The following is a 112,909-nucleotide window of genomic DNA, read 5'->3' as shown; positions in this document are numbered from 1 at the left end:
CCGGACCTTCGCGGAGACGCGCAGCTGTAGGACGACGACGAGCACGGTGTTGACGACCAGGAAGGCCGGGATCAGCTCGTGCGGCGCCGTGGTGTGGCCGACCAGCCACAGCGGGATGCCGATGCCCAGGATCGAGTCGTCGAGGTTCATCGGGATGTCCAGCAGGACGAAGCGGAGGTAGCCGCGGTCCCGCCAGGGACCCGGTCCGCCGGCCGCGGCGGCGGGGCCCTCCGCCGGGGCGGCGGACGCGGCGGACGCGGCGGACGCGGCGACGAGTCCGCGGCCGCGCGGTTCCCGGGTGCGCCGGACCAGGGCGGCGGCCACGAGGAACGACAGCGCGTTGGCCAGGATGAGCACGTGGTAGGCGCCCCGGGTGCCGACGGCGAGGCCGATGGCGGCCAGGCCCGCCCCGAGCGCGTAGCCGGCGTTCGCCGAACTGCGCGACAGCGCTTGGTAGGTGGCGCGCCGCTCGCCCGCGACCCGTGTGGCGAAGAGCATCTCCAGGGTCTTGGCCGCCCGGTCTCCCAGGTGGGTGACGGCCACCACGGGCAGCAGCAGCGCGAAGTCGGTGACCACGAGCAGCAGGCAGAGCGTGAGCAGGCGCAGCAGGTGGGCACCGATCAGCAGGGAGCGCACCGGGAAGCGGTCGGCGAGGTGGCCCGCCAGGGGCGATCCGGCGATGCCCGCCACGCCGGACGCGCCCAGCAGGATGCCGAGCTGCCCGGCGTCGAGTCCGACGACGAAGGTGAAGTAGAGGACGCAGGCCGCGGCCCAGACGCCGGTGCCGGCGCGGTCCAGGAGCTGGGCGAGGAGCATGATCCGCGCGTCGCGGCCCCCGGGCGGCCGTCGCAACTGCGCCAGCAGGCCGGGTTCCCGTTCGCCCCGCCGCCGTTCCTTCCGGATCTCCGCGCCGCGCCGCATTCCAGGCCTCCCCGCCCGCCGTCGAAGTATCTCGACATCGAGATACAGGGGAAGCCTGCACCACATAAATCTTGACGTCAAGATACTTGACGTCGATAGACCTGGGTCGCTCCGGGCTTCGGGCTGCCGTTGTCAGACCCCTCCGGTAGGTTCCGAAGTAGCCACGAACGTCAGGGGGATGGACCGACATGAGCGACCTCGCGACCACGAGCGGCGACCTCGATGCGGCGATGGACCGGTACCGGGTCGAGCTCACCGGCTACTGCTACCGGATGCTCGGTTCCGCCTTCGACGCCGAGGACGCCGTGCAGGACACCTACATCCGCGCCTGGCGCAGCCACGACAAGTTCGAGGGCCGCTCCTCGCTGCGGTCGTGGCTCTACCGGATCGCCACCAACGTCTGCCTGGACCTGCTGAACGCCGGGAACAAGCGGGCCCGCCCCATGGACCTGACCGCCCCGCAGCACCAGTCCTCCGCCGTGCTCAACCAGCGGCCCGAGGTGACCTGGCTGGAGCCCGTCCCCGACGGCCGGGTGCTGCCGCAGACCGCGGACCCGGCGGAGACGGCGCTGGCGAAGGAATCCGTACGGCTCGCCTTCGTCGCGGCGCTCCAGCACCTGCCGGCCAAACAGCGCGCGGTGCTCATCCTGCGCGAGGTACTGGCCTGGAAGGCGGACGAGGTCGCACAGCTGCTGGACACCACGGTGGCGTCGGTGAACAGCGCGCTCCAGCGGGCGCGGGCCACGCTCGCCGGGCAGCGGCTGCGCGAGAGCGAGTCGGCCGACCCGTTGAACGCGGAGCAGGCGAAGCTGCTGGAGCAGTACCTCTCCGCCTTCGAGTCCTACGACATCTCGCGCCTCACGACGCTCCTGCACGAGGACGCCGTCCTGTCCATGCCTCCGTTCGACCTGTGGCTGCAGGGCAAGGCGGACATCGCGGCGTGGCACCTCAACCAGGGCATCGGCTGCAAGGGTTCCCGCCTCGTCCCGACGACCGCGAACGGCATGCCGGCCTTCGGCCAGTACCGCCCGCGCGAAGACGGCGGGCCCGGGCACACCCCCTGGGCGCTGCAGGTGCTGGAGGTCTCAGGGGGCAGGATCGTCGGCCTCAACGCCTTCCTGGACACGGCCCGGTGGTTCCCGCTCTTCGGCCTCCCCGAGCAGCTCGACGAGTCCTACGAGGTCCAGCAGGGCGCGTAGCCCGTCCCCGGCACCGATCACCCGCAGCGGCCGTCCCCTCGCCGTCAGCCGCATCCGTGCCAGCGCCTCCACATGGGCCAGCCCCGGTTCGGTGACGGCGCGCGCGTCGCACACCACCGCGCGCGCCCCGTCCTCGTACAGGCGGGCCAGGCGCGCGCACAGCAGTACGGCGTCACGCGCGGTCGGGTCGGGTCCGGGCAGCACGAGTCGGGTGGTCTCCACGAGGTGATGACTCCCGGGCCCGCCGGAACTCATCGGCACGGCCGGACAGTGACGGGGTGCACCACGACCGGGCGGGGCCCTGCCGGTGCTCCGGGTTCAGGGGCGGGGGAAGGCGGAGGTGTCGATCGCCACGGCGAAGGGCTCCGGAAGCTTGAGGGTCTCGCCGAACTTGCCCGACCACAGCAGGCGGTACGTACCGTTCGCGGGCTCGCCGTACAGGTGGATCGCGGGTTCTCCGGTCGCGTGCGGATCGATGAGCAGATACAGCGGGATACCGGCGGTGGCATAACCGTGGAGCTTGGCGACGCGGTCGTTGACCGCGTTCGACTTCGAGGTGATCTCGACGACGAATTCGGCGGCGGCCCCCGGCACGTAGTTGGCGTCCTCCAGGACCACCTCCTCGGGGGCGACGACCAGGTCCGGAATGAAGAGCCCGCTACGGGACGGAACCGCCACGTTGAGGGTCTGGTAGATCTCACAACCCTCCGGCAGCACGGGCGTCAGAGCGCGCTGCACCTTGACGGCGATGTAGTTGTGGTGGTTGACGGGCGGTGGTGCCACGGTGATGATCCCCTCGATGATCTCCACCCTGCAGCCCTCGGGCCAGTCCGTCTCCTCCCAGAGGCGGACGAGGCCCTCCCAGCTGTCGCCGCCCCGCGGCTCCTGCTGGACGGTGAGTGCGCTCATGGTGTGCTCCTCAATGGGTTCGTCACCGATCCCAGCATGCCGAACGGGACCGGCGGGGGTCCACCGGTCCCGTTCACCCGTAAGGGAAGCCGCAGGTCAGGCGATGCGGTCCAGGACGATCGGCGTGGCGGTGAAGGCCGTGCCCGCCGCGGCGATGTCGACGGTGCCCTCCAGCGCCGCCAGGGCGTAGTCGAACTTCTCGGGGGTGTCCGTGTGCAGGGTCATCAGCGGCTGGCCGGCCGTGACGGTGTCGCCCGGCTTCGCGTGCAGCTCGATGCCGGCGCCCGCCTGCACCGGGTCCTCCTTGCGGGCGCGGCCCGCGCCGAGGCGCCACGCGCCGACGCCGACGCCGTACGCGTCCAGGCGGGTCAGGACGCCTGATTCGGGGGCGGTGACGACGTGCTGCTCGCGGGCCACCGGGAGGGGCGCGTCCGGGTCACCGCCCTGGGCGGCGATCATCCGCCGCCAGTGGTCCATCGCGGAGCCGTCGGCCAGGGCCTTCGCCGGGTCGGCGTCCTTGATGCCCGCCGCGTCCAGCATCTCCTTGGCCAGCGCGATGGTCAGCTCGACGACGTCGGCGGGGCCGCCGCCGGCGAGGACCTCGACCGACTCGCGGACTTCGAGGGCGTTGCCGGCGGTCAGGCCGAGCGGGGTGGACATGTCGGTGAGCAGTGCGACGGTCTTGACGCCCGAGTCGGTGCCGAGGCCGACCATGGTGCGGGCCAGCTCGCGGGCGTCCTCGATGTTCTTCATGAAGGCGCCGGTGCCGACCTTGACGTCCAGGACGAGCGAGCCCGTGCCCTCGGCGATCTTCTTCGACATGATCGAGGAGGCGATGAGCGGGATCGCCTCGACCGTGCCGGTGACGTCGCGCAGCGCGTAAAGCTTCTTGTCGGCCGGTGCCAGGCCGTCGCCCGCCGCGCAGATGACCGCGCCGGTGGTGTCGAGGACGTGCATCATCTCGTCGTTGGAGAGCAGCGCGCGCCAGCCGGGGATGGACTCCAGCTTGTCGAGGGTGCCGCCGGTGTGGCCGAGGCCTCGGCCCGACAGCTGCGGCACGGCCGCGCCGCACGCGGCGACGAGCGGGGCCAGCGGAAGGGTGATCTTGTCTCCGACGCCGCCCGTGGAGTGCTTGTCGGCGGTCGGACGGGACAGCGCGTCGAAGTTCATGCGCTCGCCGGAGGCGATCATCGCCGCGGTCCAGCGGGCGATCTCGGTCCGGTTCATGCCGTTGAGCAGGATGGCCATCGCCAGCGCGGACATCTGCTCGTCGGCCACGACGCCGCGGGTGTAGGCGTCGATGACCCAGTCGATCTGCTCGGGGCTCAGCTCACCGCGGTCCCGCTTGGTCCGGATGACGGAGATGACGTCCATGAGGTGCTTCCTTCTACGCGCATAGAGAGAGGGAGAGAGGGGTTCGGGGAACGGAAGTGCGACGGCCCTCCGCCCGGCAGGGGCGAAGGGCCGTCGGCACGGCTATCTCAGGTGGTCGGGCCCGAAGGCCTGGGGCAGCATCGCCGCGAGCGGCAGGACCCCGTCCGGGGTCTCCACCAGCATCTCGTCGCCGCCGAACTCGTAGAGCAGCTGACGGCAGCGCCCGCACGGGACGAGGATCTCGCCCTTGCCGTCCACGCACGTGAAGTGCGTGAGGCGGCCGCCGCCCGTGGCCTGGAGGGAGGAGACCAGTCCGCACTCGGCGCACAGCCCCAGCCCGTAGCTGGCGTTCTCGACGTTGCAGCCGGTCACGATGCGGCCGTCGTCCACGAGGGCGGCGACCCCGACCGGGAAGCCCGAGTACGGGGCGTACGCCCGGGTCATCGCCTCCCGGGCGTGCGTCCGCAGCACTTCCCAGTCCACCGCGTGCTCCGCGGTCACTTGCCCTGGCCCTTGCGGTACGGCATGCCGTCCGCCTTGGGCATCCGCAGGCGCTGCGCCGACAGGGCGAGCACGAGCAGCGTGGTCAGGTACGGGGCCGCGTCGACGAACTGGCTCGGCACCGCGTCGGTCAGCGCGTACCAGAGGAACAGCAGCGCGGCGAAGGCCGCCGAGATGCCGGCCTGGATGTACTTCTTCTTGTAGAGCTGCCAGACGCACACCATGACCAGCAGGATCGCGATCAGCAGCAGCATCGCGTGGACGTTCTCGGCGCCACCGCGCAGCTTGAGGCTGTCGATGAAGCCGAACAGGCCCGCGCCCAGGGCCATGCCGCCCGGCATCCAGTTACCGAAGATCATCGCGGCGAGACCGATGTAGCCGCGGCCGCCGGTCTGGCCCTCCTGGTAGATGGGGCTGGCGACCTCGGACAGGTACACGCCGCCGAGGCCCGCGAGGGCGCCGGAGACGATCACGGCGATGTACTTGTACTTGTAGACGTTGACGCCGAGGGACTCGGCCGCGATCGGGTTCTCACCGCAGGAGCGCAGGCGCAGACCGAAGGAGGTCCGCCACAGCACCCACCAGGTGGCGGGGATCAGCAGCAGGGCCACGATGGTCAGCAGCGAGATCTCGGTGATCAGGCCGCCGATGACGCCGGCGAGGTCCGAGACGAAGAACCAGTGCTTGGCCTGGAGGTCGGCCATCCAGTCCGAGAGCCCCGGAATGGTGATCTTGGCGATCGGCTCGACCTGCGGGGACTGCTTGGAGGAGCCGCCCGGCGCCTCGGCGAACGTGAAGTTCGAGAGGTACTGGGTGAAGCCCAGCGCGAGGATGTTGACGGCCACACCCGAGACGATGTGGTTCACGTTGAAGGTGACCGTGATGATCGCGTGCAGCAGGCCGCCGACGGCGCCGCCGGCGATGCCGACGAGCACACCGGTCCACGGGCCCCACTGGTAGCCCGCCCAGGCACCGAACCAGGTGCCGAGGATCATCATGCCTTCGAGGCCGATGTTGACCACGCCCGCGCGCTCGGCCCACAGACCGCCGAGACCGGCGAGGCCGATCGGCACGGCGAGGGAGAGGGCGCCGGAGACCTGGCCGATGGAGGTCAGGTCGTCGGCGCCGGAGATCACGCGGACCAGCGAGACCAGCGCGAGGCCGCCCGCGATGATCAGCAGGATCCACGGCAGGGTGAGCTTCTTGCGGCCGCCCGGGGCGGGCGCCGCCTTCTTCGTGGAAACGGTGCTGGCGCTCACGCCGCGACCTCCTTCTCGGTCTTCATGGCGTGGCCCGCGGCCAGCTCCTCGCCGACCTTCTGCTGCTGGCGCCGGATGCCGTAGCGGCGGATGAGCTCGTACGAGACGACCACCGCGATCACGATCAGGCCCTTCATGATCGTGCCGATCTCCTTGGCGTAGCCGGCCGTGTCGAGGCCGGCGGACGCCTTGTCGATGAAGGCCATCAGGAGGGCGGCGAAGAAGATGCCGACGGGGCTGTTGCGGCCGAGCAGGGCGATGGTGATGCCGGTGAAGCCGACACCCACGGGGAAGACGAGGGTGTACGTGTGGCTCTCGCCGAGCAGCACCGGCATGCCGGACAGGCCGGCGACGGCGCCGGAGATGAGCATCGCGGTGATGATCATCTTCTTGGAGTCGACACCGGAGGCCGCGGCGGCGGACTCGCTCGCGCCGCTGGCGCGCAGGTCGAAGCCGAAGCGGGTGCGGTTGAGCACGAACCAGTAGACGACGCCGAGGGCGAAGGCGATGAAGGTGAAGCCGTAGATCTCGCCCGAGTCCCCCATGGAGAGGGCCGGGAACCAGCCCGACTGGGCGATCTCGCCGGTGGTGAGGTCGTTGGAGCCCTCCACCTGCACGCCGAGGTTCTTCGGCAGGATCAGCCAGGCGATGAGGCTCGTGGCGATGGCGTTGAGCATGATCGTCGAGACGACCTCGCTCACGCCGCGCTTGGCCTTGAGGACACCCGCGATACCGGCCCAGAAGGCACCGGTCAGCATCGCGACGACCACGATCAGCAGGATGTGCAGCGGGCCGGGCAGCGCGATGGCGCCGCCGACCACGGCGGAGATCATCGCGGCGAGGCGGTACTGGCCGTCGACGCCGATGTTGAAGAGGTTCATCCGGAAGCCGATGGCGACGGCCAGGGCTGCCAGGTAGTAGGTGCCGGCCTGGTTGACGATGAGGATCTGGACGTCCTCGTAGCCACCGTTCTCGACCATGATGCGCAGCGGCTCGATCGGGTTGATGCCCGTCGCCGCCAGCACGATCATGGTCAGCACGAAGGCGCTGACCAGCGCGAGCAGGGGCCCGGCGATGGCGAGCAGCAGCCGGTCCTTGTCGAATTTCTTCATCGGGCCTCGTCCTCCGTCGTGTCACCGTCGGCAGCGGCGGAGTGGTTGTCGGTTGCTTCCAGGTGCCCCGAGGCGGCGCCCGTCATGGCGGTGCCGAGCTCCTCGGGGGTGACGGTCGCCGGGTCGGCGTCGGCGACCAGGCGGCCGCGGTAGATCACACGCAGGGTGTCGGACAGGCCGATGAGCTCGTCCAGGTCGGCGGAGATCAGCAGCACGGCCAGGCCCTCGCGGCGGGCCTCGCGGATCGCGTCCCAGATCTGCGCCTGCGCGCCGACGTCCACACCGCGCGTGGGGTGGGCGGCGATGAGGAACTTCGGGTTGTGGCTCATCTCGCGGCCGACGATCAGCTTCTGCTGGTTGCCGCCGGAGAGCGAGGCCGCGGTGACGTCGATGCCGGGCGTGCGCACGTCGTACTCGCGCACGATCCGTTCGGTGTCCTTGCGGGCCGCCTTCGGGTCGAGGATGCCGTTCTTGGAGTTGGGCGCCTCGGTGACGTGGCCGAGGATGCGGTTCTCCCAGAGGGGGGACTCCAGCAGCAGGCCGTGGCGGTGGCGGTCCTCGGGGATGTAGCCGATGCCGCCCTCACGGCGCTTGCGCACCGACATCTTGGTGATGTCCGCGCCGTCCAGGGTGATGACGCCCGCGTCGGGGGCCATCATGCCCATGAGGGCCTCGATCAGCTCCGTCTGGCCGTTGCCCTCGACACCTGCGATGCCGAGGATCTCGCCCTTGTGGATCGTGAGGCTGACGTCGTCCAGCAGGAGACGGCCGGCCTCGACGCTCTCGTGGGCCGCGGAGTCCGCGGGGGCCGCGGGCACCAGGACCTCCGGCTCGGCGACGACGGCGTCGCCGGCGGCGACGGTCAGCCCGGTCACCTGGAGCATCGGAACGGTCGTGACGGTCGACTCGCGGGTCTCGGGCGAGGGCAGCTCCGCACCGACCATCAGCTCGGCGAGCTGCTTGGGGGTGGCGGTCTTCGGGTCGGCGGTGCCGACCGTGGTGCCGCGCCGGATGACGGTGATGTCGTCGGCGACCTTCAGCACCTCGCCCAGTTTGTGCGAGATGAAGATGACGGTCAGGCCCTCGGACTTGAGCTCGCGCAGGTTGTCGAAGAGGGCGTCCACCTCCTGCGGCACGAGCACTGCGGTCGGCTCGTCGAGGATGAGGATCTTCGCGCCGCGGTAGAGGACCTTGAGGATCTCCACGCGCTGGCGGTCGGCGACGCCGAGGTCCTCGACGAGGGCGTCGGGGCGCACCCCGAGGCCGTACGCGTCCGAGATCTCCATGATCTTCTTGCGGGCCTTGGCGCCGATGCCGTACAGCTTCTCGCCGCCGAGAACGACGTTCTCCAGGACGGTGAGGTTGTCGGCGAGCATGAAGTGCTGGTGCACCATGCCGATGCCACGGGCGATGGCGTCGCCGGGCGTGTTGAAGGCGACCTGTTCCCCGTCGATGGCGATGGTGCCCTCGTCCGGCTTCTGCATGCCGTAGAGGATCTTCATCAGAGTCGACTTGCCGGCGCCGTTCTCACCGATCAGGGCGTGGACCGTGCCCTTGCGGACGGTGATCGCGATGTCCTTGTTGGCGACGACGCCGGGGAAGCGCTTTGTGATGCCGTGCAGTTCTACGGCGGGGGGCGGGCTGGACGCGTTGATGACGCACTCTCCTTGGCGCGAAAGGAGCGGAAGGCAGGGGGGACAGGGCGGGGAGTGAAAGTATCGCGTCCACGATGCTTCTACGCGCGTAGCACTGTCGGAAGTGAAAACTCGCGGCCAGTACGGCCACTTGGTCACAGACTAGTGATCACAGAACGTGGCTCGGGGCCCGGGAGCGATGTCGACCGCTTCCCGGACCCCGGAGACCAGGACTACACGTCAGGGACTGCCTTACGGGGCGGTCTTGACGGTGATCTTCTTGGCGATGATGTCGGCCTTGGCCTTCTCCACCGCGGCGATGACGTCGGTCATCTCCTTGTACTTCGGGTTGGAGTCGGCCAGGCCGACGCCGTCCTTGTCCAGGCCGTAGCGGATCTCACCGGTGGTGGGCTTGCCGTCCTCGACCGACTTGATCAGGTTGAAGACGGAGTCCGAGACGTCCTTGGTGACCGAGGTCAGGATGGAGTCCTTGTACTTCGCCAGACCGGCCTGGTTGTACTGGTCGGAGTCGACGCCGATGGCCCACTTGCCCTTGGCGGAAGCGGCCTCGATGGCACCGGAACCGGCGAGGCCGGCGGCGGCGTAGATCACGTCGGCGCCCGCGTCGAGCTGGCCCTGCGCGGCGGCCTTGCCCAGGTCGGGCTTGGCGAAACCGTCGAAGTTCGGCGGCTGGGTCAGGTACGCGGAGAGCACCTTGGCGTTCGGGTTGGTGTCCTTGACACCCTGGGCGAAGCCCGCCTCGAACTTCTTGATCAGCGGAACCTCGACACCGCCGATGAAGCCGACCGTGCCGGTCTTGGACGCCTTGGCGGCGGCGACGCCGGCCAGGTAGGAGCCCTGCTCCTCGTTGAAGACCAGGTTGGCGATGTTCTCGCCGGTCACCGAGGTGTCGTCGATGATGCCGAAGGTGGTCTTCGGGAACTTCGGCGCGACCTTCTTGATGGCCGGGGCGTAGGCGAAGCCGACGCCGATGACCGGGTTGTTGCCCTTGCGGGCGAGCTCGGTGAGGCGCTGGACCTTGTCGGCCTCGCCCTCGCCGTCGGTGGGCTCCGCCTCGGCGCCCTTGATCTTCAGGTCGGTCTCGGCCTTCTTCAGACCGGCGTAGGCGGCGTCGTTGAACGACTGGTCGCCGCGGCCACCGATGTCGTACGCGATGGCTGCGGACTTCTGACCCGACTCCGAGGGGGAGGAGGAGGCGTCAGAGGACTTCTTTCCGCCACAGGCGGTGGCCGAGAGGGCCAGCGCCGCGGACGCGATGCCCACGGTGGCGATCCTGGTGATCCGGCGCAAGGGGAGGCTCCTTCAAAACCTGACCGAAGCGCCACGACCGGCGCTGGTTTCGCGGCGATCGTAACGCGCGTAGATGTCAGTTAAAGGCCCGTTCATGAGTCGTTATCGGATCGTCGCGAACCGGACAGTGACCGATCGGTAACTGCCAGGACGTCCAGCCCTTGTGTACCAAGGGCTGGACACGCCCGCCGGGAGGCTCGCCGATGTTGTAAGCAGTTCGGCCGGATCGCTACATGGAGGGCGGCGTGCGGCGGCCGTCGATCAGTGCGGCGGCCGTGAAGAACTCGACCCCGACGGCGATCGCGTCCTCGTCCACGTCGAAGTCCCCGCGGTGCAGGTCGCGCTTGGCGGTGTCGCCCGGCGTGCGGACCCCGAGGCGGGCCATGGCGCCCGGCACGTGTTCCAGGTACCAGGAGAAGTCCTCCCCGCCCAGGCTCTGCTCGGTGTCCTCGACCGACTCGGCGCCGCGCCGGGCCCCCATCGCCTCGCGCAGCAGTTCCGTGATCACCGGGTCGTTGACCACCGGCGGCACCCCGCGCACGTGGTTGATCTCGAACTTGGCCCCGTGCATGGTCGCGATCTCGTCGATCGCCGCGTGGATCATGTCCGGCGCCTCGTGCCAGGCGGCCAGGTCCAGGCACCGTACGGTTCCGGACAGCTCGGCGTGCATCGGGATCACGTTGCAGGCGTGCCCGGACTCGATCCGGCCCCAGGTGACCGACATGCCGGAGCGGGCGTCCATCCGGCGGGCGAGCAGCGCGGGGGCGTCGATGGCCACGCGGGCGGCGGCCGTCACCAGGTCGGTGGTCAGGTGCGGCCGGGCGGTGTGCCCGCCGGATCCGGTGAGGCTGACCTCCAGCCGGTCGCAGGCGGAGGTGATGGGGCCGGGCCGCAGTCCGATCCGCCCGGCGTCGACCCGGGGGTCGCAGTGGACGGCGACGATCCGGCCCACGCCGTCCAGCACCCCGGATTCGATGGCGTCGGTGGCGCCGCCGGGCAGCACCTCCTCGGCGGGCTGGAAGAGCAGCCGTACGGGCCGGGGCAGGAGACCCTGGCGGTCGAGCTCGGCGAGGACGAGGCCGGCGCCGAGGACGACGGCGGTGTGCACGTCGTGGCCGCAGGCGTGGGCGCGGTCCGGGGAGGTCGAGCGGTACGAGACGTGCGTCTTGGCGTCCGGGATGGGCAGGGCGTCGATGTCCGCGCGCAGGGCCAGCATCGGCCGGCCTCCGTCCCAGGTGCCCACGTCACAGATCAGGCCGGTGCCGGACTTCAGGACCCGTGGTCGCAGGCCGGCTTCCTCAAGCCTGGCCTTGATCGCCGCGGTGGTGCGGAATTCCTGGTGTCCGAGCTCCGGGTGCATGTGCAAGTCCCGGCGGAAGGCGATCAGTTCGGTGCGCAGGTGGTCCGGAAGTTTGCCGGGCAGCTCGGGCCGGTCGGACGCGACGGGCTGGAGGGTCTGGGACTCGCGGGACATCAACTGGTTCACCCGTTGAAGGGTAGGCGCACGGATGGGCCAACTGACCGGGGATCACGAAAGTTCATGCCGTTAGGGGAAAGAAACACCGCCTCTGGACGCATGACCGGGTTGACGCGGGGGTAAACTCGCGCGCTCATCCGGCCGTGGGCGCCGCCTGGGCGGGCAGTCTGTGCACATCACGAGCGGTGTCGGTGACCCCCGCGAGGAAGCTGCGCGCGCGGGGGGACGCGGAGCCGGTGAGCCAGGCCGGGTCGACGTCGCACACGGCGACGGTGACACCGGTACCGGTCAGGGCGTAGGGCAGCGTGTGGACGACCGTGGACGGAAAACTGAGGACCGTCCGGCCGACGGGACCGCGACGCGCGATCAGCTCCAGCGGCAGGTCCGGGCGTACGATCTGCAGCCCGGTCGCCCGGCTCAGCGCGCGCAGTTTCTCCGGGGACTCGCGGCGGTGCGCGAAGTAGCGGGTGGCGCCGTGCTCCAGGGTGAGGGAGCGGACCGCGTCCAGGTAGCGGTCCGGGTCCACCACGCCGGTCTCGACGAGCGAGGTGCCGACCAGGTCGGTGCCCTTGGTGAGGCGGGGCGGGCCGAAGCGGGCGCGGGTCCAGGCGAACTCGTTGGGCCGCAGCGCCATCCCGCCGTGCGGGGCGACCGGCATGGAGGTGAACACCTCGACGCGGTGTGCCCGCCCCGGCTCCGGGTGGGCGCCGGCGCCGGACCGGTCCGGGACGAAGCGGCGCCGAGCGGCCGCGGAGACGGGCGCGTACGCCAGCTCGCGGACGCGGCCCGGCAGCCCGCCGCCGCCGACCCGATGCCAGCGCACGAGGCGTTCGCCGCGGGCGGTCTGCGCGACGAACTCCATGGTGGCGGTGCCGTCGTCGACCACGACGAGCTCCTCGGCGCGCACCAGGGTGAGCAGGAGCTGGACGTAGCGGGAGAAGGGGTCGCCGACGACGACGGTGCGCGACGCGCGGACGTCGCGTGCCAGGGCGGCGAGCGCCTTCACCGGGGCGAGCCGGCTGCCGCGCGCCTCCTGCCACCGCACCTCGCACCCCTCGTCCCGGGCCAGTGCCGCCATCCGGCGCAGCTGGCCGCGGGACATGGGGTCGGTGGGCGGCAGCACCACGATCCGCACGGGTTCGAGCGCGCCCACCGGGCGCGGGCCGGGCTCCGCCCGCACGTTCCGTCCGGCGCGGCGCGGGCGCTGGCTCGGGACGCCGAACAGCGGTCTGCCGGGCGCGGCGGCGCGCGCGTACGCCCACTCCAGCACGTTGAGGAGTTGGACCGGGCTCTCGACGAGCGCCAGGGTGGAGGCGGAGGTGCTCACACGTACTCCTTTGTCTGGGGGCCCGGCAGGATCCGGAAGAGACGGCCTGAGGGCTGTCCCGTAATCCCCGGTGGATCAGCGCGCTGCGTCAGATGCGGTGCACCGCAAGGCGGAGAGCGTCCTGATACCGGGCGTATCCGGGCGTTCCGACAACGCGGCGAGGTGCCGTGGCTGCCGTCGTGCGCCCGCCGGGGATTACGGGACAGCCCTCAGACGGGAGCGAGCTCGCCGCGGACGCGGCGGAGCTTCCTCATGGGGCCGAGCTCGGACTCGTAGACGCGCTTGACCCCGTCGCCGAGGGCGGTCTCGATGGTGCGGATGTCGCGGACCAGGCGGGCCAGGCCTCCCGGTTCGACGGAGGCGGCCTGGTCGGAGCCCCACATCGCGCGATCGAGGGTGATGTGGCGCTCGACGAAGGTGGCGCCGAGTGCGACGGCGGCGAGGGTGGTCTGCAGGCCCGTCTCGTGGCCGGAGTAGCCGATCGGGACGTTGGGGTACTCGTCGCGCAGGGTGTTGATGACCCGCAGGTTGAGCTCCTCGGCCTTGGCCGGGTACGTCGATGTGGCGTGGCAGAGGAGGATGTTGGCACTGCCGAGCACCTCGACGGCGTGGCGGATCTGGTGCGGGGTGGACATGCCGGTGGACAGCACGACGGTGCGGCCGGTGGCGCGCAGGGCGCGCAGCAGTTCGTCGTCGGTGAGGGAGGCGGAGGCCACCTTGTGGGCGGGGACGTCGAACTTCTCCAGGAAGGCGACGGCCTCGGTGTCCCACGGGGAGGCGAACCAGTCGATGCCGCGCTTGGCGCAGTGCTCGTCGACGGCGCGGTACTCGTCCTCGCCGAACTCGACGCGGTGGCGGTAGTCGATGTAGGTCATCCGGCCCCAGGGGGTGTCGCGCTCGATGTCCCACTGGTCGCGCGGGGTGCAGATCTCCGGGGTGCGCTTCTGGAACTTCACGGCGTCGCAGCCCGCTTCGGCGGCGGCGTCGATGAGGGCGAAGGCGTTGCCGAGGTCGCCGTTGTGGTTGATGCCGATCTCGCCGACGACGTAGACGGGGCGGCCGGGGCCGGCGGTGCGCGCTCCGAAGGTGCGCAGGCGCGGGTCGGGGTGGGAGGTCATGGCAGGGGGCGTCCTTCGGTGCGGGGGTGTACGGGGTGTGGGCTGCGGGTCGGGGTCCGGGGCGGTGTGCGCGTCGGCCCGCGGGTCTGCGGGGGCGCCGGGGCGCGGGTCGAGCAGCGGGTCGAGGAGCGGGGCGAGCAGCCGGGCGCGGGCCAGGTCGTGCGGGTCGTCGATCTCCAGGACCCGGGCGGGGTCGGTGGGGACGGGCAGGGTGCGGCCGAAGAAGCGGTGGCGGGCGGTGCGGAAGCCGGCGGCGTCCATGGCGTAGGCGGCGCCGGTCTCCAGCAGGTCCTGCGGCCGGTCCTGGCGGCGGGGCCGGTACGCGGGCTCGTGGTTGACCCCGGTCCCGTGGCCGTCGGGGTCGTCGCGCCAGAGGAAGCCGTGGAAGGAGGCCGCGGTCAGGGCCGAGTCGGCGGCCCCGGTGGTGACGGCCACGGCGACCGACTCGACGTCGGAGGCGGCGAGGAAGGGGCTGGTGCACTGGACGAGGAGGACCACGTCCACGGTGAGCGAGTGCAGTTCCTCGAAGGCGGCGAGCGCGTGCAGGACGGCCGCCTCGCTGCTCGCGGTGTCGCCGGAGAGGGCGGTGGGGCGGGCGATCACGTCGGCGCCCGCGGCGCGGGCGGCCTCCGCGATGGCCGCGGAGTCGGTGGAGACGACCACGTCGGTGACGCTCGGCGCGGCCCGGCACGCCAGGACGGCGCGGGCGACGAGCGGGGTGCCGCCGACGTCGGCGAGGTTCTTGCCGGGGACCCCCTTGGAGCCGCCGCGGGCGGGGATGACGGCGAGGACCCTCACAGCTCCCCCAGCCTTCGGATCACCGGGGCGACGCGCTGCACCCCGTGGCGGTACGCCCCGCGGGCGGCCTCGCGCAGGTGGGCGCGGAGCCGGCGGCGCAGCCGGGACTCCCCCGCCTCCGGCCGTGCGGCGCCGGGCAGCGGGGTGCCGTCCGGTGCGAGGCGGTGCCGGGCGAGGACGCCGGGGAGGTATCCGGGGGCCGTGGTGGGCGTGTAGTAGGGGGCGGGCGGGGGCAGCCGGGCCGCGGCCAGCAGTCCGGCGACCTTGGCCCGGGCGACGGCGTAGGCGTCACCGTCCGCGGCCGTTCCCGCCGCGGCCTCCGGGGCCGGGCCGGCCGGGACCGGGGTACCGGTCGGCCGTACGCCGTGGGCGGCGAGCCAGACCGGGTCGCCCTCGGGCAGCAGCCCGGAGTCGAGCTGGTCCCAGGAGGCCAGGCAGCCGGAGCCCAGGAAGTGGTGGTTGCCGAGGGCCTCGCGGATGCCGAGGTCGGTGAGGACCGCCGTCGGTACGGAGCGGTGCAGGGACTCCAGGGCGGCCGTGGAGGAGACGGTGACCAGCAGGTCGGTGCCGTCCAGCACCTCGCTCATGTTCCCGTACACCAGCCGGCAGTTGGCGGGCAGTCCGCCCGGGACGCGCTCGGCGAGCCGCTGGTAGGGCTGCTCCTCCAGGTGCGTGGTGTGCTCCCCGGGCTTGCTGCGCAGTTTGACCAGCACCTCGCGTTCGGGGTGCAGCCGGGCGTGGCGGGCCGCGCGTTCCAGCAGGTAGGCGCGGTCGGCGCGGTTGTCGGGTACGGAGGGCTGTACGGCGAAGACCACCGTGGGGGCCCGGCGCCCGGCCGGCTCGTACGGCGCCCCGCCCAAGAAGGGCAGCGCGGTCTCGGTGACGGCGCCGGCGTCCGCGCCGACCCCCTCGTACACGGCGCGGAAGCGCTGCGCGTCGTGGCGGGAGTTGGCGAGGACGAGGTCGGCCCCGTGCCGCAGCAGCAGCCCGTCGGCGAGCTTCTCGTACACGACTCCGACGTAGCCGGTGACGAGGACGGGGCGCCTGGCGGGAGCCGGCCACAGGGCGCGAGCGCCGTGCAGGACCGCTTGGACGGCCCCGCCGACGAGCGCGAGGACGACCACGTCGTACTGCTCGCGTCCGATCTCGGCGAGGAACTCGGCGCAGGTCACCTCGGCCAGCCGGTCGGCCCGCACCCCCACCTCGCCGAGCTGGCGCGCGGTGGGCGTGGCACGGCCGCGCAGCAGGTATCCGGTGAGCCGGTGGTCGGGCACGAGACGGCGGGCGGTCGATGCGCCCCATTTCCATCTCGTGTCGGAATCGGCGAGTACGGCGACGCGTTTGCGTTCTGGCACGCGGCAGAAGCTATTGCGCAATTTCGGTGATCGGCCCAACGAACGCACAACAGCTGGTTAACAACGCGTCGACTGAATGCGAAAGCGCACGGGTTCACCCGCCCGCCCCGCGCCGTTCACGTGAAATCCGCACCCGGGCCACAGCGAATGCCGGGCGGGCGTCCTAATGTCTCGCGGGTGCCCAAGCTCTCTGTCGTCGTGCCGTTCTTCAACGTGCAGACATACGCACCGGACGCCCTGAAGAGTCTCGAACTGAACGCCCGGGAGGATTTCGAGTTCCTGCTCGTCGACGACTGCTCGACGGACCGGACGCCCGACCTGCTGGAACGGGCGGCGCGCGAGCTGCCGGGGGCGGTGCACCTCAGACACGAGCGCAACGGCGGCCTGGCCACCGCACGGAACACCGGGCTGGAGGCGGCCCGCGGCGAGTACCTCGCCTTCCTGGACGGGGACGACTGGCTGGCTCCCGGCCACCTCGCCCGGATGCTGGCCGCCATAGAGTTCCTGAGCTGCGATTTCATCCGCACCGACCATGTGCGCTGCACGGGCCGGACGCGGAGCGTGCAGCGCGTCCCCTTCGGTCCGCAGTCCGTCGTCGCCGATCCGCGCGGCGCGATCCTGCCCGCCGACCGGGCGACCTCGGTGGACTATCCGTACGCCTGGGCCGGCATGTACCACCGGCGGCTGCTGGACCGCGGCCTGCTGCACTTCACCGACGGGCTGCGCACGGCGGAGGACCGGCCGTGGATCTGGCGGCTGCACCGGGAGGCCGGGTCCTTCGCGGCGGTCGGACTGCCGGGGGTCTTCTACCGGCGCGGGGTTTCCACCTCGTTGACGCAGATCAAGGACGAACGGCAGCTCGATTTCATCCGGGCATTCGACCAGGTCCTCGCCGACGTCGCCACCGACCGGGAATCCGATCTCCTGCTCCCGAAATCCATCCGAACGTATTGCGCAATCATCGCGCACCATTTCGGGTCCATCGAAAGGTACGAACCGGCCGTGGCCAAGAAACTCCGCCTCATGAGCGCGGCCGCGCTCGGCCGCATGCCCCAGGACGTGCTGGATCAGGTGCTGGACTCCATGGACGTCGAGCGCTCCACGGTCCTGCGCCGCCTGCGCGGCAGCCGCCGCACCCCGTCGGGGGCGACCGCCTGATGCTCACGCAGATCTTCCTGGCCTCCACCCTCTACGGTGCGGCCACGCTCGCGGCGGGTGTCGACGCGGGCTGCTTCCCGCCCGCGGGCCGCCGGATCCTGCTCACCAGCAACCACGCCGTCACCGCCGAGGTGACCCCGGGAGTGGCGGGCATGCCGGGCTTCGCCGCCCTGCGCACCCGCTTCGACGAGGTGCTCGACTGGAACGCCGTGATCGAGCCGCAGCATCCGAGCACCTGGGCCCCGCGCGCCGAGGACGTCCCGATCTGGGAGCGGCAGCTGCGCACCCTGTGGGGCCTGGGCGAGGACCGGGTCGAGCTGGTCGTGGAGTCCCTCCAGGTGCCCCCCGCCCAGTCCCTGTGCCGGCTCTTCCCGGGCGCGGCGGTCGACGTCTACGCCGACGGGCTGATGAGCTACGGCCCCACCCGCTTCCGCCTCGACCCGCAGCTCGGGATGCGCGTACGGCGGGTGCTCCACCTGGACCTGGTGCCCGGCCTGAAGCCGCTGCTGCTGACGGAGTTCGGGGCGCGGCTGGAGCTGGTGCCCGCGGAGTCCTTCCTGAAGGTCCTCGCGGAGCTCCCCCAGCACGGTACGGACCTGGACGGCGTCGGGGAGTCTCCGGCCCTGCTGCTGGGCCAGTACCTGTCGGCGCTCGACCTGATGACCGCGGACGAGGAGGAGGAGCTGCACGCTTCGATGGTCCGGGGCGCCTTCGCCCTCGGCCACCGGGAGCTGGTCTTCAAGCCCCACCCCAGCGCGCCGGCCGAGTACGCCCACCGGGCCGCGGCGGAAGCCGAACGGCTCGGCGCCCGGCTCACCGTGGCCGGCAGCCCGGTGCCGGCCGAGACGCTCTACGGGCGGCTGCGCCCGGCGCTGGTCGTCGGCTGCTTCTCCACGGGCCTGCTGACCGCCGCGACGCTGTACGGTCTGCCCGTCGCGCGCACCGGCACCGGGGCCGTGCTGGCCCGCCTGGCCCCGTACCAGAACAGCAACCGGGTACCGCTGGCACTGGTGGACTCGCTGCTGCCGGACCTGGCGGACCCGGAGGCGGTCCGCGCGTGGACGCCCGCGTCCGTCGGGCGGGCGGGAGCGGAGCGGGCCGGGCTGCTGACGGCCGTCGGGTTCACGATGCAGCCGCAGATCCTGGCCGCGCGCCGGGCCGCGGCCGAGGCGTACCTGGCCGCGCATCTGACGCCCGCCACCCGGCGGTACTTCACGCGGCGCCGGCTGACGACGCTGGGCCTGCCGGGCGGCATCCCCGCCCGGCTGTCGTTCCTGGCGCGCAGCCGGACGGTGCGGCGCATGGCCCGGACCCTGCGCCGCGTCGCCGGCTGAGGGGTCTCAGCCGGCGGCCAGTTTGGCCGCGAAGCCCAGGAACAGCACGCCCGCGGCCGAGGTCGCCCCGGCCGACAGCCGCTTGCGGCGGCGGAAGGCCTCCGAGAGGCGGGTGCCGCCGAATATCAGCAGCGTCAGGTAGAGGAAGCTGCCGGTCTGCAGCAGCCCGCCGAGGACCAGGAACGACAGTGCCGGGTAGGCGTAGGACGGCTCCACGAACTGCACGAAGAAGGACATCAGGAAGAGGATGGCCTTCGGGTTGAGGAGGCTGATCAGCAGGGCACGGCGGTAGGGCCGCTCGTTCCCGGCCGGGTCGGCGGGGCCGGCGTCTGCCCGCGCCCCGTCCCGCTCCTGGCGCGTGCGCCACAGCGCCCAGGCGCCCCGCATCATCCCGACGGCCAGCCAGGCCAGGTACCCGGCGCCGAGGAATTTCACCACGGTGAAGACCAGCGGGCTCGCCCGGAGCAGCGCCCCGGCGCCCACCGCGGTCAGCGCCATCAGCACGGCGTCACCGGTGAACACCCCGGCGGCGGCCTTGTAGCCCGTGCGCACACCGCGGCGGGCGGCGACGGACAACACGTAGAGCGAGTTCGGTCCCGGCAACAGAATGATCAGGACGAGGCCGGCGAGGTACGTCGGCAGATCGGTGACACCCAGCATGGGCAGGAGTGTCCCATGAGGACACACCTGACAGTCGAATGGGTTTCACCATGTGGAACCGCTGGGCTCGTACGTCCCCCACACCTCCCGCAGCGCCCCGCACACCTCGCCCACCGTGGCCCGCGCGCGCAGCGCCTCCTTCATCGGGTACAGAACGTTCCGCGTGCCCGCGGCCGCCTCCCGCAGTGCCCCGAGCGCCGCCGCCACCGCCGCCCCGTCGCGCTCCGCCCGCAGTCGCGCCAGCGCCGCGCACTGCCGCTCCTCGATCGCGGGGTCCACGCGCAGCGGCTCGTACGGCTCCTCGCGCTCCAGCGCGAAGCGGTTGACGCCGACGACCACCCGCTCGCCGCTGTCGGTCTCCCGCGCGATGCGGTAGGCGTTCCGCTCGATCTCCGCCTTCTGGAAGCCGGCCTCGATCGCGGCCACCGCCCCGCCCTGCTCCTCGACCCGCCGCATCAGCGCCAGGGCCGCCGCCTCCAGTTCGTCCGTCATCCGCTCCACCGCGTACGACCCGGCGAAGGGGTCCACGGTGTGCGGTACGTCCGTTTCGTACGCGAGGACCTGCTGGGTGCGCAGCGCGAGGCGGGCCGACTTCTCCGTGGGCAGTGCGATCGCCTCGTCGAAGGAGTTGGTGTGCAGCGACTGCGTGCCGCCCAGCACGGCGGCGAGTGCCTGCACGGCGACGCGTACGAGGTTCAGTTCGGGCTGCTGCGCGGTGAGCTGGACCCCGGCGGTCTGGGTGTGGAAGCGCAGCATCATCGACTTCGCATCCCGCGCCCCGAACTCCTCGCGCATGACGCGGGCCCAGATCCGCCGGGCGGCACGGAACTTCGCGACCTCCTCCAGCAGGGTGGTGCGGGCGACGAAGAAGAAGGACAGCCGGGGCGCGAACTCGTCGACCGCCATCCCGGCCGCGAGGGCGGTACGGACGTAGGCGATGCCGTCGGCGAGGGTGAAGGCCACCTCCTGCGCGGGCGAGGCCCCCGCTTCGGCCATGTGGTAGCCGGAGATGGAGATGGTGTTCCACCGGGGGATCTCGGCCCGGCAGTAGCGGAAGGTGTCGGCCGTCAGCCGCAGCGAGGGGCCGGGCGGGAAGATGTACGTCCCCCGGGCGATGTACTCCTTCAGGACGTCGTTCTGGATCGTCCCCGTCAGCTGCGTGCCCGGGATGCCCTGTTCCTCCGCGACCAGCTGGTAGAGCAGCAGGAGCAGCGCCGCGGGCGCGTTGATCGTCATGGAGGTGGAGACCCGGTCGAGGGGGATCCCGTCGAACAGCGTCCGCATGTCGTCGAGCGAGTCGACGGCGACCCCGACCTTGCCGACCTCGCCGTGGGCGAGGGGCGCGTCGGAGTCGTGGCCCATCTGGGTCGGCAGGTCGAAGGCGACGGACAGCCCGGTGCCGCCGCCCGCGATGAGCTGCCGGTAGCGGGCGTTGGACTCGGTGGCCGTGCCGAAACCGGCGTACTGCCGCATCGTCCACGGCCGACCGGTGTACATGTTCGGATAAATCCCTCGGGTGTAGGGGAAGTCCCCAGGTGCACCCAATTGGACCTCGGGGTCCCATTCCGTCAGATCGCCCGGGCCGTAGACCGGTTCGATCGGGATTCCGCTCTCCGTGCTTGCCATGTGACGAAGTCCTCCGTAGAGCAACCGGGCCCGGGGCTGATACAACCTTGCCCGCGCGTCGCTTCGTAAGGCTGCGGACGGTTGCTGGTCACAATGGCGCAACATCCCGGGACCCTGTGCAACTCTCCACGCGCGCCAGGCATCACCTAGATACACGACGTAGAAACCGGGGGACTGCAATGCAGCGCCAGAGAGTCATAATCCGCACGATCGGGGTGGCCACCGCCGTCGCGCTCGCCGCGACCGCCTGCGGTCCGCAGAAGACGGAGTCGGCCGGCTCCTCCTCCGCGGCGCCGTCAACGCCCACGGCGGGCGCCACCCCCGAAGCCTCTCCGACCGCCGACAACAAGCCCGGTGAGCCCTCGCCGTCGGCCTCGGCGTCCGCCTCTGCCTCCCCGTCGGCCTCGCCTTCGCCCTCGGTGAAGCAGATCATGGCCAACGGCGACGAGAGCGAGCAGGTCCGCGAGCTGCAGGCCCGTCTGAAGCAGCTCAAGCTGATGACGGTGGCGCCGACCGGTTTCTACGGCTCGAAGACCACGGCCGCGGTGAAGTCCTTCCAGTCGAAGAACGGTCTGGACGCGACCGGCGGGGTCGACGAGAAGACCTGGAAGAAGATCCAGAACTCCAGCAAGAAGCCCACCGCCGACGAGCTGCGCCCGCCGACCGTCAACGAGGTCGCCGCACCGGACCCGCGCTGCATGACGGGCCGCGTCATGTGCATCAGCAAGGAGAGCCGCACCCTCGCCTGGATGATCGACGGCAAGGTCATCTCGACGATGGACGTGCGCTTCGGCTCGGAGAACACCCCGACCCGCGAGGGCGTGTTCAACGTGGGCTGGAAGGCCAAGGAGTGGACGTCGACGATCTACCACACGCCGATGCCGTACGCGATGTTCTTCAGCGGCGGCCAGGCGGTGCACTACTCCGCGGACTTCGCTGCCCGCGGCTACGCCGGCGCCTCGCACGGCTGCGTGAACGTCCGGGACAAGGGCAAGCTGTCGAAGCTCTTCGACGACGTGCAGGTGGGCGACAAGGTCGTCGTCTACTGGTGAGCCCGCAAAGGGTGACGCCGGGGGCCCGGGATCCGGGCCCCGACCAGGCCCCGACCGCACCGCCGGGCCCGACCGCGCAGCCGGCCCCGGGCCGGGGAAACACATCAGGCCGTCCCTTTCGCGACCCGCCGTAGCGGCGTGTCGCGGAACGGACGGCCTGTCCCGTTGAACGGGTCGAAGTAAAGGGCGCGGGCAGGGCCGGGGGAACGTGCCCCGCCCGCGCCGGTTGCGCAGAGCCCAGGGGTACGGGGGGAACCCCGGCTCATGCGCGGCCGATGACCAGTCGGCTCGATAAGTACTGCGTCACCGGTTCGAAAAGTGTTACAGGCGGGTCAGCGCACGTTTCAGCGGACCGCACGCAGGGGCGTGGAGCCCTGCGGGACCGCCGGTGACATCGACGGCGCCCGGAGCGTCCCGCCCTCCAGCGGGGCGTCGCGGCGCTTGGTGCCGTCGGACTCCCCGTCCAGCACCGTGGCGCAGTAGGCCGGGATCCGAAGGAGCCCGTCGGCCAGACGCGAGAGCCGCTCGCGCCGGTCGTCGTTGAGGCGGCCCTTGCGGTACTCCTGGCAGAGGTCCGCCTTGAGGCGGCTGTCCTGCTCGCGCTGGCGGTCCTTGGCGAGTTCCCCGGCGCCCAGGGTGTCGCGGCTGCCTTCGCGGTCGCCCGGACCGCTGCGGTCGTCCTGGCCGTCCTTGCCCGCGCCGCCGCCGGTCGTGGTGGTGCCCGCGGAGGCGTCAGGGCCCGCCACGGTGCCGGGTGTCGTACGCCCGTCCGGGCCCGGCGACGGCGCCACGGGGGCGAACGCCGGGTTCGAGCCGTCCGGCAGCGGGGTGGGCAGCAGCTTCGGAGCGAGGGTCGGGGCGCTGGTGCCGACGCCCGGGACCGGGCTCTCGCCGGCGCTGACGGACATCGCCGGCCCGGGTCCGGCGGTGTCGTGCCGGGACCGGTCCAGCAGCCCGGCGCCGGCCGCCGCGGCCAGTCCGCCGGCGGCGACGCTCGCGAGGGCCGCGGCCAGGCCGAAGCTCACGGTCCGGGCCCGCCGGCGGGCGGGCGCGGGCGCGGGGATGACATGGCCGAGGTCAACCAGGGGTTCACCGGACCCGTCGGCCGCGGACGGCACGGCGGCGGGGCGCACGGCAGTGGGGCGCACGGCAGTGGAACGCGCGGCGCCGCGCGCCGCGCGGTAGGCGTCCACCGCCACGCCCTCGCCGGGCAGTTCCGTGCCCGTGGGCGCCGGCACCGCCATCGCGGCCAGAGCGTCCAGGGCGGCCCGCAGCCGGGCGGCCTCCATCGCGGCACGCGTGTCGGCGGCCGGCCCCGCAGGTTCCGTCGGTCCGCCGCGCAGGAATGCTTCCGCCGCGGCCTCGTCCAGCCACCTGTCGCGCTCGTCGGCCATCACATGTCCTTCTGCGTCCGCCAACGTGAATGCGTCACACCGGTTTGTTCCGCGTAGCTCCCGCCCCGGCCACGCTGTGCGGGTACGGCGTCGAGATCCCTCCCGCCCCCGCCGTCCCACGCATGGCCATCGGCATTATGACCGACCGTGACGCCCGCCTTGTCGCCGGTGCCCGGACCGGCCTCGAAGCCGCTGTCCGCGCCCTGCGCGGCGAGCAGTTCCGCCAGCTTCTTCAGTCCGCGGTGCGCGGCGGTGCGGACGGCGCCGGGCCGCTTGCCCAGGGTCTCGGCCGCGCTCTTGGCGTCGAGGCCGACCACCACCCGCAGCACGACGGCCTCGGCCTGGTCCTGGGGCAACTGGGCTATGAGCGCCATGGTGCGCCCGGTGTCGAGGGACTCCATCGCCGCGCCGGCCGTGTCGCACTCGGCGGCCCAGCTCGTCAGCTCGGTGTCGTCGCCGCCGATGGCGGGCCGGCGGCCGCGCATGCGTATGTGGTCCAGGGCCCGGTTGCGGGCGATCCGGGCGGCCCAGCCGCGGAAGCGGTCGGCGTCGCCGGTGAAGGAGTCGAGGTCGCGGGCTATCTGCAGCCAGGCCTCGGAGGTCACGTCCTCGGCGTCGCCGTCCCCGACGAGCGTGCGTACGTAACCGAGCAGGCGTGGGTGCACGGCGCGGTACACAGCACGGAACGCGTTCTCGTCGCCGTCCTGTGCCGCGAGCACCGCGGCGGTCAGCTCCGCGTCGTCCCCCAGCAAAGTCCCCAACCCGTTCACTGTCCTGTACGTGTGGCGCAAATCAGCACGTTACGGCCTTCAAGCACCTCTCGTCCACGAGTGATACAACGTGCAACCAATCCTGCGCGGAGCGAGGTGTGACACAAAACGCACCCCTGGCGCTGACAGGGGTACGGGCTTGTCGCACGAGCCCGTGACGGATGGCGGCCGGGGCCTCTCCTGTGGGGGGTGGCGGCCTCGGTCGCCCTCCCCCTTTCGGGCATCCCACCATGCCTGTCCGTGGCGCTCACGTCATCCTTTCGGTTCACTTCCGGGTGAAATCCCCGCATGGGTACGACACACCGTGCCCTGCGTCGATAGCGTGACGGGACACCCGCGCCACGCCCCGAGGAGCCCCCCGCTGTCCAGCCACCTTCCGGCACAGGCCCGCGGCTGCCCCGACCCGGCCCACGGCCCCGGACTGGCGCGGTTCAACGCCCTGTCCCCCGGGGCCGCCCGGGCGGTCCTCCTGCACTGCTGCGGAAGCCGCCGCTGGGCGCACCGGGTGGCGGCACACCGCCCCTACCCCGACGCGGGTGCCCTCCTCGCCGCCGCGGACGAGGCCTCGTACGACCTCTCGCAGACCGATCTGACCGAGGCGCTGGCCGCGGAGCACTCGGCCGAGCTGGACCACGGGGCGTCCTACGCCGCACTGCTGGCGCTCGACGCGGCCCACGCGGAGTACGAACGCAAGTTCGGCCACGCCTTCGTGATCTGCCTGGACGGGCACCCGCCGGAGGAGCAGGCCGACCAGCTGCTGGAGGCGATCCGCCGGCGGATGGGGCACGAGGTGGACGAGGAGCGCTCGCTCTCCGCGGACGAGCTGCGCCGTGTCGCGCAGTCCCGGCTCCTGGACGTGACGCGCCGGCTGACCCGCTCCGACGGGGCCCCTACGGTCGAAACCGGGCTATTCGCCCCTGTGGGATAGCCCGTACGTGCCTGTTTGATCACACAGCCGGACCCCGGGCGAGGGAACCGACAACTCGTCGCTACGATGTCCGGGGCCGGTGGACCGTACCCGGCCGGGCCCGACCGACAAAGAAGCCGGCTGGCCCCCGCCCCGCTTCCGGAGGGTTTTCCGTGCCGGCTGGAACGTTGTACCGCGGCCGGGAAGGAATGTGGTCCTGGGTGGCTCATCGAGTCACCGGCGTCCTCATCTTCTTCTTCCTGTTCGTACACGTCCTCGACACCGCTCTCGTCCGCGTCTCACCCGAGGCGTACGACGATGTCGTGGCTACCTACAAGACTCCGATCGTCGCGCTGCTGGAGTACGGCCTCGTCGCCGCAATCCTGTTCCACGCGCTCAACGGTCTCCGTGTCATCGCCGTGGACTTCTGGTCCAAGGGCCCGCGCCACCAGAAGACGATGCTCTGGTGGGTCGTGGGCATCTGGGTCGTGCTGATGGTCGGGGCCCTCTACCCCGTGCTCGGCCACGCAGCCGCTGAACTGTTCGGGAAGTGACGCGCATGTCCTCTGACACTTCTTCCGCCAAGGCCATCGGCGACGTGGAGGGTGTTTCCCTCTACGACGTGGACAACCCCGCGCCCTACATCGAGGCGCCGCGCAAGCGCACGGGCAAGACGCCCCGCTCGACCCGCGGCAACTTCGAGATGGTCGCGTGGCTCTTCATGCGCCTCTCGGGCATCGTGCTCGTCGTCCTCGTCATCGGCCACCTGCTGATCCAGCTGGTGCTCGACGGCGGCGTCTCCAAGATCGGCTTCGCCTTCGTGGCCGGCCGCTGGGCGTCCCCGTTCTGGCAGGTCTGGGACCTGCTGATGCTGTGGCTGGCGATGCTGCACGGCGCCAACGGCCTGCGTACCGTCATCAACGACTACGCGGAGCGTGCCAACACGCGGCTGTGGCTGAAGGGCCTGCTCTACACCGCCACGGTGTTCACCATCCTTCTGGGCACGCTGGTGATCTTCACCTTCGACCCGAACATCCGCTAGGCAACGGGGCTGAGGCGAAACCAATGAAGATCCACAAGTACGACACCGTCATCGTCGGCGCAGGTGGCGCCGGCATGCGCGCCGCCATCGAGGCGACCAAGCGCAGCCGCACCGCGGTGCTGACGAAGCTCTACCCCACCCGCTCCCACACGGGCGCCGCGCAGGGCGGCATGGCCGCAGCGCTGGCGAACGTGGAGGAGGACAACTGGGAGTGGCACACCTTCGACACGGTCAAGGGCGGTGACTACCTGGTCGACCAGGACGCCGCCGAGATCCTGGCGAAGGAGGCCATCGACGCGGTCCTCGACCTGGAGAAGATGGGCCTGCCGTTCAACCGCACCCCGGACGGCACCATCGACCAGCGCCGCTTCGGCGGCCACTCGCGCAACCACGGCGAGGCGCCGGTCCGCCGGTCCTGCTACGCCGCGGACCGCACCGGTCACATGATTCTCCAGACGCTGTACCAGAACTGCGTCAAGGAGGGCGTGGAGTTCTTCAACGAGTTCTACGTCCTGGACCAGCTCCTGGTCGAGGAGGACGGCGTCAAGAAGTCGGCCGGTGTGGTCGCGTACGAGCTCGCCACCGGCGAGATCCACGTGTTCCAGGCCAAGGCCGTCATCTACGCCTCCGGCGGCACCGGCAAGTTCTTCAAGGTGACCTCCAACGCGCACACCCTCACGGGTGACGGCCAGGCGGCCTGCTACCGCCGCGGCCTGCCGCTGGAGGACATGGAGTTCTTCCAGTTCCACCCGACGGGCATCTGGCGCATGGGCATCCTGCTGACGGAGGGCGCCCGCGGTGAGGGCGGCATCCTGCGCAACAAGGACGGCGAGCGCTTCATGGAGAAGTACGCGCCGGTCATGAAGGACCTCGCGTCCCGTGACGTCGTCTCGCGCTCCATCTACACCGAGATCCGTGAGGGCCGCGGCTGCGGTCCGGCCGGTGACCACGTGTACCTGGACCTCACGCACCTCCCGCCGGAGCAGCTCGACGCCAAGCTCCCGGACATCACCGAGTTCGCGCGCACCTACCTGGGCATCGAGCCGTACACGGACCCGATTCCGATCCAGCCCACCGCGCACTACGCCATGGGCGGCATCCCGACCAACGTCGAGGGTGAGGTCCTGGCGGACAACACCACCGTCGTCCCGGGCCTGTACGCGGCCGGCGAGGTCGCGTGCGTGTCGGTGCACGGCGCGAACCGCCTGGGCACCAACTCGCTGCTGGACATCAACGTCTTCGGCAAGCGCTCCGGTATCGCCGCCGCCAAGTACGCGCAGGAGAACGACTACGTCGAGCTCCCCGAGAACCCGGCGCAGCAGGTGGTCGACCTCGTCGAGCACCTGCGCAACTCCACGGGCAAGGAGCGGGTCGCCGACCTGCGCCTGGAGCTCCAGGAGACGATGGACGCGTGCGTGATGGTGTTCCGCACGGAGCAGACCATCAAGACCGCGGTCGAGAAGATCGCGGAGCTGCGCGAGCGCTACAAGAACGTGTCCGTCCAGGACAAGGGCAAGCGCTTCAACACGGACCTCCTGGAGGCCATCGAGCTGGGCAACCTGCTCGACCTGGCCGAGGTCATGGCCGTGTCCGCCCTGGCGCGCAAGGAATCCCGCGGCGGTCACTACCGCGAGGACTACCCCAACCGCGACGACGTCAACTTCATGCGCCACACCATGGCGTACCGCGAGGTCGGAGCCGACGGCTCGGACTCGGTCCGGCTCGACTACAAGCCGGTCGTCACGACCCGCTACCAGCCGATGGAGCGTAAGTACTGATGGCTACCCCCACCCTGGACAAGATGGAAGAGGCGGCCGCGGCCTCCCCGTACATCACGGTCACCTTCCGGATCCGCCGCTTCAACCCCGAGATCTCGGACGAGGCGCAGTGGCAGGACTTCCAGATCGAGATCGACCCGAAGGAGCGCGTGCTCGACGGTCTCCACAAGATCAAGTGGGACCTGGACGGCACGCTGACCTTCCGCCGCTCGTGCGCGCACGGCATCTGCGGCTCGGACGCGATGCGGATCAACGGCAAGAACAGGCTCGCCTGCAAGACGCTGATCAAGGACATCAACCCCGAGAAGCCGATCACCGTCGAGGCCATAAAGGGCCTCACGGTGATGAAGGACCTCGTCGTCGACATGGAGCCCTTCTTCCAGGCGTACCGGGACGTCATGCCGTTCCTGGTCACCAAGGGCAACGAGCCGACGCGCGAGCGCCTGCAGTCCGCCGAGGACCGCGAGCGCTTCGACGACACCACCAAGTGCATCCTGTGCGCCGCGTGCACGTCCTCGTGCCCGGTGTTCTGGAACGACGGCCAGTACTTCGGCCCGGCGGCGATCGTCAACGCGCACCGCTTCATCTTCGACTCGCGTGACGAGGCCGGCGAGCAGCGGCTGGAGATCCTGAACGACAAGGACGGCGTGTGGCGCTGCCGCACGACCTTCAACTGCACCGACGCGTGCCCGCGCGGCATCGAGGTCACCAAGGCGATCCAGGAAGTCAAGCGTGCGCTGATCACGCGCCGCTTCTGACCTCCCGGTCCCTGCCCGTACGAGGGCCCCGTCCCCGGTCGTCCGGGGGCGGGGCCCTCGTGCGTCGCGGGCGAGGCCGACAGCGGCGGTTCAGCCGGCTGGTCGGCGCGGTCCTCCGACCGGGGCCACCGAGCTGCTGAACCCGGGATACACGGCGGGGGTGCCTGTGGAAGGATCGGCCGTATGAGCGAGCAGCAGCCGAACCCGTACACGAGCGATCCCGCCGGTCAGGGCGGCCCGCCCGGCGCCCCCGGCCAGGGCGACTACAAGTGGGGTCCCGGCGAAGCCAGTTACGGATACCCCCAGCCCTACCCGGCGGCCCCGGCGTACCAGCCGACCATCGGCGGCGCGGGCATGTCCGTCCCCGGCGGATACCCCGCCGCGCCGGTCGGCGGCGCCGGCTTCGCCCTCGGCGACATCACGATCGCCGGCGACCAGATCATCACCCCGTCGGGCCCCATGCCGCTCAGGGGCGCGATGTGGAACGCGACCGACTTCTCGCGCACCGAGGAGAAGATCCCGCCCCACGCCATCGTGCTGGCGATCGTCTTCTTCCTGTTCTGCCTGCTCGGCCTGCTCTTCCTCCTGATGAAAGAGAAGACCACCACCGGCTACATCCAGGTCACGGTGACCAGTGGCGGCCGCCACCACTCCACGATGATCCCGGCGGTGGACGTGAACACCTACCACTGGGTGATGTCGCAGCTCAACCACGCGCGTGCGCTCAGCATGTGAGGGTCACGCGCGACGCTTCGGGCCCCGGCCGCACGGCCGGGGCCCGCGCGCGTTCCCGGACGTCCGACGCGAGCGGACACTCGCTTGAACTTGTTCAAAAAAGGCTCTAGAGTCATCGACGTCAGCGTTTGAACACGTTCAAGGGGGCTGGGGCTATGGACCTCACCGTGGTCGCATACGTCATCTACCTGCTCATCAGCATCGGCCTCACCGTCTGGGTGGCGCGCACGCTCAGCCGCAACGGCCGCGTTTTCATCGGCGACGTCCTCCAGGGCAACGAGAAGCTCGCGGACGCCGTCAACCAGCTGCTCGTGGTCGGTTTCTACCTCGTCAACATCGGGTTCGTGACCCTCTACCTGCGCTCGGGCGAGGAGGTCGACACCGCCCGCGCCCTCTTCGAGGCGCTCTCGGTCAAGCTCGGCGTCGTCCTGCTGGTCCTGGGCGTCATGCACCTCGGCAACGTATGGGCGCTGAACAGGATGCGCCGCCGCGGCATCATGGAGCGCCAGCAGACCCCGCCCGTCGCCCCGCAGGGGTGGACCGCGCCGGTCGGGGCCTGAGCCGTGGCGCACACCGGGGCCGTGCGGCACCTGACCGTCCTCTACGACGCCGACTGCCCGCTGTGCGTGCACATCCGGCACTGGCTGCTCGCGCAGCGCCGGCTCCTCCCGATCGCCCTGGTCCCCGCCGCGTCCTGGGAGGCGCGGCGGCGGTTCCCGCGGCTCGACCACGCCTCGACGCTCCGGGAGATCACCGTCGTGGGGGACTCCGGGCAGGTGTGGACCGGGACCGACGCCTTCATCGTGTGCCTGTGGGCACTGGTCGAACACCGGCCGAAGGCGAACTGGCTGGCGACGCCGGCCGGCCGCCCGTTCGCCCGGGCCGCCATGTTCACGGCCTCCGCGTGGCGGCAGGCCGTGCGCACCGACGGGCAGTCCGGGGCCGTCGGGGGACCGGCCTGTGACGACCAGTGCCCCGCCCCCCGATAGGCTCATACACCGTGACTGATCAGAAGGCTCCCAAGAGCGAGCAGACCCGCACGCTCATCCTCGAAACCGCGCTCCGCCTCTTCCAGGAGCGCGGCTTCGACAAGACGACCATGCGGGGCATCGCGAAGGAAGCCGGTGTCTCGGTCGGCAACGCCTACTACTACTTCGAGTCGAAGGAACACCTGGTCCAGGGCTTCTACGACCGGATCAGCGCCGCCCACCAGGCGGCGGTCCGGCCCATCCTGGACAACGAGACCGACCTGCAGAAGCGGCTCGCGGGCGTACTGACGAGCTGGCTGGACATCGGCGCCCCGTACCACGAGTTCGCCTCTCAGTTCTTCAAGAACGCGGCGGACCCCGAAAGTCCGCTGAGCCCCTTCTCACCGGAGTCGGAACCGGCGCGCAAGGCCGCGATCGACATCCACCGCGAGGTGCTGGCGGGTGCGAAGACCAAGGTGCCGGCCGAGCTGGCCGACGTACTGCCGGAATTGATGTGGCTCTCGCAGATGGGCCTGGTCCTGTACTGGGTATTCGACCGCTCCCCGGACAGCGAGAAGTCGCGGCGGCTCGCCGAACGCGGCGCGCAGCTCACGACGCGGGGCATCGTGCTGGCCCGCTTCCGCGTGCTGCGGCCACTGGTGCGCGAGGTCCACGAGCTGTTCGCGGACTTCCTGCCGGGCATGGCCCAGACGGCGGCCGGCCGGCGCAAGGCCTCGGACCCGCAGCCCTCATCCGATGAGAACCGGTCGAGCTCCCATTGACGGATGTCCCCTCACGGAATATCAGCCGCCGGAAGTTCGGTTCGTGCGCGGCCGGTTGGCGATCGGGGCGGGTCAGGCCTGGTACGAGGCGAGTTCGACGACTGTGATGTCGGACGGCGCGCCGACGCGGACCGGCGGCCCCCAGGCACCCGCCCCGCGGGAGACGTAGAGCTGGGTGTCGCCGTAGCGCTCCAGCCCGGCGACGGTGGGGTTGGCGAGTTCGGCGAGGAAGTTGCCGGGCCAGAGCTGCCCGCCATGGGTGTGTCCGGAGAGCTGCAGGTCGACGCCGTGCCGGACGGCGTCGTGGATGACCACCGGCTGGTGGGCGAGGAGGACGGCGGCCCGCGTCCGGTCGCGGTCGCCGAGGGCGGCCTGGAAGTCGGGGCCGCTCCCCTCCCGCTCCCCCTGGATGTCGTTGACGCCCGCGAGGTCGAAGTGCGGCAGGGCGCGCCGGGCGTTCTCCAGCGGGCTCAGGCCGAGCTCGCGGACGTGCTCGACCCACTGCTCGGCGCCGGAGAAGTACTCGTGGTTGCCGGTGACGTAGAAGGAGCCGTGGCGGGCGGTCAGCCCGCGCAGCGGCTCCGCCGCCGGCCCGAGGTCGGGGACGCTGCCGTCGACGAGGTCGCCGACGATGGCGATGAGGTCGGGCTGGGTGCGGTTGACCGTGTCGACGATGCGCTGGGCATGGGCGCGCCCGAGCACCGGGCCGAGGTGGACGTCGCTGACGACGGCGATCCGGAAGCCGTGGGCCGCGCGCGGCAGTTTGGCCAGGGGGACCTGGACGCGCCGCACACCGGGCCCGCGCAGCACTCCGTACGCGCCGTTGCCGACGGTGCCGAGGGCGACGGCGGCGGCCGCGCCGCCCACCGTGCGCGCGACGAAGGTGCGCCGGCTGAGGCCGCCGCCCGGCGCCGCCGGGACCGCTCCCCGGGGCGCGCCGTCCGCGGCCAGCACCGCGCCGGGCTCCGCCCCGGCCCCGGCGGAGGACGACGACGCGGTGGCCGTGGCCGTGGCCGTGCCGGATTCGGGGGTGGCGGACGAGGGAGCGCAATGCGCCGACGGAGGTGCCGCTACCGCCCCGGAGGGGTCGCGGTGGGCCAGACGGCGGAGCAACAGCGCGCGGATCGGCTCCGCGACCAGCATCGTCAGGGTCAGGTACAGGAGCACCGCGAGCCACAGGTACCCCGGCCAGGACACCGTCTGCTGAAACCAGAACGGGGCCCCGGCGCGGCCCGCGGTCAGGGCGGCCACGGACAGGAGGGGCAGGGCGATGGTCAACGCGGTGCCGACGCGGCGGGGCAGGCCGCCGGGGGCGGTGGTGTCACGGACCAGCCGGATCCACAGCCAGCGGTGCACCGCGACCAGCAGGGCGCAGACCGCCAGTGCGACCAGCGCGAAGATCACGATCGTCATGCCGCACCGCCCTCGGCGCCGGAACGTGATCCGCGCCGCAGCGCCAGGACCCCGCGCAACCCGATCACCCCGACCGCCGTCCCCAGGAGAAAGGACGACACCGCGAGCGCCAGGTGGACCCAGAAGTAGGCAGTGGGGTCGCCCGCGGTGTCGAAGGCCAGGCCACTGCCGTTCTTCCACAGGTTCCGGACGAAAGACACCCAGATGAACCAGGTCCACACTCCGAAGGCGAGCAGGAACCAGGAAGCGGCACGGCTGAGTTTCATGTCCTCAGTATCGGTTTCCTCCCCGGGACGGACGCGCCGGGGTGGGCTGTCCCGGGGTTGGTTGCCGCGAACGGGCCGGTCCGCGACGCCGTCCAGCTCATCGGGATGTACTTTCACCTGCGTGTCTGCCAAGACGACCGCTCTGACGGTCCTTATCGCCGCATTGCTGGTGCCCACCATGCTGGTGGCGCCCGCGGACGCCGCGCCGACCTCGCCGGCCGACGGGAAGGGCGGGGCCGCCAAGGCTCCGGCAGCGCCCGCACCGCCCGCGTCGATGTCCACGGTCGGCGGGTCCCTGCTCGGCCAGCCCGGGACGCAGGTGAACCTGCTGCCCGGCGCGCCCGCCCTGCCGACCAACCTCACCGGCCGGTCGTGGATCGTGGCGGACGCCGAGTCCGGCGAGGTCCTGGCGGCGTACAACGCGCACTGGCGGCTGCCCCCCGCCTCCACGATGAAGATGCTCTTCGCGGACACCCTGCTGCCGGGCCTGCCCAAGGAGCAGGTCCACAAGGTCACCGACCAGGACATGGACGGCGTGGGCCCGGGCAGCAGCCTGGTCGGGGTCAAGGAGGACCACGAGTACTCCGTCCACGACCTGTGGCTGGGGGTGTTCCTGCGGTCGGGGAACGACGCCGTGCACGTGCTTGCGGCCATGAACGGCGGCGTCGAGAAGACCGTCAAGGACATGCAGGCCCACGCGGAGGAGCTCCAGGCGCTGGACACCCACGTGGTGTCGCCCGACGGGTACGACGCCCCGGGCCAGGTGTCGAGCGCGTACGACCTCACATTGATCGCCCGCTCCGGACTGCAGAAGCAGGACTTCCGGGAGTACTGCGGCACGGCGAGCGCGAAGTTCCCCGGCCTGCAGGAGCCGGGTAAGCCGCGGGACTACTTCGAGATCCAGAACACCAACCGGCTGATGACGGGCGTGGGCGGCATCTCTCCGTACAAGGGCATCGCCGGGGTGAAGAACGGCAACACGACCATGGCGGGCTCCACCTTCACGGGCGCGGCGCAGCAGGGCTCCCGGAAGCTGCTGGTCACCGTGATGAACCCGGGTGCGGGCGGCGCGAACTCGGTCTACGAGGAAACCGCCGCGCTCTTCGACTGGGGCTTCGCCGCGGCCGGGAAGGTCAAGCCGGTGGGTGAGCTGGTGCCGCCGAAGAGCGCGGACACCTCCCCGCACGGCTCGCCCGCCCAGTCGCACGAGAACAACGCGTCGGGACACGGCGTGGGCCCGGCCGGCGGTGTCGGCACCGCGCTGGGCGTCGCGGGCGGTGCGCTCGCCGTCCTGGCGGGCGGCGCCTTCGTGGTCAACCGCCGCTGGCCCCGCGGCCGGCGCAGCCGGGGCCACGACGAGGAGCTCGTCTAGGAGGTTCCGGCCCGGACAGGAGCAGGGCGGCGGCGGTCGTGGTCAGGAGATCGCGCGTACGGCGGGAGACGGACATGAGCGCTCCAGGGGCGGCCCGGCCGATCGGTCCCGTGCCACGGGTTCACCCGAACGGGTTCTCCGAGCCCGCACCCGGGGTTTCGCGCACCTCACCGCCCGGCGGCCGACTCCTGCTCCGCCGCCGGGGGAGCCTCGGCGCCGTCACCGTCCGACTCCCCCTCGCCGTCCCCGTCGCCGCGGGTGGCCGTCCAGGCGGAGACGTACAGCAGCAGCTTCGCCATGAAGTTGATCCAGAGCAGCAGGGCGATCGGCACGCCGAAGGCGCCGTACATGCTCTTGGCGGCGACCTCGCGCATGTAGCCGCTGAGGAGCAGCTTCAGCAGCTCGAAGCCGGCGGCGCCGATCAGCGCCGCCTCGATCAGGCGGCGCCTGGGCGGTTCGACGCCGGGGAGCAGGGTCAGGAGGTAGAGCAGCACCAGGAAGGCGGCCACCACGCCGACGAGGAAGGCGAAGGCGCGCAGCAGCGCGCCGCCCGGGCCCTCGCGCGGGATGCCCAGCAGGTCGGCGGACTTCCCGACCGCGCTGGACCCGAGGATCGAGGCCGCCGCCGAGACCAGGCCCACTGCGCCGAGGCCGAGCAGGACGAGCCCGTCCTTGCCCTTGCGGACGATGGGGTTCCCCTCGTCCTCGTCGTCCTTCTCCCACACCGCGCGCAGGCAGTCCCGCATCGAGCCCACCCAGCCGATGCCGGTGAAGAGGAGGAGGGCGCCGGCGACGAGGCCGATCGTGGCGGCGTTCGCGACGAGTCCCCCGATGTCGAGCTGGTCGGAGATGCCGGGGACCTGTTCGGCGAAGGCCTTCTCCAGCTTGTCCAGCTGCTCGTCGCTGAGCAGCGCCGCCCCGACCGCCGCGGCCACGGCGATCAGGGGGAAGAGCGCGAGGAAGCTGATGAAGGTGATCGCGGCGGCGAGCCGGGTCCAGTGCACGCGGTCGAGGCGTTCGTAGGAGCGCCACGCGTGCGTCTTCATGAGACGACCCGCCAGCGGCCCGACCACCGGGAGTTTCGTCAGCCAGTCCATGGGGTCACCGTAAATGAGACGCCGGAAATAGCCGGGATTGTCGGTTTCAGGGACTACGGTCGTCGATTGTGACTTTTCGCCCAGCGCCCTCGACGGGGCGTCCGTTCCACACCCTGGTCCTGCGGAGGCTGAGGTTCCGTGCCCGGCGCACCGCCCGGCTGACCCTGCGCCCGCTCCGTCAGGAAGGCCGTACGGTCGCCCCGGCGGACTGGTCCACGGGAGAACCCGGCTGCGCCGGAACGCCTATGGGCCCCTTCCCGAACGGGTATTCGCGCAGCTTGCGCCAGACCCCGTCGGAGCCCTGCTCGTAGAGGGCGAACCCGGCGCAGACCCATTCGGCGGCGTACTCGGCCAGCGTGGTGAACGCCAGGTCCATCGCCTCTTCGGAGATCCCGTGGGCGACGGTGACGTGCGGGTGGTACGGGAAGGCCAGCTCGCGGCTGAGCGGCCCGGAGGGGTCGCGGACCTCGCCCTGGAGCCGGGTGCAGCCCGCGGCACCCTCGGCGATCCGGACGAAGACGACCGGCGAGACGGGCCGGAAGGTTCCCGTCCCCTCCAGCCGCATCGGGAAGGCGCGGAAGGCGGCCGCCACCTGGGTCAGGTGGGCCCGGATCGCCGGGAGCCGGTCCGCCTCCACCTCGGTCGGCGGTACGAGGGTGACGTGCGTGGGGATGCCGTGCGCGGCGGCGTCCCCGAAGCCCGCGCGCAGCTCTTGGAGCTGGCTGCCGTACGGCTCCGGGACCGCGATCGAAACGCCGAGCGTTACGGTCCCCACGAATCTCTCCTCCGCTTGTCCCTGTGGACTCCTGCCGCCCCAGTGTGCGGCCAGGACCCCTCTTCGTGCCAGAGCCGTCTTTCCGTAGGTGCGTTCGTCAGTGCTTGGCGGGCAGCAGACCCAGCCGGTCGTACGCCTGCGCGAGGGTTTCCGCGGCCACCGCGCGGGCCTTCTCCGCGCCCTTGGCCAGGATGGAGTCCAGGGTCTCCGGGTCGTCCAGGTACTCCTGGGTGCGCTGCTTGAAGGGTGTGACGAAATCGACCATCACGCCGGCCAGGTCCGTCTTCAGCGCGCCGTAGCCCTTGCCGGCGTACTTCTCCTCCAGGGCGGGGATCGACTCACCCGTGAGGGTGGAGTAGATCGTGAGCAGATTGCTGACGCCGGGCTTCTTCTCGGTGTCGAACCGGATCTCGGCCTCGGTGTCGGTGACCGCGCTCTTGATCTTCTTCTCGGTGACCTTGGCCTCGTCGAGGAGGTTGATCAGGCCCTTCGGGGACGACGCCGACTTCGACATCTTGATCGCCGGGTCCTGGAGGTCGTAGATCTTCGCGACCTCCTTGACGATGTGGGCCGCCGGGAGGGTGAAGGTCCGGCCGAAGCGGCCGTTGAAGCGCTCGGCCAAGTCGCGGGTCAACTCGATGTGCTGGCGCTGGTCCTCGCCGACCGGGACGGCGTTCGCCTGGTACAGCAGGATGTCGGCGACCTGGAGGATCGGGTACGTGAAGAGGCCGACGCTGGCGCTGTTGACGCCGCCCTTGGCGGACTTGTCCTTGAACTGCGTCATCCGGCTGGCCTCACCGAAACCGGTGATGCAGTTCATCACCCAGCCGAGCTGCGCGTGCTCGGGGACGTGGCTCTGGATGAAGAGCGTGCAGCGCTCCGGGTCCAGGCCGGCGGCGAGCAGCTGCGCGGCGGAGAGGCGGGTGTTCGCGCGCAGGTCCTTCGGATCCTGGGGCATGGTGATCGCGTGCAGGTCGACGACCATGTAGAACGCGTCGTGCGTCTCCTGGAGGGCGACGTACTGGCGGATGGCTCCGAGGTAGTTCCCGAGGTGGAACGAACCGGAGGTGGGCTGGATGCCGGAGAGCGCGCGAGGACGATCAGAAGCCATGGCCCCATTCTCTCAGGTGCGGGACGGGCTCGTGCCCGCCGTCGGCCGGTTCCGTCCCCTGCGCGATGCCCGTGGGCGCTGCCCACACCCGCGCCTCAATCGCCGGCGGGGCTGGATTTTCAGCCCGCAGGCGATTGCGGCGCGGGGGTCCGGGGGCGGAGCCCCCGGCAGTGGTGCCGCAGGACTACGACAGCGGCAGGCCCGGGGCCGGGAAGGCGGCCATGAGGTCGGCGACCTCCGCGCGGATCGTGGCGAGGGCCGGCTCGTCGCCCTTGGCCGCCGCGTCCACGCTGCGGGCGATCCAGTCGGCGACCACCGGCATGTGCTCCGTGGTCAGCCCCCGGGACGTCAGCGACGGCGTGCCGATCCGCACCCCCGAGGGATCGAACGGCTTGCGCGGGTCGAACGGCACCGTGTTGTAGTTCACGACGATGCCCGCCCGGTCCAGCGCCTTGGCCGCGACCTTGCCCGGCACCTCCTTGCCCGTCAGGTCGATCAGGATCAGGTGGTTGTCCGTACCGCCCGACACCAGGTCGAAGCCCCGCTCCAGCAGTGCCGCGGCCAGCGCCTTGGCGTTGGCCACGACGGCGTGCGCGTACCGGACGAAGGACGGCTGCGCCGCCTCGTGCAGCGCCACCGCGATGCCCGCCGTCGTCTGGTTGTGCGGGCCGCCCTGCAGACCGGGGAAGACGGCCTTGTCGATCGCCTTCGCGTGCTCCTCGCGGCACATCAGCATCGCGCCGCGCGGACCGCGCAGGGTCTTGTGGGTCGTGGTGGAGATGACGTCCACGTGGCCGGCCGGAGACGGGTGCGCGCCGCCCGCGATCAGGCCGGCGATGTGGGCGACGTCCGCGACCAGGACCGAGCCCGCCTCGCGCGCGATCTCCGCAAAGGCGGCGAAGTCGATGCTCCTCGGCAGGGCCGTGCCACCGCAGAAGATCACCTTGGGCCGCTCGGCGAGGGCCAGCTCGCGCACGGCCTCGTAGTCGATCAGTCCCGTGTCGGCGCGGACGCCGTACTGCACGCCGCGGAACCACGAGCCCGTCGCCGAGACGCCCCAGCCGTGCGTCAGGTGGCCGCCCATCGGCAGCGCCATGCCCATGACCGTGTCGCCGGGCTGCGCGAAGGCCAGGTACACGGCCAGGTTGGCCGGGGAGCCGGAGTACGGCTGCACGTTGGCGTGGTCCACCCCGAACAGGCCCTTGGCCCGCTCGATCGCGAGGGCCTCGACCCGGTCGATGTTCTGCTGGCCCTCGTAGTAGCGGCGGCCGGGGTAGCCCTCGCTGTACTTGTTCTGCAGCACGGTGCCGGAGGCTTCGAGGACGGCCGCGGACACGTAGTTCTCGCTGGGGATCAGGCGCAGCGTCTCCGCCTGGAGGACTTCCTCCGCGGCGACGTAGGACGCCAGTTCGGGATCGGTCGCGGACAGGGCGGGATGGCGGCTCGCGGACATGGCGGGCTCCTCCGGGGTCGATGTGATCGGTACCCCGCGAGGCCCAGGCGAGCGGCCCTGTATGCGGTCGAGCGCGCACGACTCCCCCGGAGTTGGTTCTCCGTACGCCAGTCGCCGTGCGTACCGAACACCCTAGATGAGCCAGTCCGCAGTGTCGCCCGCGGGGAGGGGGCATGCACGCAGATCTGCCGCGTTCGCCCGCGGTGGCCCCGCCCGGCCACCGCGGACTCACTCACCCGGCGGGCGCGCCGCCAAACAGGTTTCTGCGTCCGGGATACGAGCGACGATAAGAAGGTGACGCCACCCTCGTCACCGCTTCACCGGCCAGACGGACGATCGGAGACCCCGTGTCGACAACAGCTGATGCCATCCGCTCCGCCGACGCGCACAGCGCGCACAACTACCACCCGCTGCCCGTCGTCGTCGCGTCCGCGGAAGGCGCGTGGATGACCGACGTGGAAGGCCGCAGGTACCTCGACATGCTCGCCGGGTACTCGGCGCTCAACTTCGGGCACGGCAACCGCCGTCTGATCGACGCCGCGCGGGACCAGCTGGAGCGGGTCACGCTCACCTCGCGCGCCTTCCACCACGACCGTTTCGCCGACTTCTGCACCGAACTCGCCGCGCTGTGCGGCAAGGAGATGGTGCTGCCCATGAACACGGGTGCGGAGGCGGTGGAGACGGCGGTGAAGACCGCCCGCAAGTGGGGCTACGAGGTCAAGGGCGTCCCGGACGGCCACGCCAAGATCGTGGTGGCCGCCGACAACTTCCACGGTCGGACCACGACGATCGTCTCCTTCTCGACGGACCACGACGCACGCGACCACTTCGGCCCGTACACGCCCGGCTTCGAGATCGTCCCGTACGGGGACCTCACCGCGCTGTCCCACGCCGTCACGGAGAACACCGTGGCCGTGCTGCTGGAGCCGATCCAGGGCGAGGCGGGGGTGCTGGTGCCGCCCGCCGGATACCTGAGCGGCGTACGGGAACTGACCCGCGAGCGGAACGTGCTCTTCATGGCGGACGAGATCCAGTCGGGGCTCGGCCGGACCGGGAAGACCTTCGCCTGCGAGCACGAGGGCGTCGTCCCCGACGTCTACATCCTCGGCAAGGCGCTCGGCGGCGGTGTCGTGCCGGTGTCGGCGGTGGTCGCCGACCGGGACGTGCTGGGGGTGTTCGGGGCCGGCCAGCACGGGTCCACCTTCGGCGGGAACCCCCTCGCGTGCGCCGTCGCGCTGGAGGTGATCGCGATGCTGCGGACCGGCGAGTACCAGCAGCGGGCCACCGAACTGGGCGACCACCTCCACCGCGAGCTGGGCATGCTCGTCGGCGGGGGCGCCGTCACCGCCGTGCGCGGCCGCGGCCTGTGGGCGGGCGTCGACCTCCACCCCTCCCGCGGAACGGGCCGGGAGATCTCCGAGAAGATGATGGAGCGGGGCGTGCTCGTGAAGGACACCCACGGGTCGACGATCCGGATCGCCCCACCGCTGGTGATCGGCAAGGAGGACCTGGACTGGGGGCTGGAACAGCTCCGGTCGGTGCTGTCGGCGTAGCGGGCCGGCCGACCCGCCCTCAGAGGATGACGTGGGGCAGGAAGCGGGCGTACTCGTCCGTGACCGGCCCCGCCGATTCGCGGATCCCGAGCCCCGCCGCCTCGTCCTCGACGACCCACGCGCCGAGCACCACCCGGTTGCCGTCGAAGTCGGGCAGCGGGGCCAGCCCCTGGAAGCAGTACCGCTCGCCCGGCTCCGGTACGAACGGCTGCCCGTCCGGGCCCGGCTCGTGCAGGGTGACGCCGGCGCCCTCACGGCCGAGGAGGGGCTTGGCCACGTACCCGGCCGAACCGGGCTCCGCCAGCTCGCGCGGGCCGTCGAGGTAGGCGGGCAGCAGGTTCGGGTGTTCCGGGAAGAGCTCCCACAGGATCGCGAGCAGCGCCTTGTTGGAGAGCAGCATCTTCCACAGCGGTTCGATCCAGCAGGTGGTGCCGGAGCCGCCGCCGTGGTCGTAGGTGCCGAGGACCTGCGGGCCGAACTCGTCCGTGGCCAGCCACTCCCACGGGTAGAGCTTGAAGCAGCTGCGGATGAAGCGGAGCTTCTCGTCGACGAACCGGCCGGACAGGCTGTCCCAGCCGATCTGCTCGACGGACAGGGCGTGGGTCTCCAGGCCGGCCTGGTCCGCGGTCTCCTGCAGGTAGGCGACCGTCATCAGGTCCTCGCCGAGCTCGTCGGTCTCGGAGTGCGCGAAGTGCAGCGGGCCGGGCGCCAGCAGCTCCGCCTGGCGGCGCCAGGCGTCGACGAGGCGCTCGTGGAGGGAGTTCCACTGGTCGGCGCCGGGAAAGCGTTCCTCCATCCAGAACCACTGCGGGCTGGCCGCCTCCACGAGGGAGGTGGGGGTGTCCGCGTTGTACTCCAGCATCTTGGCCGGGCTGCCGCTGCCGTCGTAGCGCAGGTCGAAACGGCCGTAGAGGGAGGGCTGTTCGGCGCGCCGCCGCCAGGACTCGGCGATCAGCGCGGCCAGCTTGGGGTCGGTGATGCCGAGATCGGCGAAGCGGTCGTGCTCGACGATGTGCGCGGCCGCGGCCAGGCACATGGCGTGCAGTTCCTCGACGACGTTCTCCAGGGCCTCGACCTCGGGGAGCGAGAAGGAGTAGTAGGCGCTCTCGTCCCAGTAGGGGCGCAGGGAGTCGTCGGGGTAGCGGGTCAGGGGGTAGATCAGCCCCTGCTCCTCGACCGTCTTCTGCCAGCCGGGGCGGGGCTCGATGGTGTGCCGCTGCATCGTCTCGGTCAGCCGCCGCTGGAGCCGGAGCTGGAGTGGCCGCCGATGCCGTTGCGGGTGACGGCGGACTTGTCGAAGCTGCCGCCGGAGACCTTGCCGGCGGCCACGTGGCCGCCGTAGTAGTAGGCGCCGGTGCCGCCGCTCTTGCACTCCTTGTTGTTCAGGTGCTCCAGCGTGGAACGGGAGGCGCAGCGGCGGTCCGGTTCGTCGCTGCTGCCGCAGGCCACGAGGGTGGCCGCGAGCAGGCCCATGCCTCCGAGGGCGACGGCTCCGGAGCGCATCCGGCGCTGATTGGTGCTGCTGCTGTCCATGTCTGCTGCTCCCCCTGGGGCCTGGCGTGCTCCCGACAGACTAGAACGGGCTCCCCGGCCAATGGAATCCGGCCGCCGTGAGATCCGTGACCTAGAGTCAGTTCGTGCTGATTGGGATGATTTGCGCGCTGGGTGCGGCGGTGTGCTTCGGCACGGCGTCCGTTCTGCAGGCCGTCGCGACGCGGGCGGTGGAGCCGGGCAGCGGGTCCGGGGTGGACGCGGCGCTGTTCCTGCGGGCCGCGCGGCAGTGGCGCTACGTCCTGGGCCTCGGCCTGGACGCGGCCGGTTTCGTACTGCAGATCATCGCGCTGCGGCACGTGCCGATCTACGTGGTCGGGGCCGCGCTGGCCGCCAGCCTGGCGGTGACGGCGGTGGTCGCGTCGAGGCTGATGGCGGTGCGGCTGTCCCCGGCGGAGTGGTCCGCGGTGGGCGTGGTGTGCGCGGGGCTGCTGATGCTGGGCCTCTCCGCGGGGGAGGAGGGCGCCGGGACCGGTTCGCTCGCACTGAAGCTGGGGCTGCTGGGCGTGGCGGTGCTGGTGCTGCTGGTCGGGGCGGTCGCGGGCGGGCTGCCGGACGGGCCGCGGGCACTGGTCCTCGGCCTGGGGTCGGGCACGGGCTTCGGCGTGGTGGAGGTCTCGGTGCGGCTCATCGACTCGGTGTGGGACTTCGCCGACCCGGCCCTGTACGCGCTGCTGCTGGGCGGCGCGGCGGGGTTCCTGCTCCTGACCTCGGCGCTGGCACGCGGCTCGGTGACGGTCGCGACGGCCGGCCTGGTGCTCGGCGAGACGGTCGGCCCGGCGGTGGTGGGCGTGGTCTGGCTCGGCGACCGCACCCGGGAGGGCCTGACGTGGCTGGCGGTGACGGGCTTCGCGGTGGCCGTCGCCGGCTCCCTGGCGCTCTCCCGCTTCGGCGAACCGAAGTCGCCACCGGCCCCAGCACCACCACTTGCCTGAGCGGAGCCCGGTTTCCCGCCCACCGCACCGCTGCGGGGGCGCTGCCCCCGAGCCCCGGTCCTGGCAGAGCCCGGATGTTGTCAGCCCCGCCGGCGTGTGAGTCGCGGGGGTCCGGGGGGGGCGGCGCCCCGCCGGCGGCTGCGCGCCCCGCAGGGTCACGGCAGCGAGGCGGCGAGCGCCGCGAGCGTCGGCGACCACGCACTGTCCGGCGGCGTCCCGTAGCCGACGACCAGCGCGTCCCGCGGCGCGACCTCCGCCTGCGGGTGGCGGAAGGCGGAGAGGCCGTGCAGGGCCAGGTCCTGCCAGGCCGCCGACTGCAGCACCGACCGTTCCGTGCCCGCCGGGAGGTCCAGCACCGCGTGCAGGCCCGCCGCGATCCCCGAGACCCCCACCACCCGGCCGGCCACCGCCGCCACCAGCTCGTCCCGCCGCCGCCGGTAGCGCAGCCGCATGCCGCGCACGTGCCGGTCGTACGCCCCGGATTCGATGAACTCCGCCAGCGTGAGCTGGTCCAGCGCGCTGGAGGTCCAGTCCGTGTACCCCTTCGCCGCGGTGACCTCCTCCAGCAGGCCCGGCGGGACCACCATCCAGCCGATCCGCAGCCCCGGGGCGAGGGACTTGCTGGCCGTGCCGAGGTACACCACCCGGTCCGGATCCAGGCCCTGCAGGGCCCCCACCGGCTGCCGGTCGTAGCGGAACTCGCCGTCGTAGTCGTCCTCCAGGATCAGCCCGCCGGTGGTCCGGGCCCAGTCGACCGCGGCCGCGCGGCGGGCCGGGGTCAGGGCCGCGCCCGTCGGGAACTGGTGGGCCGGGGTCAGCAGCACCGCGCCCGCCGCCGCGGTCAGCTCGCCCGTACGGGCCCCCTCGCCGTCGACCCCGAGCGGCCCGGTCCGCAGCCCCGCCCGCACCAGCACGTCCCGGTGGAAGTCCAGTCCGTACCCCTCCACGGCCACCTCCCGTACCCGCCGCCCCCGCAGCACCGCCGCGAGCAGCTGCAGCCCGTGCAGGAAGCCCGCGCACAGCACGATCCGGTCCGGGTCCGCGTACACCCCGCGCGCCCGCGCCAGGTAACCCGCCAGCGCCTGCCGCAGCTCGACGCGGCCGCGCCCGTCGGTCGCGTAGCCGAAGGCCTCGTTCGGGGCGGCGGTCAGCGCCCGCCGGGCCGCCGACAGCCAGGCCGCGCGCGGGAAGCCGCCCAGGTCCGGGGTGCCGGGGATCAGGCTGTACGCGGGCCCGCTCCGCGCGGGGCGGCGTACGGGGGCGGCCGCCGCGGCCCGGCGCGGGCGGGCCCGTTCGGCGACCCGGGTGCCGGAGCCCTGCCGGGCCGTGAGCCAGCCCTCCGCGACGAGCTCGGCATACGCCTCGGCGACCGTGTTCCGGGCGATGCCCAGGTCCGCCGCGAGGGTCCGGGAAGACGGCAGCCGGGTGCCGGCCGCCAGCCGGCCGCTGCGCGCGGCCTCCCGCAGCGCCTCGGTGAGCCCGGCCCGAAGGCCGCGCCCGGCAGAGAGGTCCAGATGCAGGTCGGCTCCGAAAGTGGCCCAAGGATCCGTCATGGACATGGACCATATCGGCGGGCCGCCTCGCTCCTAGTGTGGATCACATGACGACCACCGCAGAGAACCGGCAGACCCACTCGCCCACCCACGACCACGCCCCCGAGCACACCCCGCGCATGCACATGGCGAAGCTCGCCCCCGAGGTCTACAAGGCCGTCCTGGCCCTGGAAATCGCCGCCCGCAAGGGACTGGAGCCGTCCCTGGTGGAGCTCGTCAAGATCCGGGCCTCCCAGGTCAACCACTGCGCCTTCTGCCTCGACATGCACACCAAGGACGCGATCGCCGCCGGTGAGAGCATCGAGCGGATCGTGCAGCTGGGCGCCTGGGAGGAGTCGCGGCACTTCTACACGGAGAAGGAACTCGCCGCGATCGAGTTCACCGAGGCCGTCACGGTCCTGACGGACGGCTTCGTGCCCGACGAGGTGTACGCGAAGGCCGCGGCGCACTTCGAGGAGCGCGAGCTGGCCCAGCTGATCGCCGTCATCGCGACGATCAACGTGTGGAACCGCATCGGTGTCACCACGCGCATGGTGCCGGGCCACTACAAGCCGGGCATGTACAAGAGCTAACCCGGCCCGGCCGGGCACGGGCGGCCCGGCCGGGCACGGGCGAACCGGCCGGGCACGGGCGAACCGGCCGGGCCGGCCCCGGCCGGCCCGTCAGCCCGTCAGCCCGTCAGCCCGTCAGCCCGTCAGCCCGTCGGGCGGAACGCCGCCAGCGCCGCCGCGTGGTGGTCCTGCGTGACCTGCCACTCGGCGACCGGGCCCGCCGTCAGCAGCGCCCACTTGGTGCCGTCCGCCGCGAGGAAGACCCGTTCGACGCCGCGCCGCACCCCGCGCGACTCCTCGCTGTCGTACTGGTAGACGAGTTCGGCCGCACTCGGGCTGCCGGACACCGGGCCGACGCTGATCTCCTCGTATCCCCGGGTGCCGCCCCGCAGGTAGGTGGAGGCCTGCTTGACCGCTTGGAGCGGGCTGAGCTCCGGCTCCGACACCCGGAACACCTGGATCAGCGCGCTCCGGTCGGCCGAGCGGTAGAACACCCCCTCCTTGAGCTCCTCGCGCGCCCAGCCCGCCGGGACGGCGATGGTGAAGCCCGCCGCGTCCTGCTTCGTCTCGTGGGCTCCCGCGCCGGGGCCGGTGGCGGTGGGGCTCGGGGTGGGCGTCCGGGTCGGTCCGCCGCCGGTGGACGGGACGCCGGTGGCCGTGGACGGGCCGCCGGACACCGTCGGCGCGCCCGAGGTCACCGTCCCGTTCTTCTCCCCCGCGCGGTCCGCGTCGCCCGTGTCCCGGGCCACGAACCACACGGCGGCCGCGCCGATCGCGACGGAGGCGACCGCGATGCCCGCCGTCGCCGGGGTCAGCCACCGGCCGCGCGGCCCGTCGGCGGTCCCGTGGCCGGGCTGCGGCGGCGCGGGCGGAGGCCCGTACGGAGGCGTGGGCGCGGTCGGCGGCTGCGGCGGGAGCGGCGGCAGGCCCTGGACGCCACCCGGCGCGGGCCCCGCGGGGGGCCCCGCCGGCGCCTGGTCGACCACCCAGCGCTGTGCCTGCGCGTCCCAGCGGCGCGGGCCGGACGGCGGCTGTGCCGGAGCCACGTATCAGCCCCCCAGCGCGCCGAGCAGGCTGCCCAGGGCAGCGGCCGCGCTCACCGACTCCACCAGCGGGGCCCACCGCTCCAGCGCCTCGCGCAGCCGGGTGACCAGGCCGGGCCGGATCTCCTCGGTGCCCTCCAGCTGCTCGGCGACCCCGTCCAGTTCGGCGTCGAGCGCGGTCCGGTCGGCGCCGCGCGGCGCCTCCCGCACGAGGGCCTGGCGCAGGGCGAGCACCGCCTCCAGCAGCTCCGCCGCGCCGGGCGCGTCCGCTCCCGTACCGCCCTGGTGGACGGTGTTGGTGTTGCCCGAACCGCCGATGCTGAACGCGCTGTCGTGGACGCTGCCGATCCGCACGGCGGGCTCGTGTGCGCCCCCGTCACCTGTTGCCATGGCTCCCCCTGTGTGTGCTGTTGTGGTTCCCGCTGCCGCCGAAGCTGGCAGCGCTGTCGTGCATCGACCCGATGTACGTGCCGCCCGCGCCGACGTAGACGTCGGCGCGCCGCGCGAACGCCTCGGTGTGCCAGCCGGCTTCGTCCAGCACCACGGTAATGCCGGCGACGATCCGGTCCTGAATGGTCTTCAGGTACCGGTCGAGGTCCATGAGGTGGAACAGTGATCCGTTGTCCTGCGCGGCGAGTTCGCGCACCGACGCCCGCGGCCCCTCCGGGCGGGCCCCGCCGTTGCCGGCGGTGGCGATCCGCCACCAGCTCGCGATGCCGCGGCCCAGGGTGACGAGGGCGGCCGTGAAGGAGGCGGGCGTGTGCCGCAGGGCCCAGACGGCCTTCCCGAACCGGCTGTTGTTCAGGTAGCGGTGGGCGTCAGCGTCCGCGTTGTGGAAGGCGACGTGGACGGGCAGCAGCACGTGCGGCGCCACCTCCACCATCATCATCCCCCCCTGGGTGTGGACCCGTACGAACACGGTGACGACGAGGTTCTCGTCCCAGCCGCCGACCCGGACGCGCAGGAAGTACCGGCGGCGCTCGCCGCCCTCCTCGATCGCGGCGGCCCGGTGCGCCTCGAAGTCGGCCCGCAGGTGCGGGCCTTCGTCGCGGTGGTCCAGCCCTCCGCCCGGCAGGAACACACAACTGTCCACGACCAGCTCGCGCATGCGGTCCAGGACGGCGGCCTCGGCCTGCGGGGACCCGTGCTGCGACGGCACCCGCAGCCGCTCCAGCAGCGGCACGATCCGTTCCACGATGCGGGCGTTGGTGAGCGGCTCCGGTTCGCGGCCGGCTTCGAGGTCCTCGCGGGCGCGCAGCTCGAAGGACACCTGCCAGGGGCGGTACGCCTCACCGGCCCCGACGAACGGGTCGTTGATGTCGTACATGATCATCGGCGCGTGCTGCTCGTGCAGGATGCGCTGCCGTACGCGGGCGAACCGTACGCCTTGCTCCGCTTCCGCCGGGTCGGCGGAGCGGTGGGCGTAGCGCTCCCGGTTGAGGTCGGTGGCGATGGTCCGGGCGACGTGGCCGCGCTGGAGTCCTACGACGGTGACGACCGCGGCGAAGACCGCCGGGACCCATCCGAGGACGAAGCCGGCCGCCGGGCCGCCGATGCCCTGCGAGAAGAGCAGCGCGCCGAGGCCGATGGGGCCCTCGTCCTCGTCGCCGAAGGCGCCGAGGAGGGCCAGCCAGATGCCGAGGACGAGGACGACGATGACGGCGAGGTTCCACCAGGCGTAGATCCGCACGACGAGGGCCAGCAGGCGCGGCAGCAGCCCGGACCGGGCCCTGAGCCAGCCGGCGAGGCTCAGCAGCAGGAACGGGAAGAGGACCACCACGAGGGCGCCCCCGGTGAGGAGGGACCCCGCGAACCAGGCGCCGAGTATGCCGACCGCCCAGCCGATTTCGGCGCGACGGGCGCGCAGGGCGTGGGCGAGGACGCGCGAGGCGTCGAAGCCGTAGGAGGGCGCCACGATGCGCTCCTCGTGGACGTACAGCTCCTCGATGACGCGGTCGCGGTACCCGGCGTCGAGGTAGGTGCCCGCGCACAGGAAGCGGCCGGCCTCGCTGACCGCGGGGTCGACGGGGGGACGGCCGGTGCGGGGGTCGTCCGGCGGGGCGCCTGTGTACTGGCGGGGAATCGGGCTCTCGGTCACCGACCGACCTTAGATTTCCCTTACAACTTGCGACAGGCGGAATCACGCCAAAGCGCCCCGGCCTGTGGGGGCCGGGGCGCTTGGGTTCGTGCTCCTCACCGAGGTGGCGCCGGTGCCCGCGCTCCTCGGTGGGGAATTACGGATCAGATCAGGCCGAGTTCGCGGACCGCGTCGCGCTCCTCCGACAGCTCCTGGACGGAGGCGTCGATGCGGGCGCGGGAGAACTCGTTGACGTCCAGGCCCTGGACGATCTCGTACTTGCCGTCCTTGCAGGTGACGGGGAAGGAGGAGATCAGACCCTGCGGGACGCCGTAGGAGCCGTCCGACGGAATGCCCATCGAGGTCCAGTCGCCCTCGGCGGTGCCGTTGACCCAGGTGTGCACGTGGTCGATGGCGGCGTTGGCGGCCGAGGCGGCGGAGGACGCGCCACGGGCCTCGATGATCGCGGCGCCGCGCTTGGCGACGGTCGGGATGAAGGTGTCGGCGAGCCACGCCTGGTCGTTCACGACCTCGGCGGCGTTCTTGCCGGCGATCTCCGCGTGGAAGATGTCCGGGTACTGGGTCGCCGAGTGGTTGCCCCAGATCGTCAGGCGCTTGATGTCGGAGACGGCGGCACCGGTCTTGGCGGCCAGCTGCGAGATCGCGCGGTTGTGGTCCAGGCGGGTCATCGCGGTGAAGCGCTCGGCCGGTACGTCCGGGGCGGCGGCCTGCGCGATGAGCGCGTTGGTGTTGGCCGGGTTGCCCACGACGAGAACCTTGATGTCGTCCGCGGCGTGCGCGTTGATGGCCTGGCCCTGCGGCTTGAAGATGCCGCCGTTGGCGGCGAGCAGGTCGCCGCGCTCCATGCCCTTGGTGCGCGGGCGGGCGCCCACGAGCAGCGCGACGTTGGCACCCTCGAAGCCCTTGTTCGGGTCGTCGAAGATGTCGATGCCGGCGAGCAGCGGGAAGGCGCAGTCGTCGAGCTCCATGGCGGTGCCCTCGGCGGCCTTCATGCCCTGGGGGATCTCCAGGAGGCGGAGCTTGACCGGCACGTCGGCGCCGAGCAGGTGACCGGACGCGATACGGAAGAGCAGCGCGTAGCCGATCTGGCCGGCGGCGCCGGTGACGGTGACATTCACAGGAGTGCGGGTCATGGCCTTCTCCGTTAGACAGCTGGCGGTGGGGCGTCCCTGCCCCATGTGCTGGAGGACGCCGCTCCCCTGTAAATCTTGACGTGAAGAGACATCCGCGGTCAGGCTATCCGACCCGGGCGCGGCCCAACCCCCGGGTCCCTGTGGTGCGCGGCACACGCGCCCCGGCGTTTCGAAGGCGCAGCCGGTTCCCGGACTTCCGTTCGACCGGGAGGGTCCGCTCCCGTCCGGCGCGCTCAGCGCACGGTGAAGCGGACAGCGCTCTCCAGGAACGGGATCTCCAGCAGCGGCCTGGGCTCCATCACCAGCGCCAGCAGCGTGATCGCCACGCCCAGCACCCCGTAGGTGATCATGTCCGTGAAGCGGGACCGCACCGCGAGCATTCCCACCGAGGGCAGCACGCGCCGCAGCACCGACGCCGCGATCAGGGCCACGCCGATCACCAGGCAGCCGAACCGGGCCTGCCCGAGCGCCGTGGCCAGCAGCCCCACCGCGGTCGCGGCGAGCACGCTGAGCATCGGCCACTGCCGGGCGGGCGTGGACACGGCTCCCGGGACGGCGCGGCCGCTGCCCTCGGGGCGGGCCGTGTCCCGCGTGATGGACGGGAAGCGGCGGGACTTCGCCGCGCCCCTCCCGCTCCCGTTCACGTGCTCGGCGCCCGGTTCAGCCCGCACGGCCGGTCCGCTCCGCCGCCTCGACGACGTTGACGAGCAGCTGGGCGCGGGTCATCGGGCCGACGCCGCCCGGGTTCGGCGAGATCCACGCGGCGACCTCGGCGACGCCGGGGTGCACGTCGCCGACGATCTTCCCGGCTTCGTCGCGGCTGACGCCCACGTCGAGCACGGCCGCGCCCGGCTTGACGTCCTCGGGCTTGACCAGGTGCGGGACTCCGGCCGCGGCGACGACGATGTCCGCCTGGCGCAGCAGCCCGGAGAGGTCGCGCGTACCGGTGTGGCACAGCGTCACGGTGGCGTTCTCGGACTTGCGGGTCAGCAGCAGGCCGATGGACCGCCCGACGGTGATCCCGCGGCCGAGTACGACGACGTGCGCCCCGTTGATCTCGACGCCGTGGTGGCGCAGGAGTTCGACGATCCCGTAGGGGGTGCAGGGCAGCGGGCCCGGCTCGTTCAGCACGAGCCGGCCCAGGGAGGTGGGGTGCAGGCCGTCGGCGTCCTTCAGCGGGTCCATCAGCTCCAGGACCCGGTTGGTGTCGATGCCCTTGGGGAGCGGGAGTTGCACGATGTAGCCCGTGCACTGCGGGTTGGCGTTGAGCTCCCGCACGACCTCCTCGATGTCCTCCTGGGAGGCCGTGGCGGGCAGTTCGCGCTGGATGGAGGCGATGCCGACCTCGGCGCAGTCCTTGTGCTTGCCGTTGACGTACCAGCGGCTGCCCGGATCGTCGCCGACCAGCAGGGTGCCGAGGCCGGGGGTGATGCCCCGGGCCTTCAGTGCCGCCACGCGGGCGGTCAGTTCGGACTTGATCGCGGCCGCGGTGGCCTTGCCATCGAGAATCTGGGCGGTCATGCCCCCATCCTCCCGGATGAGGTGGCCCTGGTTCCAGTCAAGGCGCTCGCAGGACCTCAGGGTTCATTGCACTTGCACAACAAGTGACCGTCCGTATGCCAACCGGCTGGACAAGGCCTCGCCGGTCGGACCACGATGAAAAGGACTGAGTGCCGCGGGCAGTGCCGGGGGGCGGACCGCACCGTGCAGGATTCCTCCGCGCTTCATTGCCGTGCGTCCCCGCACTTCCACGGAGGAACACCCCAGATGAGTTTCGGCGACCCGCACAATCCGTACGGACAGCAGCCGGCGCAGGGCCAGCCCGGTTACGGCTACCCGCAGCAGGCCCCGCAGGGCATCCCTCCGCAGGGCGGCTACGCCTACCCGCAGCAGGCCCCCCAGGGATACCCCGGCGGCCCCGCCGGCTACCCGGGCGGTCCGGGCGGCTACCCGGGGGCGCACATGGAGATGCCCGGCGGCGCGAAGGCGGCCCGCGTGATCCTCTTCATCCTGAGCAGCCTGCAGGCGCTGTTCGGCCTGCTCGTCATCATCGGCGGCGCCGTCTTCGCCTCTGCCTTCTCAGGGTCCTCCAGCTCCTCGGCGCAGGACGTGGGGACCGCCGTCAGCGTCGGCTTCGTCATCGGCGGCCTCTTCCTGATCGGCGTGGCCCTGTGGCCGTTCCTGACAGCGGTCAAGATGGGCAAGGGCCGCAACGGCGTGCGCGTGTCCGGCATCGTCTACGGCTCCCTGCAGACCTTCTTCGCCGGGCTCAGCCTGCTCGTCAACGTGGCGGCCCTCGGTGCGAGCGAGCAGTCGTCGGGCGGACCCACCGCCATCGTCCTGCTGCCCGCCGTGGTCTCCCTCGCCCTCGGCCTCACGATCGTCATCGGACTGGCGAAGGCCGGTGACTACTTCAAGCGCCCGAGCTACTGACCCGCTCGTCCGCAGAACCGGCGAAGGCCGCGACCCGCAGTGCGGGTCGCGGCCTTCGCCGTGTCGGGGGAGCCGGACTCGGGGGAGCCGGACTCAGGTCAGTGGAAGAAGTGCCGGGTGCCGGTGAAGTACATCGTCACGCCGGCCTTCTGCGCGGCCTCGACGACCTGCTCGTCACGGACCGAACCGCCGGGCTGGACGACGGCCTTGATGCCGGCGGCCGTCAGGATCTCCAGCCCGTCCGGGAAGGGGAAGAAGGCGTCGGACGCGGCGTACGAGCCCTGCGCGCGCTCGGCGCCGGCCCGCTCGACGGCGAGCTTCGCCGAGTCGACACGGTTGACCTGGCCCATGCCGACACCGACCGAGGCGCCGTCCTTGGCGAGCAGGATTGCGTTCGACTTGACGGCCCGGCAGGCACGCCACGCGAAGGCCAGCTCGGCGAGCTCGGCCGGGGACAGGGCGTCGCCGGTGGCCAGGGTCCAGTTGGCCGGGTCGTCGCCCTCGGCCTGGAAGAGGTCCGACTGCTGCAGCAGCGCGCCGCCGGAGACGGGCTTGAGGTCGCCCGGCCGGTGCGGGGTGCCGTCGACCTTCAGGACACGGATGTTCTTCTTCTTGGCGAGGATCTCGACCGCGCCGTCCTCGTAGCCGGGGGCGGCGATGACCTCGGTGAAGATCTCCGCGACCTGCTCGGCCAGCTCGACGGTCACCGGACGGTTGACGGCGATGACGCCGCCGAACGCCGACAGCGGGTCGCAGGCGTGCGCCTTGCGGTGGGCGGCGGCGACGTCCGCGCCCACCGCGATGCCGCACGGGTTGGCGTGCTTGATGATCGCGACGCACGGCTCTTCGTGGTCGTAGGCGGCGCGGCGCGCGGCCTCGGTGTCCACGTAGTTGTTGAAGGACATCTCCTTGCCGTGCAGCTGCTCGGCGTTGGCCAGCCCGCCCGGCTGCCCGTCTGTGTAGAGGGCGGCGGCCTGGTGCGGGTTCTCGCCGTAGCGCAGGGTCGACTTGCGCTCCCAGGCGCCGGCGAGGAACTCGGGCAGCGCGCCCTCCTCGCCCTCCGGGGCGTACACGTTCGTGAACCAGGAGGCGACGGCCACGTCGTAGGCGGCGGTGTGCTGGAAGGCCTCGGCCGCCAGCCGCTTGCGCGCGGTGAGGTCGAATCCGCCGCCCTGGGCCGCGGCGATGACGTCGGCGTAGCGCGCGGGGCTGGTGACCACGGAGACCGACGGGTGGTTCTTGGCGGCGGCGCGGACCATCGAGGGGCCGCCGATGTCGATCTGCTCGACGCACTCGTCGGGAGTGGCACCCGACTGGACGGTGGCCTGGAACGGGTACAGGTTGACGACGACGAGGTCGAAGGGCTCGACGCCCAGCTCGGCGAGCTGGCTGCGGTGGTCCTCCAGGCGCAGGTCGGCCAGGATGCCGGCGTGCACGCGCGGGTGCAGGGTCTTGACCCGGCCGTCCAGGCACTCGGGGAAGCCGGTCAGCTCCTCCACCTTGGTGACGGGCACCCCGGCGGCGGCGATCTTCGAGGCGGTGGAGCCGGTGGAGACGAGCGCGACGCCCGCCCCGTGCAGGCCGCGGGCCAGCTCTTCCAGTCCCGTCTTGTCGTAGACGCTGATGAGCGCACGCCGGATCGGCCGCCGGGTCGTGGTCGGGTCGTTGCTCGCTGCGGTGTCTGCGGCGGTCACTGGATTGTTACCTTTCGTCCCTCAATGCGGTAGCCGTGCCGGGCCAGGCGCCCCACGACCTCGACGAGCAGCTTTCGCTCGACTTCCTTGATGCGCTCGTGAAGAGCGGCTTCGTCGTCCTCGTCCCGGACCTCGACCACACCCTGGGCGATGATCGGACCGGTGTCCACGCCGCTGTCCACGAAGTGGACCGTGCAGCCGGTGACCTTCGCGCCGTAGGCGAGCGCGTCCCGTACGCCGTGGGCTCCCGGGAATGCGGGGAGGAGGGCGGGGTGGGTGTTGACGAACCGGCCGCCGAAGCGGTCGATGAACTCCTTGCCCACGATCTTCATGAAACCGGCCGACACGACGAGGTCGGGGGCGTACGCGTCGGTCGCCGCGGTGAGGGCGGCGTCCCACTCGACGCGGCTCCCGAAGTCCTTCACCGGGCAGACGAAGGTGGGGATCCCGGCCTTCTCCGCCCGCTCCAGGCCGGCGATGTTCGCGCGGTCGGCTCCCACGGCGACGACTTCGGCACCGAAGCCCTCTGCTCCGCCGGGATGGGCGTCGATGGCGTCGAGCAGGGCCTGGAGGTTGGTGCCGGACCCTGAGACCAGCACGACCAGGCGGGAGGCGGCCATGGGAGGCCCTTTCTCACGGAATTGCGGTGTTCGTCTTTGTGTGGTCATACAGAACTTCGGGGTACCGATATACGGGGGACCATACGAAGCCGCCGACCGCCTGCAACGATACCGGCACACCGGACGGCCCCCGAGGGACGGGGGGACGGGCGGGCGGTAGCGTCTGGCCTACAAGCCGCAAACTGGCCCACCTCGCCTCGATGTCCTCGCGACGTCCACGACACAGGGGAAGTAACACACCCGATGCCGGACCGCCGTCAGCCCGACTCCCCCACCGACGACAACCCCTTCGCGGCCCCGCCGGAAGGCCGGCCCGACCAGCCGTGGCAGCCGCGCACCGGCGGTGACGGCGGGAACGGCGACGGGGACGGCCCGGGGGACTCGGGCGGGCAACGGGGTCCGGGGCGCTGGGACCCGACGGACCCGATCCAGCGCCGCGCCCGGTACGCGCTGCTGGCGGGCATGTGGGGCTTCTTCTTCGGGATCTTCGGGATCCCCTCGGTCGGCCTGCTGCTGGGCGCGCTCGCCCTGTACTGGGGGATCAGCGCGCTGCGCGGCAAGCCGGCGGCGGCGACCGGCGAGCCGGGCGCCCCGACGGGCCTGGACGCCCTCGGCCCGGCGGCCCGCCCCCAGCGCACGGCGGCGGTGAGCGGCCTGGTCACCGCCTCACTGGCGATCCTGCTGGCCCTGAGCTCGTACGCGCTGCAGCTCGCGTACAAGGACTTCTACGTGTGCCGCGACGACGCCCTCACCAAGTCGGCGGAACTCCAGTGCAACACCCTCCTGCCGAGCAACTTCGTCGGCGAGGTCCTGAAGGTCCGCCAGTGACGCCGCCCGAAGCGCCGGCGCCCACCCACTCAGCCCCGCCCCGCCGACCCACCAGCCCCGCCGGCGCTTGAGGCGCGGGGCCCAGGGCGAGGCCCACTCTTTTCAGCCCCGCCGACCCGCCCAGTCCGGCCGACCCGCCCAGCCCCGCCGGCGCTTGAGACGCGGGGGCCCGGGGGGGCAGCGCCCCCGCCACGGCGCCGCACCCGGCAGGACACCGCGCGGGCTACGCGGACGGCTTCCGCCGGGCCAGCACCCGCACTCCGGCCACGGACGGAACCGGCGCAACGGCCGGCACCGGCGGAGCCACCGGGGCCGGCCCCAGATCCAGCCCCGCCACCACGGTCACCGTCCGCCGAGCCACCCGTACCCGTACGGCAGGCTCCGAAGCCACCTCAACCAGCGGAACCGGCGGAGCCACCGGCTCGGGCGGGATCTCCGGCACCAGCGTCCCCGACGCCTTCCGCATCAGCTCCCACCGAAGCTCCCGCACCCCGCTGTCGTGCCACCCACCGTCCACCGGAACATCCGCGTCCGCGTCCGCATCCGCGTCCGCGTCCGCCCCCACCGCGCCCGGACCGGCCGCCGGGCGGTAGCGCCACGCGTGCACCCCCACCGCCACCGGCACGGCCAGAACCAGCGTCCACGCGAAGGCCGCCGCCCCCGTGGCCCACCACACCGGACCGAACTCGGCCAGCCGCCGCGAGCCCAGCGGCCCCGCCGAGACCGCCGCGAGCCCGGCCATCGCCAGGCCGCACACCACCGCCCCGAGGGCCGCCGTCAGCGCGGTCTCCCCGTACGAGACCTCGCGCGCCCGGCGTACCGCGAACCAGCCCACCGCCAGCCCGGCGACCACCGGCACCCCGGCGGCCGCCCAGGTCAGCGGGGTGCCCGGGCCCGCGGCCGGGAGCGCCTCCAGCAGCGGGAACCGGGGCAGCGCGGGCGCGCCCGCCGAGCCGAGCGGGGTGGCCGTCACCCCGGCGCCGAGGGCGAACCCGGGACCGAGGGCGTAGGCCGCTCCCCAGACCATGGCGTTCGGAATCAGCGCGAGCGCGAGCAGCAGGACCGCGAACCGGCCGGACCACACCTCGGTCAGCGACAGGAACGAGGCCTGGACCTGCGACCCGTGCCAGGCGAGCGAGGCGCCGACGAGCAGCGCCCCGCCGCCCAGGAGCACCAGGGCCCCGCCCGCGCCCGCCCGCAGCGCCAGCGCGTACCTGGGGCGCACGAACCCCGTCCGTACGCCCCCCGGCAGCCAGTTCGGCAGCGGTCCGAGCGGACGCCCCTTGGCTCCCCACACACCACCGGCCGCGGCCGGCACGGCGACCAGCGGGACGTGCCAGGCGGCGCTGATCGGATCGGCCGGCATCGGGCCCCCGGCGGCGTACACCGTGGCAAGAGCCCCGACGGCGAGGTATCCGCAGAGCACGGCCGAGAACACGGCCGTCGCGGGCAGCACCTCCTCGTCGTCCTCGTCGGAGGCGCCGCCCAGCCGCGCGGCCCGCCGCATGAGCAGCACGGGCAGAGCGACGAGCAGCAGGGGCGTCACACCAACGGGTGCCGGGACGCCGGAGAGCGTCTCGTACCTCACCAGTTCGGTCCCGTGGGCGAGCAGCCACAGCCCGGCGGCGAGGTGCAGGGCCCCGCCCGGGCCGCTGTCCGGATAGGGGGAACTGATCCACAGGACGATGACGAGCACGGCGAGGAAGCCGAGCCCGAGTCCGGCCGCCACGGCACCGCCCACTACGCATGCGGCGGCGGCCGGCGAACGCCGGCGCGCACCGGCTCGCGGGGCCGCCGACAACCGGGTCTCGCGTTCGGTCACTTGGGTCACCCCGCCATGGTGCCAACGACACGCGCTATGGGCGGGTAACAGGCGAATGTCCGTGGTGTCGCCCAATATACGTTTATGTACTTTTTCGCTCAGGGCTGCCGGGTCGCGGGGAGTGCGGCATGACACGGAACGTCGAGGGCCTGCCCGCCCCGAACGAGCGCCGAAGACTGCGCGAAGCTGCGGAACTGACACTCCATGAGGTCGCCACGGCGGTCGGCGTCAACGCGGCGACGGTGCGCTCCTGGGAGTCCGGGCGCACCACCCCGCGCGGCCGCAAGCTCGACGCGTACGCGCGCTTCCTGGCCCGCCTCCCCGAACTGGAGGTGGCGGCGGACGCCACCGGTCCGCCGGGCCACGCCGACCCGGCGGACCCGGCCGCCCCGGCCGACCCGGTCCTGGTGGCGGTCGCGCCCGGGGCCGGGGCCGAGGCCGAGGCCGAGGCCGAACGCGTCCCGGAGGCTCCTGACGGGCCCACAGGTTTCGACGGGCCCGTCGAAACCGCCGCCGTGGCCGACGCGGGCAGCCCCGGCGGCACCTGGACCGCGCCCGCCGCCAGGCTGGCCACCCGACCCGACGTACGCGCCGTCACCGATCCGGCCGAGGCCTTCGACACCCTCTACGACCTGGCCGCGCCCGCCCTCGCCCGGCAGGCCTACCTGCTCACCGGCCGCCGCGCGCTCGCCCTGGAGGCCGTGGACCGGGCCTTCACCCGGGCCTGGGGCCAGTGGCCCGAGGTGGCCACCGACCCGGACCCGGTGGGCTGGGTGCGCACGATCGTGCACGAGTACGCGCTCTCCCCCTGGCACCGGTTCCGGCGCTCCCACCGCCGGCCCGACCGGCCCCCGGCCGATCCCGCCGACCGGATCCTGCTCGACGCCCTGCTCGCCCTGCCCCGGATCCACCGCCGCACCGTCCTGCTCTACGACGGCATCGGCCTCGACCTGCCCGACACCGCCGCCGAGACGGAGGCCACCACTCCCGCCACCGGCAACCGCATCCTCAACGCGCACGCCGACCTCGCCGCCCGGGTACCCGAACTGGCCGACGTACCGGTCGAGAAGCAGTCCGCGGCGCTGCGGGAGCGGCTCACCGTGCTGCGGCCGCCGTTCTCCCTCGACCCGCGCCCGGCGGCGGCGGTCCGCGGCGGCGGTGAGCGGCGCACACGGCAGTGGACCCGGGCCACCCTCGGGCTGACCGCGATGATCACGGCCGCCACCGCCTACACGGCGGCGACCGCGCCCACCCGGTACGATCCCCCGCTCGCCCCCGGTGAGAGCGTGTCCGGGGTGCCGCCGCTCAGCGGCCCGCAGCAGCTCACCGAACGGAGCAGGGAACTGCACGACAAGCTCCGCGCGGACCCGCAGGCGGGTCCGGCGCGCGTCGCCCCGCGGCTCGACTGAGACGACGTACGCGAAAGGGCGTGGCCCGCACCCCGAGGAGGGTGCGGGCCACGCCCTTTCGGCCGTACGGCCGGTGCCTACTGAGCGGCGTTCAGGATCGCGCGCGCGAGCTGGGCGGTCTCGGTCGGCGTCTTGCCGACCTTGACGCCGGCGGCCTCGAGGGCCTCCTTCTTGGCCTGCGCGGTGCCGGAGGAGCCGGAGACGATGGCGCCGGCGTGGCCCATGGTCTTGCCCTCGGGGGCGGTGAAGCCCGCGACGTAGCCGACGACCGGCTTGGTGACGTTCTTCGCGATGAAGTCCGCCGCACGCTCCTCGGCGTCGCCGCCGATCTCGCCGATCATGACGATCAGCTCGGTCTCCGGGTCGGCCTCGAAGGCCTCCAGGGCGTCGATGTGCGTGGTGCCGATGACCGGGTCGCCACCGATGCCGACGGCGGAGGTGAAGCCGATGTCACGCAGCTCGTACATCATCTGGTAGGTCAGCGTGCCGGACTTCGACACGAGACCGATCTTGCCGGGCTTGGTGATGTCGCCCGGGATGATGCCGGCGTTGGACTGGCCGGGGGTGATCAGACCCGGGCAGTTCGGGCCGATGATGCGGGTCTTGTTGCCCTTGGCGGTCGCGTACGCCCAGAAGGCGGCGGAGTCGTGCACCGCGATGCCCTCGGTGATGACGACGGCCAGCGGGATCTCGGCGTCGATGGCCTCGACGACGGCGGCCTTGGCGAAGGCCGGCGGGACGAAGAGGACGGAGACGTTGGCGCCCGTCTTCTCCATCGCCTCGGCGACGGAACCGAAGACCGGGACCTCGGTGCCGTCGAAGTCGACGGTGGTGCCGGCCTTGCGCGGGTTCACGCCGCCGACGATGTTGGTGCCGTCAGCCAGCATCAGCTTGGTGTGCTTCATGCCCGTGGCACCGGTCATGCCCTGGACGATGACCTTGCTGTCCTTGTTGAGGAAGATAGCCATGTGAGTCTGTGACCTCTGCCCTTACTTCGCAGCCGCGAGCTCGGCGGCCTTGTCGGCCGCGCCGTCCATGGTGTCCACGCGCTGCACCAGCGGGTGGTTGGCGTCCGAGAGGATCTTGCGACCCAGCTCGGCGTTGTTGCCGTCGAGACGGACGACGAGCGGCTTGGTGACCGCCTCGCCCTTCTCCTCCAGCAGGGCCAGCGCCTGGACGATGCCGTTGGCGACCTCGTCGCAGGCGGTGATGCCACCGAAGACGTTGACGAAGACGGACTTGACGTCCGGGTCCCCGAGGATGATCTCGAGACCGTTGGCCATGACGGCGGCGGAGGCGCCACCGCCGATGTCCAGGAAGTTGGCGGGCTTGACGCCACCGTGGTTCTCACCGGCGTAGGCGACGACGTCCAGGGTGCTCATGACGAGACCCGCGCCGTTGCCGATGATGCCGACCTCACCGTCGAGCTTGACGTAGTTGAGGTTCTTCGCCTTGGCGGCGGCCTCGAGCGGGTTCGCGGCGGCGTGGTCCACGAACTCCTCGTGACCCGGCTGGCGGAACTCGGCGTTCTCGTCGAGGGAGACCTTGCCGTCGAGGGCGATGACCTCGCCGGAGGCGACCTTCGCGAGCGGGTTGACCTCGACCAGGAGCGCGTCCTCGGCAATGAAGGTGTCCCACAGGGTCACGAGGACCTCGGCGACCTTCTCGGCGACCTCGGCCGGGAACTGCGCCAGCGCCACGATCTCGCGGGCCTTCTCGATGGTCACGCCCTCGTTGGCGTTCACCGGGACCTTGGCGAGCTTCTCCGGGGTCTCCTCGGCGACCTGCTCGATGTCCATGCCGCCCGCGACCGACGCCATGGCGAGGAAGGTGCGGTTGGTGCGGTCGAGGAGGTACGAGACGTAGTACTCCTCGAGGATCTCGGGTGCGGTCTCCGCGATCATCACCTTGTGGACCGTGTGGCCCTTGATGTCCATGCCCAGGATGTCCGTCGCGCGGGCGACGGCCTCGTCCGGGGTGGCGGCCAGCTTCACGCCGCCGGCCTTGCCGCGGCCGCCGACCTTCACCTGCGCCTTGACGACCGACTTGCCGCCCAGCCGCTCGGTGGCCTCGCGAGCCGCCTCAGGCGTGTCGATGACTTCACCGGCCAGCACCGGTACACCGTGCTTGGCGAAGAGGTCCCTCGCCTGGTACTCGAACAGGTCCACGCGCGTCCGTCCCTTGTCTTTTTTAAAGATTCGCAGTGATTCGCGGTTGTCTGCTATCTGCGTGGGCGTGCCGCGGAGGGCAACGTGACGGCGCTGTCACAAGGAAGGCGCACACGGTGACCGTGGACGCGGCATGTCCGTCCGGCAGGTTATCCCCGTGGGGCGCGCGTCCCTAAATCGCAGATCACACCTGAGCGGTGATACCTGTCACAGAACACCTCACGGTTGAACTGGAAATTCGTGTGATCGGCCCCTTCACACGGGGCGCAGGGGCGGGCGTGTCGAAGGTTCGTCAGGGGGTCGGCAGGGGCCGCTTCTCCAGCGCCGCGGCCATCACCTCCGGGAACAGGTCGGGGGTGCAGGCGAAGGCCGGCGCACCGAGCGCGGCGAGGGCCCCGGCGTGCTCGCGGTCGTAGGCCGGGGCACCCTCGTCGGACAGCGCCAGCAGGGTCACGAATTCGACGCCCGCCCCCTTCATGGCGGCCACGCGCCCCAGCATCTCGTTGCGAATGCCGCCCTCGTAGAGATCACTGATGAGGACGACGACCGTGTCGGCGGGTCGGGTGATCTTCGACTGGCAGTAGGCGAGTGCGCGGTTGATGTCGGTGCCGCCGCCCAGCTGGGTGCCGAAGAGGACGTCGACCGGGTCGTCGAGCTGGTCGGTCAGGTCGACGACGGCGGTGTCGAACACGACCAGGCGGGTGGCGATCGAGCGCATCGAGGCGAGGACCGCGCCGAAGACGGAGGCGTAGACGACGGAGGCGGCCATCGAACCCGACTGGTCGATGCAGAGGATCACCTCCTTCTTCACCGATTGCGCCGCCCGGCCGTATCCGATCAGCCGCTCGGGGACGACGGTGCCGTACTCGGGCAGGTAGTTCTTCAGGTTGGCCCGGATCGTGCGGTCCCAGTCGATGTCGCGGTGGCGGGGGCGGCTGATCCGGGCGGAGCGGTCGAGCGCTCCGGTGAGGGTGGCCCGGGTGCGGGTCGCGAGCCGCTTCTCCAGCTGTTCGACCACCTTGCGGACCACGGCCCGCGCCGTCTCCTTCGTCGTCTCGGGCATCGCCTTGTTCAGGGAGAGCAGGGTGCCGACCAGGTGGACGTCCGGTTCGACGGCCTCCAGCATCTCCGGCTCCAGCAGCAGGGCGGACAGCCCGAGCCGCTCGATCGCGTCGCGCTGCATCACCTGGACCACCGAGCTGGGGAAGTACGTCCTGATGTCCCCGAGCCAGCGGGCCACGTTCGGCGCGGAGCCGCCGAGTCCGGCCGAGCGCGGCGCCCCCGAGGTCCTGCGCGGACCCCCTTCGCCGCCTCCGCCGTACAGGGCGCCGAGCGCGGCGTCCATCGCCGCGTCCCGCCCGGTCAGCGCGTGCCCGGTCCCGTCCGCGTCTCCCCCGCCGAGCACCATCCGCCACCGCCGCGACCGCTCGCCTCCGGCGGGGTCCGCGGTGTCCTGGGCTGCCGCCACGCTCATGTCCGTACCGCTCATCCGTCCGTCCCCCTGCACTCGTCGTACGTGTCGCTCTTCCATTCGGCGCAGCCATCCGGCCCCGCCGGCGTTCGAGGCGCGGGGGTGCGGGGGCAGATCCCCCGCACCGGCGCCGCACCCTCAGGCGGCAACCCCGTCGGGAGACGCCAGCAGCATCCGGACCAGCTCCGTCACCGCGTCCGCCCGCTCCCGGTCGAGCTCCGGGGCGAAGCCCTCGGGTGCGTCACCCGTCGACTGCGCCGACGACGGGCGACCGGGGCCGCGCCGGACCAGCTCGCCCAGGCTCCTCCTGACCCCCGGCTCGTACGCCCCGAACGTCCGCCTCAGCAGCGGCAGCACGTCGGTGAAGACGCGCTCCGGGATCCCCACCAGCCAGGTGTCGATCAGGCCCAGCAGCCGGTCGTCGTGGACCAGCAGGGTGCCGCCGCCCGAACTCCCGCCCGCGAAGCCCTCGATCCAGCCCGCCGCGTCGGCGGGCGAGGCCGCCGGGGACAGCGCGAGCCCCATCAGCCGGGCTGTCTCCGCGGCCTCCAGCCGCCCGTCGTCGAGGAGGAGCCTGGCCGCCCTGCCACGGATGACGCCCGGCACGGCGTCCCGGTCGGCCAGCGTCCGCAGCACCGCGGACCAGCGCTCCCGCAGCCCGTCGTCGGCGTCCGCCAGCAGGCCGACCGCTCCGTGCACGCCGTCCACGTGGCCGCGCAGCTCCGCCGCCGCGTCGGCGTCCAGACCGGCCACGCAGGCCGGCGGGAGCGCGACGCATATCCGCTCGGCGAGCCCGGCCGCGACCGCGCCGAGCGCCGTCGCGTCGGTGCCCCGCACGTCCCCGTACCGCAGGGAACGGGCGAGCGCCGGGAGGGCCTTCGCGAGCCGTGAGACGTCGGTGTCCAGCGCGGCGCGGTCCGCGAGGGCCCGCAGTACGGCCGGCAGCGCCTCGGACAGTCCGGCGAGGAGGCACCTTTCGGCCAGCGCCGTCACCTCGCCCAGCTCCTCGGTGACCGCGGCGTCCGCCTCCGCCTTGGCGGTGGCCGCGGCGAGGACGGTGGTGCCCCAGATCCCGGCCTCGGCCACCCGTACGGACAGTTCCGGCTCCCAGCGCAGCCGCCAGGTCTCCCGGAAGGTTCCGGTGCTGCTCCGGGAGGCGGTGGAGGTGCCCCAGCCGATGCCGAGCAGCCGCAACCGGTGCAGCAGCAGGGACTTGGCCGCGTCGGTGTCCTTGCGCAGGTCGAGTTCCAGCTCGCGTTCCTGCGCCTCCGCCTTGAGCCGCAAGGAGCGCTGCTGCCGCGTCAGGTCCCGCTGGAGCGGGACGACGGGAGCCCCGTCCGGGACCTCGCCGAGCACGTCGCCGACGACGAGGCGGTCCTCGATGAGCGCGAGCGGTATGTCGGAGCCGTCGCACATCACCGCCCGGACCGATTCCAGGGTCTCCGTCAGGCCGGGCAGGGGCCGTCCCCGCATCGCGGCCAGGGTCTCGGCGAGCCGGACCGCTTCGATGACGTGCGCCGAGGACACCTGCCGGTCCTCCTCGCGCAGCAGGCCGGCGACCTTGGTCAGCCACCGCTCGACGGGCCGGTCCCGGGCGGAGAAGAGGTGGGCGTACCAGCCGGGCGAGGTGATCCCCGCTCCGTACCCGCCGGCCCGGGCGAGCCGGCGGTGGGTCCACGGCACCCAGGTGGTCTCCACCTTGACCTTCGGCAGCCCGGTCAGCAGCGCCTTGTCGGCGGCCACGGTGGTCTTCGCCCGCAGCGCCGGGACGTGCCAGGCGCCGCACACCACGGCGTACCCGTCGCCGAACTCGCGGCGGGCGGCCCGCATCCGCTGGCGCATGTACGCCTCGCGGACCAGGTCGCGGTGGTGGCCGCCGTCGCCGTAGGCCTCGCGCAGGGCGGCCATGGCCTCCCCGAGCGCCTCGAACGCGGCGAGCGCCTCCTCGCCCGCGCCGCCGGCCCCCCGGTGCTCGACGACGTCCTCCCACCAGCGCTCGGGGTCGTCGTACCCGGCGGTCTCGGCGAGCACCGCGAGCGGGTCCAGCCTGACCGCGTCGGGCTCGGCGCGGTCCGCGTCCGGCTCCCCGGCGCCGGCCAGCGAGTGGGCGGCGGGCAGGTCCATGAACCGGACCGGTACGCCCGCCTCCTGTGCCCAGCGGATCGCGACCCACTCCGGGGAGAAGTCGGCGAGCGGCCAGAACGCGGCCCGGCCCGGGTCGTCCGCGGCGTGCGCGAGCAGCGCCACGGGCGGCCGCATGCCGGGGTCGGCGGCCAGGTCGAGCAGGGCGTCCCCCTCGGGCGGTCCCTCGATCAGCACGGCCGCCGGGCGGGCCCCGTCCAGGGCGGCCCGGATCGCGCGGGCCGATCCGGGCCCGTGGTGGCGCACGCCGAGGAGCAGCGGGCCCTGGCGGGCGGTGCTCATACCGTCACCTCCCGGCAGGCCCGGTAGAAGTCCTTCCAGCCGTCGCGCTCGCGGACCACGGCCTCCAGGTACTCCTGCCAGACGACCTTGTCGGCCGCCGGGTCGCGGACGACGGCGCCGAGGATCCCGGCGGCCACGTCGGAGGGGCGCAGGACGCCGTCCCCGAAGTGGGCGGCCAGCGCGAGGCCGTTGGTGACGACGGAGATGGCCTCGGCGGTGGAGAGCGTGCCGCTGGGCGACTTCACCTTCGTCCGGCCGTCGTCGGTGACGCCGTCGCGCAGCTCGCGGAAGACGGTGACGACGCGGCGGATCTCCTCCAGGCCCTCGGGCGCGGCCGGCAGGTCGAGGGCGCGGCCCATCTGGTCGACGCGGCGGGCCACGATGTCGACCTCGGCGTCCGCGGTGGCGGGCAGCGGCAGGACGACGGTGTTGAAGCGGCGGCGCAGCGCGCTGGAGAGCTCGTTGACCCCGCGGTCGCGGTCGTTGGCGGTGGCGATGAGATTGAAGCCGCGGACGGCCTGGACCTCTTCGCCGAGCTCCGGTATCGGCAGGGTCTTCTCGGACAGGACGGTGATGAGCGTGTCCTGGACGTCGGCGGGGATGCGGGTGAGCTCCTCGACGCGGGCGGTCATGCCGTCGGCCATGGCCCGCATGACGGGGCTGGGGACGAGGGCGTCGCGGCTGGGGCCGTGGGCGAGGAGCCGGGCGTAGTTCCAGCCGTACCGGATGGCCTCCTCAGGGGTGCCGGCGGTGCCCTGGACGAGGAGGGTGGAGTCGCCGCTGACGGCGGCCGCGAGGTGTTCGGACACCCAGGTCTTGGCGGTGCCGGGAACGCCGAGCAGGAGCAGGGCGCGGTCGGTGGCCAGGGTGGTGACCGCGACTTCGACGATCCGGCGCGGGCCGACGTACTTGGGTGTGATCACCGTGCCGTCGTCGAGGGTGCCGCCGAGCAGGTAGGTGGCGACGGCCCACGGGGAGAGCTTCCAGCGGGTCGGGCGGGGCCTGTCGTCGGCGGCCGCCAGGGCTTTCAGTTCGTGCGCGAAGGCGTCTTCGGCGTGCGGTCGCAGCGCCTCGGCGCCGATGCCGTTCTCGGGCTTGCTCATGGTCCCCCTCCAATGCTCCGCAGCCGCTCCCGACTGCTGTTCCCACGGTGCACCACGCCACTGACAACGCCCGTCATCCGTCACGTTGTTGCAGGTCAGAGCGATTGTCAGAGGGAGTCTCTACGGTGGTTCACATGACTGAGCAGGGGGTCCGCTGGACGGCGGAACAGGTACTGGCTCTGGCTCCTGACGATGCCTCACGCAAGGCGGGCGGCAGACTCGGCGGGGCGGGGCCGTGGTCACAGATCGGAGGTTCCGCTTCCGGTTCTGTATGGGGGTTGTGCAAGGGCAGCGGGAGCAATCCGTACCGGACGGTCGTCGACCTGACGGGACCGGCCTACAAGTGCTCCTGCCCGAGCCGGAAGTTCCCGTGCAAGCACGCGCTGGGGCTGCTCCTGCTCTGGTCCGCCGAGGGGGTCGGCGAGCCCGGGGAGGCGCCGGACTGGGCCGCGCAGTGGCTGGCCGACCGTGTCGCCAAGGCCGCGCGGACGGCGGCCGGGGCGACCGGGCCGGTGGACGAGGAGGGGGCCCGGCGCCGGGCCGAGCGGCGGGCTGCGCGCGTCGGGGCGGGCGTGACCGAGCTGGAACAGCGGCTGGCCGACCTTGTGCGCGGCGGCCTCGCGGGCCAGGAGCACGCGGGGTACGCGGCGTGGGAGGAGACCGCCGCCCGGATGGTGGATGCCCAGGCGCCCGGACTGGCCGGCCGCGTAAGGGAGTTGGGGACGATACCCAGTTGCGGCCCCGGCTGGCCCGCCCGGATGCTGGAGGAGGCGGCGCTGCTGCACCTGCTGGACCGGGCCTGGATGGGGGTGACGGGGCTTCCTGACCAGTTGGCGGCGACCGTGCGCAGCCGGGTGGGACTGCCGGCCTCCGGGGAGGGGGAGGCCGTACGGGACCGCTGGCTGGTGCTCGCCCAGTACGACTCGGTGTCGCCGGACGGCAGGCTCACCACCCGCCGCATATGGCTGCGCGGGCTGACGGGGGGACGGCCCGCGCTGGTGCTGGACTTCGGACCGCCCGGGCGGCCGCCGGGGCTGGCTCTGCCGGTGGGGCTGGTGCTGGAGGCGGAGATGCGCTTCCGGCCCGGCTCGGCGGGGCTGCGGGCGGACCTCGGGGAGAGGTTCGCGGCGGCCGCGCCGTGCACGGAGGTGCCGGCCGGGGTGGGCGCTCGGGCGGCCCTGGAGGCCTACGGGGCGGCACTGCGGGAGGACCCGTGGCTGGAGTCCTGGCCGGTGGTGCTCGGTCCGGTGGTTCCGATACCGGGAGAGCCCGGCTGGCAGCTGGCGGACGCGGAGGGCGCCTCCGCCCTGCCGGTGCCCCTCACCGGGGCGGGGAGCCGCTCCCGCGGAGGGCTGTGGCAGCTGGCCGCGCTGTCGGGCGGGGGCCCGGTGACGGTCTTCGGCGAGTGCGGCCACCGCGGGTTCACCCCGCTGACGGCATGGCAGCCCGGCTCGTCCGAGCCGGTCGCCCTGTCGTAGGGCGGACACCCCTGGCGGGGGGGACGGACCACGACATCGCAGGGGGCCTGGGGGGTCCTGTGCCGTCACGCGAGGACGGCCGGGAGAGGTGCGGCGCCGGGGGGCGCCGCAGACGCAACGACGAGAAGCCGGGGGGCTTTCATGAACGACAACCACGCCAGTTGACCGAAGCCGCACGAGACACAGACAGCTCCGGTCCCGCGGAGGGGGCGGGACCGGGGCACTGGACACGACCGAGGACGAGCAGCGAGGGAGGGGCACCGATGGGCGAGGGTGACGAGGGGTACGGGGAGTGGCAGGAGCTGGTCGGCGCCGCGCTGCTGGGCACCGACCGGCGCCGGGGCGGGGGCCCGGCCGGCTCGCCGGAGGCACTGCTGGACGCGGCGGCGGTGCACGTTGTCCGCCGCCGGGCCGGGTTGCGGCCGGCGGGGGCGCGACCGCGCCCGCAGCCCGCACCCCGCGACCCCCGGCCGGCACCTCCGGAGGCGGCGAGCCACCGGCTCGCGCAACTGCTGGCGGGCCGCAGCGGCCCGGTGAACGGGGGCGGGCGGCGCGGGTCCGCCCCGGACCTGACCGAGCTGCTCCCGCAGTGGCTGGCCGCGGCCGGACGGCACGGCTACCGCGCGCCCGACGCGCTCGTACCGGCACTGCTGGACGCCGCCCGGGCCCGTACCGACCTGCGCCCGCACGCCCTGGCGCTGGCCGGGACGCGGGGGCTGTGGCTGGCTCGGATGAATCCCGACTGGCGGTTCGCCCTGCGCGGCGGGGCGGGCGGCGGGGAACTGCCGGACGTGACCGACCCCACCGCGGTGGAACGTCTCTGGGAGGAAGGGCTGTTCGCGGAACGGGTGGCGCTGCTGGGCGCCGTACGGGCCCACGAGCCGGCGGCGGCGCCGCGGCTGCTGGAGACGACGTGGGCGAGCGAACGGGCCGAGGACCGGCTGATGTTCCTCGATTCGCTGAGGGCGGGGCTGTCCCTGGAGGACGAGTCCTTCCTCGAGGCGGCGCTGGGCGACCGCAGCCGCAACGTACGAGCGACCGCGGCCGAACTGCTGTCCGCGCTGCCGCAGTCGGCGCTGGCGGGACGGATGGCCGAGCGGGCCCTGGCCTGCGTGGGCCCGGAGGGGGTGACCCCGCCGGCCGAGTGCGATGCGGGGATGCTCCGCGACGGGGTGGTCAAGCGGCCGCCCGCCGGACGCGGGGAGCGTGCCTGGTGGCTCGGCCAACTGGTCGAGGCGGCGCCGCTGTCGTGCTGGCGGGAGCGGTTCGGGGGCCTCGGGCCTGCGGAGGTGGTCGCCCTGCCGGTGGCCGCGGCCGAGGGCTGGGCGGAGGAACTGCACGCCGCGTGGTGCCGCGCGGCGGTGCGCCAGCGGGACCCGGAATGGTCACGGGCCCTGCTCGGCCCGGCGTCGGCACCTCCCGCGGCGGGTCCTGGAACGGCCTCCCTCGCGGAGCGGGCCAAACTGCTGGAGACCCTGCCCGACGCGGAACGGGCCGAATGGGTCGCACAGTTCATACGGGCCCACGGGCTCTCCGAGGCGTTCCAGCTGCTCGGGGTGTGCGTGGTGCCGTGGGCGGGCGCACTGGGCCGGGCGGTGGTGGACGCGCTGGACATCGCCCGCGAGGCGGGCAGCTACCCGTGGAGCTTCAGCGGGGTGATGGGCCTGGCCGAGCGCTGCCTCGACCCCGTCGAGGCCGGCCGGCTGGAGGCCCTGACCGCCGCCGCGGAGGAGCCGCCGGACGCGTCCCCGGGCGCGGCGGCCTACTGGGCGGAGGCCTTCCAGCGGCTGGTGGCCACGCTCCGGCTGCGCGCGGCGATGCTGTCGGAGCTGACCCCGGCCTGATCCTTCCCGGGTGGGGTGGCGGATCCGGTGCGGTGCGGCAGGGCACCGGCCCTGGCCTTCCACCCCGCCGGGCGCCGCCCGGCCCCGCCCTCGAACGACGGCGGGGCCGCAGTGGCGCGACAGCGCCGGAAGAGTGGGGTTACTGACGGACGTGGGCGTTGACCCAGTCCACGATGGAGGTCGTCGTCGCGCCCGGGGTGAAGATCTCGGCCACGCCCTTCTCCTTGAGGGGGGCGATGTCGTCCTCCGGGATGATGCCGCCGCCGAAGACCTTGATGTCCTCGGCGTCGCGCTCCTTGAGGAGCTCCAGCACGCGCACGAAGAGCGTGTTGTGGGCGCCCGAGAGGATCGAGAGGCCGATCGCGTCGGCGTCCTCCTGGATCGCGGTGTCCACGATCTGCTCGGGGGTCTGGTGGAGGCCGGTGTAGATGACCTCCATGCCCGCGTCCCGCAGCGCCCGCGCGATCACCTTGGCCCCGCGGTCGTGGCCGTCGAGACCCGGCTTGGCCACCACCACACGGATCGGACCGGTCACACCCATCGCACTGCCTCCCGAGTGAACGAACGTTAAGTACAGCATCGCGCACGCTGCCGTTTCGCGGTCAAGCACGAGGGGGAAATCACACGTGGGACGGCATTGCGCCACCGTGCCGCCAGCCGCACGGCACGGTGGCGCGGCGGCCGCCGCCCCAGAGGATCACAGGAGGCCGTCGATGGGTCTGTCCTTACCCGTCCCCTTGTCCGGCGCCGCGCTGCGGGCCGGCGCGCTGGAGGTCGCCGTTCTCGGCGGCCACCTCCTGCTGTACCCCACTGGGGTGTGCCAGGAGAAGACCGTCCCCGTCCGGGCCACCACACGCCCGCCCGTCCTGCTCCTCCACGGGTTCACCGACAACCGCTCCGTCTTCGTCCTGCTGCGCCGCGCCCTCACGGCCGGCGGACTGCGGCACGTGGAGGCGTACAACTACTCGCCCCTCACGCTCGACCTGCGCGTCATCGCCCGCCACCTCGCCCGGCGGGTCGAACAGCTGTGCGAGCGCACCGGACAGGAGCAGGTCGACCTCGTCGGGCACAGCCTGGGTGGCCTGGTCGGCCGGTACTACGTCCAGCGCCTCGGCGGCGACACCCGCGTCCGCACCCTCGTCACGCTCGGCACCCCGCATTCCGGCACGCGCGTCGCCCCCTTCATGGACGCGCACCCCCTGGTCCGGCAGATGCGCCCGGACTCCGAGGTGCTGGCCGAGCTGGCGGCGCCGTCGCCCGGCTGCGCCACCCGCTGCGTGGCGTTCTGGAGCGAGTTCGACACGCTGATGGCCCCGGTCGGCAGCGCACGGATCGAACACCCCGACCTGTGTGTGGAAAACGTGCAGGTCGTGGGCATCGGCCACCTCGCCCTGCCGGCACACCCCGCGGTCATCGCGGCAGTCGCCCGCGCCCTCGACGGCCCCGCACCCACCGCCATCACGGGGCCGGACGCCGCATCCGTCGCCTGACCGTTGAGCGGCCGAAACTCGAACAGATTTCGAACTCAAGGCCAAGGCTGCGTCTTTCGGCGACCGAAAGACGGCCGAATGCCCGGTTCCGCTGATCTGGGGACCCGGCGAAGATTGTCGTTGCGAGTAACCGCCGGGTACAGTCACGCCACTGCTCTCCTCCGGTGAACTTCGAGTTCCCGGCCACCCAGGCCCCCACTGCCGAGGCGAAAGAGAAGTTGGTGAACGACCGCCCCTCGTCGGGCCAGTACCCGGATGCCGGGTATGACGGCCTTTCCACCACCGCTTTCGCTGGTGACTCGCCCTACGTTTCCTACGAAACGCAGGGTCAAGGGGTCAACTACGCCGCCTACGACTCCTACGAGACCGGCGCGTACGACACCACCGCGTGGACCTCGCAGGACCCCTACCTGTCCACGATCCCGGCGCAGTCCGCACCCGAGGACACCACCGGGAGCTGGGACGCGAGCGCCTGGAGCGCCGCGGGGGCGGGCACGGACCACTCCGGCTACACCGCCTACCCGTCGGCCTCCTTCGGCTACGACGCCTCCGCCGAGCAGACCGGCCACTGGTCGGTGCCGGGCTTCGGCACCACCGGTACCGAGACCGGCGCCTACGACGCGACCGCCTGGAACACCGTCACGCAGACCCCGGCGCAGCCCGAGGCCGACTACGCCTACGACTACCAGCCCGCGCAGCAGGACTACGCGTACGGCACGACCTCCCTCGGCACCGCCGGCTACGCCCATGAGGTCCACGAGGTCCACGACACCGGGGCCGACAACACCTACAGCGAGACCGCCGTCTTCGAGGTGCTCGCCGACGAGGCGACCGGGGTGCCCGAGGGCCCCGGAGCCCACGAGGCGTACGAGCTGCCCGAGGTCCACGAACTGCACGGCGTCCACGACATGCCCACCCAGGCGATGCCGGTGACCTCCGCGCCGCGCGCCTCGCGCCGCAACGCCGCCAAGGGCAACACCGCCAAGGCGAACGCCAAGACAGCCGGCACGAAGGCGGCCGGCAGCCGCCGGCGCACCCCGGCGAAGCGTTCCGCCTTGCTGACCGTGGCCGTTCCCTCCGCCTGCGTGATGGGTGTCGCGGGCGTCGCGGCCGCCTCCGTCGGCGGGCTCACCGGTACGGACAAGCCCGGCGAGGACACCACCACGATGGCCGCGCCCGACCCGGCCTCGGTGAAGCCGGTCGCCGCGAACACCAAGCTCGACACCCAACTGGTCGCGCTCAGCGCCGACGCGGGCGACTTCGCGGACCGCGCGAGCCGCACGCAGGAGCGCATCGATCTGCGCGAACGCCAGGAAGAGGAAAAGAAGAAGAAGGCCGAGGAGGCCGCGGCCAAGGAGGCCGCCCGCCCCAAGTTCGCCGTCCCGGTGAACCAGCACGGCCTGAGCGCCAGCTTCGGTCAGGCCGGCGGCATGTGGATGTCGGTGCACACCGGCATCGACTTCCCGGTGTCCTACGGGACCCCGGTCATGGCGGCCACCGACGGCATCGTGCGCACCCAGTACAACAGCGCCTACGGGAACATGGCCATAGTGACCGCGCCCGACGGCACCGAAACCTGGTACTGCCACCTCAGCTCCACCAAGATCCGCGGCGGCAAGGTCAAGGCGGGCGACGTCATCGCCTACTCGGGCAACTCCGGCAACTCCACCGGCCCGCACCTCCACTTCGAGGTCCGGCCCGGCGGCGGCTCCGCGATCGACCCCCTGGCCTGGCTCCGCAGCCACGGCCTCGACCCGAGGTAACCGCCTCGGCCCCACCGGCTCCACAAGTGCCCGGCAGCGTTCCCGCTGCCGGGCCTTCGCACGTGGTCCGCGGCCTCAGAGCTTCTGCACCGGCGCGTAGCGCAGCAGCAGCCGCTTCGGCTTGTCGTCACCGAAGTCGATGGTGGCCTGCGCGTCCGCGCCCGCTCCCTTGACCTCCATGACGGTGCCGAGCCCGAACTGGTCGTGCGTGACCCGGTCCCCGACCACCAGCGTGATGACCGGCTTGTCGGAGGCCCGGCGCGTCGCGAAGCCGGACGGGCCCGACTTCGTGCGCGACGACGACAGGAACGCCTCGGGCGAGGTGCCGAACGACGACCGTCCGCCGCCGGCGCCCGAACCGTAGCCGGAACTGCGCATCGGACCGGCCGGCTTCTGGGCCGCTCCCGTGCGCTTCCACTGCAGGTACTGATCCGGGATCTCCTCCAGGAACCGCGACGGCGGGTTGTACGAGGGCGTGCCCCAGGCGCTGCGCATGCTGGAGCGGGTCAGGTACAGCCGCTCGCGCGCCCGCGTGATGCCGACGTAGGCGAGGCGGCGCTCCTCCTCCAGCTCCTTGGTCTGGCCCAGCGCGCGCATGTGCGGGAAGACCCCGTCCTCCATGCCGGTCAGGAACACCACCGGAAACTCGAGGCCCTTGGCGGTGTGCAGGGTCATGAGGGTGATGACGCCGGAGCCGTCCTGGTCCTCGTCGGGGATCTGGTCGGAGTCGGCGACGAGGGCGACCTGCTCCAGGAACTCGGCGAGCGTGCCGGGGCCGACCGGCGTCGCCGCGCCCTCCGGCGCCTCGGCGGCTGCGGCTTCGCGCGCCTGCTCGAACTCCAGGGCCACCGCCGCCAGTTCCTGGAGGTTCTCGATCCGCGTCTCGTCCTGCGGGTCGGTCGACGCCTGGAGTTCGGCGAGGTAGCCGGTGCGCTCCAGGACCGCCTCAAGCACCACCGCCGGGCCCGCGCCCGAGTCGACGATCGTGCGGAGCTCCTCCATCAGCGCGTTGAACCGCTTCACCGCGTTGGTGGAGCGGGCCGCCATGCCGAAGGCCTCGTCCACGCGCCGCAGCGCCTGCGGGAAGGTGATCTTCTCGCGCAGCGCGAGCGCGTCGACCATGGCCTCGGCGCGCTCGCCGATGCCGCGCTTGGGGACGTTCAGGATGCGGCGCAGCGGGACGTTGTCCTCCGGGTTCGCGAGGACGCGCAGGTACGCGAGGACGTCGCGGACCTCCTTGCGCTCGTAGAAGCGGACGCCGCCGACGACCTTGTACGGCAGGCCGACCCGGATGAAGATCTCCTCGAACACGCGCGACTGGGCGTTGGTCCGGTAGAAGATCGCGACGTCGCCGGCCTTGGCGTCCCCGGCGTCGGTGAGCCGGTCGATCTCATCGGCGACGAACTGGGCCTCGTCGTGCTCGGTGTCCGCGACGTAGCCGGTGATGACCGCGCCGGAGCCGGCCTCGGTCCACAGGTTCTTGGCGCGGCGGTTCTCGTTGCGCTCGATGACCGCGTTGGCGGCGGAGAGGATCGTCTGCGTGGAGCGGTAGTTCTGCTCCAGCAGGATCGTCGTCGCGTCCTTGTAGTCCTCTTCGAACTGGAGGATGTTGCGGATCGTCGCGCCGCGGAAGGCGTAGATCGACTGGTCGGCGTCACCCACCACGCACAGCTCGGCCGGGGGCAGGTCCGGGTAGCCGGTGCCGACCAGCTCGCGCACCAGCGTGTACTGCGCGTGGTTGGTGTCCTGGTACTCGTCGACCAGGACGTGCCGGAAGCGGCGCCGGTAGTGCTCGGCGACGTCCGGGAAGGCCTGGAGCAGGTGCACCGTGGTCATGATGATGTCGTCGAAGTCGAGGGCGTTGGCCTCGCGCAGCCGGGCCTGGTACATCACGTACGCCTGCGCCAACGACTTCTCGAAGCCGTCGGCGGCCTGGTCGGCGAAGGCCTCTTCGTCGATCAGCTCGTTCTTCAGGTTCGAGATCTTGGCGTTGAAGGACTTCGGCGGGAACTTCTTGGGGTCCAGGTCCAGGTCGCGGCAGACGAGCGCCATCAGGCGCTTGGAGTCGGCCGCGTCGTAGATCGAGAACGATGAAGTGAAGCCGAGCCGCTTGGACTCGCGGCGCAGTATGCGCACGCACGCGCTGTGGAAGGTGGAGACCCACATGGCGTTCGCGCGCGGGCCGACCAGGCCCTCGACGCGCTCCTTCATCTCTCCGGCGGCCTTGTTGGTGAACGTGATCGCCAGGATCTGCCCGGGGTGGACGTTGCGCGCGGACAGCAGGTGCCCGATGCGGTGCGTCAGCACCCTGGTCTTGCCGGAGCCCGCACCGGCCACGATGAGCAGCGGGGAGCCCGCGTGCACCACGGCCGCGGCCTGCTGCTCGTTCAGGCCGTCGAGGAGCGTCGCCGGGTCGATGACGGGCTTGGGGGCGCCGTCCCGGTAGTACGCGTCCCCGGTCATGGGCACGTCGAAGTGCCCCCCGAAGAGGTCGTCCGCACCCGCCTCCGGGGCGGGGTACTCCTCGGGCGGCGGCGGGACCTCGTCGGAGGGGGTGAGGTCCGCCAGGAAGCTGTCGTCAAAGAGGCTGCTCATCGCATTCCGAGTCTAGGGGGCGGGACCGACAGGCCAGCACGAGTTCCAGGAGACCGGGGAATCGCAGCTCCAGGTCGTCGCGGCGCAGCGCGAGGTAGAGCTTGCGGCCCCGGGGGCGCTGGCAGATCACTCCGCTCTCGCGCAGCGTCTTGAGGTGGTGCGTGACGCTCGACCGGGGCAGGTCGGGCACGACCTCACCGCAGAAGGCCTCCGCGCCGGAGGCGAGCTTGCGCACGATCTCCAGCCGGACGGGGTGTCCGAGCGCCGCCAGGACGTCGACGAGCTCGATGCGGTCGGCGGCGGGGTGCGTCAGGTCGGCAGCGGCAGGCATGCCCCCACTGTACGCAGATCTCGTACGGACCTTGCCCAATCGTTCGAAGATCTCGTACAGTCTGACCGTACGAAATCTTCGAACGATTCTCGACGTGAGGACACCATGCCCGACAGCACCGCGTCCGCCGGCACCGCGTACGCCGGCACCCCGCTCGACGACGCCTCCCTCGCCGCCTCCCTCGACGGCGGCTTCACCAGCCACCACGCCGAGGTCAACGGCACCCGCCTGCACTACGTCCAGGGCGGCAGCGGCGACCCGCTCGTCCTCCTCGGCGGCTGGCCGCAGACCTGGTGGCAGTGGCACAAGGTGCTGCCGGACCTGGCCCGCCGCCACCGGGTGATCGCCGTCGACCTGCGCGGCATGGGCGGTTCCGCCAAGCCCGCCGCCGGCTACGACAAGAAGACGATGGCGGCGGACGTCCACGCCCTCCTCGGCCACCTCAAGATCGGGTCGGCGCACTTCGCGGGCCACGACATCGGCGCGATGGTCGCCTACGCCCACGCCGCCAACCACCCCGGGGCCACCCGCCGGGTCGCCCTCCTCGACGTCGCACACCCGGACGAGGACTGGGCCCGGATGCCCCTGCTGCCCCGGCCCGACGTCCGCCACCTGTGGTGGTTCGCCTTCAACCAGGTGGAGGGCCTGCCCGAGCAGCTGCTCGCCGGCCGCTACCACCTCCTGCTGGACTGGCTGTTCGGCAACGCCGCGACCGACCCCTCCTCCATCGACGCCCGCTCCCGCGCCGTGTACGCCCGCGCCTACGGCTCCCCGGAAGCGGTCCGGGCCGGCAACGCCTGGTACCGCGCCTTCTCCCAGGACATCGCCGACCTGGCCGGATACGCCCCGGTCTCCGTCCCGCTGCTCGCCCTCGGCGGCGAGCACAGCAACTACGAGTTCCTGCGCGGGGCCGTCCCGGCGCTCGGCACCGACACCCGCGTCGTCCGCGTCGACGACAGCGGCCACTACCTCCCCGAGGAGCAGCCGCAGGCCGTCGTCGACGAGCTGACCCGCTTCTTCGGCTGAACGTCCGCCCCCGTACGCTCGACTGCCATGGACGTACTCATCAGTGTCTTCGTCGGCCTGCACATCATCGGGATCGCGGCCCTGCTCGGCGGCTTCCTGACCCAGATGAAGGCGATGAGCGCGGGCACCGCCCGCTTCACGCCCGCCATGCTGCACGGCGCGCTCACCATGCTCGTCACCGGCGTGCTCCTCGTCGGCTTCAACGAGATGGACGGCACCCCCGTCAACAACGTCAAGGTGGGCGTGAAGCTCGCCCTCCTCTTCGTGATCCTCGCCCTCGTCTACGTCAAGCGCGACGAGGAGCACGTGGACAAGGCGATGTTCGCCGCAGTCGGCGGCCTGACCGTGATCAACATCTTCATCGCCCTTCTCTGGCACTGACCCGCCCCGGAACGATCCGCTCCGGTCCTGTGCAGCCAGCTCCGGTCGCATCAGGGCACTTACGATCATCCCGTCATCCGCCCGTTATCTCCGGGTCTAGCGTCCTCCTCCAAGCCAGCACCGGCAGAGGAAGGACGTGAGGCCCTCGTGGCCAGTCATCGAAAGCCCAGGCAGCGCCCGCTCTCCGGCGGCTCGGTACGGACCGCCGCCACCATCGCCCTCGCGGGCGCTGCCACCGCCACCGCCTTCGAAGGCACCTCCCAGGCCGACCCCCGGCCCACCCCCGCCCAGATCAAGACGGAGGTGGACCGGCTCTACGAGGAGGCCGAGGCGGCGACCGAGCGGTACAACGGGGCGAAGGAGCAGGCCGACGACGCCGAACGGGCCCTGACCGGCCTGCGCGACGAGGCCGCCCGCAAGGCCGACCAGCTCAACACCGCCCGCAGCGCGCTCGGGACGCTCGCCGCCTCCCAGTACCGCAGCGGCTCCCTGGGCACCGCCGTACAGCTCGCGCTGGCCGACGACCCGCAGGAGTACCTCGCCCAGGCCTCCTTCGTCTCGCGCGCCGGGGAGCGCAACGCCGCCGGGATCACCACCGTGCGCCGCAAGCTGGACGAGGTCTCCACGCTGCGCGAGCAGGCGTCGGGACGGCTCGCCGACCTGCGGAGCCGGCGGGACGAACTCGCCGCCCACAAGGCCGAGGCCGAGGAGAAGCTCGGCGCCGCCAAGCGGCTGCTGGCCAAGCTCACCGCCGAGGAGCGGGCCGCCTACGAGGCCCAGGCGCCCGGCGCCGCCTCGGCCGCCCCCGCCGCCGGCCCGGCCGCCCCCGCGCCCCCGCCGCCGGCCGACGGCTCCCGTGCGGCCCGCGCCGTGGCCTTCGCGTACGGCTCGATCGGCAAGCCCTACGTGTGGGGCTCGACGGGGCCCGGCTCCTTCGACTGCTCGGGGCTGACCCAGGCGGCCTGGCGCTCGGCCGGGGTCTCCCTGCCCCGCACCACCTACACCCAGATCAACGCCGGCCGGCGCGTGTCCCGCGACCAGCTGGCCCCCGGCGACCTGGTGTTCTTCTACTCCGGGGTCACGCACGTCGGCCTCTACGTCGGCAACGGCCAGATGATCCACGCCCCGCGCCCGGGTTCGACGGTCCGGCTGGCGCCGATCGACTCGATGCCCTGGGCCGGCGCCTCCCGCCCCGCGTGAGGGATCCCGCGCCGGGCGCCACGGCGTGAGGCGCCACGGCGTGAGACGTCCCGCGTCAGACGTCCCGCGTCAGACGTCTCCGCGTGAGCCCGTCCCCTACGGGGCCTTGACCACGCCGCTCAGCCAGCCGAAGGTCTGCGGCAGCTGCTTGGACCACGATTCGAGGTTGTGGCCGCCGACGACCTTCTCGGCGTGGACGACGGTGGGCTTCTGCGCGAGCCCCTTGAGGTCCATGCCGGACAGGTAGCCGTCCTGCTCCGCGCCCGACAGCCACAGCGACACGGCCGGCGGGGCCTGCTGCGCCTTGAGGATGTTCTTCAGGTTGTGGGCGGCCCGCGTCTGCGGATCCTGTGCGACGAGCGAGGTGGGTTCCTGGCCGGGGTCGTTGTAGCCGGACAGGGAGACGGCCGCGCTGTAGCGGTCGGGGTGCAGGATGGCCAGCTTGGCGGCGCAGTAGGCGCCGGCCGAGTACCCGGCCACACCCCAGGTCCGGGCCTCGTCCGAGGCCCGGAAGTTGTCGACGACCATCTTGCGGACGTCGACGCTGAACCAGCTGTCGGCGTTGACCTTGCCGGGAAGGTTGGCGCAGCCGGTGTCGCCGTTGCCCACCAGCATGGCGCGCGGCGAGACGAGGATGAACGGCTGCACCTTGCCGCTCTTCATCAGCGGCTCCAGCACCTCGTGCGCCTTGAGCCCCTGGAACCAGGACTTGCCCGTCCCGGGTATGCCGGGGATCAGCTCGACGACCGGGAACTTCTTGTCCTTGAAGGCCGGGTCGTCGTACTGCGGCGGCAGCCACACCAGGACGTCGCCCTTGACCCCGGAGATCTTTCCGTCGAGCTCGGTCTTCTGGACCCGGCCGCCCAGCCCCTCGACGGGCTGGAAGGCCTGCTTGACCTTCGGGGCCTCTTCGACCTTCTTGCCGCCGAGCCCGTCCGGGCCGAGGTCGGGGGCCGCGGTGACGTACTTGCCGGTGCCGAGCAGGTCGTCCCACGAGTTGTAGAAGTGCTCGGCCCTGTTGACGGCTACGAACACCACGGCGACCGCTGTGACCTGGGCGAACACCACCATCAGGAAGCGCAGGGCGGTGCGGACGACGGCGGGGCCGCGCACCTTGCTCCACACGGCCAGGGGCAGGATGACGGCGATCGCGGTCAGTGCGATCACCGTGGCGAAGAAGGGTGTCCCGGTCAGGCTCATCACGCCACCGTAGAGGGCGGCTCGCCGGGCCCCGGTTGCCCGGTCGACCTGCGGTTTCGGTCACACCGCAGGTCAAGGCCACGACAACGCGGGCAGCCGTCGGACGTCAGGTGTCCGACATCACGCGCGCCCCACGCGTCACACCAGTCGTCGGGCCGTCGCCCAGCGGGTCAGCTCGTGCCGGTTGGAGAGCTGCAGCTTGCGCAGCACCGCCGAGACGTGGGACTCCACCGTCTTCACCGAGATGAAGAGCTGCTTGGCGATCTCCTTGTACGCGTACCCGCGCGCGATCAGCCGCAGCACCTCGCGCTCGCGCTGGGTGAGCCGGTCCAGGTCCTCGTCCACCGGCGGGGCGTCCGTCGAGGCGAACGCGTCGAGCACGAAGCCGGCCAGGCGCGGCGAGAACACCGCGTCCCCGTCCTGCACGCGGAAGACGGAGTCCACCAGGTCGGTGCCGGTGATGGTCTTGGTGACGTACCCGCGCGCGCCGCCCCGGATCACGCCGATGACGTCCTCGGCCGCGTCCGACACCGACAGCGCGAGGAACCGCACCGGATTCTCGGCGGCCGCCATCAGCGGGGCGCAGCGCCGCAGCACCTCGACGCCGCCGCCGCCGGGCAGGTGCACGTCGAGGAGGACCACCTCGGGCCGGGTGGCCGTGATGACGGTGACGGCCTGGTCGACGTCGGCGGCCTCGCCGACGACCTCCACGCCGGTCCGGTCGGTCTCGCCGATCTCGGCCTGCACCCCGGTACGGAACATCCTGTGGTCGTCGACGAGCACCACCCGGACGCGCCTGGTCTCCCCCACGCCTGCGTTCTTCTCGTCCTCGGTCATGCCGCGTTCGCCGCCCTCTCCATCTCCAGCTCGACTTCCGTGCCGCCGTCGGGCGCGGACCGCAGTCGTGCGGTCCCGCCGTTGCGCTGCATCCGGCCGATGATCGATTCTCGTACGCCCATGCGGTCGCCGGGTACCGCGTCGATGTCGAAGCCCGGCCCCCGGTCCCGTACGGACACGAACACCGTCTGGCCCTCCACCTCGGCGTACACCTGTACCGGCCCGCCCTCGCCACCGTACTTGGCGGCGTTGACCATCGCCTCGCGCGCGGCCTGGATCTGTGCGGCCAGCTTCTCGTCGAGCGGGCAGTCGCCGACGACGACGACCTCGATGGGCACGCCGTGGTGGTCCTCGACCTCGGCGGCGGTCTTCTTCACCGCCTCCGCCAGGGTCGCGGGCTCCTCGGCCTCGTCCTTGCCGGTGCCCTCGGGCTTGTAGAGCCAGTTGCGGAGCTCACGCTCCTGGGCCCGTGCGAGGCGGCGCACCTCGCCCACGTCCTCCGCGTTGCGCTGGATCAGGGTGAGGGTGTGCAGCACGGAGTCGTGCACGTGGGCGGCGACCTCGGCGCGTTCCTGGGCGCGGATGCGCATCAGCCGTTCCTCGGAGAGGTCCTGCGTCATCCGGATCAGCCAGGGTCCGGCGAGCAGGGCCACGCCGACGAGGACGGCGAGGGTGGCGGTGAGGACGTTGCCGAGCTGGGCGGCGGAGCCCCGTACGACGATGAAGACGGTGAGGCCCACGCCGACCAGGGCGACCCCGGCGAGCGCGCGGGCGGCCTGGAAGAGGCGCCCGTGCCGGCCGGCGGCGGTGGTCCAGTGGGCGCGGCGGGCGTTGTCGGCCTGCCGCCATACGAGAACCACCCCGGCTCCGACCAGCAGCGTCGGCCACACGTAGCGCCCGGACTCGCCGCCCAGCTGCACCTTGGAGATGAAGATGCCCGCGCCGATGAACAGGGCGATCAGCGCCGTGATCTGCCCGCGGTCCGGTTTGCGCAGGCGGCGGGTGCCGTCGGGGAGGGACTCGAAGAAGGAGCGGTGCCCCGCGCGGCCGCCGACGCCGAGCGGCACGAACACCCAGAACGCGGCGTAGAGCAGCACGCCCAGCCCGTCGCCCCACATGAACAGCAGGAGGAACGCCAGCCGCACCCAGCCCACGGGCAGCCCGAGGTGCCCGGCCAGTCCGCGCGCGACACCGCCCAGCATCCGGCCGTCGGCGCTCCGGTACAGCTTGCGCTGCGGCGGGTCGTCGGCGTCCGGGGCGTGCGGTGGGCGGGAGGCGGCGGCTACGGGCATGTCACCAAGGGTCACATGGCGGGCCGCGGCCCGGCATCAGGGCATCCCCCCACTTCTGCCCGTCAGATTTCAGGGTTGCGCCAGGGTAGGGCCGGATTCCGGGCGGCCGCACCGCCCGTCACCATGGACGCATGACCGAAGTACACGATGCTCCGCCGCAGGCACCCGGGGCGCCCCGGGCCGCCGAAGCCCGGCCTTCCCTGCGCCGCAGCAAGCGCGACAAGGTCCTCGCGGGCGTGTGCGGCGGTCTGGGCCGGTACTTCGACCTGGACCCGGTGGTCTTCCGGATCGTCCTGGGCGTCCTCGCGGTCACCGGCGGCGTCGGCCTGATCTTCTACGGCTTCGCGTGGCTGCTGCTCCCCCCGGAGGGCGAGGAGGACAGCGAGGTGAAGAAGCTGCTGACGGGACGGGTCGAAGGGGCGACGCTGGCGGCCGTGTTCGCCGCCCTGGTGGGCTGCGCGCTGTTCCTGTCGATGCTGGACAACGGCGGCCTGGCCGTCTTCTCGGTGCTGGTGGTCCTGGCGCTCGGCGGGGCCTCGTACTGGTCGCAGCGGCGGCGGGCCGCCGCGCCCGAGACGGAGGCACCGGCGCCGGGCGGGGCCGCGCCCCGCGCCGCGCACGCGCCGGCGGCCCCGCCGGAGACGAAGGCGCCGCCCACCCCGGGCGCCCCTTCCTGGTGGCGGGACCCGCTGGTCAAGGACGGCACCACCGGCCCCGTCGGCACGACGGGATACCTGTGGGGGCCCGAGGACGACGCCGGCCCGGCGGAGCCCGACGCGGCCGGCGCCGCCGACGCGGCCGTCCGGCGACCCGCCGCCGCCCGGGTCCGGGGGCGCGGCGGAATCGGCGGCCGGGTGTTCGTGCTGGCGCTGCTGGCAGGGGCCGTCGGTACCGCGGCGGGCTGGGAGGGCAGCCCGCTGGGCGAGGCCCTGCAGACCGGGCTCGCCGCCGCCCTGATCGTCTTCGGCCTCGGCCTCGCGGTCAGCTCCCTGCTGGGTCGCACCGGCTTCGGCACGGTCGTGCTGGCCGTGTTCACCGCGGGCCTGCTCGCGGGCGCGGCGGCGCTGCCGCGCGAGATCGGCACCGACTGGCGGGAGGTGCAGTGGCGTCCGGCCGCCGTGGCCGACGTACGGCCCGTGTACGAGGCGGGCACCGGGCTGGCGACCTTGGACCTGAGCCGCCTGGACGTGCCGAAGGGCACCAGCGTGGCCGTCAGCGCCTCCGTCGACGCGGGCCGGCTCAAGGTGCTCCTGCCCCGGGAGGTCACCGCCGAGGCGGACGTCACCGTCCGGCGCCTCGGCGACATCCAGCTGCCCGGCGACTACGCGGGCCGCATCGAGCGGGCCGGGCCCGGCCGGCAGGACCGGACGGCGACCCTCGCGCCGCCCGCCGGCACCGAGGCCGGCGGGACGATCGAGCTGGACCTGAGTGCGGGAATCGGACAGGTGGAGGTGGCCCGTGCGGCGTCATGAGTTCCAGCCGGGACGGCTGATCGCGGGGCTGGTCCTGCTGCTGGCGGGCGTGCTCTACCTGGTCGAGACCACCGGTGGGGCGGACATGCCGTGGTACGCGGTCATCCCGATGACCGCGGGCGGGCTGACGCTGGCCGCACTGGTGGGGCTGGTGACCTATGCGGTACGCCGGGACCGGCGCGACCGGATCTCCGAGTCCAGCGACAGGTAGGGGGCGCCGGCGAGGATCAGCGGGGTCCAGGCCATCAGGTAGATCAGGTCGTTGCCGTAGTAGTACGGGGCCACCGCCCACGACACCGTGAGCCACAGGCTCAGCGAGATCAGCGCACCGGCGGCGGCCGCGGTCCGGGACAGCAGGCCGACCAGGGTGCCGAGGCCCACCAGGATCTCGGCGACGGCCAGGAACACGGCGAAGCCGACGGGCGATTCCAGGGACAGGTCCACGAGGGCGGGGATCGCGGAGGTGTCGCGCACCCCGCGCATCAGGTCGCCGATGGAGCCGTCGCCGGAGGCGGAGAGGAACGCGGGGTCGAAGAGCTTGTCCAGTCCCGCGTAGACGAAGGTCGCGCCGAGGAAGAGGCGCAGGGGCAACAGGTGGTACCGGGCAGCCTGTTCACGCAGCCCGCGCGGTACGTCGGTCCGGGGAGGTGCTTCGGTTCTGGTCACGCGTCATGTCTACCCCGATCACTCGGCCACGTCGATGGTGCAGCGGTTGGATTCCACTCCGGCAGCCGTGACCACCTGGATCTCGGTGCGCCCGGGTTCCACTTCCGCCGGGACCGGCACCGTCAGCACCGCGTCGGAGGGGTTGGTGAACCCGCCCGGCACCGGGACCAGCGGCACGTGGACGTGGACCGCCCCGATCCGCACCACCAGCCGGGCGAGCATCTCCGGGGTCTGCGCGCCGGGCGGTACGAAGCCCACGCCCCGGATCTCGATGTCGTCCCCGGGGCGGACGGCGGCGTCCAGGTCCCCGGGCTCGCGTCTGCGCACCACCGACAGCACCAGCGGGCGGCTGCCCTCCGCGTACTTCGCCGCCAGGTAGACCGCTGCCGACAGGGCCACCAGCAGGGCCAGCGCCCAGGGCAGCTGAGGCAGCCGGTCCGGGAAGCGGGCGAGCGAGGCCGCCGCGTAGGCCAGTACGACGGTGGAGACGAGCACGTACTGCGCGTCGGGGAGGCTCCCGCGACCCGCGTCGTCCGTCAGCAGGTCCGCTCCGCGCGGCCGGTCGGCCGGCAGCTTCTGCAGCCGCTGGCTCATGATCCGTACGCAGACCACCCGGCGCACCAGCACCGCCACCGCGGAGGTCAGCACGACCACCGACAGCAGCGGCAGCGCCCGGTCCAGGGCGAGGCCCGCGTACAGCGCCTGCCGCTCCGGGCCGGGGACCGAGGCCGCCAGCCGCAGCGTGAGCAGCAGCGTGGCGAAGGCCGTCAGCACCACCCAGGCGGTGGGCACCGCCTTCGAGGCGGACAGCCGGTTGTCCTCGCCGACCAGCGGGGCCAGCAGCCCGCCACGCACCGACTGGCCGCGGGCGGCGACCGTCAGCAGCCCGGCGAGCAGCAGGGCCGCGAGCAGTCCGGCGGTGCGCGCCGTGGACCAGCCGGCGCCGAGCGCGGCGGCGACCTGGACCAGGAGCAGGACGCCGGCGGCGATCCACACGGCGAGGACGGCCCGCCGGGAGAACACGTAGAGCCAGGAGTTGCCTGCTTCCCGGCCCCGGTCGGCGACCGTACGGGCCGACAGGGTCAGCTCGTCGGAGACCCACTGGCGGGAGGCGCCGAGGGAGTGGGCGACCGCGGCCGGCACGCCCTGCCCGGCGGCGAACTCGTCGCGCTTCTCCAGGAACGCGGCGACCGCGCGGCGGTGCCCTTCCCGTGCGCACTCTTCGCAGGCGCAGGCAGTGGTATGGGTGCCGCGGGACATCTCTTGGACAGCCATGTACGTGCCGCCTCTCTGAACTACGGGGCAATGCCAGCGAATTGTGCACCACTGGGGCAGTGCTCCGGATTGCGCACGATGTCAGAGCAGGTGATTAACGGTTCATGATGTTGACGCCATGTCCGCGACGGTCTGCCACAGCGGCTGGTAGCTCACCCAGGCGGCCAGGTCCCCGCCGAACCGCTCGCGGGTGGCCACGGCGCTGTGGTGGTCGATGAGCACCGGTTTCCCGGCGGCCCGTGCGATCAGCTGGACCTGTGCCGCCCGTTCCGCGGCGACGAACCACCAGGCGGCCGCGTCCACCGAGCCGCCGACCGTCAGCAGCCCGTGGTTGCGCAGGATGAGCGCCTTGTACGGCCCGAGCGCGCGCCCGATGCGCGCGCCGTCCTCCGCGCCGGCGTACTCGTCGAGGAGCGCGTGGTCCTCGTAGAAGGCGCAGGCCTCGTGGGTGATCGGGGCCAGCAGCTCGCCGAGGGCGGCGAGGGCCCTGCCGTACGGGGCCTGCGCGCGGACGACCGCCACCGCGTCGGGGCGGGCCCGGTGCACGGCGGCGTGCACGGCGAAGGCCAGCTGGTTGACGCGCCGCTCCCCCCGGACCACCCGCCCGTCCCCGTCGACGAGCAGCAGGTCCTCGGGGCCGAGCGAGGCGAAGGTCCGGCCGAAGGGGTTCACCCAGTAGCAGTCGTCGGACTCCGGGTCCCGCGCGGTGACGTGCCCGGCGACCCCGTCCTCGTACCCGAGGCGGGCGAACAGCCGCAGCGCGCCCGCGAGCCGCTCCTTGCGGTACGCGCGCTCCTCGGCCGGATCCGTGTGCGCGGGCGGCATCTCGAAGCGCAGCCGTTCCACGGGCACGGGTGCGGGCTGGTCCGGCATGGGCGCTCCTTCGACGGCTCCTCGGCTCGCGGCGCAAGGTACCCGCGGCCCTGCCAAGTGGCCAGAGAAACGGCGGAGCCGCCGCTCCGCAGGGAGCGGCGGCTCGTCACGCCCGGCGGGTGGGGACTGCTACTCCCACTCGATGGTGCCCGGGGGCTTGCTCGTGCAGTCCAGGACCACACGGTTCACCTCCGGCACCTCGTTGGTGATGCGGGTGGAGATCCGGGCGAGGACCTCGTAGGGCATGCGCGTCCAGTCCGCGGTCATCGCGTCCTCGGAGGAGACGGGGCGCAGCACGATCGGGTGGCCGTAGGTGCGGCCGTCGCCCTGGACGCCGACGCTGCGGACGTCCGCGAGCAGGACGACCGGGCACTGCCAGATCTCGCGGTCCAGGCCGGCCGCGGTGAGCTCGTGGCGGGCGATGGCGTCGGCCTCGCGCAGCAGGTCCAGGCGCTCCTTGGTGACCTCGCCGACGATGCGGATGCCGAGGCCGGGGCCGGGGAAGGGCTGGCGCTGGACGATCTCGTCGGGCAGGCCGAGCTCCTGGCCGACCATGCGGACCTCGTCCTTGAACAGCTGGCGCAGCGGCTCGACGAGCTCGAACTCGATGTCGTCGGGGAGCCCGCCCACGTTGTGGTGGGACTTGATGTTGGCGGTGCCGGTGCCGCCGCCGGACTCGACGACGTCCGGGTACAGGGTGCCCTGCACGAGGAAGGCGACCGCGGGGCCCTCCTCCTGGAGGATCTCCAGCTGGGCCTGCTCGAAGACGCGGATGAACTCGCGGCCGATGATCTTGCGCTTGGCCTCCGGGTCGGAGACGCCGGCCAGCGCGGTCAGGAAGCGCTCCTGCGCGTCGACGACCTTCAGCTGCACGCCGGTCGCGGCGACGAAGTCCTTCTCGACCTGCTCGGTCTCGCCCTTGCGCATCAGGCCGTGGTCGACGTAGACGCAGGTCAGCTGGGAGCCGATGGCCTTCTGCACGAGGGCCGCGGCGACCGCGGAGTCCACGCCGCCGGACAGGCCGCAGATGGCGCGCTTGTCGCCGACCTGCGCCTTGATGGCCGCGATCTGCTCCTCGACGATGTTGCCGGTGGTCCAGGTGGGGGCGAGGCCGGCGCCGCGGTAGAGGAAGTGCTCCAGGATCTGCTGGCCGTGCGTGGAGTGCATCACCTCGGGGTGGTACTGCACGCCGTACAGCTTCTTCTCGTCGTTCTCGAAGGCCGCCACGGGCACGACGTTCGTCGACGCGGTGACGGTGAAGCCCTCGGGGGCGGCGGAGCAGGCGTCGCCGTGGGACATCCACACCGACTGGTTGTCGGGGGTGCCCTCGAAGAGGGTGGAGCCGGCCTTGGAGACGGCCAGCGGGGTGCGGCCGTACTCGCGGGCGCCGGTGTTGTCGACCTGGCCGCCGAGCGTGACGGCCATCAGCTGGAAGCCGTAGCACATGCCGAAGACGGGGACGCCGGCCTCGAAGATCGCGCGGTCGAGCTGGGGGGCGCCCTCCTCGTAGACGGAGGACGGCCCGCCGGAGAGGATGATCGCCTTGGGGTTCTTGGCCAGCATCTCGTCGACGGGCATCGAGCTCGGCACGATCTCGCTGTAGACCCGTGCCTCGCGGACGCGGCGGGCGATGAGCTGGGCGTACTGGGCGCCGAAATCGACGACGAGAACCGTGTCCGGGGCGCTGTCGTGGACGGCGGAGGGTGCTTCTGGCACGGGGCGGCCTTCCGGCGGGAGAGGTGGCTGTTCTGTCGATTCTAACGGGGGACGCCGGGGCCCCTTCGTCTCACCATCCGAATGTGCTTGGCGTGCGGGGGGACGGGAGGCAATAATCCCTTCCGTGCGCAAGCAGCTGAGCTTCCTCTTTACCTATGGCACCGGCCGGTCCGGTCGCCATGGGTCATCGTGATGCTCGCTTGAGCCGCTGACTTCCCAGAGCGCCCCGGTCCGACAGGACCGGGGCGCTCCGCGTTTCCGCTCCTGACGGCACGACCCACAGGAGAACACCATGAGCGTCACCACCACCCCCGAGCAGCTGATCACCGAGTCCCGTACCCGTATCGACGCGATCGACGACCGGATCATCGGGCTGATCCAGGAGCGGATGGCCGTCTCGACGGTCATCCAGGACGCCCGGATCGCCTCCGGCGGGCGCCGGGTGCACCTCTCCCGCGAGATGGAGGTGCTGTCCCATTGGAGCGAGGCCCTGGGCAAGCCCGGGACCTCCCTCGCGATGACCCTGCTGGAGCTGTGCCGGGGCCGGGTGTGACGGCTGTTCGTCACCCGTCCGGCGCGTGACCGGGCCGGGGACCCTTCGTTGGTGAGGGTGTCCGCGGCAGCCAGCCGCGGAGCCGCAACACCACCACGCGTGGCTCCGCAGGAGCGATGAGACGTACGCCTCGTGGTGCGTGCGTCGTGGGACCTCGCTCCTTCGCGTGACCGGACGGCAGGGGACAGCAGCCCGGTCACCCCGCAGAAAACGGCCGGTCCGGGGGACGCCCCGGGCCGGCCGTTCCGCGTCCGCGCGCGTACGCGGCCGCGCGGGTGCCGTGGCTAGGCGTGCGTGCCGGTCCTGCGGCGGAAGGCCAGGACGAGACCGCCGCCCGCGGCCACGAGCACCGCGCCGCCGAGCGCGAGGGCCCCGGCGGGGCTGCCGGTGGCGGCGAGGCCGCCGTTCGCCGTGGCGCCGGAGGTGGCGGTGGCCGTGGCCGTGGCCGTGGCCGAGGAGGTCGCCGTGGCGGTCGGGGAGGCGGTGGCCGTGGCGGTCGGGCTCGGCGTGGCGCCGCCCTCCTTCGCGCTGATCACGACGGACGCCTTGTCGTTGGCGTGGTTCGGGTCCCACGGCTGGCCCTTGGTGCCCTCGGGCGTCCACTGGCCGACCGAGACGGAACCGGCCGCGTTCGCCACGACCTGCTCGATCTTCAGCTCGAACGGGTAGGTGAACTTCTCCCGCTCCCCCACGACGTGCCCGGTGGAGCAGAAGTAGCGCGGCGCGCCCAGCGTCTGCTCGCGGGTGGTGCCGTCGGCGTTGACGCCCTGGCAGCCGGCCGGCACCTTGGTGGCCTTCGTACCGGCCGGGATCACGATGTCGGTGCGGGCGACGCTCTCACCGGAACGCAGGTACGCCACCCAGGCGGGGCCGTTGTTGCGGAAGCCGAAGTCGGCCTTCACCGTCTCGCCCGCCCCGCCGGCGAGGGCGACGGGCCAGGCCACGAGGTCGGCGCTGTTCTTCGTCCGGAAGTCGAACTCCTGGAGGTTGTTCCAGGGGTCGAGGTCCACCGACTGAGCGGAGGCCTTGGCGGCGCGCTCGCGCACGGCCAGCTTCTTGCCGCCGGTCGGCTTCTTGGAGGTCTTGTCGGCCTTCGGCTCGTCGCCGGCTGCGTACACGGCGTAGGTGAGGCCGTCGGCGAAGGCGTGCGGGGCTGCCTTGAGGGTGAGCGGGCCGTCGACCCCGTAGACGGCGCCCGGCTTGTACTCGCCCTCCAGCAGGCACTGCACCGTGCTCCAGCCCGTGTTCCAGGGCCGGCCCTCGCTCGGGTCCTCGGAGTAGGAGCAGTTGTCGTACTGCTCGACCAGGTCGATGCCGTGCGTGGTGCGCATCTCCAGGACGACGCCCCGCACGGACTCCGTGCCCTCGTTGGCGAAGACGATCGACAGGGGCTGCTTGTCGCCCGGCTTCTGCTCCGCCTTGAGGTCGGCCCGCTCCAGGACGAGGTCGGGGCCGCCGATGCGGACCTTGGTGGTGGCGGTCTTGAAGGTGGCGCCTTCGGCCTTGCCGGTCACGGTGAGGGCCGCGGTGGCGCCGGCCTTGCTGTCCTTGGCGGCGCTGAGGTCGAGGTCCACGACGGTGGTCTCGCCCTTCCACAGTGCGGGGCGCTTGCAGGTGACGGCGGCCTCGGTGAGGGCGCAGTCCGAACCCTGCTGCTTGGCGAGTGCGACGTCGGCGATGCCCTTGAGCCCGGTCAGGTCGATCGTGAACGTGCTCTGGCGGTCGAACGCCGAGGCGGTGTCGTTGACGAGCCGGAACTCGACCGAGGTCTTCTGTGGTCCGCCGTTCTGCCCGGGGTGCGGGCGCAGCCCGACCTCGGCCGGTCCGGCCAGGGTGAAGACGGGGTCCGCGGCGTGTGCGGGAGTGGCGGCGAGCCCCAGGGCGGCGACGCCGCAGGCAGTCAGCAGGGAGATGCGCTTTCTCATGCTGCCGTTGACGGCCGAATGCGGCGCGCAGTTGCCTCGTTGGCCGTGTGATCGACACCACAGCCCGGCTCGGCGGATTCCGGTACAACCATCAAGGCTGAACATCTGTCACGTATGTACCGCGGTGGGTACCGCGCTCGGAGGGGGAGCGCGGTACCCATCGCCGTCATCCGGCCGGTTCCGGATCCCGTGGGGGAATTTCGGGGACCGCCAGGAACGGCAGCCGCAGCGCGCCGAACGCGTCCTCGGGAACGGCCGGACGGACCGGTCCCACCGCGTCCAGGCGGGTGTAGGCCGCGCCCTGTTCGGGCCGCGGGTCCCGCTCTCCCTTGTTCGGCCAGTACGACATCGCCCGCTCCGCCTGTGCGGTGATCGTCAGCGACGGGTTGACGCCCAGGTTCGCGGAGACGGCCGCGCCGTCGACCACCGAGATGCCCGGGTGCCCGTAGAGGCGGTGGTACGGGTCCACCACGCCCTCCTCCGCGGACGCCCCGATCGGGCAGCCGCCGAGGAAGTGCGCGGTCAGCGGGGTCCCCATCAGCTCGCCGATGTTGCTGCCGGGGAAGCCGTTGATCTCCTCGGCCAGCAGGGTCGCGGCCTGCGTGGCCTCCGCGATCTGCACCGGGTTCGGGGCGCCGTGCCCCTGGCGGGCGGTGAGCAGGCCCTTCCCGATCCCTCCCGGCTTGCGGTACGTGGTCAGCGAGTTGTCCACGGACTGCATCACCAGGCCGATGATGGTCCGCTCCGACCAGCGCCGGTTCGACAGCGACCGGGCCAGGTGCACCGGGTGCCGCACGGTCCTGGCGAGCCAGCCGCGCACCCGGTGGGCGCTGTAGGGCACCTGCAGGACGGTCATGAACCCCATGGCGTTGGAGCCCTTGCCGTAGCGGACGGGCTCGATGTGGGTGTCGGCGTTGGGGTGCACCGAGGAGGTGATCGCCACGCCGCGAGTGAAGTCGGCGCGCCGCTCCTCGCCGGGGCCCGCGCCGCGCCGGCGGCGGTAGCGGCGGTCGTCGGTCTGCGCGCCGACCAGGCCCTCGGAGTTGGTCCGGGTCAGCTCCCCGAGCCGCTGCGACAGGCGCGGCAGCTCGCCGCGGTCCTTCATGGTGTGCAGCAGGGTCTGCGTGCCGTACGTCCCGGCCGCGACGACGACGTACCGGCAGCGCAGCACCTTCGCCTTGCCGCGGCGGCGGCCGTCGGTGGGCACGGTGCGGACGCGGTGGCCGCCCTCCGGGTGCTCGGACAGGGCGGTGACCGTCGTCATGGGGTGGATGACGGCGCCGGCCCGTTCGGCGAGGTGGAGGTAGTTCTCGTTCAGGGTGTTCTTCGCACCGTGCCGGCAGCCGGTCATGCACTCGCCGCATTCGGTGCAGGCCTTGCGGGCGGGGCCGGCGCCACCGAAGTACGGGTCGGCGGTCTCCTCACCGGGCCGGACACGGGAGGTGCCCGCGGCGTCCTCGCCGTCGCCGAAAAACACGCCGACCGGGGCCATGTGGAAGGAGTCCGCCACGCCCATCCGGGCGGCGGCCGCCTTCAGGTGGACGTCGGAGGGCGTCAGGGTCGGGTTGAGGCGCACCCCGAGCATCCGCTTGGCCTGGTCGTAGTACGGGGCGAGTTCCTCGCGCCAGTCGGTGATGGACGCCCACTGACGGTCCTGGAAGAAGGCCTCCGGCGGCACGTACAGGGTGTTGGCGTAGTTGAGCGAGCCGCCGCCAACGCCGGCGCCCGCGAGCACCATGACGTTGCCGAGCAGGTGGATCCGCTGGATCCCGTACAGCCCGAGCGCCGGCGCCCACAGGTAGTTGCGCAGGTCCCAGCTGTTCTTCGGCAGGCTCTCGCGGGTGAAGCGGCGCCCTGCCTCCAGGACGCCGACCCGGTAGCCCTTCTCGGTGAGGCGCAGGGCCGAGACCGACCCTCCGAAGCCCGATCCGATGACGATGACGTCGTAGTCGTAGGCGTCGTCGCCGGATGCGTCGTGCGACACGGATACCTCCTCAGCGCAGTCGGAGAGCCTTCATGACCTTGAGGCTGCGGGTCATGAACGCCGCGTACTTCTCGTCGTCCATGCCCAGCGAGGGCGCCATCGGGACCAGCCGCTGGTGGGCGACGGTCTGGGCCTCGGTGTACTTGAGGATGCCCTCGGAGCCGTGGCGGCGGCCGAGGCCGGAGTCCTTCATGCCGCCCATGGGGGCCTGGGCGCTGCCGTAGGCGGGGGCGTAGCCCTCGTTGATGTTGACGGTGCCGGTGCGCAGGCGGGCGGCGACGGAGTGGCCGCGGCGGGCGTCCTTGGTCCAGACGCTGGAGTTGAGGCCGTAGGCGGTGGCGTTGGCCTCCGCGATCGCCTGCTCCTCGTCGGTGAAGCGGTAGATGGAGACGACCGGGCCGAAGGTCTCCTCGCCGCACACCGCCATGGGGGCCTCGACTCCGTCGAGGATGGTGGGCTCGTAGAAGAGCGGCCCGATGTCGGGGCGGGCGGTGCCGCCGGCGACGAGGGTGGCGCCCTTGGCGACGGCCTCGTCCACGTGCCGGGTCACGGTCTCCAGCTGGCGCTCGCCGACGAGCGAGCCCATGTCGGCGCCGTAGGCGAGGGAGGCGCCGAGCCGCATGGCCTTGGTGCGGGCGGCGAACCGCTCGACGAAGGCGTCTGCGATCGAGGCGTGGACGTAGAGCCGCTCGATGGAGATGCACAGCTGGCCGGCGGAGGAGAAGCAGGCGCGGACGGCGCCCGCGGCGGCCTTCTCGATGTCGGCGTCGTGCAGGACGAGCATGGCGTTCTTGCCGCCGAGTTCGAGGGAGACCCCGACGAGGCGGTCGGCGGCGCCCCGGGCGACCTCGCGGCCGGTGCGGGTGGAGCCGGTGAAGGAGACGTAGTCGGCGTGGCGGACCACCTCGGGGCCGACGACGGGGCCCTCGCCGAGGACGATCTGGAAGACCTCGGCGGGCAGCCCGGCCTCGATCAGCAGGTCGCGGGCCCACAGGGCGGTCAGCGCGGTCTCGGTGTCGGGCTTCATGACGAGCGCGTTGCCGGCGACGAAGGCCGGCAGGGCGTCGCCGACCGACAGTTCCAGGGGGTAGTTCCAGGGGGCGATCTGGCCGACGACCCCGCGCGGCTGGCGCAGCTCGGTCACCTTCGTGAGGGTGGGCATCGCACCCGTGTGGCCCTTGGGGCGCAGGTACGAGGGCGCCCTGCGGCCGTAATGGCGGGCGGACACGGCGACGGCCTGGACCTCCTCGTGGGCGTGCAGGCGGGCCTTGCCGGTCTCCAGCTGGATCAGGTCGAGGACCTCGGCCTGCCGGGCCAGGACCAGGTCGTGGAAGCGGAGCAGGACGGCGGCCCGCTTGCGTACGGGGACGGCTGCCCAAGCGGGCTGCGCGGCGCGGGCCCGGTCGAAGGCCTCGGCGACGTCCTCGGGGGTGGCCTCGGGGAGCTCCGCCAGCCGGTCCCCGGTGAAGGGGGTGTGGTTGGCGGTGCGGCCGGAGCCGATCACTCCGCGGGTCAGCCGGGCGACCAGGTCGGGGGTCACCACGTCGGCGGCGGTGCGGGCACCGGCCGGGGCCGGGGCGACCGGGTTGGTGGGCTGCGGTGCGGTCCGGAGGGGGGCGGCTGGGGCCTGCGAGTCCGTCATGCCGGTGAGCGTATTGCGCCCGGCACCCTTTGGGTACCCGCCGGTAACCGGATTTTCCCTTTTCCGCCAGCGATCGCTGGCAGGATGCCCGGATCGGTGCCGATCAGGACTTCTTGGCGGGCGGCTCCCAGCCGCTGAGCACGACGTCGAACTGCTGCTCGGTCGTGGCCCAGTCGGCGACCGGGCTCGACATGTAGATCGCGTACTCCGTGCCGTCCGGGGCGATGTACATCTGCTCCTTGGCCCGCCGCGGGCCGGGGTGGGTCTGCTTCTCCGTCCAGCTGAAGTCCCAGAGCGCGGCCCGGGTGCTGTCCCGGAAGGTGTTCTGGTTCAGCCGCACCTTCTTGTAGTCGGTCCGCTTCGCCACCTGCTGCTCCAGGTCGAGGAGGTGCGCGAGCGGGTCCCTGTAGTCCGGGGTGGGATCGGAGGCGATCCGGATGAAGTGCTTGCCGTCGTCCGGGGTGTAGTCGATCTGGTCGCCGTTCGCCTTGCGGGTCCAGCCCTCCGGGACGAACAGCGTGAACCCGGCGAGCGGGTCGACCACCTTGTCGTATCCGGCCGGCGGGGTCGCCGGCTGTGGCTTTCCCTCGTCGCCGGACTGGCCGCCCGTCGAGCTCGTGACCCTGTCCTGGCCGCCGTCCGTCCCCGATTCCCCGGTGTACTTGAGGATCCCGAAGACACCGCCGCCGCCGAGCAGCGCGGCCACCAGGGCCACCACCGCGGCGCGCTTGATCCAGCCGCCGTCCCGGTCGGCGGGCACGGGCGCGGGCACCGTCCCGGACACTGCCGACTCCGGCAGTGGCGCCGTCTGCGCGATCTCCTCGTGCGGGGCCGGCTCCTCGGGCCGCTCCTGCGCCGGGGCGAGCTCCTCCGAGGTGACCGCCCGCGTCGGCACGTACGCGTGCGCCGCCTTCGGCTCGCGGCCCTCCATCGCCTCCAGCAGCATCCGCTCGGCCTCCTCCGCCGAGGGCCGCTCCGTCGGATCCTTGCGCAGCAGGGACGTGATCACCGGCCCCAGCGCCCCGGCCTGCCGCAGCGCCGGCGGCTCGTCGTTGACCACGGCCTGCAGGCTGGAGATGGGGGACGTACGGCGGAACGGGGAGCGCGCCTCGACCGCCGTGTAGAGGGTGGCGCCCAGCGACCACAGGTCCGAGGACGGGTCGGGGATGCCGCCGGTGACCCGCTCGGGCGCCAGATAGTCGATGGAGCCCACGATCTCACCGGTGCGCGTGATGGACGAGTCGCCCTCGATCGCGGCGATCCCGAAGTCCGTGAGCAGCACCCGGCCGTCCTTGGCGAGCAGCACGTTCCCCGGCTTCACGTCCCGGTGCAGCACGCCGACCGCATGCGCGGCGCGCAGCGCGCCCAGTACGTGCAGCCCGATCCGGGCCGCCTCGCGCGGCTCGATCCGTCCGGCCGCCTTGGCCGCGTCCGCCAGGGAGGGACCGTCGATGTACTCCATGACGATCCACGGCCGGTCGTCGTGCTCCAGCACGTCGTGGACGGTGACCACCGCCGGGTGCTGGATGCGGGCCGCGGCCCGCGCCTCCTTCTGCGTCCGGGCGTGCATGACGTCCCGGTCGGCCTGGGCGACGTACAGACCCGCCGTCAGTTCCTTGACCGCGACGGTCCTGTGGAGCAGCTCGTCATGCGCGCGCCACACCTTTCCCATACCGCCCCGGCCGATCGGCTCGACGAGCCTGTACCGGCCCGCCAGCACGGCGCCCCCACCAGTCTGCTGTTCCACGAAATCCCGCCGCTCTCTGCACTTCAGGCCAGATTACGGAGCCCACGGGGGCTGTCGGAACCGCCCGGGCGCCGAAAGACGGCACTGTGACGCAATCGCCGTACTGATCAGTCGTCAATATCCGCTCATCCCCCCGCCTTGTAACTCGCCGTGGCCTTCTCGAAGACTTCGGTGACCTTGGTCTGTTCGTCCTCCGGACCGGTCACCAGGACGACGTGGTAACTGCCGCCCAGCGCGACGACGAAGTTGCGGGCGAAGACGTTGCGCCCGGTCCCGTCGATCCACGTGTAGCGTCCCGTGGCCCGCAGTTGCTGTCCGACCCTGGTGGTCTTCACGTCCCCGACGGTCGACCAGGTGGAGGTCCGGTACGGCGTCAGCTCCGGCTCCTTGTCCTTCTGGTACGCCGCCGGGTCTGGATTTCCCTCGACCTTGTCCCGGCCGGGCACCACGGTCAGCACGAACGCCCCGCCGGTGTACCGCACCTGGCCCGCCTCGTTGATGCCGCGGCGCTCCCAACCCTCGGGGACGGCGATCTCGAAGTGCTCCGGGTCCTGCTGGGTGGTGTAGCCGGGCGGGGCGGGCGCAGGCGCGGCCTGCGACGCCGCCGGCCCGGTCGTCTGCGGCGCGGGCCTGGACTCGGGCGTACCGGAAGGCACCTGGGAGGGGCTCGGCCGCGACGAGGCGTGCGCGGTGGCCTCCCCGGGGCCGTCCGGTTCCTGCGGGACACCGGCGCGGGGCATGAACAGCATCGCGTACGCGACGGCTCCGGCGAGGAGGACCAGGATGCCGACGAGCAGGGTCCGGCCGAGCGCGCGCGGCTTGCGGGCGGCCGTGGGGTTGCGGTGCCGGCCGTGGACCTCGCCGCGGCGGCGTACGACGGGCAGCCGCGCGGGATCCGGGTCGGGCATCGGGAGTGCGCCGAGCCCGGCGTCCGGCTCGGGAGCGGACCGTACGAGCGAGCGCAGCCAGCCCCGCAGCTCCTCGAAGTCGGGCCGCTCGGTGGGGTCCTGACGCAGCAGGGACTCCACGACGGGGCGGAGCGCGCCGCACTCCTCGGCGAAGGCGGGGGGCTCGGCGCAGACCATCTCGACGAGCTCGGCGACGCTGTCCTCCGGGTACGGGGCGTGCCCCTGCACGGCGCGGTAGAGCAGCGCGCCGAGCGCCCAGAGGTCGGTGGCGGGCCCGACGGGCGCCGCCAGCTGCCAGTGCCCGTGCACGGGGCCGGCCTGCTCGGGGGCCCACCGCTCGGTGACCGCGCCGACCATGGCCATGCGCGTGTGCCGGGCCCGCTCGGCGTCGAGCCCGGTCCAGGAGGCCGCCTGCGGGGAGTGCTGCGGGGCCGGTTCCGGGGTGGGGGCCGGGGTCGGGAGCGGGAAGGGCCCGCCGGGCGCCGGGCGCCCCGGGTTCTCGGCCTGGCGGTAGCCCTGCGGCAGCGCGAGCTGCGCGGGCAGGGCGGGCGCGGTCGGCGGATCGGCCCGGCTCCAGGCCGACGGGGCCGGGGCGGGCGAGCGCCGGGCCGCCGGCTCCGGCTCGGGCCCCGGCGCGGGTACGGGTCCGGGTCCGGGCTCGCGCTCGGACTGCGGCTCGCGTTCCTGCTCCGGCTGCGGCAGGGCCGGGAGGCGCGGGGTCGCGCCGTGCCAGGCGCCGCCGACCCGGGCCTGCGCTTCCCCGCCGTACGGGTACGCGTACCCCTGCGGGAGGGTCGATCCCTCGGGCCTGCGCCCGGGCGTGGCGCCGGACCCCGGCCCCGCCTCGATCGCGGCAGCGGCACCGCTCCCGCCGGCGGCTTCGGCCTTGCGCTGCTCGGTGACCCGGGCGGCCGCCGCCCGCGCCCCCGCCCGGTACGCGGCGATGACCCCGGCGCGCGCGGCGGCCTGGAGGTCGGGCCCGTCCTGCGGCCGGCCGGGGGTGATGTGATCGGTGTACCGCGGCCCGGTGTCGTAGCCGGGGGCCACGAGCGGCGCGTACCCGCCGTCGCTCGGCGCGCCGGACCCGGCGGGCGGGGGAACCGGAGGAGCCGGAACCGCGGGGGGCGGTACGGGAGCCGGTGACGGGGCGGGGGTGGGGCCCGCACCCCAGCGCTCGTCGGGGCCGGAGTCATCGGTGCGGGGGACGGGGTCGTATCCGCAGAGGGCCTCCTCCGCGGCGCCGGCCGCCAGTCCCGTCAGGACGACCCGGCCGTCCTCGCACACCAACACCGTTCGGACGGTGATGTTCCGGTGGGTCCAGCCGTGCGCGTGCAGCACCCGCAGCGCGGTGAGCACGTCCGACGCCACCTCAGCCGCCCGGTAGGGGCTCAGGGGTTCGTCGGCGATCAGTGCGGCCAGCGGCCTGGCCGGGACGAGTTCGCTCACTATCCACAGCGACTCGCCCTCGGCGAACACGTCGAAGACCTGGTCCAGCCGGGGGTGGTCGGGAATCGAGGCCGCGGCCTGCGCCGCCTCGATCGCGCGCCGCACGGCCGGCAGGTCGGCGGGGGCGCGGCGCGCCGCCGGGACGGCCAGGGCCCCGTCCACCAGCTCGGCGTCCACGACCTCCGGCAACGGCACCTGGCGGACCAGGACTTGCTGTCCGCTGCGCGTGTCGAAGGCCCGGGTCTCGACCAGCTCGTACTCGTCGGACGGCGGCAGCGGCAGGCGGTAGCGGCCGGCCAGGATCCGGCCCGCGTACTCCTCCACATCGCCTCCCCCGAGTGCGGTGGGCCCCCCAGGGCCCCGCTGACACGATACGTCGACAGGGGCGCCTGCGTCCCGGGGTCAGCCGAGAGGCCGGAAGGTCTCGAAGGCGACGTTGCGCATCTGGGTGCACTCGGGGCCGTCCCACTGGTCGGCGGGGCAGCTGATCATGATGGCGTAGCCGTGCGTGGCGTCGATCTTGAACCCGCGGTTGAGGACCCGGACCTTCATCCCGCCCTGCTCCCGCTCGAACTCCCAGTCCGCGACGGTCGGGTAGCCCCGGTACTCCGCCTTGTCTATGCGGATCTGCCGGTAGCCCTTGCTGCTGCCGCCCACGGCGGGGGCCAGCTTGACCCAGGCGAGGGCCGCGTCGTCACCCGGCTTGGAGGTGAAGTCCACCTGGATCCGCGGGAACCCGCCGTCGCGGCTGAATATGGCGCCGGAGTCGTCGCCCGCGGTGCCCGTCCGCTTGAACCCCTCGGGCATCGCCATAGAGAAGTGGAACCCGGGCTCCGTCACCATCGCGTATCCCGCGGGGAGTGCGCCGCCCGCTCCCCCGGTCGTGGCGCCCTGGCCCTGGCCCTGCCCCTGGCCCTGCCCCTGGCCGGCCGTCTGCTGCCCCTGGCCCTGGCCCTGGCCGCCCGCGCCCGCGTCGGTACCGGCGCCGGCGGTGCCGCCCGTACCCGTCTCCCCGGTGTTCCCCGACGGCTTCGGGGAGCCCTGGTCGGCGCCGCCCGGGGTCTGCGGGGCGGACGCGGCGGGGGTGGCCTTGCCGCCCTTGCCCTCGTCCTTGGCGTCCTTGTCGTCGCCGCTGAAGGCGTAGGCGATCAGCGAGCCGACCACCGCGAGGACCGCGATCACGGCGGCCACCGCGAGCGCGATGGTGCGACGCGGCATGACGTCCGTCAGCGGCGCGACGACGGAGGCGGGGCGGCTCTTCGGCGCTTCCGCGGCCGAGACGGCCGTCGCGGCCGCGGCGGCCGGGGCCGCCGTCTGCGCCTTGCGGGCGGCCTTCAGCGCGGCGCGGGCGCGCTCGCGCTGCTCCCGCTCGCGGCGCTCCCGCTCCTTCTTGGCCGCCTTCTCGGCGGCCTTCTCCGCAGTGGCCTTCTCCGCGGCCTGCCGGGCGTCAGCAAGCGATATCTGCCGGGTCTCCTCGGCTACGGCGGGCACGGGGGCCGGTACCGGTTCGGGCGCGGCGAGGACGGCGGTGAGCATCGCCCGGGCACGTCCCTCGTCGAGCCGGCGGGACGGGTCCTTGGCGAGCAGACCGTAGATGACCTCGGTGAGCGGGCCGGCGTTCTTCGGCGGGTCCACCGGCTCGGTCATCACCGCGGTGAGCGTGGCGAGCGCGGACCCCTTGTCGTAGGGGGGAACCCCCTCGACGGAGGCGTACAGGAGGCCGCCGAGCGACCACATGTCGGCGGGCGGGCCGGGCTTCTGGCCCCGGGCGCGCTCGGGCGAGATGTAGGAAGGGGCTCCGACGAGCATGCCGGTGGAGGTGACGGAGGGGTCCCCCTCGACCTGCGCGATGCCGAAGTCGGTGAGGACGACACGGCCGTTGCCGGCGATGAGCACGTTGGAGGGCTTGACGTCGCGGTGCAGGATGCCCTGCCCGTGCGCGGCGCGCAGGACGTCGAGCACGGCGAGGCCGACCTCGGCGGCGCGGTGCGGGGTGAGGGGGCCGTTCTCGCGGATGAACTCGGCGAGCGAGTGCCCCTCGATGAGCTCCATGACGATCCACGGGCGGGCGTCCTCGTCGACGACGTCGTAGACGGTGACGGCGCCGCCGCTGCGGATCCGGGCGATGGCCTTGGCCTCGCGGAGGGTGCGGGTGATGAGGCGGCGCTTCTCGTCCTCGTCGACCCCGCTGCTGAAGCGGAGCTCCTTGACGGCGACGGTGCGGCCCAGGGTCTCGTCCTGGGCCCGCCAGACGGTACCCATGCCGCCCTTGCCGAGCACCGAGTTCAGCCGGTACCGCCCGGCCAGCAGCCGGCCTTCGTCGCGTCCGCCACCGGCCGCCTTGGCGGCGGCGGCCTTCACGGCGGCGGCCATGGCATCGGCCTTCTCGACGACGGGATTGCCCCCGGTCGCCCCGACCGGCTTGACCGCCGGCTTCGCGTCCTCGGCGTCCGCCGCAGGCGCGGTCTTGCTCAGCTTCGGCTTCGACCCGTCAGGCGCAGCCTCGGGCTGCGCCGCAGGTGCGGGCTTGCCCGCCGCCGGCTTCGAGCCCGCGGGCCTCGCGTCTTCCGGCTCCGCCGCAGGCGCGGTCCTGCTCAGCTTCGGCTTCGACCCGTCAGGCTCCGCCGCAGCCGCAGAGGAGGGCTTCGGCCCATCAGGCCCGGTGTCGGCGGCAGTCCTTGCCGCAGGTACGGAAACATCCTCGGGCTTCGCCGCAGGCGACGCCGCAGAGGCGCCATCGTCAAGCTTCGCCGCAGGCGCCCCGGCAGGTGACTCGGTGTGCTCCGGCTTCGACATGCGTCCCCTCTGCGATCGTGCCGCTGCTCCGCCCGCCCCAGCGGCTGAGCGACCCGGCGGCCGGGGCCCACGGTAACCCGCCCCGGCAGAGCCATCATTGTTCCTCACTCCGCAACGGACGGACCCCCCGGGTCTGCGGTTCCGCCTTCCGCATCCCGGAGTTACAACGGAACGATGTCGGGCGCCCCCAGCCGGGCGGCGTCCGCCGTCTGGTCGTCCGGCTGCCGCTGCGATTCCCGTTCCGCCTGGACCCGCTTCTCGTAGTGCTCCACTTCCTTCTCGATCTGCTGTTTGTCCCAGCCCAGCACCGGCGCCATCAACTCCGCGCACTCCCGCGCCGACCGCGTCCCGCGGTCGAAGGTCTCGATCGAGATCCGCGTCCGCCGCGTCAGAACGTCGTCCAGGTGCCGCGCCCCCTCGTGGGAGGCGGCGTACACGACCTCCGCGCGCAGGTAGTCGTCCGCCCCGGTCAACGCCTTGCCCAGTTCCGGATCGGCGGCGACCAGTTCCAGCAGTTCCTCCGTCAGCGTCCCGTAGCGGTCCAAAAGGTGTTCCACCCGGACCACATGAAGGCCCGTCCGGGCCGCGATCCTCGCCCGCGCGTTCCACAGGGCCCGGTACCCCTCGGCCCCCACCAGCGGCACGTCCTCCGTCACACACGGCGCCACCCGCTGGTCCAGCCCGTGCACCGCCTCGTCGACCGCGTCCTTCGCCATGACCCGGTACGTCGTGTACTTGCCGCCGGCGACCACCACCAGCCCCGGCACCGGATGCGCCACCGTGTGTTCGCGCGACAGCTTGCTCGTCGCGTCCGACTCGCCGGCCAGCAGCGGCCGCAGGCCCGCGTACACGCCCTGGACGTCGTCCCGGGTCAGGGGCACCGCGAGCACCGAGTTGACGTGTTCCAGCACGTAGTCGATGTCGGCGCTGGACGCCGCCGGATGCGCCTTGTCCAGGTCCCAGTCGGTGTCCGTGGTCCCCACGATCCAGTGCCGCCCCCACGGGATGACGAACAGCACGGACTTCTCGGTCCGCAGGATCAGCCCCGTGGTCGAGTGGATGCGGTCCTTCGGCACGACCAGGTGGATGCCCTTGGAGGCCCGTACGTGGAACTGCCCGCGCTCCCCGATCAGCGCCTGGGTGTCGTCCGTCCACACCCCCGTGGCGTTCACGACCTGCTTCGCGCGGATGTCGTACTCGACACCGCCCTCCACGTCCCGCACGCGCGCGCCGACCACCCGTTCACCCTCGCGCAGGAACCCCACGACCCTCGCCCGGTTGGCGCAGTGCGCCCCGTACACCGCGGCCGTCCGCACGAGCGTGGTGACGTACCGCGCGTCGTCCATCTGGGCGTCGTAGTACTGGAGGGCGCCCACCAGGGCGTCCTTGCGCAGCGCCGGAGCCACCCGCAGCGCCCGGGTGCGCGACAGGTGCCGGTGCACCGGCAGTCCCCGTCCGTGGCCGCTGGAGACCGACATCGCGTCGTACATCGCGACGCCCGCGCCGGCGTAGAGCCGCTCCCAGCCCTTGTGCTGCAACGGGTACAGGAAGGGCACGGGCTTCACCAGGTGCGGGGCGAGGCGCTCCAGCAGCAGGCCGCGCTCCTTCAGCGCCTCGCGCACGAGGGCGAAGTCGAGCATCTCCAGGTACCGCAGGCCGCCGTGGATGAGCTTGCTCGATCGGCTGGAGGTGCCCGAGGCCCAGTCCCGCGCCTCCACCAGGCCGGTGGACAGGCCCCTGGTCACGGCGTCGAGCGCGGTGCCGGCGCCGACCACGCCCGCGCCCACGACCAGCACGTCCAGTTCCCGCTCGGCCATCCGGGTGAAGGCCACGGCTCGCTGCGCCGGCCCCAGTGTCGCTGTCCTCACGGCTGCCTCCCGTTGGTGCGGGTGATCCCGCTCACATGCCCCCGTTTCTCGATTCTGACTTCCCGCACCCACATCAGCCACCGCCTGTGGACAACACAACGGTGGCGTTCACCCCGGAATGCGACATATCGGTCATATATAAGCCTAGTCTGACATTGCGCCAGCTCCCCTGTCCTCGGAGGACTCGCGCGGCACCCCCTCACGCCAGGGAAGGGACGGCATCCCCATGCCCGCAGACCTCGCCGTCATCGGACTGGGCCATCTCGGCCTCCCGCTCGCGCAGGCGGCCGTCGCCGCCGGAATCGAGACGGTCGGCTACGACAGCGGTCCGGTCACGGACTCCACTCTCTCCGCTGCCGAGATCCGCCGCATGTCGGCGGCCGGCTTCCGGGTCACCACCAACCCCGCCGAGCTCGGCCGAGTCCGCACGGCCGTCATCTGCGCCCCCACCCGGCTCGGCGCCGACCGCGCGCTGGACCTCTCCGCCGTGGGCGGGGCGGGCCGCGCGCTCGCCGCGCGGCTGCGCCCGCACACCACGGTGATCCTCGAGTCCGCCGCCCACCCCGGCGTCACCGAGGACTACCTGCGGCCGATCCTGGAGGAGGGATCCGGACTCCGCGCCGGCCGGGACTTCCACCTGGCCTACTCCCCCAGCCGCCTCGACCCCGGCAACCGGACGCACGGCGTCTCCAACACCCCCAAGGTGATCGGAGGCCTCACCCCCGCCTGCACCGAGTCGGCGCACGCCTTCTACGCCCGCCTCACCGAGAAGGTCGTCCGCGCCCGCGGCCTGCGCGAGGCCGAGACCGTGCAGCTCCTCGAAACCAACTACCGCCACGTCAACATCGCCCTGATGAACGAGATGGCCGTGCTCTGCCACGACCTCGGCGTCGACCTGTGGGACGTCATCCGCTGCGCCGAGACCAAGCCGTACGGATTCCAGGCCTTCCGCCCCGGCCCCGGGGTCGGCGGCCACGGCGTCCCCCTCGACCCGAACTACCTCCCCCACACCACCCGCACCCCCGGCCACCCGCTGCGCATGGTCGGCCTGGCGCAGGAGATCAACAACCGGATGCCGCAGTACGTCATCCAGCGCTCCGCCACCCTGCTGAACGAGCACGGCAAGTCCGCCCGCGGGGCCCGCGTCCTGCTGCTCGGGGTCACGTACAAGCCCGACCTCGCCGACCAGGAGGGCTCCCCGGCCGGCGAGATCGCCAGCCGCCTCATCGACCTGGGGGCGCTGATCAGCTACCACGACCCGTACATCACGGGCTGGCGGGTCAGGGACCAGCCGGTCCCCCGCGCCGAGTCCCTGTACGAGGCCGCGGCCAACGCCGACCTCACGATCCTGCTCCAGCACCACCGCACCTACGACATGCAGGCCCTGGCGGTGAAGGCGCAGCTGCTCCTGGACACCCGCGGCGCCAGCCCGGTGGGCGCGGCCCACCGGCTCTGAGCACCGGGAAATCCCCCAGGCGACGTCCGACCGGCCTGCTAGCCTGCGGCGTCGCTTATCTCGCACTTATGCCCGAGGGCCACGTGTGCGCTCGGATCCCTGGGGGGAAATTTCCACATGAGCCAGAACTTCACGCCGCCCGCGCCCGACTCCTACTCCCCGGTCGCCGCCCCGGCCCCGGCCCGCGGCGGCAACGTCGGCCTGGCGATCCTCGCGGCGGCCGGTACCGCCGTGGTCGCGGGCGCCCTCTACGGCGCGATCATGAGCGCGATCGAATTCCAGATCGGCTACCTGGCCGCCGGCGTCGGCCTCGCGGTCGCCCTCGTCGCCGTCCGCCTCGGCGGCCGCAACCCCCTCCTCCCGGTCCTGAGCGCCGTGCTGACGCTCGCCGGCGTGTACGTCGGCTACCTCCTGGAGATGGCCCTCGCTGTGTCCGAGCACGAAGGGATCCCGGTCTCCGAACTGCTCACCAGCGAGCTCGTGAACCTCAACCAGCACTACGTGGACAACATCGACCCGATCTCGATCCTCTTCTACGCGATCGGCGCCTACGCCGCCTTCCAGGCGGCCCGCAAGTCCGCCGGCTGACGCACCGGCCGCCGACAGGGCGCTGGGCAGGCACGACGGGTCCGGCTGCGGCCGCGCATCCCGGTCGACGGGATCCGTCCCGGTCCATGATCCGTGCGACCCCGCTCATACCCCTCCCCGGTCGAGCCGGCCCCGTACCGGCCGACGATCGGCGCGCTCGCCCCGCTCGACGCCGGCGTTCCGGCCCTCCGTGGTCCGCATGCCGCCGCCGATCCGGACCACGCATGCCGAAGGGCCCGGCCCCCCGTTGCGGGGGCCGGGCCCTTCGGCATGAATCACCCGGGTTCAGCGGCGGTGCTGGGAGTCCGCGACGGTGACCTCGACGCGCTGGAACTCCTTGAGCTCGCTGTAGCCGGTGGTGGCCATCGAGCGGCGCAGCGCGCCGAAGATGTTCATCGAGCCGTCCGGGCTGTGCGAGGGACCGGTGAGGATCTCCTCGGTGGTGCCGACGGTGCCCAGGTCGACCTTCTTGCCGCGCGGCACGTCCTCGTGGACCGCCTCCATGCCCCAGTGGTTGCCCCGGCCCGGCGCGTCGGTCGCACGGGCCAGCGGGGAGCCGATCATCACCGCGTCGGCGCCGCAGGCGACGGCCTTCGGGATGTCGCCCGACCAGCCCACGCCGCCGTCGGCGATGACGTGCACGTAGCGGCCGCCGGACTCGTCCATGTAGTCGCGGCGGGCCGCGGCCACGTCCGCGACGGCGGTCGCCATCGGGACCTGGATGCCGAGCACGTTGCGGGTGGTGTGCGCGGCGCCGCCGCCGAAGCCGACCAGCACGCCCGCGGCGCCGGTGCGCATCAGGTGCAGGGCGGCGGTGTAGGTGGCGCAGCCGCCCACGATCACCGGTACGTCGAGCTCGTAGATGAACTGCTTGAGGTTCAGCGGCTCGGCGGCGCCCGAGACGTGCTCCGCGGAGACGGTGGTGCCACGGATCACGAAGATGTCCACGCCCGCGTCCACGACGGCCTTGGAGAACTCGGCGGTGCGCTGCGGGGACAGCGCGGCGGCGGTCACGACGCCCGAGTCGCGCACCTCCTTGATGCGCCGGCGGATCAGGTCCGCCTGGATCGGGGCGGAGTAGATCTCCTGGAGGCGGCGGGTCGCGGCCTGCTCGTCCAGCTCGGCGATCTCGTCGAGCAGCGGCTGCGGGTCCTCGTAGCGGGTCCACAGACCTTCGAGGTTCAGCACGCCGAGGCCGCCGAGCTCGCCGATGCGGATCGCGGTCTGCGGGGAGACGACCGAGTCCATGGGGGCGGCCAGGAAGGGGAGCTCGAAGCGGTACGCGTCGATCTGCCAGGCGATCGAGACCTCCTTCGGGTCCCGGGTCCGCCGGCTCGGGACGATGGCGATGTCGTCGAACGCGTACGCCCTGCGGCCGCGCTTGCCGCGCCCGATCTCGATCTCAGTCACGTGTGGTGGCCTTTCCTCTGGGTCTGCCCGTCCAGTATCCCCGAACCCCGGCGGGCCGCGTTCCGGCGACCGCTGTACGGACGCCATGCGAGAGGGGCGGGCCCGGTGATCCGGGCCCGCCCCTCCGCCTTGCGCCTGCTCAGCCCTTGCGGCTGTAGTTCGGGGCCTCGACGGTCATCTGGATGTCGTGCGGGTGGCTCTCCTTGAGGCCCGCCGACGTGATGCGCACGAAGCGGCCGTTCTCCTGGAGCTCCGGCACGGTGCGCCCGCCCACGTAGAACATCGACTGGCGCAGGCCGCCGACGAGCTGGTGGACGACCGCGGACAGCGGACCGCGGTAGGGCACCTGGCCCTCGATGCCCTCGGGGATGAGCTTGTCGTCGCCGCCCACGCCCTCCTGGAAGTAGCGGTCCTTGGAGAAGGAGCGCTGGTCGCCGCGGGACTGCATCGCGCCGAGCGAGCCCATGCCGCGGTAGGACTTGAACTGCTTGCCGTTGATGAAGAGCAGCTCGCCCGGGGACTCCTCGCAGCCGGCGAGCAGCGAGCCGAGCATCACCGTGTCGGCGCCCGCGACGAGGGCCTTCGCGATGTCGCCGGAGTACTGCAGGCCGCCGTCGCCGATGACCGGGACGCCGGCCGCCTTGGCGGCGAGCGCGGCCTCGTAGATCGCGGTGACCTGCGGGACGCCGATGCCGGCGACGACGCGGGTGGTGCAGATGGAGCCGGGGCCGACGCCGACCTTGATGCCGTCGCAGCCGGCGTCGATCAGCGCCTGGGCGCCGTCGCGGGTCGCGACGTTGCCGCCGATGACGTCGACCGTGGCGTTCGACTTGATCTTGGCGACCATGTCGCCGACCAGGCGGGAGTGACCGTGGGCGGTGTCGACGACGATGAAGTCGGCGCCCGCCTCGATCAGGGCCTGGGCACGCTCGTACGCGTCGCCCGCGACACCGACGGCCGCGCCGACGAGGAGGCGGCCGTCCTTGTCCTTGGCGGCGTTCGGGTACTTCTCGGCCTTGACGAAGTCCTTGACCGTGATGAGGCCCTTGAGGACGCCCCCGTCGTCGACCAGCGGAAGCTTCTCGATCTTGTGGCGGCGCAGCAGCTCCATGGCGTCCACGCCGGAGATGCCCACCTTGCCCGTGACCAGCGGCATCGGCGTCATGACCTCGCGCACCTGGCGGCTGCGGTCCGACTCGAAGGCCATGTCGCGGTTGGTGACGATGCCCAGGAGCTTGCCCGCGGGGTCGGTGACCGGCACGCCGGAGATGCGGAACTTCGCGCAGAGCTCGTCGGCCTCGCGCAGCGTCGCGTCCGGGTGCACCGTGATCGGGTCGGTGACCATGCCGGACTCGGAGCGCTTGACCAGGTCCACCTGGTTCGCCTGGTCGGCGATCGACAGGTTGCGGTGGAGCACGCCGACGCCGCCCTGGCGGGCCATCGCGATGGCCATGCGGGCCTCGGTGACCTTGTCCATGGCCGCGGACAGCAACGGGATGTTCACACGCACGTTGCGGGAGATGAGGGAAGAGGTGTCGATGTCGTTCGGCGCCATGTCCGACGCGCCCGGCAGCAGCAGCACGTCGTCGTAGGTCAGTCCGAGCGTCGCGAATTTGTCGGGCACTCCGTCGGCAGTCATGACACCTTCCCAAATGGTCTTGCTCAGCGCGGATGTCCATGCTAACGGGATCCCGACGCGTCTCATTCCACGACCAAGGTCAACCGGAAGATTCGTAGCTTCCTACGGGTAGGCCTACTGCTCGGCGAGCGCGCGGAGCCTGCTGAGCGCCCGGTGCTGGGCCACGCGCACGGCACCGGGGGACATCCCGAGCATCTGGCCGGTCTCCTCGGCGGTCAGCCCGACGGCCACCCGCAGGACGAGGAGTTCGCGCTGGTTCTCCGGAAGGTTCGCCAGCAGCTTCTTGGCCCAGGCGGCGTCGCTGCTCAGCAGCGCGCGCTCCTCCGGGCCGAGCGAGTCGTCGGGCCGCTCGGGCATCTCGTCGGACGGCACGGCCGTGCTGCCCGGGTGCCTCATGGCGGCCCGCTGCAGGTCGGCGACCTTGTGCGCGGCGATGGCGAAGACGAAGGCCTCGAAGGGCCGACCGGTGTCCCGGTAGCGCGGCAGCGCCATCAGGACGGCGACGCAGACCTCCTGCGCCAGGTCCTCCACGAAGTGGCGAGCGTCACCCGGAAGCCGTGACAGCCGGGTGCGGCAGTAGCGGATGGCGAGCGGGTGCACGAAGGCGAGCAGGTCGTGCGTGGCCTGCTCGTCACCCTCCACCGCCCGGCGGACCAGCGCGCTGACGCCCCCGGCACTGCCGCCTCCGGCGGCGCCGGTGGGGCCTGTGGCCGCGGGGGACCCCAGGGCCTCGTCGTCGCGCATCCGTCCATGGTGCCTTGGCGCCGGAGCATCCGCGGCACCGTGGCCCTTGTTGTGCGTCGAAGCGTTATGAGCGGGTGCGCCGGAACTCTGCATCTGCGCCCTCCCCTCCCGCTCGGCCGAATAGTCCCCGAGAGACTCCACACCCTCAAGGATGCGGCATCGCGCACGAAGCGAGACGTCCCCCGGATTGTGCCCCGCCAACCCCCGGGTGCGCACCGGGTACGGCGGGACGGGGCTACCGCGACGAGAAGGGGCGCCGGCAGGCGCCGGACGACGGCAAGAGCGGCGCGCCGCCCCGTCCACCGGTGGCGGACGGGACCGCTCTCGACGATCCGCGGTGTGCGGCGGAGCGGGCGGGGCCCGGCCGCGGCGGGTCAGCGGACGAGACCCCAGCGGAAGCCGAGCGCCACGGCGTGCGCGCGGTCCGAGGCGCCGAGCTTCTTGAAGAGCCGGCGGGCGTGCGTCTTGACCGTGTCCTCCGAGAGGAAGAGCTCGCGCCCGATCTCCGCGTTGGACCGGCCGTGACTCATGCCCTCCAGGACCTGGATCTCGCGCGCGGTGAGGGTGGGCGCGGCGCCCATCTCGGCGGAGCGGAGCCGGCGCGGGGCCAGCCGCCAGGTCGGGTCGGCGAGGGCCTGGGTGACCGTGGCCCGCAGCTCGGCGCGAGAAGCGTCCTTGTGCAGGTAGCCGCGGGCTCCGGCGGCGACCGCGAGGGCCACGCCGTCCAGGTCCTCGGCGACCGTCAGCATGATGATGCGGGCGCCGGGGTCGGCCGAGAGGAGGCGGCGCACCGTCTCCACACCGCCGAGCCCGGGCATCCGTACATCCATCAGGATCAGGTCGGAGCGGTCGGCGCCCCAGCGGCGGAGGACTTCCTCGCCGTTGGCAGCCGTCGTCACACGCTCGACGCCGGGCACGGTGGCAACCGCGCGACGGAGCGCCTCTCGGGCAAGCGGGGAGTCGTCGCAGACGAGGACGGAAGTCATGACCGCCCTCCGCAGCTGCTGATGCGCGTCACCTTGAGCCTCCAGGCTGGTACGTATCGTCACCTGTGCGGTCGATGCTCCCGGACACCTGTCCGAGAACTTGTGGGTTCAACCGCCTTCGCACTCTCAACGATGGTCACTCGAAAGAGTTACGGGTCGGACGGACACCTTCGGCACTCTACGTGAGGAAGCGATCACGACGGGGGAGGCGCGAGCTGCTTGTCCTCCATCTGGAGCTATGCCCTATTTGGCGGCTTTCCTTCCGTTTGGCACGTGTCTGAGGCTAGATTCCCAATGAGTCATATTTACATCTACTCCGACAGTAGGTGTGGAGACCCTTGGAGACATGGACCCGTATCCGCCTCAGTACCGGCACCAAGAGGACTACCAATGGCAGATTTCTCCCGCCTCCCCGGACCGAACGCCGACCTCTGGGACTGGCAGCTGCTAGCCGCCTGCCGCGGGGTCGACAGCTCCCTCTTCTTCCACCCGGAGGGCGAGCGGGGCGCGGCCAGGAGCGCGCGCGAGGCCTCGGCTAAAGAGGTCTGCATGCGATGCCCGGTTCGTTCGGAATGCGCTGCGCACGCACTCGCCGTCCGTGAGCCCTACGGGGTGTGGGGCGGCCTCACGGAGGACGAGCGCGAGGAACTGATGGGCCGCGCCCGGCATCGACTGATCCCCGCGTCGAGTGCGATCGGACCGATCGCGCCGCACTGAGAGCCGCCCAAACGACGGAAGGAACGTTTCCTCCGCGCCACCCCCCGCCTGCCCGAGCGTGTCGCCGCCAGGTCCCGGTTCACGCGTTCGGCCGTACGCGCCCCGGCGCGTACGGCCGCCGCGCAGGGCCGGGGTGTGCGGTCGGGGTGTACGGCCGGGGTGTACGGCCGGGGTGTACGGCCGGGCTGTGCGCTCACGCGTCCGGCCGGGCCCGCGTCAGCGCGTGGCCGCCGCCGCCCGCTCCAGCTCGGCCAGGGTCGCGGCCACGGCCGGCACCCGGGCCAGGTCGTACAGCGTCAGCGCCACGACCTCCCGCTCGACGGCCGGCTCGACGACGACCGTACTGACGCCCTTGGCCCGGACGGACTCCACCGCGAGCTCCGGCAGCACCGCGACGCCCAGCCCCGCGCCGACCAGGCCGACCACCGCCGGGTAGTCGTCGGTGGCGAAGTCGATCCGCGGGGTGAAGCCCGCCTCCTCGCACACCTCCACCAGATGGCGGCGGCAGCGCGGGCAGCCCGCGATCCAGGGCTCGTCGGCCAGCTCCGCCATGCCCACGCGCTCGGCCCCGGCCAGCGCGTGCCCCTCGGGGACCAGCCCCACGAGCCGGTCGGTCAGCAGCGGCCGCACCACGAGGTCGTCCCACTCGGCGGCGGACCCGGCGGACCCCCCGTAGCGGAAGGCCAGCGCCAGGTCGCAGTCGCCCTCGCGCAGCATCTCCACCGACCGCGGCGGTTCGGCCTCGACCAGGGAGATACGGGTGCCCGGGTGCTCGGCGCGCATCGCCGCGAGCGCGGTCGGCACCAGGGTGGAGCTGCCGCTGGGGAAGGACACGAGCCGTACCCGGCCCGCGCGCAGCCCGGCGATGGCCGCGACCTCCTCCTCGGCGGCGGTCAGCCCGGCCAGGATCCCGGCGGCGTGCCGGACCAGGGCCTCGCCCGCCTGGGTCAGCCGCATCTCGCGGCCGGTGCGGATGAGCAGCGGGGTGCCGGCCGACTGCTCCAACGCCTTCATCTGCTGGGAGACGGCGGGCTGGGTACAGCCGAGCTCACGCGCGGCGGCGGAGAAGGATCCGGTCCCGGCGACGGCGCGCAGTACCCGGAGATGACGTGCCTCGATCACCCTCCGAGCATAAGGCCCGCTTTCATCGCTGCGCGAATACCCCTGTGACGCTTTGGGGCAGCCCGGTTAGCCTGTGCTCATGGGTCCCATGCATCTGATCTCCGTGAACCTCGGCGCCGCCTCCCCTTCCGAGCACACCGACGCGAAGAGCGGGGTGACGGGCATCGGCAAGCGTCCCGTTCCCGGCCCGGTCCGCGTCCTCGCCCCCGGCGCGAAGGCGACCGGCCTCGGCAGCGGCCTGGAGGGCGACGCCGTCTGCGACCGCCGCCACCACGGCGGCGACCACCAGGCCGTCTACGCGTACGCCCGCGAGGACCTGGACCTGTGGGAGCGCGAGCTGGGCCGCGAGCTGCCCGGCGGGCTCTTCGGCGAGAACTTCACGACCTCCGGCATCGACCTGAACACCGCGCGGCTCGGCGACCGCTGGCGGGTCGGCACGGACCTCGTCCTCGAAGTGGCCTCGGCCCGCATCCCGTGCCGCACCTTCCAGGGGGTGCTGGGCGAGGCGGGTTGGGTCAGGCGGTTCACCCGGGAGGCCAGGCCGGGCGCGTACCTGCGGGTGATCCAGGAAGGCTCGGTCTCCCCCGGCGACCCCATCGAGATCATCCACCGGCCGGACCACGACGTGACGGTGCAGCTGTGGTTCCGCGCCTTCACCACCGAGCGCGCCCTGCTGCCGCGCACCCTGGCCGCGGGGGCGGCGATGGAGCCGGAGGCGCATGAGACCGTGCGCCAGTACGTCGAGAAGTACGGGGCCGGGGCCGGGGTGCGATAACGCTGTCATCCGGGGCCGCTAGGTTGCGCCTATGACGACTGCGTTGATTACGGGATCCACGGCGGGCATCGGCGCCGCCTTCGCCCGGCGGCTGGCCGCCCAGGGACACAACCTCGTGCTGGTGGCGCGCGACACCAAGCGGCTCGGCGAGCAGGCCACGGAGCTGCACGACCTGCACGGCATCGAGGCCGAGGTGCTGGCCGCCGACCTCTCCACGGAGGAGGGCATCGCGGCGGTGGAGAAGCGCCTCGGCGACCGTACGCACCCGGTCGACCTGCTGGTCAACAACGCGGGCTTCGGCAACAAGGGCCGCTACCTCGAGGTCTCCATGGCCGACGAGCTGACCATGCTGAAGGTCCACATCGAGGCGGTGCTGCGGCTGACCTCGGCGGCTTCGGAGTCGATGCGCTCGCGCGGCCGCGGCGGCGTGATCAACGTGGCCTCGGTGGCCGCCTTCGTACCCCGCGGTACGTACGGGGCCAGCAAGGCCTGGGTCGTGCAGTTCACCCAGGGCGCGGCGCGGGACATGGCGGGGTCCGGGGTCCGGCTGATGGCGCTGTGCCCCGGCTTCGTACGCACGGAGTTCCACCAGCGCGCCGGCATGGGCACGGACAACATCCCCGGCTGGATGTGGCTCGACGCCGACAAGCTGGTGGCGGCGGCGCTGGCCGACCTGGCGCGCGGGAAGACGGTGTCGATCCCGGACCCGCGGTACAAGGCGCTGATGGGCGTCGTGAAGCTGGCGCCGCGCGGGCTGCTGGGCGGGGTGTCCTCGAGTACGGGCCGCAAGTACGGGCCCCAGTAGCGCTCGTGACCCGTCGGTAGCTCCGTCGGAGCACCACCAAATCCGCCAAACGGGTCAACCCTCCCTAAACTGGACATGTCCCATCTCAGGCGGGAGGCGACGCGATGACATTCGTACAGGTGATCGATTATGAGACCACGCGGTTCGATGAGATGAACGCACTCATCGACCGCTGGGCGGAACAGAGCAGCGGCAGGCGCACCGCCACGCACACGATGATCGGCCAGGACCGCGAGGCCCGGAACCACTACGTGGACATGGTGGAATTCGCCTCGTACGAGGAGGCGATGAGGAACTCTCAGCTCCCCGAGACGGACCGGATGTTCCAGGAGATGGTGGCCCTCTGCGAGGGAATGCCGAAGTTCATGAACCTCGACGTGGTCCGCGACGAACACCTCAACAAGCAGCTCTGCAACCGGGTGTTCCAGGAAGCCGCCACGGCCGGCGACATGAGCGTCCTGGACGAGTGCTTCGCCACGAACTACATCGACCACGACGCCAGCAAGGAGGAACCCACCGTCATCGGACGCGAGGGCATGCGCTCCGACATGGAGACGTGGCGCGCGGCCTTCGACATGACCTTCGAGCCGATCGCCCAGGTGTCCGAGGGCGACATGGTCACGACGGTGTGGAACTGGCGCGGCACCCACAAGGGAGAGTTCATGGGGGTCGCACCGACCGGGAAGACGTACGAGATGTCCGGGACCACGACCTTCCGGTGCCAGGACGGAGAGATCATCGAGGGCTGGTGGCACTACAACCCCGGAGCCCTGCAGCGCCAGATGGGCGGAACCGGATCGCCCTACGGAACCTGAGCCCGAACACGGGGAAGGCCCCGCTCCGCGACTGCGGAACGGGGCCTTCGACGTGGAGCGGGGTCAGTGGCTGTGGCCGTGACCGTGGCCGTGACCGGCGTCGCCCTCGTCCTCCGCCGGCTTCTCGACGACCAGGGTCTCGGTCGTGAGCAGCAGGGAGGCGATGGAGGCGGCGTTCTCCAGCGCGGAACGGGTGACCTTCACCGGGTCGATGACGCCGGCCTTGACCAGGTCGCCGTACTCGCCGGTGGCGGCGTTGAAGCCCTGGCCCTTGTCGAGCTCGGAGACCTTCGAGGTGATGACGTAGCCCTCGAGGCCCGCGTTCTCGGCGATCCAGCGCAGCGGCTCGACGGCGGCGCGGCGCACGACCGCGACACCGGTGGCCTCGTCGCCCGACAGGCCGAGGTTG

The 112,909-nt window shown here is 72.4% G+C and carries 99 protein-coding genes, 1 pseudogene and 1 riboswitch (2 of these 101 cut by a window edge); of the genes and pseudogenes, 36 read left to right on the top strand and 64 right to left on the bottom strand.

Annotated elements, in window-relative coordinates; genetic code table 11:
• A protein-coding gene (locus AB0F82_RS09185) for an MFS transporter (protein WP_362625213.1) crosses the window boundary here: on the bottom strand, nucleotides 1-921 show its 5' portion. The gene continues 426 nt to the left of window position 1, outside the view; only the first 921 of its 1,347 coding nucleotides appear in the window; its start codon is at nucleotides 919-921; its stop codon lies off the left edge, out of view.
• Between the two features lie 188 nt (nucleotides 922-1,109).
• Between AB0F82_RS09185 and AB0F82_RS09180 the strand changes: the two genes are divergently transcribed.
• On the top strand, nucleotides 1,110-2,120 hold the full coding sequence (locus tag AB0F82_RS09180; protein WP_356811417.1) for a sigma-70 family RNA polymerase sigma factor: 1,011 nt from the start codon (nucleotides 1,110-1,112) through the stop codon (nucleotides 2,118-2,120).
• Here the strand turns inward: AB0F82_RS09180 and AB0F82_RS09175 are convergent.
• From AB0F82_RS09175 to AB0F82_RS09115, 13 genes and pseudogenes are all read right to left on the bottom strand, one after another.
• Nucleotides 2,007-2,342, bottom strand: a complete 336-nt coding sequence (locus AB0F82_RS09175; RefSeq protein ID WP_362625211.1) for an STAS domain-containing protein — start codon at nucleotides 2,340-2,342, stop codon at nucleotides 2,007-2,009. The two genes, AB0F82_RS09180 and AB0F82_RS09175, sit on opposite strands and share 114 nt — an antisense overlap.
• Before the next feature lie 96 nt (nucleotides 2,343-2,438).
• On the bottom strand, nucleotides 2,439-3,029 hold the full coding sequence (locus AB0F82_RS09170) for a Uma2 family endonuclease (protein ID WP_362625209.1): 591 nt from the start codon (nucleotides 3,027-3,029) through the stop codon (nucleotides 2,439-2,441).
• A 96-nt stretch (nucleotides 3,030-3,125) separates the two neighbouring features.
• Entirely contained in the window at nucleotides 3,126-4,403 is a 1,278-nt protein-coding gene (locus AB0F82_RS09165; RefSeq protein WP_362625207.1) for a thymidine phosphorylase, read from the bottom strand.
• A gap of 102 nt (nucleotides 4,404-4,505) precedes the next feature.
• The gene (locus tag AB0F82_RS09160; RefSeq protein WP_362625205.1) at nucleotides 4,506-4,904 is read right to left on the bottom strand and encodes a cytidine deaminase; all 399 of its coding nucleotides are present in this window, start codon (nucleotides 4,902-4,904) and stop codon (nucleotides 4,506-4,508) included.
• Complete coding sequence (locus tag AB0F82_RS09155; RefSeq protein ID WP_362625203.1) at nucleotides 4,901-6,163, bottom strand: ABC transporter permease; 1,263 nt, start codon at nucleotides 6,161-6,163, stop codon at nucleotides 4,901-4,903. The genes AB0F82_RS09160 and AB0F82_RS09155 overlap by 4 nt, the downstream gene beginning before the upstream one ends.
• Nucleotides 6,160-7,275: an ABC transporter permease gene (locus AB0F82_RS09150; protein ID WP_030822807.1), complete on the bottom strand. Its 1,116-nt coding sequence runs from the start codon at nucleotides 7,273-7,275 to the stop codon at nucleotides 6,160-6,162. Before AB0F82_RS09150 ends, AB0F82_RS09155 begins: the two co-directional genes overlap by 4 nt.
• A complete protein-coding gene (locus AB0F82_RS09145; RefSeq protein WP_356811486.1) occupies nucleotides 7,272-8,930 on the bottom strand; it encodes an ABC transporter ATP-binding protein in 1,659 nt (552 codons plus the stop codon). Before AB0F82_RS09145 ends, AB0F82_RS09150 begins: the two co-directional genes overlap by 4 nt.
• A 231-nt stretch (nucleotides 8,931-9,161) precedes the next feature.
• Nucleotides 9,162-10,220 carry a BMP family lipoprotein gene (locus AB0F82_RS09140; RefSeq protein WP_356811423.1) on the bottom strand — a complete coding sequence of 353 codons (1,059 nt, stop codon included), beginning with the start codon at nucleotides 10,218-10,220 and terminating at the stop codon, nucleotides 9,162-9,164.
• Nucleotides 10,221-10,449: 229 nt separating this feature from the next.
• Nucleotides 10,450-11,694, bottom strand: a complete 1,245-nt coding sequence (locus AB0F82_RS09135) for an amidohydrolase (RefSeq protein ID WP_362625340.1) — start codon at nucleotides 11,692-11,694, stop codon at nucleotides 10,450-10,452.
• Nucleotides 11,695-11,830: 136 nt separating this feature from the next.
• The gene (locus AB0F82_RS09130) at nucleotides 11,831-13,024 is read right to left on the bottom strand and encodes a hypothetical protein (RefSeq protein ID WP_362625200.1); all 1,194 of its coding nucleotides are present in this window, start codon (nucleotides 13,022-13,024) and stop codon (nucleotides 11,831-11,833) included.
• A gap of 209 nt (nucleotides 13,025-13,233) precedes the next feature.
• On the bottom strand, nucleotides 13,234-14,142 hold the full coding sequence (locus AB0F82_RS09125) for an N-acetylneuraminate synthase family protein (protein WP_362625338.1): 909 nt from the start codon (nucleotides 14,140-14,142) through the stop codon (nucleotides 13,234-13,236).
• A 429-nt stretch (nucleotides 14,143-14,571) separates the two neighbouring features.
• Nucleotides 14,572-14,940, bottom strand: a pseudogene (locus AB0F82_RS09120) (cytidylyltransferase domain-containing protein); the annotation flags it as partial.
• Complete coding sequence (locus tag AB0F82_RS09115) at nucleotides 14,937-16,295, bottom strand: DUF6716 putative glycosyltransferase (RefSeq protein ID WP_362625198.1); 1,359 nt, start codon at nucleotides 16,293-16,295, stop codon at nucleotides 14,937-14,939. The pseudogene AB0F82_RS09120 and the gene AB0F82_RS09115, both read right to left, overlap by 4 nt.
• A 177-nt stretch (nucleotides 16,296-16,472) precedes the next feature.
• On the opposite strand from AB0F82_RS09115, the gene AB0F82_RS09110 reads away from it, so the two are divergent.
• Together AB0F82_RS09110 and AB0F82_RS09105 are read left to right on the top strand one after the other, a co-directional pair.
• On the top strand, nucleotides 16,473-17,453 hold the full coding sequence (locus AB0F82_RS09110) for a glycosyltransferase family 2 protein (protein ID WP_362625197.1): 981 nt from the start codon (nucleotides 16,473-16,475) through the stop codon (nucleotides 17,451-17,453).
• Nucleotides 17,453-18,787: a polysialyltransferase family glycosyltransferase gene (locus AB0F82_RS09105; RefSeq protein WP_362625195.1), complete on the top strand. Its 1,335-nt coding sequence runs from the start codon at nucleotides 17,453-17,455 to the stop codon at nucleotides 18,785-18,787. The genes AB0F82_RS09110 and AB0F82_RS09105 overlap by 1 nt, the downstream gene beginning before the upstream one ends.
• 6 nt (nucleotides 18,788-18,793) lie before the next feature.
• Here AB0F82_RS09105 and leuE read toward each other — a convergent pair whose 3' ends face one another.
• Nucleotides 18,794-19,447, bottom strand: coding sequence for a leucine efflux protein LeuE (gene leuE / locus AB0F82_RS09100; RefSeq protein ID WP_362625193.1), 654 nt, complete (start codon nucleotides 19,445-19,447; stop codon nucleotides 18,794-18,796).
• Nucleotides 19,448-19,492: 45 nt separating this feature from the next.
• Nucleotides 19,493-21,073: an acyl-CoA mutase large subunit family protein gene (locus AB0F82_RS09095; protein ID WP_362625191.1), complete on the bottom strand. Its 1,581-nt coding sequence runs from the start codon at nucleotides 21,071-21,073 to the stop codon at nucleotides 19,493-19,495.
• Nucleotides 21,074-21,252: 179 nt separating this feature from the next.
• Between AB0F82_RS09095 and AB0F82_RS09090 the strand changes: the two genes are divergently transcribed.
• Complete coding sequence (locus AB0F82_RS09090; RefSeq protein WP_356811430.1) at nucleotides 21,253-22,125, top strand: L,D-transpeptidase family protein; 873 nt, start codon at nucleotides 21,253-21,255, stop codon at nucleotides 22,123-22,125.
• A gap of 344 nt (nucleotides 22,126-22,469) precedes the next feature.
• Here the strand turns inward: AB0F82_RS09090 and AB0F82_RS09085 are convergent, their stop codons facing one another.
• The gene (locus AB0F82_RS09085; protein WP_362625189.1) at nucleotides 22,470-23,519 is read right to left on the bottom strand and encodes a hypothetical protein; all 1,050 of its coding nucleotides are present in this window, start codon (nucleotides 23,517-23,519) and stop codon (nucleotides 22,470-22,472) included.
• Nucleotides 23,519-24,271 (bottom strand): RNA polymerase sigma factor, encoded by a 753-nt coding sequence (locus AB0F82_RS09080; protein WP_356811489.1) that lies wholly within the window; start codon nucleotides 24,269-24,271, stop codon nucleotides 23,519-23,521. Before AB0F82_RS09080 ends, AB0F82_RS09085 begins: the two co-directional genes overlap by 1 nt.
• A gap of 340 nt (nucleotides 24,272-24,611) precedes the next feature.
• On the opposite strand from AB0F82_RS09080, the gene AB0F82_RS09075 reads away from it, so the two are divergent.
• The 9 genes from AB0F82_RS09075 (at nucleotide 24,612) to AB0F82_RS09035 (ending at nucleotide 31,259) form a co-directional block, all read left to right on the top strand.
• The gene (locus AB0F82_RS09075) at nucleotides 24,612-25,217 is read left to right on the top strand and encodes a 2-oxo-4-hydroxy-4-carboxy-5-ureidoimidazoline decarboxylase (RefSeq protein ID WP_436842057.1); all 606 of its coding nucleotides are present in this window, start codon (nucleotides 24,612-24,614) and stop codon (nucleotides 25,215-25,217) included.
• Between the two features lie 152 nt (nucleotides 25,218-25,369).
• Nucleotides 25,370-25,750, top strand: a complete 381-nt coding sequence (sdhC, locus tag AB0F82_RS09070; RefSeq protein WP_078628202.1) for a succinate dehydrogenase, cytochrome b556 subunit — start codon at nucleotides 25,370-25,372, stop codon at nucleotides 25,748-25,750.
• Between the two features lie 5 nt (nucleotides 25,751-25,755).
• Nucleotides 25,756-26,238: a succinate dehydrogenase hydrophobic membrane anchor subunit gene (locus tag AB0F82_RS09065; protein ID WP_362625187.1), complete on the top strand. Its 483-nt coding sequence runs from the start codon at nucleotides 25,756-25,758 to the stop codon at nucleotides 26,236-26,238.
• 23 nt (nucleotides 26,239-26,261) lie between these two features.
• Nucleotides 26,262-28,016 (top strand): succinate dehydrogenase flavoprotein subunit, encoded by a 1,755-nt coding sequence (gene sdhA / locus AB0F82_RS09060; protein ID WP_356811433.1) that lies wholly within the window; start codon nucleotides 26,262-26,264, stop codon nucleotides 28,014-28,016.
• Complete coding sequence (locus AB0F82_RS09055) at nucleotides 28,016-28,774, top strand: succinate dehydrogenase iron-sulfur subunit (RefSeq protein WP_030764336.1); 759 nt, start codon at nucleotides 28,016-28,018, stop codon at nucleotides 28,772-28,774. Before sdhA ends, AB0F82_RS09055 begins: the two co-directional genes overlap by 1 nt.
• Nucleotides 28,775-28,957: 183 nt before the next feature.
• A complete protein-coding gene (locus tag AB0F82_RS09050) occupies nucleotides 28,958-29,509 on the top strand; it encodes a hypothetical protein (protein ID WP_362625185.1) in 552 nt (183 codons plus the stop codon).
• Nucleotides 29,510-29,664: 155 nt separating this feature from the next.
• A complete protein-coding gene (locus AB0F82_RS09045; protein ID WP_356811436.1) occupies nucleotides 29,665-30,069 on the top strand; it encodes a hypothetical protein in 405 nt (134 codons plus the stop codon).
• A gap of 21 nt (nucleotides 30,070-30,090) precedes the next feature.
• On the top strand, nucleotides 30,091-30,498 hold the full coding sequence (locus tag AB0F82_RS09040) for a thiol-disulfide oxidoreductase DCC family protein (protein ID WP_356811437.1): 408 nt from the start codon (nucleotides 30,091-30,093) through the stop codon (nucleotides 30,496-30,498).
• A gap of 11 nt (nucleotides 30,499-30,509) precedes the next feature.
• A complete protein-coding gene (locus tag AB0F82_RS09035; protein WP_356811439.1) occupies nucleotides 30,510-31,259 on the top strand; it encodes a TetR family transcriptional regulator in 750 nt (249 codons plus the stop codon).
• Between the two features lie 72 nt (nucleotides 31,260-31,331).
• On the opposite strand, the gene AB0F82_RS09030 is transcribed toward AB0F82_RS09035, so the two are convergent.
• Nucleotides 31,332-32,672 (bottom strand): metallophosphoesterase, encoded by a 1,341-nt coding sequence (locus AB0F82_RS09030; RefSeq protein WP_362625182.1) that lies wholly within the window; start codon nucleotides 32,670-32,672, stop codon nucleotides 31,332-31,334.
• The gene (locus AB0F82_RS09025) at nucleotides 32,669-32,938 is read right to left on the bottom strand and encodes an SCO4848 family membrane protein (protein ID WP_356811440.1); all 270 of its coding nucleotides are present in this window, start codon (nucleotides 32,936-32,938) and stop codon (nucleotides 32,669-32,671) included. The genes AB0F82_RS09030 and AB0F82_RS09025 overlap by 4 nt, the downstream gene beginning before the upstream one ends.
• Nucleotides 32,939-33,059: 121 nt before the next feature.
• Between AB0F82_RS09025 and AB0F82_RS09020 the strand changes: the two genes are divergently transcribed.
• Entirely contained in the window at nucleotides 33,060-34,310 is a 1,251-nt protein-coding gene (locus tag AB0F82_RS09020; RefSeq protein ID WP_362625180.1) for a D-alanyl-D-alanine carboxypeptidase family protein, read from the top strand.
• Between the two features lie 167 nt (nucleotides 34,311-34,477).
• On the opposite strand, the gene AB0F82_RS09015 is transcribed toward AB0F82_RS09020, so the two are convergent.
• From AB0F82_RS09015 to glyA, 4 genes are all read right to left on the bottom strand, one after another.
• On the bottom strand, nucleotides 34,478-35,407 hold the full coding sequence (locus AB0F82_RS09015; protein WP_362625178.1) for a YihY/virulence factor BrkB family protein: 930 nt from the start codon (nucleotides 35,405-35,407) through the stop codon (nucleotides 34,478-34,480).
• A 178-nt stretch (nucleotides 35,408-35,585) separates the two neighbouring features.
• Nucleotides 35,586-36,182, bottom strand: a complete 597-nt coding sequence (locus AB0F82_RS09010) for a 2'-5' RNA ligase family protein (protein ID WP_362625176.1) — start codon at nucleotides 36,180-36,182, stop codon at nucleotides 35,586-35,588.
• A gap of 97 nt (nucleotides 36,183-36,279) precedes the next feature.
• Nucleotides 36,280-37,293 (bottom strand): tryptophan--tRNA ligase, encoded by a 1,014-nt coding sequence (gene trpS / locus AB0F82_RS09005; RefSeq protein ID WP_362625174.1) that lies wholly within the window; start codon nucleotides 37,291-37,293, stop codon nucleotides 36,280-36,282.
• A gap of 184 nt (nucleotides 37,294-37,477) precedes the next feature.
• Nucleotides 37,478-38,746, bottom strand: a complete 1,269-nt coding sequence (gene glyA / locus AB0F82_RS09000; RefSeq protein WP_362625172.1) for a serine hydroxymethyltransferase — start codon at nucleotides 38,744-38,746, stop codon at nucleotides 37,478-37,480.
• A 34-nt stretch (nucleotides 38,747-38,780) separates the two neighbouring features.
• A riboswitch (ZMP/ZTP riboswitch) is annotated at nucleotides 38,781-38,871 on the bottom strand.
• 222 nt (nucleotides 38,872-39,093) lie between these two features.
• Here glyA and rocD point away from each other — a divergent pair.
• Nucleotides 39,094-40,299, top strand: a complete 1,206-nt coding sequence (gene rocD / locus AB0F82_RS08995) for an ornithine--oxo-acid transaminase (RefSeq protein ID WP_356811446.1) — start codon at nucleotides 39,094-39,096, stop codon at nucleotides 40,297-40,299.
• 19 nt (nucleotides 40,300-40,318) lie between these two features.
• Here the strand turns inward: rocD and AB0F82_RS08990 are convergent, their stop codons facing one another.
• Both AB0F82_RS08990 and AB0F82_RS08985 read right to left on the bottom strand, forming a co-directional pair.
• The gene (locus AB0F82_RS08990) at nucleotides 40,319-41,521 is read right to left on the bottom strand and encodes a glutathionylspermidine synthase family protein (protein ID WP_356811447.1); all 1,203 of its coding nucleotides are present in this window, start codon (nucleotides 41,519-41,521) and stop codon (nucleotides 40,319-40,321) included.
• An 8-nt stretch (nucleotides 41,522-41,529) separates the two neighbouring features.
• The gene (locus tag AB0F82_RS08985; RefSeq protein WP_356811448.1) at nucleotides 41,530-41,832 is read right to left on the bottom strand and encodes a hypothetical protein; all 303 of its coding nucleotides are present in this window, start codon (nucleotides 41,830-41,832) and stop codon (nucleotides 41,530-41,532) included.
• A gap of 104 nt (nucleotides 41,833-41,936) precedes the next feature.
• Here AB0F82_RS08985 and AB0F82_RS08980 point away from each other — a divergent pair, with 104 nt between their 5' ends.
• Nucleotides 41,937-42,785: a hypothetical protein gene (locus AB0F82_RS08980; protein ID WP_362625169.1), complete on the top strand. Its 849-nt coding sequence runs from the start codon at nucleotides 41,937-41,939 to the stop codon at nucleotides 42,783-42,785.
• A 155-nt stretch (nucleotides 42,786-42,940) separates the two neighbouring features.
• On the opposite strand, the gene AB0F82_RS08975 is transcribed toward AB0F82_RS08980, so the two are convergent.
• A complete protein-coding gene (locus tag AB0F82_RS08975; RefSeq protein WP_362625167.1) occupies nucleotides 42,941-44,338 on the bottom strand; it encodes a PLP-dependent aminotransferase family protein in 1,398 nt (465 codons plus the stop codon).
• Between the two features lie 47 nt (nucleotides 44,339-44,385).
• Between AB0F82_RS08975 and AB0F82_RS08970 the strand changes: the two genes are divergently transcribed.
• Nucleotides 44,386-44,910 (top strand): carboxymuconolactone decarboxylase family protein, encoded by a 525-nt coding sequence (locus tag AB0F82_RS08970; protein ID WP_356811451.1) that lies wholly within the window; start codon nucleotides 44,386-44,388, stop codon nucleotides 44,908-44,910.
• Nucleotides 44,911-45,032: 122 nt separating this feature from the next.
• Here AB0F82_RS08970 and AB0F82_RS08965 read toward each other — a convergent pair whose 3' ends face one another.
• The 6 genes from AB0F82_RS08965 to AB0F82_RS08940 all read right to left on the bottom strand — a co-directional run bounded on the left by AB0F82_RS08965 (nucleotide 45,033) and on the right by AB0F82_RS08940 (nucleotide 50,684).
• Nucleotides 45,033-45,935, bottom strand: a complete 903-nt coding sequence (locus AB0F82_RS08965) for a hypothetical protein (RefSeq protein ID WP_362625165.1) — start codon at nucleotides 45,933-45,935, stop codon at nucleotides 45,033-45,035.
• 3 nt (nucleotides 45,936-45,938) lie between these two features.
• Nucleotides 45,939-46,322: a hypothetical protein gene (locus tag AB0F82_RS08960; protein ID WP_362625163.1), complete on the bottom strand. Its 384-nt coding sequence runs from the start codon at nucleotides 46,320-46,322 to the stop codon at nucleotides 45,939-45,941.
• Nucleotides 46,309-48,030 (bottom strand): hypothetical protein, encoded by a 1,722-nt coding sequence (locus AB0F82_RS08955; RefSeq protein WP_362625161.1) that lies wholly within the window; start codon nucleotides 48,028-48,030, stop codon nucleotides 46,309-46,311. Before AB0F82_RS08955 ends, AB0F82_RS08960 begins: the two co-directional genes overlap by 14 nt.
• Before the next feature lie 143 nt (nucleotides 48,031-48,173).
• Nucleotides 48,174-49,163, bottom strand: a complete 990-nt coding sequence (locus tag AB0F82_RS08950) for a malate dehydrogenase (RefSeq protein ID WP_356811455.1) — start codon at nucleotides 49,161-49,163, stop codon at nucleotides 48,174-48,176.
• 233 nt (nucleotides 49,164-49,396) lie between these two features.
• The gene (locus AB0F82_RS08945; RefSeq protein ID WP_356811456.1) at nucleotides 49,397-49,834 is read right to left on the bottom strand and encodes a DUF3017 domain-containing protein; all 438 of its coding nucleotides are present in this window, start codon (nucleotides 49,832-49,834) and stop codon (nucleotides 49,397-49,399) included.
• Nucleotides 49,824-50,684, bottom strand: coding sequence for a bifunctional methylenetetrahydrofolate dehydrogenase/methenyltetrahydrofolate cyclohydrolase (locus tag AB0F82_RS08940; protein ID WP_356811457.1), 861 nt, complete (start codon nucleotides 50,682-50,684; stop codon nucleotides 49,824-49,826). The genes AB0F82_RS08945 and AB0F82_RS08940 overlap by 11 nt, the downstream gene beginning before the upstream one ends.
• Before the next feature lie 246 nt (nucleotides 50,685-50,930).
• Here AB0F82_RS08940 and AB0F82_RS08935 point away from each other — a divergent pair, with 246 nt between their 5' ends.
• Nucleotides 50,931-51,596 (top strand): hypothetical protein, encoded by a 666-nt coding sequence (locus AB0F82_RS08935; RefSeq protein WP_362625159.1) that lies wholly within the window; start codon nucleotides 50,931-50,933, stop codon nucleotides 51,594-51,596.
• A gap of 98 nt (nucleotides 51,597-51,694) precedes the next feature.
• Here AB0F82_RS08935 and purH read toward each other — a convergent pair whose 3' ends face one another.
• On the bottom strand, nucleotides 51,695-53,290 hold the full coding sequence (gene purH / locus AB0F82_RS08930; RefSeq protein WP_362625158.1) for a bifunctional phosphoribosylaminoimidazolecarboxamide formyltransferase/IMP cyclohydrolase: 1,596 nt from the start codon (nucleotides 53,288-53,290) through the stop codon (nucleotides 51,695-51,697).
• Nucleotides 53,287-53,910 (bottom strand): phosphoribosylglycinamide formyltransferase, encoded by a 624-nt coding sequence (purN, locus tag AB0F82_RS08925; protein WP_362625156.1) that lies wholly within the window; start codon nucleotides 53,908-53,910, stop codon nucleotides 53,287-53,289. Before purN ends, purH begins: the two co-directional genes overlap by 4 nt.
• Nucleotides 53,911-54,153: 243 nt before the next feature.
• On the opposite strand from purN, the gene AB0F82_RS08920 reads away from it, so the two are divergent.
• Entirely contained in the window at nucleotides 54,154-54,738 is a 585-nt protein-coding gene (locus AB0F82_RS08920) for a hypothetical protein (RefSeq protein ID WP_362625155.1), read from the top strand.
• 223 nt (nucleotides 54,739-54,961) lie between these two features.
• Here the strand turns inward: AB0F82_RS08920 and AB0F82_RS08915 are convergent, their stop codons facing one another.
• Nucleotides 54,962-56,569, bottom strand: a complete 1,608-nt coding sequence (locus AB0F82_RS08915) for a cell division protein PerM (protein WP_362625153.1) — start codon at nucleotides 56,567-56,569, stop codon at nucleotides 54,962-54,964.
• 119 nt (nucleotides 56,570-56,688) lie between these two features.
• Between AB0F82_RS08915 and AB0F82_RS08910 the strand changes: the two genes are divergently transcribed.
• Nucleotides 56,689-57,969 (top strand): helix-turn-helix domain-containing protein, encoded by a 1,281-nt coding sequence (locus AB0F82_RS08910; protein ID WP_362625151.1) that lies wholly within the window; start codon nucleotides 56,689-56,691, stop codon nucleotides 57,967-57,969.
• A 77-nt stretch (nucleotides 57,970-58,046) separates the two neighbouring features.
• Here the strand turns inward: AB0F82_RS08910 and sucD are convergent, their stop codons facing one another.
• From sucD to AB0F82_RS08885, 5 genes are all read right to left on the bottom strand, one after another.
• A complete protein-coding gene (gene sucD, locus AB0F82_RS08905) occupies nucleotides 58,047-58,937 on the bottom strand; it encodes a succinate--CoA ligase subunit alpha (protein WP_030659457.1) in 891 nt (296 codons plus the stop codon).
• Nucleotides 58,938-58,958: 21 nt separating this feature from the next.
• Nucleotides 58,959-60,137 carry an ADP-forming succinate--CoA ligase subunit beta gene (gene sucC, locus AB0F82_RS08900; RefSeq protein ID WP_030659459.1) on the bottom strand — a complete coding sequence of 393 codons (1,179 nt, stop codon included), beginning with the start codon at nucleotides 60,135-60,137 and terminating at the stop codon, nucleotides 58,959-58,961.
• A gap of 292 nt (nucleotides 60,138-60,429) precedes the next feature.
• A complete protein-coding gene (locus AB0F82_RS08895) occupies nucleotides 60,430-61,626 on the bottom strand; it encodes a VWA domain-containing protein (protein WP_362625148.1) in 1,197 nt (398 codons plus the stop codon).
• 120 nt (nucleotides 61,627-61,746) lie between these two features.
• A complete protein-coding gene (locus AB0F82_RS08890) occupies nucleotides 61,747-64,032 on the bottom strand; it encodes a DUF5682 family protein (RefSeq protein ID WP_362625146.1) in 2,286 nt (761 codons plus the stop codon).
• Nucleotides 64,029-65,135, bottom strand: coding sequence for an ATP-binding protein (locus tag AB0F82_RS08885; RefSeq protein ID WP_362625144.1), 1,107 nt, complete (start codon nucleotides 65,133-65,135; stop codon nucleotides 64,029-64,031). Before AB0F82_RS08885 ends, AB0F82_RS08890 begins: the two co-directional genes overlap by 4 nt.
• Before the next feature lie 134 nt (nucleotides 65,136-65,269).
• Between AB0F82_RS08885 and AB0F82_RS08880 the strand changes: the two genes are divergently transcribed.
• Both AB0F82_RS08880 and AB0F82_RS08875 read left to right on the top strand, forming a co-directional pair.
• The gene (locus AB0F82_RS08880) at nucleotides 65,270-66,613 is read left to right on the top strand and encodes an SWIM zinc finger family protein (protein WP_362625142.1); all 1,344 of its coding nucleotides are present in this window, start codon (nucleotides 65,270-65,272) and stop codon (nucleotides 66,611-66,613) included.
• Between the two features lie 263 nt (nucleotides 66,614-66,876).
• Entirely contained in the window at nucleotides 66,877-68,457 is a 1,581-nt protein-coding gene (locus AB0F82_RS08875) for a DUF5691 domain-containing protein (RefSeq protein WP_362625141.1), read from the top strand.
• 139 nt (nucleotides 68,458-68,596) lie between these two features.
• Here AB0F82_RS08875 and AB0F82_RS08870 read toward each other — a convergent pair whose 3' ends face one another.
• Entirely contained in the window at nucleotides 68,597-68,998 is a 402-nt protein-coding gene (locus AB0F82_RS08870; protein WP_030764263.1) for a cobalamin B12-binding domain-containing protein, read from the bottom strand.
• 172 nt (nucleotides 68,999-69,170) lie between these two features.
• On the opposite strand from AB0F82_RS08870, the gene AB0F82_RS08865 reads away from it, so the two are divergent.
• Both AB0F82_RS08865 and AB0F82_RS08860 read left to right on the top strand, forming a co-directional pair.
• Entirely contained in the window at nucleotides 69,171-69,947 is a 777-nt protein-coding gene (locus AB0F82_RS08865; protein WP_356811469.1) for an esterase/lipase family protein, read from the top strand.
• Between the two features lie 164 nt (nucleotides 69,948-70,111).
• On the top strand, nucleotides 70,112-71,710 hold the full coding sequence (locus AB0F82_RS08860) for a M23 family metallopeptidase (RefSeq protein ID WP_436842056.1): 1,599 nt from the start codon (nucleotides 70,112-70,114) through the stop codon (nucleotides 71,708-71,710).
• A gap of 75 nt (nucleotides 71,711-71,785) precedes the next feature.
• Here AB0F82_RS08860 and pcrA read toward each other — a convergent pair whose 3' ends face one another.
• Together pcrA and AB0F82_RS08850 are read right to left on the bottom strand one after the other, a co-directional pair.
• Complete coding sequence (gene pcrA / locus AB0F82_RS08855; protein WP_362625138.1) at nucleotides 71,786-74,305, bottom strand: DNA helicase PcrA; 2,520 nt, start codon at nucleotides 74,303-74,305, stop codon at nucleotides 71,786-71,788.
• Nucleotides 74,289-74,636, bottom strand: coding sequence for an ArsR/SmtB family transcription factor (locus tag AB0F82_RS08850; protein ID WP_356811471.1), 348 nt, complete (start codon nucleotides 74,634-74,636; stop codon nucleotides 74,289-74,291). The genes pcrA and AB0F82_RS08850 overlap by 17 nt, the downstream gene beginning before the upstream one ends.
• Before the next feature lie 105 nt (nucleotides 74,637-74,741).
• Here AB0F82_RS08850 and AB0F82_RS08845 point away from each other — a divergent pair, with 105 nt between their 5' ends.
• The 3 genes from AB0F82_RS08845 to AB0F82_RS08835 all read left to right on the top strand — a co-directional run bounded on the left by AB0F82_RS08845 (nucleotide 74,742) and on the right by AB0F82_RS08835 (nucleotide 77,243).
• Nucleotides 74,742-75,662, top strand: a complete 921-nt coding sequence (locus tag AB0F82_RS08845) for an alpha/beta fold hydrolase (protein WP_362625136.1) — start codon at nucleotides 74,742-74,744, stop codon at nucleotides 75,660-75,662.
• Between the two features lie 27 nt (nucleotides 75,663-75,689).
• Nucleotides 75,690-76,043: a hypothetical protein gene (locus AB0F82_RS08840; protein ID WP_356811473.1), complete on the top strand. Its 354-nt coding sequence runs from the start codon at nucleotides 75,690-75,692 to the stop codon at nucleotides 76,041-76,043.
• 147 nt (nucleotides 76,044-76,190) lie between these two features.
• Nucleotides 76,191-77,243 carry a C40 family peptidase gene (locus tag AB0F82_RS08835; protein ID WP_362625134.1) on the top strand — a complete coding sequence of 351 codons (1,053 nt, stop codon included), beginning with the start codon at nucleotides 76,191-76,193 and terminating at the stop codon, nucleotides 77,241-77,243.
• Between the two features lie 96 nt (nucleotides 77,244-77,339).
• On the opposite strand, the gene AB0F82_RS08830 is transcribed toward AB0F82_RS08835, so the two are convergent.
• The 3 genes from AB0F82_RS08830 to AB0F82_RS08820 all read right to left on the bottom strand — a co-directional run bounded on the left by AB0F82_RS08830 (nucleotide 77,340) and on the right by AB0F82_RS08820 (nucleotide 80,572).
• Nucleotides 77,340-78,443 carry an alpha/beta hydrolase gene (locus AB0F82_RS08830; RefSeq protein ID WP_362625132.1) on the bottom strand — a complete coding sequence of 368 codons (1,104 nt, stop codon included), beginning with the start codon at nucleotides 78,441-78,443 and terminating at the stop codon, nucleotides 77,340-77,342.
• Nucleotides 78,444-78,581: 138 nt separating this feature from the next.
• Complete coding sequence (locus AB0F82_RS08825) at nucleotides 78,582-79,280, bottom strand: LuxR C-terminal-related transcriptional regulator (protein ID WP_030659486.1); 699 nt, start codon at nucleotides 79,278-79,280, stop codon at nucleotides 78,582-78,584.
• Nucleotides 79,277-80,572 carry a PspC domain-containing protein gene (locus tag AB0F82_RS08820; RefSeq protein WP_362625130.1) on the bottom strand — a complete coding sequence of 432 codons (1,296 nt, stop codon included), beginning with the start codon at nucleotides 80,570-80,572 and terminating at the stop codon, nucleotides 79,277-79,279. The genes AB0F82_RS08825 and AB0F82_RS08820 overlap by 4 nt, the downstream gene beginning before the upstream one ends.
• Nucleotides 80,573-80,703: 131 nt before the next feature.
• Here AB0F82_RS08820 and AB0F82_RS08815 point away from each other — a divergent pair, with 131 nt between their 5' ends.
• Both AB0F82_RS08815 and AB0F82_RS08810 read left to right on the top strand, forming a co-directional pair.
• Nucleotides 80,704-82,044, top strand: coding sequence for a PspC domain-containing protein (locus tag AB0F82_RS08815; protein WP_362625128.1), 1,341 nt, complete (start codon nucleotides 80,704-80,706; stop codon nucleotides 82,042-82,044).
• Nucleotides 82,031-82,255 (top strand): hypothetical protein, encoded by a 225-nt coding sequence (locus tag AB0F82_RS08810; RefSeq protein WP_356811478.1) that lies wholly within the window; start codon nucleotides 82,031-82,033, stop codon nucleotides 82,253-82,255. The genes AB0F82_RS08815 and AB0F82_RS08810 overlap by 14 nt, the downstream gene beginning before the upstream one ends.
• Here AB0F82_RS08810 and AB0F82_RS08805 read toward each other — a convergent pair.
• From AB0F82_RS08805 to guaA, 4 genes are all read right to left on the bottom strand, one after another.
• On the bottom strand, nucleotides 82,201-82,710 hold the full coding sequence (locus AB0F82_RS08805; protein WP_356811479.1) for a DoxX family membrane protein: 510 nt from the start codon (nucleotides 82,708-82,710) through the stop codon (nucleotides 82,201-82,203). The genes AB0F82_RS08810 and AB0F82_RS08805 overlap by 55 nt on opposite strands.
• Before the next feature lie 18 nt (nucleotides 82,711-82,728).
• Nucleotides 82,729-83,985: a hypothetical protein gene (locus tag AB0F82_RS08800; protein WP_362625125.1), complete on the bottom strand. Its 1,257-nt coding sequence runs from the start codon at nucleotides 83,983-83,985 to the stop codon at nucleotides 82,729-82,731.
• Nucleotides 83,986-84,087: 102 nt separating this feature from the next.
• Complete coding sequence (locus AB0F82_RS08795; protein WP_362625123.1) at nucleotides 84,088-84,858, bottom strand: class II aldolase/adducin family protein; 771 nt, start codon at nucleotides 84,856-84,858, stop codon at nucleotides 84,088-84,090.
• 129 nt (nucleotides 84,859-84,987) lie between these two features.
• Nucleotides 84,988-86,574 carry a glutamine-hydrolyzing GMP synthase gene (gene guaA, locus AB0F82_RS08790; protein WP_356811482.1) on the bottom strand — a complete coding sequence of 529 codons (1,587 nt, stop codon included), beginning with the start codon at nucleotides 86,572-86,574 and terminating at the stop codon, nucleotides 84,988-84,990.
• A 292-nt stretch (nucleotides 86,575-86,866) separates the two neighbouring features.
• Between guaA and AB0F82_RS08785 the strand changes: the two genes are divergently transcribed.
• Entirely contained in the window at nucleotides 86,867-87,127 is a 261-nt protein-coding gene (locus AB0F82_RS08785) for a chorismate mutase (RefSeq protein ID WP_356811483.1), read from the top strand.
• A 284-nt stretch (nucleotides 87,128-87,411) separates the two neighbouring features.
• Here AB0F82_RS08785 and AB0F82_RS08780 read toward each other — a convergent pair whose 3' ends face one another.
• From AB0F82_RS08780 to AB0F82_RS08750, 7 genes are all read right to left on the bottom strand, one after another.
• Nucleotides 87,412-89,052, bottom strand: coding sequence for a hypothetical protein (locus AB0F82_RS08780; protein ID WP_362625120.1), 1,641 nt, complete (start codon nucleotides 89,050-89,052; stop codon nucleotides 87,412-87,414).
• 166 nt (nucleotides 89,053-89,218) lie between these two features.
• The gene (locus tag AB0F82_RS08775; RefSeq protein ID WP_362625118.1) at nucleotides 89,219-91,036 is read right to left on the bottom strand and encodes a GMC family oxidoreductase; all 1,818 of its coding nucleotides are present in this window, start codon (nucleotides 91,034-91,036) and stop codon (nucleotides 89,219-89,221) included.
• A 10-nt stretch (nucleotides 91,037-91,046) separates the two neighbouring features.
• The gene (locus AB0F82_RS08770; protein ID WP_356815755.1) at nucleotides 91,047-92,678 is read right to left on the bottom strand and encodes a succinic semialdehyde dehydrogenase; all 1,632 of its coding nucleotides are present in this window, start codon (nucleotides 92,676-92,678) and stop codon (nucleotides 91,047-91,049) included.
• A gap of 103 nt (nucleotides 92,679-92,781) precedes the next feature.
• Nucleotides 92,782-94,425, bottom strand: coding sequence for a serine/threonine-protein kinase (locus AB0F82_RS08765; protein ID WP_362625115.1), 1,644 nt, complete (start codon nucleotides 94,423-94,425; stop codon nucleotides 92,782-92,784).
• 125 nt (nucleotides 94,426-94,550) lie between these two features.
• A complete protein-coding gene (locus tag AB0F82_RS08760) occupies nucleotides 94,551-97,103 on the bottom strand; it encodes a protein kinase (protein WP_362625113.1) in 2,553 nt (850 codons plus the stop codon).
• Between the two features lie 78 nt (nucleotides 97,104-97,181).
• Nucleotides 97,182-99,152, bottom strand: coding sequence for a serine/threonine-protein kinase (locus tag AB0F82_RS08755; protein ID WP_362625111.1), 1,971 nt, complete (start codon nucleotides 99,150-99,152; stop codon nucleotides 97,182-97,184).
• Nucleotides 99,153-99,736: 584 nt separating this feature from the next.
• On the bottom strand, nucleotides 99,737-101,443 hold the full coding sequence (locus AB0F82_RS08750; protein WP_362625109.1) for a glycerol-3-phosphate dehydrogenase/oxidase: 1,707 nt from the start codon (nucleotides 101,441-101,443) through the stop codon (nucleotides 99,737-99,739).
• 226 nt (nucleotides 101,444-101,669) lie between these two features.
• Here AB0F82_RS08750 and AB0F82_RS08745 point away from each other — a divergent pair, with 226 nt between their 5' ends.
• Entirely contained in the window at nucleotides 101,670-102,899 is a 1,230-nt protein-coding gene (locus tag AB0F82_RS08745) for a nucleotide sugar dehydrogenase (protein ID WP_356811196.1), read from the top strand.
• A 117-nt stretch (nucleotides 102,900-103,016) separates the two neighbouring features.
• Complete coding sequence (locus AB0F82_RS08740) at nucleotides 103,017-103,487, top strand: hypothetical protein (RefSeq protein WP_362625105.1); 471 nt, start codon at nucleotides 103,017-103,019, stop codon at nucleotides 103,485-103,487.
• A 285-nt stretch (nucleotides 103,488-103,772) separates the two neighbouring features.
• Here AB0F82_RS08740 and AB0F82_RS08735 read toward each other — a convergent pair whose 3' ends face one another.
• The 4 genes from AB0F82_RS08735 to AB0F82_RS08720 all read right to left on the bottom strand — a co-directional run bounded on the left by AB0F82_RS08735 (nucleotide 103,773) and on the right by AB0F82_RS08720 (nucleotide 108,266).
• Entirely contained in the window at nucleotides 103,773-104,897 is a 1,125-nt protein-coding gene (locus tag AB0F82_RS08735) for a GuaB3 family IMP dehydrogenase-related protein (RefSeq protein WP_362625103.1), read from the bottom strand.
• 139 nt (nucleotides 104,898-105,036) lie between these two features.
• Nucleotides 105,037-106,536 (bottom strand): IMP dehydrogenase, encoded by a 1,500-nt coding sequence (gene guaB / locus AB0F82_RS08730; RefSeq protein WP_356811199.1) that lies wholly within the window; start codon nucleotides 106,534-106,536, stop codon nucleotides 105,037-105,039.
• A 114-nt stretch (nucleotides 106,537-106,650) separates the two neighbouring features.
• On the bottom strand, nucleotides 106,651-107,280 hold the full coding sequence (locus tag AB0F82_RS08725; protein ID WP_030659530.1) for a sigma-70 family RNA polymerase sigma factor: 630 nt from the start codon (nucleotides 107,278-107,280) through the stop codon (nucleotides 106,651-106,653).
• A gap of 374 nt (nucleotides 107,281-107,654) precedes the next feature.
• Nucleotides 107,655-108,266 carry a response regulator transcription factor gene (locus AB0F82_RS08720; protein WP_003948568.1) on the bottom strand — a complete coding sequence of 204 codons (612 nt, stop codon included), beginning with the start codon at nucleotides 108,264-108,266 and terminating at the stop codon, nucleotides 107,655-107,657.
• A 390-nt stretch (nucleotides 108,267-108,656) separates the two neighbouring features.
• On the opposite strand from AB0F82_RS08720, the gene AB0F82_RS08715 reads away from it, so the two are divergent.
• Complete coding sequence (locus AB0F82_RS08715; protein ID WP_030027725.1) at nucleotides 108,657-108,983, top strand: WhiB family transcriptional regulator; 327 nt, start codon at nucleotides 108,657-108,659, stop codon at nucleotides 108,981-108,983.
• Between the two features lie 216 nt (nucleotides 108,984-109,199).
• Here AB0F82_RS08715 and AB0F82_RS08710 read toward each other — a convergent pair whose 3' ends face one another.
• On the bottom strand, nucleotides 109,200-110,105 hold the full coding sequence (locus tag AB0F82_RS08710) for a LysR family transcriptional regulator (protein WP_356811200.1): 906 nt from the start codon (nucleotides 110,103-110,105) through the stop codon (nucleotides 109,200-109,202).
• Between the two features lie 88 nt (nucleotides 110,106-110,193).
• Here AB0F82_RS08710 and AB0F82_RS08705 point away from each other — a divergent pair, with 88 nt between their 5' ends.
• From AB0F82_RS08705 to AB0F82_RS08695, 3 genes are all read left to right on the top strand, one after another.
• Entirely contained in the window at nucleotides 110,194-110,880 is a 687-nt protein-coding gene (locus tag AB0F82_RS08705) for an MOSC domain-containing protein (protein WP_362625332.1), read from the top strand.
• Nucleotides 110,881-110,911: 31 nt separating this feature from the next.
• Nucleotides 110,912-111,685 carry an SDR family NAD(P)-dependent oxidoreductase gene (locus tag AB0F82_RS08700; protein WP_362625100.1) on the top strand — a complete coding sequence of 258 codons (774 nt, stop codon included), beginning with the start codon at nucleotides 110,912-110,914 and terminating at the stop codon, nucleotides 111,683-111,685.
• Nucleotides 111,686-111,789: 104 nt separating this feature from the next.
• The gene (locus tag AB0F82_RS08695) at nucleotides 111,790-112,500 is read left to right on the top strand and encodes an ester cyclase (protein WP_356811202.1); all 711 of its coding nucleotides are present in this window, start codon (nucleotides 111,790-111,792) and stop codon (nucleotides 112,498-112,500) included.
• A 63-nt stretch (nucleotides 112,501-112,563) separates the two neighbouring features.
• Here the strand turns inward: AB0F82_RS08695 and groL are convergent, their stop codons facing one another.
• A protein-coding gene (gene groL / locus AB0F82_RS08690; RefSeq protein ID WP_362625098.1) for a chaperonin GroEL crosses the window boundary here: on the bottom strand, nucleotides 112,564-112,909 show its 3' end. It continues 1,283 nt past the right edge of the window; 346 of the gene's 1,629 nt are visible here — the last part of the coding sequence; the start codon falls outside the window, past its right edge — the gene reads right to left on this strand; the stop codon is at nucleotides 112,564-112,566.

The organism is Streptomyces virginiae, from assembly GCF_040638905.1.
GTDB classification, from domain to species: Bacteria; Actinomycetota; Actinomycetes; order Streptomycetales; family Streptomycetaceae; genus Streptomyces; species Streptomyces virginiae_B.
Note: the sequence above shows the minus strand (reverse complement) of the source record. Positions and strands in the feature narration are given on the sequence as shown.

What these genes read in the sequence shown, in the direction of transcription:
- AB0F82_RS09150 (WP_030822807.1), bottom strand. Translation starts at nt 7,275, where the DNA reads ATGAAGAAATTCGACAAGGACCGGCTGCTGCTCGCCATCGCCGGGCCC.
- AB0F82_RS09125 (WP_362625338.1), bottom strand. Translation starts at nt 14,142, where the DNA reads ATGACCTCCCACCCCGACCCGCGCCTGCGCACCTTCGGAGCGCGCACC.
- AB0F82_RS09170 (WP_362625209.1), bottom strand. Translation starts at nt 3,029, where the DNA reads ATGAGCGCACTCACCGTCCAGCAGGAGCCGCGGGGCGGCGACAGCTGG.
- AB0F82_RS08880 (WP_362625142.1), top strand. Translation starts at nt 65,270, where the DNA reads ATGACTGAGCAGGGGGTCCGCTGGACGGCGGAACAGGTACTGGCTCTG.
- AB0F82_RS08845 (WP_362625136.1), top strand. Translation starts at nt 74,742, where the DNA reads ATGCCCGACAGCACCGCGTCCGCCGGCACCGCGTACGCCGGCACCCCG.
- AB0F82_RS08740 (WP_362625105.1), top strand. Translation starts at nt 103,017, where the DNA reads ATGAGCCAGAACTTCACGCCGCCCGCGCCCGACTCCTACTCCCCGGTC.
- AB0F82_RS08985 (WP_356811448.1), bottom strand. Translation starts at nt 41,832, where the DNA reads ATGGACAGCAGCAGCACCAATCAGCGCCGGATGCGCTCCGGAGCCGTC.
- AB0F82_RS08910 (WP_362625151.1), top strand. Translation starts at nt 56,689, where the DNA reads ATGACACGGAACGTCGAGGGCCTGCCCGCCCCGAACGAGCGCCGAAGA.
- AB0F82_RS08715 (WP_030027725.1), top strand. Translation starts at nt 108,657, where the DNA reads ATGGCAGATTTCTCCCGCCTCCCCGGACCGAACGCCGACCTCTGGGAC.
- AB0F82_RS08950 (WP_356811455.1), bottom strand. Translation starts at nt 49,163, where the DNA reads ATGACCCGCACTCCTGTGAATGTCACCGTCACCGGCGCCGCCGGCCAG.
- AB0F82_RS08850 (WP_356811471.1), bottom strand. Translation starts at nt 74,636, where the DNA reads ATGCCTGCCGCTGCCGACCTGACGCACCCCGCCGCCGACCGCATCGAG.
- AB0F82_RS08795 (WP_362625123.1), bottom strand. Translation starts at nt 84,858, where the DNA reads ATGCCGGACCAGCCCGCACCCGTGCCCGTGGAACGGCTGCGCTTCGAG.
- AB0F82_RS08920 (WP_362625155.1), top strand. Translation starts at nt 54,154, where the DNA reads ATGCCGGACCGCCGTCAGCCCGACTCCCCCACCGACGACAACCCCTTC.
- AB0F82_RS08870 (WP_030764263.1), bottom strand. Translation starts at nt 68,998, where the DNA reads ATGGGTGTGACCGGTCCGATCCGTGTGGTGGTGGCCAAGCCGGGTCTC.
- AB0F82_RS08780 (WP_362625120.1), bottom strand. Translation starts at nt 89,052, where the DNA reads ATGAGAAAGCGCATCTCCCTGCTGACTGCCTGCGGCGTCGCCGCCCTG.
- AB0F82_RS08725 (WP_030659530.1), bottom strand. Translation starts at nt 107,280, where the DNA reads ATGCGCGACGACGAGGCCCTGGGGTCCCCCGCGGCCACAGGCCCCACC.
- AB0F82_RS09025 (WP_356811440.1), bottom strand. Translation starts at nt 32,938, where the DNA reads ATGAAACTCAGCCGTGCCGCTTCCTGGTTCCTGCTCGCCTTCGGAGTG.
- AB0F82_RS09065 (WP_362625187.1), top strand. Translation starts at nt 25,756, where the DNA reads ATGTCCTCTGACACTTCTTCCGCCAAGGCCATCGGCGACGTGGAGGGT.
- AB0F82_RS08770 (WP_356815755.1), bottom strand. Translation starts at nt 92,678, where the DNA reads ATGACGGACTCGCAGGCCCCAGCCGCCCCCCTCCGGACCGCACCGCAG.
- AB0F82_RS08935 (WP_362625159.1), top strand. Translation starts at nt 50,931, where the DNA reads ATGAGTTTCGGCGACCCGCACAATCCGTACGGACAGCAGCCGGCGCAG.
- trpS (WP_362625174.1), bottom strand. Translation starts at nt 37,293, where the DNA reads ATGGCTTCTGATCGTCCTCGCGCGCTCTCCGGCATCCAGCCCACCTCC.
- AB0F82_RS08815 (WP_362625128.1), top strand. Translation starts at nt 80,704, where the DNA reads ATGACCGAAGTACACGATGCTCCGCCGCAGGCACCCGGGGCGCCCCGG.
- AB0F82_RS09015 (WP_362625178.1), bottom strand. Translation starts at nt 35,407, where the DNA reads ATGGACTGGCTGACGAAACTCCCGGTGGTCGGGCCGCTGGCGGGTCGT.
- leuE (WP_362625193.1), bottom strand. Translation starts at nt 19,447, where the DNA reads ATGCTGGGTGTCACCGATCTGCCGACGTACCTCGCCGGCCTCGTCCTG.
- AB0F82_RS08890 (WP_362625146.1), bottom strand. Translation starts at nt 64,032, where the DNA reads ATGAGCACCGCCCGCCAGGGCCCGCTGCTCCTCGGCGTGCGCCACCAC.
- purN (WP_362625156.1), bottom strand. Translation starts at nt 53,910, where the DNA reads ATGGCCGCCTCCCGCCTGGTCGTGCTGGTCTCAGGGTCCGGCACCAAC.
- sucD (WP_030659457.1), bottom strand. Translation starts at nt 58,937, where the DNA reads ATGGCTATCTTCCTCAACAAGGACAGCAAGGTCATCGTCCAGGGCATG.
- AB0F82_RS09180 (WP_356811417.1), top strand. Translation starts at nt 1,110, where the DNA reads ATGAGCGACCTCGCGACCACGAGCGGCGACCTCGATGCGGCGATGGAC.
- AB0F82_RS08975 (WP_362625167.1), bottom strand. Translation starts at nt 44,338, where the DNA reads ATGACGGATCCTTGGGCCACTTTCGGAGCCGACCTGCATCTGGACCTC.
- AB0F82_RS08800 (WP_362625125.1), bottom strand. Translation starts at nt 83,985, where the DNA reads ATGGCTGTCCAAGAGATGTCCCGCGGCACCCATACCACTGCCTGCGCC.
- AB0F82_RS09090 (WP_356811430.1), top strand. Translation starts at nt 21,253, where the DNA reads ATGCAGCGCCAGAGAGTCATAATCCGCACGATCGGGGTGGCCACCGCC.
- AB0F82_RS08700 (WP_362625100.1), top strand. Translation starts at nt 110,912, where the DNA reads ATGACGACTGCGTTGATTACGGGATCCACGGCGGGCATCGGCGCCGCC.
- AB0F82_RS08875 (WP_362625141.1), top strand. Translation starts at nt 66,877, where the DNA reads ATGGGCGAGGGTGACGAGGGGTACGGGGAGTGGCAGGAGCTGGTCGGC.
- AB0F82_RS08885 (WP_362625144.1), bottom strand. Translation starts at nt 65,135, where the DNA reads ATGAGCAAGCCCGAGAACGGCATCGGCGCCGAGGCGCTGCGACCGCAC.
- AB0F82_RS09045 (WP_356811436.1), top strand. Translation starts at nt 29,665, where the DNA reads ATGGACCTCACCGTGGTCGCATACGTCATCTACCTGCTCATCAGCATC.
- AB0F82_RS08990 (WP_356811447.1), bottom strand. Translation starts at nt 41,521, where the DNA reads ATGCAGCGGCACACCATCGAGCCCCGCCCCGGCTGGCAGAAGACGGTC.
- AB0F82_RS08720 (WP_003948568.1), bottom strand. Translation starts at nt 108,266, where the DNA reads ATGACTTCCGTCCTCGTCTGCGACGACTCCCCGCTTGCCCGAGAGGCG.
- AB0F82_RS08755 (WP_362625111.1), bottom strand. Translation starts at nt 99,152, where the DNA reads ATGGCCGCCGCCGTGAAGGCCGCCGCCGCCAAGGCGGCCGGTGGCGGA.
- AB0F82_RS08970 (WP_356811451.1), top strand. Translation starts at nt 44,386, where the DNA reads ATGACGACCACCGCAGAGAACCGGCAGACCCACTCGCCCACCCACGAC.
- AB0F82_RS08940 (WP_356811457.1), bottom strand. Translation starts at nt 50,684, where the DNA reads ATGACCGCCCAGATTCTCGATGGCAAGGCCACCGCGGCCGCGATCAAG.
- AB0F82_RS08840 (WP_356811473.1), top strand. Translation starts at nt 75,690, where the DNA reads ATGGACGTACTCATCAGTGTCTTCGTCGGCCTGCACATCATCGGGATC.
- AB0F82_RS08960 (WP_362625163.1), bottom strand. Translation starts at nt 46,322, where the DNA reads ATGGCAACAGGTGACGGGGGCGCACACGAGCCCGCCGTGCGGATCGGC.
- AB0F82_RS08830 (WP_362625132.1), bottom strand. Translation starts at nt 78,443, where the DNA reads ATGAGCCTGACCGGGACACCCTTCTTCGCCACGGTGATCGCACTGACC.
- AB0F82_RS08695 (WP_356811202.1), top strand. Translation starts at nt 111,790, where the DNA reads ATGACATTCGTACAGGTGATCGATTATGAGACCACGCGGTTCGATGAG.
- pcrA (WP_362625138.1), bottom strand. Translation starts at nt 74,305, where the DNA reads ATGAGCAGCCTCTTTGACGACAGCTTCCTGGCGGACCTCACCCCCTCC.
- AB0F82_RS09085 (WP_362625189.1), bottom strand. Translation starts at nt 23,519, where the DNA reads ATGGCCGACGAGCGCGACAGGTGGCTGGACGAGGCCGCGGCGGAAGCA.
- sdhA (WP_356811433.1), top strand. Translation starts at nt 26,262, where the DNA reads ATGAAGATCCACAAGTACGACACCGTCATCGTCGGCGCAGGTGGCGCC.
- AB0F82_RS09165 (WP_362625207.1), bottom strand. Translation starts at nt 4,403, where the DNA reads ATGGACGTCATCTCCGTCATCCGGACCAAGCGGGACCGCGGTGAGCTG.
- AB0F82_RS08825 (WP_030659486.1), bottom strand. Translation starts at nt 79,280, where the DNA reads ATGACCGAGGACGAGAAGAACGCAGGCGTGGGGGAGACCAGGCGCGTC.
- AB0F82_RS08865 (WP_356811469.1), top strand. Translation starts at nt 69,171, where the DNA reads ATGGGTCTGTCCTTACCCGTCCCCTTGTCCGGCGCCGCGCTGCGGGCC.
- AB0F82_RS09135 (WP_362625340.1), bottom strand. Translation starts at nt 11,694, where the DNA reads ATGTCCCGCGAGTCCCAGACCCTCCAGCCCGTCGCGTCCGACCGGCCC.
- AB0F82_RS09030 (WP_362625182.1), bottom strand. Translation starts at nt 32,672, where the DNA reads ATGACGATCGTGATCTTCGCGCTGGTCGCACTGGCGGTCTGCGCCCTG.
- AB0F82_RS08820 (WP_362625130.1), bottom strand. Translation starts at nt 80,572, where the DNA reads ATGCCCGTAGCCGCCGCCTCCCGCCCACCGCACGCCCCGGACGCCGAC.
- AB0F82_RS09095 (WP_362625191.1), bottom strand. Translation starts at nt 21,073, where the DNA reads ATGGCAAGCACGGAGAGCGGAATCCCGATCGAACCGGTCTACGGCCCG.
- AB0F82_RS08895 (WP_362625148.1), bottom strand. Translation starts at nt 61,626, where the DNA reads ATGAGCGGTACGGACATGAGCGTGGCGGCAGCCCAGGACACCGCGGAC.
- AB0F82_RS08705 (WP_362625332.1), top strand. Translation starts at nt 110,194, where the DNA reads ATGCATCTGATCTCCGTGAACCTCGGCGCCGCCTCCCCTTCCGAGCAC.
- AB0F82_RS08745 (WP_356811196.1), top strand. Translation starts at nt 101,670, where the DNA reads ATGCCCGCAGACCTCGCCGTCATCGGACTGGGCCATCTCGGCCTCCCG.
- AB0F82_RS09050 (WP_362625185.1), top strand. Translation starts at nt 28,958, where the DNA reads ATGAGCGAGCAGCAGCCGAACCCGTACACGAGCGATCCCGCCGGTCAG.
- glyA (WP_362625172.1), bottom strand. Translation starts at nt 38,746, where the DNA reads ATGTCCGCGAGCCGCCATCCCGCCCTGTCCGCGACCGATCCCGAACTG.
- AB0F82_RS09105 (WP_362625195.1), top strand. Translation starts at nt 17,453, where the DNA reads ATGCTCACGCAGATCTTCCTGGCCTCCACCCTCTACGGTGCGGCCACG.
- guaB (WP_356811199.1), bottom strand. Translation starts at nt 106,536, where the DNA reads ATGACTGCCGACGGAGTGCCCGACAAATTCGCGACGCTCGGACTGACC.
- AB0F82_RS08785 (WP_356811483.1), top strand. Translation starts at nt 86,867, where the DNA reads ATGAGCGTCACCACCACCCCCGAGCAGCTGATCACCGAGTCCCGTACC.
- AB0F82_RS09055 (WP_030764336.1), top strand. Translation starts at nt 28,016, where the DNA reads ATGGCTACCCCCACCCTGGACAAGATGGAAGAGGCGGCCGCGGCCTCC.